Genomic DNA, 115,343 nt, shown 5'->3' on the forward strand with positions numbered 1-115,343 from the left:
GGACCGTCTGCTGCTCCTTAATCGCTTCGATGGCTACCTTCGCCTTGAAGCCTGCACTGAATTTTCTGCGTTCTTTTTTCATTCTTACAACTGCTAAGTTAAACATTTAAGCAGCTGTCCAATATTTGGGGAGTACTATACTTATTCAGGAAGTGGCCGCTTTCGTTAAAGACAAACACGGATTCGAAAAACCGCTATATCAAGCACCCGAGATGAATCAACGGGATAAGGTTTTAACGCCGTACTCGCCTCTTCGGCCTCCGTATAATTGGGGAAAGATTTCTTGGAATACGCTATCCGGCGGTCCTTCTCTCCAAAACGGCATGAATTGACAAGGGAACCTAGCAATAAACAAATACCAAAAAAAATAAAGCTACATCTCATGAAAGTTTACAATCGGGGCTGCTTCCGCAAGGTAGTATATCTAATACGCATTTGCAAGGTTTGGTGAGTCCTATTTATTATCAAGCTGTTATCCTCGACTTTATCTGAAAACACCTATTCTATGAACGTATAAACATGCAATAATGGATTGCTGCTAATAGATACATTTTCATCTATTTTTTTAAGATAGTCAGGCAGTTTTTTCCAAACATCATCATTCTTTTTATAAATTTCCATCTGCATTTTAAATTGATCAGAAGGATAAACAGTAATTAGGTTATTATCATCCCCATCATGGGCAAAATAATTGTAAAATGCCATACGATCATCGTCATTAGGCATCGCACTAAACACTTTTGTTTTTTTTGAGGCTTTAGAGTATATTGCTATATTCGCGCCCTGAAAACTAAAAGTAATATAATCTTTACTTTCTCTAAAATTAGATACTCCATAAACATATTTGTTTTCCTTAGCATATTTAAAAACACCTTGAAGGTCTTTAAAATTATCAAAGAAATTATCCGGTGTTTTGTTCCGTCCAAAATCTATATAGTATTTGGGCTTAAATTTGTTGCCATCATATTCATATATCATTTCTGAATAAGGCAAGCTCACATGAATAGTTTTGTCACTTATAATATTAGGGGCCGAACTGCCCAGTGAGCTGAAAAATTTATCTTTCTCATCCGTACCAATAAAATCTTCCCTTTTTCGTGTTTCCAAATCATATGTCGAGAACATTTTACCTTTCTCTGTGTATATAGGCCTGAATAAAAGCTTATTATCCTTATACCCTATGCTTAAATATAAATCATTTATTAAATCTTCTTTAAGAAATTTCCCGTCCATTCCATAGGTAATAAGCTTATAAGGCCTGTCAGTATATAGAATAACCCTTTCATTATCTTTATCAATTGTAAAATCCATTAAGCTTGCATATTCCCCTGGGCCCTTACCAAGGTCTTGTATTTTATTCAAAAACTTTCCTGTATTACTAAAAATTAAAACAGCGTTTGATTTTCTATCTAAAATAAAAATTTTATCCTTATGTAAACTTAACCTGTCAATTTTAGCAAAAAGGGAATTTTCAATCGTCTCCAGCGGAATGATTTTTGAAGAAGTAAAATAGTCTTCAAAATTACCTACAGGATATTTTTCTTGGACATCAACTTTTATATGTTCTACCGCTATATTTTTTTGCTCATTGGTGGTTTCTTGACATGAACTAAAACACGCTAACATTATCACAACTGTATTGAATATAAAGTTTTTCATTGGTTTAATTTTAGAGCGATAAATCCTTTGTAAATCACTGATTTTAAATATTATATGTTTTTTTAACACCTTTGCAAAATACATAAAAACCCTTGTCCCAGCTCACCGATACGCCGAATGAAAGAACCATGATTATCGAATATCACGAAGGCATCATGTGTAGATCGGCGATGAGATATCCCTCGTCAGCCAAAGGGAAAAAACGTTCGGCAGCTGCAAACGTTGAGCGGTCGTCCGTTTGCAGCTCGATAATTTCCAGTGTACGCGGATCAATCAGCGTGTCGATATCGAACGGGCCAAGATTATTCTTTGTGGAAACTTGGATCAGGGGGATGCTGTCCGTATGAACGGTTTCCCCGCTTTCGAAGTCATGCTGCACCGGACGGCATGACCACCAAGGCCCCAATAGGCCCAGAACGAGCAAAGCGATCGATACCTTGTTATTATTCGTGAGACCTGCTGTCCAAACGGAGTTCATCTTCATGCTTAAAGTTTACAATCGGGGCTGCTTCTGCAAGTTAGTATATCTAATACGGATTTGCAAGGTTTGGTGAGTCCTATTTATTATAATGCCACTTTCAGCGATTATCCCCGACGCTATCCACAGTTCACCAACGATACCCTGTCCATGGCGACAAGCTTGAAAAGGAAAAAAATTCATTCTTCCGCTCGTTGCTGGCCGATAGTACCCAAAACCAAAGGCCTATATATTCGGCTTTTGCTTGGATGTAATTCAAGTGAGCATGCGTACAATTCATTTCTCCATGCGTGCAAATTGTACTAGATTGAAATTTGGGTTTACACATCTGCATTTTGTGTTGGCACGTATGCAGTTCAGGTTATCACGCGGACAATTCATTTCTCCATGCGTGCAAATCAGTTTTGCGTGTAAGCAAATCAGTTTTGCACTATTGCAATTCGCATTTACACACATGCAATCGTAGCTACTACTGGAGTTGCAACTTATAAACAACTAATATGGGATTATCGGTTGGCGCTAATTCGGGCATTAAGTTATATAGGCTAGGATAATCTCTTTCCAAAGCCTCACCAGACATATGGCCTTGTTCGATCCAAGTGACAAAATCAACTGAAATACTCGTAATAAAATGATCTTTCCCAGCAGTCCCTACAACTTCATAACTTAGCGGAAAACCTAATCTGAAAGGTTCAAGAATTTTGCTTTCCTCCGATGCATGGGATCTTTTTCGATGGCAAAATGCGGTAATAATGCTCCTTTCATATGCGTATGTAAAGGCTAACGTATTTTCCGTTTCCACAACCTGTTTGTGTAAAACTGCATATGCTGATGCACCCTTCGAATATTCATCAGATGAATTCCTCATCGCCATAGGAAGGGTGCTTTTCCCAAAATCAAACATGTATTTGGGGTATATTTCCGAGTTGTTTGTTAATTGAAATATCGTATCCGAAAGTGGAGAACTGTAAAGCAGGCCTTCGCTGTTGTTGAATATAAAACCCGAATACCCTAGCGTCTTTTTGAACGCCTCTGGGAATGGGAACAGTCGATCCAACACCTTACCCAATCTATTCATTACAATTAAATTGTTCTTTTGCGATAACTCATTGTCGTTATGATTGATAAAATAATAATAATCCGTGCCAATCTTTCCAATTGCATTGGCGTATAAGCCGTTCCTTATCGTCTGGAGGTGATTGCCTTCCAAATCATAGACAAATACAGCCTGCTCATTATTGCTCAACAGCAGCAAACTCTCGTCTTCCGGATCCAGCATAAAGTCCATCAACGTGGAGAACTCTCCCGGTCCCCGCCCCATTTTACCTATTGACTGGATGTACTTACCTGCCTTCGAATAAACGTTGAGGCTTGCATATCTTTTATCCAAGACATAAAATCGATCCTTATGAAAGACCACCTTGTCAATCTCGGCAATGAGACTACGTTCATTGGTCTCTAGCGGGATAAACTCGATTTCAGCTATCGCCTCCCTGAAGTTATCCATCCGATGCATTTTGCTTATGTCAATAACATAACTATCATCGCTTTCTGCGTAATGACTTTCAAATTTCTTATCATTGCCACAGGCGCAACACAATAGACACAAAGCAGTAAATTTCGGTAATACGCTCATACGTTTATGGCATTAAAAACTATATCGCGATGCTCGCTTCTTCGGCCCCCATACAGTTGTGGAAAGGTTTCTTGGAATATACTTGTTCGGCGGGCTCATCTTCTTTACAATCGGGGCTGCTTCCGCAAGGTAGTATATCTAATACGTGTTTGCAAGGTTTAATGAGTCCTATTTATTATCAAGCTGTTTTTAGCGATTATCCTCGGCTCCATCCACACGACCGCCCAAACTATTGAATATAAAACGTGATACCAATACATAGTTCATTACAGATACCACGCCCATGGCGGCAAACTTAGAAAGGTAAAATTCCAGACCAGCCATCCTATGCAACACGTGCAACAACACCGTACTTATGACCACGGCAAACAGTGCCAAGGTGATGAAAGCGGCAAACTTTCGCAGGCCATTTCCCCGGTCGACGAAAACCCACATCCGGTTTGACTGAAAACTACACCCCGTAGCCACCGACCAGCCGATACCGTGGGCAATATACGGATCGATCCCCATCACTGAAAAACAAGCCCATGTTACCGCGAAATCGAGACCGAAGCAGGCAAAACCAGACAGATAGTATTTTATAAACTTTCGGATGCCCATCATCGGATGCCGCTGCCATTACTAAATGTTCCTTTCCCGGATGAGGTAAGGCGGTCGTCTCCGGACCTCCATCAGCGTACGCCCGATATACTCGCCCATCACACCCATGAGCAGAAACTGGATCCCGGCGATAAACAACACGCTGGCAATGATGGACGTCCAGCCGGCAACGGTCTCCTCGGTAAACAGGTGCATGTACAATGCGTAGAACCCGTAGCAGAATGACAAGCCGGCAAACACCGCACCGATGGCCACCGAAAGCCGTAGCGGCGCTATGCTTCCCGAAACAAATGCTTTCATCGAAAGTGATAGGAGCTTCAGCAGCGAATAGCGGCTGCGGCCATGCTGGCGGACGCCGACGTCAAACACTACCGTAGCCTGCCTGTACCCCATCCAAGGGATGATGCCCTTGAGGTAAAGCCCCTGTTCGCCGAAACCGGAAAGAGCCTTGACCACCTGCCCGTCAAGCAGCCGAAAATCGGGTGCATTGGGGATGATGGCGTGCTCGGCGAAGCGATTGATTACCCGGTAGAACAACCGTGAGGCCAACCGGTTCCCAAAAGACGTCGTTCCCTTATCTGGCCCCCGGCGGATACCGCATACTACCTCATATCCTTCGGCCCATTTATCCACCATGGCCGGTATGGCCGCCGGCGGATGTTGTAGGTCGGCGTCCATGCACACCACGCAGTCCGCATCCAGGGCGTGGTCGTAGCCTGCCTTCAACGCTAACTGCTGGCCAAAATTGCGTGAGAGGCTCACGTAATATATCCTCGGATTGGTAGCTGCAAGCGCCTTCAGCACATTCAGCGTACCATCAGTACTGCCGTCATCAACAAAGATAATGCGGCAATCGTACTCCCTAACAACATCTTCCGTGCGTGAAAGAAACTGATGAATGTTGCCTTCTTCGTTGTAGCAAGGAACAATAATAACTAGCTTCATATCTTCGAACGAGACGGCTTATCGCATCTGTTTGAGACAGAGTTGTATCTCGTACCGCTATAACTACCTAAGTAGGCTACACAATAAACTAATACGATAGTAGCATTAACAGGGGGAAAAATCCTCATTTTTCATCAAACATTGCTTGGATATCTCTAAAATATATATGCAAAAGTGATTTCATATTCGAATCATATATAAAGGGCATCGTCATATTACCCTTATTTAGAACAAACAAATAGGGTACATTCAAGCTTTCAAACATAGAAGATGCAAGTCCATTCTTTAGATAAAATATCTTACCCCCAAAGCCATATTTTTTTCTTATTAAAACATCTGAATTTGCAGATCCACTTGTGATAAGTACAACAATATTCGCTGATACAAAGTCTTCCGAAAAAAAACTACGAATTTCATTAAACATATCCGTAACACAATCATTACAATTCGAATCTGAGAACCGAAGCACAAGTATAGGTTGGTTTTTCACGACGAAAAAATCTGCAAACAATCCCTGGTTAGGGGTAGTTCCTTCAACAAACAGCTGTTGGCTATAACCTTGGACGTAATACGTTAACCTGTTTTTCAACATGAGATTATCATCGGTCAAATATTTTTCCGAAAGTTCTAGCTCTTCTTTTTCTATTTTATTTCGTATCAACAAAAAGATACAACTTAAGAGTGCAAGTAATAGCACAAAAATCAAAACAAATGATATTTTACGAACCCCTATTATCATTACCTAAAATTGTTTAAATCGATAAAATGCCAGTACTGGGTTACTCCGCTCATCAACCTGTTTGAAGAACGCTTTGAATGATGCTGAAATTAATTTATGCTTCTTTGAAACGATATCAGCCACAGGTATATCGCTTACAAACCAATCGCCAACCTGCGTAAGCGGGGAGCGGAAAAAAGGAACCTCGTTAAAACCGAGGGCGTAGCCGCCGAAAAGCCGGCAATTGTCAGAACTCGTATCAAACAGTCCGTTGACATGCCTTTTGCCATTATAGCATGAAAAGAAAATATGCGTATTTGTCTCGGAGAACGTACCATCGAAGAAAACAGCATCAGGTTCTGTTTCCAGAAAGTGTTCCAGCTCCCGGTAGCCATATCTGTCGAAAACGGCCCGATCTACCACGGTCCCGCCATTGAACTGAAAACGGCATTTCAACGCCATAGAATCGCCACCAAAAGCATAAACACGATTGGCAAAGCGTGGCGCATAGATGATCTCGCTATCGTTCATGTCCCGCAGCTTAAACGCGTACCAGTGTCCAAAGTCGGACGCATTTTCATTAAAACGGAATGATTTATATAGGTAGTTAAATGCCGTATCCGAAACGACGATATCATGATACGAAAATGCCGGTAAGTGAAGATTAGGTTCTCCATAGCCCGAATAGACATAGTGCCCATCATCCGTCAATTTTATATCGTCGAAGAAAAATGAGGTTTCCCAGCTTCTGAGGTAATCGCCAGAATAGCTGTAGACGTGGACTCGCTTGGATTTCATATCGTGTATCAGTATCTCCTTCGCTTTACGGTTGATAGCAACGCCATTGATACCGGCATATTCGGCAGGCCCCTTCCCTAGGTGGCCTATTTTATTCAGGAAACGGCCATTTTCGTCAAAGACAAACACGGATTCGAAGATGGTGTCGTCTACAATGAAAATAAAACGTCCATCAATATACAATTCGCTAATGTTACCGATAAGGCACTCATCAGTCGTTTCAAGCATCACATACCGGATGCTGTCGATGATATCTTGTACATACACATGATCTTCAATCTTCGCCATGTCAACGACAATATCAAGCACATGAGACGAGTCAATGGAATAAGGTTTTACTGCAGCGCTCGCTCCTTCTGTCTCCATATAATTGGGGAAAGATTTCTTAGAATATGCCGCCCGGGCGTCCGTCTCTCCAAAATGGCACGAACTGACAACAGCACCAAGTAATACACAAATACCTGAAAAAATAAAGCTACGTCTCATGAATAAACGACATTTAATAAAGCGCGGTCATACAAATATAAATAAATTTTGGCGTCAAGATACTCAGTAATGATAGCGCAACAACTATCGAGCGCAGAATCCCTCTATCCATTCTGAATACCGTTTCGAGAGCTGGTGTCATGTCTGCGCAGATGTGTAATCATAGCACGGTTTTGCAGCTGCTTGAAGCTGATTTTTGACAAGACTGTGCGCAAATTTCTCCGTATCCAAGTTGTCCTTCTGGATGGACAGGTAGTTTCTGAACTTATCCTTAAACGTCACATCTGCACTACCTCTAGTGTACACTACTTCAGATGGAACGAAAGCTTACTCACCTATATGTTTAATGTTAACGAACATAGATCTCTAGCGACAAACAACCGTATTCAACTAATAAATGATGTATCTGAAAATGTCGCCAAAATAGAGCCTTCTGCACCCACCTCCTATAGCATAGAATAAAGCCATGATTCTTTTCGTAGTTATGCTCTTGCAATCCGTGTGTCCCTATTTGTTGTATCGTAACACTCTAATCAAAATTTGATTGTTGGCTTGTTAGTTATTCCATAAAAATTTCAAATCACTACAGTGTATTAAACGCAAGACGTCTATCCAACAACTTTGTGAGGCTTACCACCTTTTACACGTAATTTGTAATTTAATTGAAAAATGAAATGGATAACAACTACTGCGGAATATATGGGCCGTCCCCGGTACCAGGACAATAAACACCAGGCGTACAACTAGAAAATATTGTCCAATCGGGACACGTAACCTTATTTCCTACACCATTTGTATAGTACTCGTACTCTTCATAATACCCCTTTTGACCGTTCGCATTGACTATAACTGTATATCCTTTAATTATAGTTCCGACTTGAACATCTCCGCTAACACCAACCCAACGGGTACCTTGCACTTTAACTATCGGACATTGGGTATACGTTTCATTTTTCACCTTTTTGAAATATAGGGTTTCACCCGGTCCGCTACCTCCACTCCCCCCCGAACCTGCGCTATTCGCTACCAACAATTGCCCAAACAATGTCGTTTCGCCTTCCAGATTCGTGTGAATGTTAAGCATAAACGCAAAAACAAATACCACTGCCGCAATGGCCCGAATTACTGTTAATCTGATCTTTTTCATGATTACATCATTTAATGTTTAAAATATAGTGTTAATAAATCCATAAACACAACAATTAACTCCACGCCCAAGCATACCGCCAAGCAAACACCCCAAGGTACAGGGTGTATACCCCCATTACCAAACGGCTGTCTACCGCCAAACGGAATACACATAACCTATCGCGCCTCAATACGTAGTACGACAGCGCGAAAAACAGCCCGGTCCCGCCTAGATAAAGGTACCTGTCGGCAATAAGCACACCACGCGCCATCGGTATGATATGCAGCGCCAAGGCCAAGTTGACCGTCAGGAAACCAAGCCCGAACAATAATGTCACCCATCCCCGCTTCCAAGCGAAGGCGGCCAAAATACCTAAGCAAGCTACTACAAACGGATAAAACCAGTAAAATGAGGGTAATGCCTCTCCCGGTTCCATCGGGAACGCATACCAGTAATTGAGCCAGATTGGGAGTAGGCTTTTATACAGATATTCGGTGAAGGCATAGCTGGCCAATACCAGTCGCTGCCAGAAGGGATAATACTCATTGGCCAGTTTGGCCGCAAAACCACTTTCCTGCGCTTGAAGGCTCACTAAGGCCATACCCAACGCCATTACAAAAAATGGCAATACAGATACCCAATAGCGACGCCTCCTTAACGCAATTCCAGTATACCCATCTATCAATAACAAACAGACAGGGAGCACCACGGCCTGCTCCTTGCACCCGAAAGCGAGGACATAAAACAGCATGGCCAAACCCCAATACACCCTCCCGGCCGGCCGGTAACGCAGGTAACTGAGCAACGCCAATAAAACGAATAGGGTATATAACAGATTCTTGGATGCCGATATCCAGGCGACCGATTCTACCTGTACCGGATGTATCGCAAACAATAGCGCCGTGGAAAATGCGATAAGCCGCATCTTAGTAACGTCAAGCGGGCTATTGCTGCGCGACCTATGCGCCGACAACAAGCGCTGGATAAATGTATGTACCAATATTAGGTTCACCATATGGAAAATCAGGCTAAACAAATGGTACCAGAATGGATCAAGTCCGAAAAAGCGGTAGATCAATGCATAGTACAATGTGTTTATTGGAGAATATTGACCATTGTAGAAATGGGTGAAATAATGCCGAACGGTTTGCCAATCCAGACTTCGAACAAAGGAATTTTCGTACAGCATCCAATTGTCGTCGTCGCTTCGCTGTGAGAAACCATGGAAAAGCATGGGATACAAAACCAAAACAGTTAACCCAACAAGCAACACTAAAGGAATTGCACCTACAACGGTTGGGAAACGCTTTTCCATGATTTTGATACTTAAGTCCATAACCGGTTTATCTTCCTCACAATGTTACCACATATCGCGGGCACTGACAAGCCATAATACACGCCGTTTATTATTTCGACAGTCCCAGCGATTATTTCCATCCTTTCAGGCATTATATTGACCATCCGGGTTATTTTCAACGTATCGTTGTGCGCCGGCCATCGCCCGGCTGATCGCATTCTCACGCACCATAGCGGTAATGTCAGCCCGCTGCTTCCGTACCTTCACATAAAGCCTCAGGTGAAGGAAAAGAAAAAGAGCAATAGCCAGATAAATCACTACATCGACCCCTCGATCTACGCCGACCCATTCGGCCACCCTGTTACTGTAGTCAGGATTGGTAATCAACAAAACAGCCCCAACTGTGATGATTGAAACCAATACTTTCAGAAAGACCGGCCTTCTGAAACTCGAAAGTCCCAAAAAACCTAATCCAAGGGCTGATAGGCTAAGTATAACCTGTATAATCGTCATGAACGTAATATTTTATGGATGATCAGATCTTTTAAAACAAATAGGCTGTCACTGTGCCTCTGGCCCTTATTTTTTGAGTACGCCGTATACGAAATCTTAACGGGGCTCTCGCCAAACATGAGCCGATTTGCTTTCATATTGAGGAGCAATTCCGTTGCATGAGCCATCCGGTTCTCCCGGAATTGAAATGCCGGGATGGCTTTGGTGTTGAACACGCGCAGCCCGTTGTGGGCATCGGTCATCCGGATGCCGGTAAACAGGTAATTGACCCATATCGCTCCTTTGAGTATCATCTTGCGGCCCCAAGGGATATTGCTCTCATCGGTGATAAATCGCGAACCGAACACCATATCGAGTTTCTCGCGCTTCAGCATCGCAATCATCCCGGGGATGTCGCCTTCGTCGTGCTGACCATCCGCATCGAAGGTCACAAACGTTTCACCGCCCTTCCGTGCAGCAAATTCAACACCGGTCTGCAACGCTGCGCCCTGCCCCAAGTTTACCCCGTGCCTCACATAATACACCGGCCAATCGATAACGTTTGGCTCCAACGACGGATCATTACCATCGTCCACAATAACGATTTTTACCGGGAGCCGCGAGAGCCGCTCCACCGTCTTGCGTACAAGACCAACGTCCTCGTTAAACACGGGTACAATCACGTAGCTATTATCCATCCTTCGCAATTTCAAATACGGTAAACTGGCTATTATGGAATACTTCAATCAACTTGGTCGGGAACCGCTGCCGATATGCATCGACGGTACGGGGATCAATTTGGAAATAACTTCCTTTTTCGTTAGCTAAAACCATATAATCGCCGGTGGATATAACGTTTTCGATATGATCAAAAATCATCGCCGACCGCCTTTCGGAAAAAAACGTCAATGCCCTAGGCCGGAAAAAAATCACGACAGCATCGCTATCAGTATACTCGCGGATGTAGTGGAACATTTCCTTGGATTGTACAGTATACGGACCTTCCGTTACGGTAGACCGATCGAAATTGCCGACGTGAGCGGAAAAACCGATAACGGCAATGACCCCGGCAACAGCAGCAACCGAATAAGCGAATACCGGGCCGTTGAACAGGTAGGTCGAGAAACCGGCTAACCCCTGAATGGTGAAATATAAGATAAAGGGGAACGAGAGGTACAGGTAACGCAGTTCATGGTACGGCCAAATGATAAACACAGCCAGTAAACCCATTAGAAACACGCTAATCGGCAGATCCCGGCAGAACCTCGAAAAGAACCCAAAAAGAAAAAGACCATAAACGATGCTTTTCAACGGCTGTTCCAAATAAACGGAAAATAGTGCCCCATAGCCGTTAAAAAGCCGTTCCAGCGATTTGGCAATCGTCTGTGCCGACACGAGTTTAAGATGGTTTACATGCGAGATAAAACCACTTTCAAACAACGAAATGAATAACAGGGTGAATATGCCTGCACTGATATAGGGGATACTGATTCTTTTCCATGTGCCAACGGTAAACACCCTGTTCTTCAGCGCTTGCCTAAACTGAACAGCCAGCAACGCCCCGAAAAGTAAAACACCTTCGGTACGAATGAACGTAGCAAATGAAAGAACGATACCCATAACGATCATCAGCCTAAGTGTAGGGGATTGGCCATCATAGCGGTCGATCAAATACAGACCCAACGCTGCGAAAAAAAGAAAAGGCAATTCAGACAATACGACGGTAGTATGATCAAAATAATAGGTACTAGCAAACAGGTAAAGGATAAAAAAATGAAGTAGCACCACGTTAAGTTTGTTTTTGAATAACGGGTACAGCATGCCGAGGAATAGAAAAAAGAAGAGGATCACCAGCACTTTGAAGGCGACAATATTTGCACCGAAAAACACATAAACACCCGATAGCAGAATTGGCCATCCCCACGGAGCCAGTACAGGTGAAAAGAACTCCGCGCTAGAAGCTTTAATGCAAAATAAGTTATATTCAATCAGCTGGTCTACGGTATGCTGCGTCAATGACCGCGCTTGGCTTAAATAAAAGGCAAAATCATCGCCCCAATTGTGGTCCGCACGGATGCGGTAGAGGTATGTACAACCCAATACAAGGTACACAAGCAGGAGTGCAGGGCGGGCATATATTTTGATGGGGCGTAAAGGCATTGTTGTCTATCTCAGTGGTTAGTGTTATCCTATACAATACTAAGAAGCATTTTTCACTAAGGCAACCCCCAACCCGGCGCTTTTTTATTTAGGGCATCCCAACCAGTATATAAGCCCTTTCAGCTATTATCCGTACCTGTTGATTTATTATCTTGCAATCCTTCTTGTATGAGCCGCTCGAGTTTTTTGATGGTAAGGGTGAATCGTATCTGTTCACCATCTGTCATTTCAACCGTCCGATCGCGCCGGTGAATGTGTACGATATGTTTGATATTGACCAGTGCCGATTGGCTGATACGGATGAGATAAGGTACATCGGCTTGGCTAGCCACCCATTTCAATGGTTTGGTTACCGTTATTCTGAACCCGTTTTCAAGGGTGATTTCGGCGTACGATGCCGATGCTAAGCAGTAGCAAATCTGTTCACAGTTTACGACATTAATTTTATCGACGCTTCTGATAACGATTGTTTTGGTATCCATGTGCATTAGTTTTGATTGATTCATTCAGTTTATGATATCGGCCTGAAAGACAATTTCTTCCTCTTGTTCAAAATCATACAACGTCAGCTGCCTCAGGGTATAATACAGCTCCCAATACGTCCGCACGGCGCTGATGTAGCCATTGCTGGCACTATCCTTTTGTGCCTGTGCGGCGTTCAAGTCATTGATGGTGATCATGCCCCGCAGGAACCGCTCAATCTCGAGGTCGTAATTTCGCACCGCAATGTCGCGCGTTTCCTGCGCCACCGCCAATTGCTGGCGATGCAGGTTCCAGCGGGCGGTATGCAGCGCAATCTCCTGCTCCAATTGCATTTCGCGTTGCTCAATCTGGCTTTCCACCATCGCCAGGTTCGCCTCGGCACGTAACCGCTGGGTTTTGGCCAACCCCCAATCCAAAAGGGGTACCGAAAAACCCACAAGTACATGCTGCTGATTTTCCATCTGGTTGAACAGGCTGGGGAAAGTCGGAGCGGTGTTGGAAAGCCCAAAGTTGGCCTGTACGCTAAACTTAAGCCCGTTCTGCGCCCGTGCCTCGGCCACCTGCTGCTCGGCCTCCAGCCGCTGCAACCTGAAATCAATCACCTGCTGGCTGTTCGCCTGCGCGTGCGCCAACGCTCGGTCCATAGGAATATCTGTAAACTGCAAGTCCTCCGGCACGGCCAATGCCCAGCTTTGGCCGGTAGGCAATAGTAGGTAACGCGCAAAGCGCTGCCGCGCCAGCACGGCATCCACACTGTCTTTCGTTACCTGGTTTTGTGCATTCAGCACATTCAAGCGGAGTTGCAGCAACTCGCTTTGCGCCACGGTACCGAGCTTGAACCGTTCCCGCGCAATACCGTGCAGCGTATCCGCTTTGGCCAGGTTTTGCAACGAAAGTTCCTGCCGCGCCTGCGCGGCCAGCATATCGAAGTAATGGCTCACCGTCTGCCCCCCGATTTCTTCCATCCGGGTAACGAGCGCCCGGTCGGCCGACTCAAACCGCAGCGGCTCAATCTGCTTCTGCCACTTGAACGGGTTGTAGCCGATGGCATTCTGATAATACGAGATGGAAGCGGGGACCGATGAGTACCGGATCTGGCGGTTGTTGCCGAACACGTCGATGCGGTTGAGCGACGAACTCACCGACACCACGCCCCCTGTAAGGGCCACGTTCTGCCGGATGCCCAGGTTCAACGTGCTGTAAGCTTGGTTTTGCAACACAAACGTGTCCTCGCCCGTAGGGAGCGTGATTTTACTGATGGCGCGGCTGTAATTGGGTATGGTGCCATCGAGGTAGAGCATCGGCCTGAACGAGGCCATGTAGTTCCGGTAGCTCCATACACTGCTCTGGTAGCTGTTTACCGCTACTTTGTATTCAAACGAGTGCTGCTGCGCCAGCCGGACAGCTTCTTGCAACGTAATGGTACGCTCCTGGGCCGAAAGGTGGCTGCTTAGCACGAACAAAAAAACAATACACTGGATAACGGATCTTTTCATAGCAGGTTTCATCATATATCAAGTTAGTTGTTAATTGGGCTGCGCTTCCGATACACCCACCAATAGAGTAAGGGCACAAAAAATAGGCTGACGAACAGGCCGATGACCATCCCCCCGATCAGGGTGAGCGCCAGCGGCTGCTGCAACTCCGATCCCAGGTCGTGCATGAATAATGTTGGGGCCAGCGCACCGATACTGGTCAGTGTAATCATCACAATGGGTTTCAGCCGCTTGTGCCCGCCCTCATAGATGGCTTCCATCAATGGCACACCTTCCCTTCGCAGTCGGTTGATGGCATCGATCTTCAGGATGGAGTCGTTGATGATGAGGCCAGACATCACCACAACGCCGATCAACGACATCAGATTGATGCTATTGCCCGCCAGGTAAAGCGCAAACAATGCGCCGGATATGGCGATGGGCAGCTCCGCGAGGATAAATAATGGCTGTACCAGCGATTCGAACTGCGCAGCCAGGATAAAATACAGCAGCAGCACCGAAACCAATAGGATGAACGCCATCTCACCAAGGAGCGCCCGGTTATCGAAGTAGGCGCCGCCGAAGGCCACTTCGAGCGTGGGGAAGGCCCGCTGCAGGAGGTCCTCGATGGTATGGAGGTCTTCCCTTTCCCTGTCGGTATGGATCGCTACCGGATAGTAGCGTCCCTGCGCACCGGCCATGATCTGCCGATAGCTGTTTGTCCGCGCCGTCTCCAGCAGGGCCGACAGCGGGATGTCAGCGCCCTCGGATTTGCGGATAAAGGAATGGGCCAGCATGCCGCTTACATCGCTTTCAGTACCCGGCACCAGCAGGATGGGAACCATGGCCTGCGCGCTTTGAAAATGGTCAACCAGGGTGGGCCGGAAGACCGACTGGATTTTGGCGGATAGTTCGCCAAGCCCGATGCCGTAGCGTGCCGCTTTCTCGGGGTCCATGCGGATGAGTATCTTATCATGCAGCGCCACAGAGCCTATACGGGCGTGGGGCAGCGCGCGTTGCAGGGAGTCTACCAGTAGTAACATTTCTTCCGGTGCAGGCATCTCCCGCCCTTCGCTTTCCGACACCTCCATCCGAAGGGGGGCGATGCGGTCTGCAAATACGGCCTCGAATGCATTCTGTGCGGGGCTGATTTCCATCGTGGCGTGGGGGAACCGCGCGGCCAACATCCGGGGGAGCCGGTGCTGTAGCGCCACAGGGTCTATCTCGCCGGCCGCTTGGATGTATAGGTTTGCCTGGCTTTGCCCTTGCTGCTCCCCCCGATCAAACACGTACTGTTGCTCGCCCACCCAGGCATTGAAGGTGCCGATGCTGTCGTCCAATCCGGCGAGCAGCGCTTGCAGGCGCTCCCAGTTTTCGGCTACATCGATGGGTTCATTCCAATCGATAAAAACTTCGAAGTCATCGCGCGTTAGCTCGGGCAGGCGCTTCTTATCCAACGACACAAACAGGCCTGCGCTCACGGCGAACAGCGCCGCCACCACCAAACAGGTGGCAATGGGCCTACGGAACACAAGGGCCAGCCCCCATTCATACCAACCGGTCACGTGCACACGGGCCTTAATTTCGGGCTCCGCGCGTGCTCCGCCGGGCCGGTCGGGGTAAACCAGCGTGTATAACGGGGGCAGCAATAACAGCGCGACGATGAGCGATGCAACCACCCCGATGATGACCGAAAGAGCCTGATCGAAAAAAATCGCCCCTGCCAATCCACTTAAAAAAATCAGCGGAATGAACACCGCACAATTGGTCAATACCGAGGTAATCAAGGGCCGGATGATTTCATTGGTACCCTGAATAGCCGCATCGGCCACGCGCAGCCCGGCGTCGCGGTACCGGTTGATGGTATCGATCACCACAATGGAGTTGTCGATGATCATCCCCAGCCCCAGGATGAGCCCACCCAGAGAAATGATATTGATGGAGATACCCAGCAGAAAAAACCCGAGCTGGCTGATGAGCAGGGAAACGGGGATGGTGATACCGATCAGTAATGCCGGCTTGACCTTGCGGATAAATACCAGCATCAGCAGCGCAGCGCATACGCCACCGAGCCACAGGTCCTGCCGGAGGTTGCCCAGGGCAAAATCAAGCAGTTCGGTCTGGTCCTGCGATACCGTAAACGCCAGATCGGGATAGGCTTGCCGCATCTGCGCAAGCAGCTCGTCGAAATGGGTTTGGAGATCTTCCATGCGGGCCGAGGGCTGTTTGATGATACCGAGGTTGATGGCGCGTGTCCCACCGCTATAAAATGCACCCGTTTCTTCGGTGTGGGTGAGCGTGACCTCCGCCAGTTCGCCCAGCCGAAACACCCGGCCATTGATGTTCACCGGTGTGGCCCTCAGGCTTTCCAGCGACGCTACATCAGCGGCAAATTTGAGGAAATACCGGTAGTGGCCATCCACCACCTGGATGTTGCCAAGGCTGATGTCGTTTTCGCGGAATGCTTGGGTCAGCACCCCACTATTCAATCCAAGGCTCTCCAAATAGCCCGCTTTCGGCGCGATCTGCACCTGCGGCTGCATCAGGCCCGTGGCATCCACCATGGCTACTTCTGCCAATTGCTCAATGCGCCTGGCGATGGTTTCGCGTACGAAGGTGCTGACATTCACCAACCGTGCAGGGCTCACCAGGCTGTCGCGCGGCAGCACGCTGAGCTGGAATACCGGGATGTCGTCAACGCCCATCTTCACCACCAACGGCCGCTGGGCCTCGCGCGGCAGGCTGTTCATCGCCATATCCACCTTCTCGTTTACCTCGATAAAGCGCAAGCTGATGTCAGACCCCGCCTCGAAACGGACACGGATGGCAGCATTGCCCTCGGAGGCGCGGCTTTCTATCCGTTCCAGCCCATGCAGTTGCAGGAGCCCGTTGCGGATGGGCGTGGCCAGTTGCTGCTCCACCTCCTCGGCCGACAGGTTTTCGCCCGAAAGCCGCACAATGATTTCGGGGATGTCTGACTCGGGAAGTAGCGACGTGGGCAGGTACAGGTACGCCGTGACGCCCAGCAACAGCAGGGCAAAAAAGCTGACCAGTACAGCAATCGGTCTATGGACTAAAAATCGGATCATGTTTTCGGTCGTTTGGAGATGTTTCGCGGCGGCCTCGCCGGCCGCGCCAGCAGGCAAAGCGGGAGCAGCAGGTAAGCACCCAAGATGGAAAATAGCAGCCCGCCGATGGTTCCCGCCGAGAGCGTGAACCAAAACCCTTTTTCTGCACCGCTGATCATGAACGGCAGCAGACTGAGTATGGCTGATAGTGTGGTAATCAGAATGGGCATGGCTTTGGCATTGAAAGCGCGTATGAAAACCTTCCTACCGGCTGCAGCTCCCACGAGGCGGCCCCGCCGCAGGTAGTTGAAGTCGTTGATGATGTACAAGGCGGCATTTGTAACCAGGCCGCTGAGCAGGAGCAGCGACGCATACCCCCCTTGGTCAAATTGCAGCGAAAGGAAATGGAACGTAAGGAAAACGCCGATGAACGAGAAGGGGATCATCAGCACAACGGCAAACGGCTGCCGGAACGATTCGAGCAGGATGGCACAAATCATGTAAATGATCAGCAGCACCAGGGCAACGAGCCAAAGGTGGGCGTAGCTATCACCGGCACCGCCGAACCATCCCGACCAACTGGGCAGGGTTATCGCATAGCCATAGGGTAACGTGGGGCGGACACTGTCCACCACGCGCTTCTTCACGATTTCGTTCAACTGGTAGGTGCCGATAAACCGGTAATGCACGTTGAGCAGGTATTCCTGGTTGTCGCGGACGATGGCGTCGCCCATCCGTACCTTGGTTACCGAAGATACGTCGTTGAGGCGCACCATCGTCGAGTCGTTTACCTGCAGCGGGGCATGCATTACCGACCATACGGGGGCGGTGTTGTCCCTATTGGTCTCCACCGCCACGGGCGTGAACACACCGGGGGCCGACTCTACCGTACCGATCAGGGAAGACCGTTCATCGATGGCTTGCAGCGCGGCACCCATGGCCTGCCGCCCAATGCGGTGGGATACCAGGTAGGTCGGCCGGTCGATGCCCACCATAAACTCCTCGTAGCGACGCTGCTGCCACCGGCCTTGTGTGCTGATCACTACATCCTGTACACGCGGGTTGCGCAACAACGTATCGCGCACCTGCATACCGATGGCCTGCAGCTGCCCATAATGATAGCCCCGCAGCTCGATGGTCGAATCGAAGTTATCCAGATCAATGGCGTTGTTGAACCCACGCCCCACACCGTAAACGCCGAAATCGGCCGAACCCGATAAGATGGCACTGCTCTCCAACAGGCGTTTCAGCCGATGGGGGAAAGCACCCTCGAAGCCCTTGTTGAAACGGATGCTGATGGAGGCGCTGTTGGCGCTGGAAACCCGCGCTTCAAAGCGATCCACCTCATCGGGGAACCGGACCAAAAAACCCTCGAACTCCCGCACTACGACATCCATCTGCTCCAAGGTGGCGCCGTTGGGCATGGTAATGCGGACATGGAGCTGCACGCGGTCTTCCTCGCCCCTGCCGCCGCCGGAATTCCCCATGCGGTTACCGGTATACAGGTATAGGGCTCCCCCGGCGTACTTGTTTACTTTATCGCGTAGCGTGCGGTTATAAAATTCGCTGCCAAGCGTCTGGTTATAGGTTTGGGCCCACCACGACTCTCCCTCGATTTTCTCGGGGAGCATGAACAGCGGCAGGCCGAAGCCCAGCAGCATAACCCATAGGAAAACCCACCGGAAGCGGAGCATAAACGACAGCTGCCGGCCGTACAGCCGGCTGAACCGCACGAGCAGCCGCTTCCGGCGGAAAAACAACCGGCCGGGCTTGATCGTTACCGGCAGGCGCTCCAACAATGCCGGAATAAAGAAGTAAGCCACCGGTAGCGACACCAGCAGGTTAACGATGATGGCCAGTGCAAAATCCAGCAAGTTCAGCCGGGCATTTTCTTCGAGCAGGAAAATCACGCTAAGCGCACCCAAGGCGGTCAGCGTGGAAGCCAGGATCGCCGCGAATATCCGGTTGCGGCCGGTATGGCGGATATCTTCCACGATAACGATCACATTATCAATGATCAGCCCCAGCGAGATGGTGATGCCTGCCAGGGAGTATAGGTGTATCTCCAGCCGGAATACGTAATAAAAAATAAGCGATACGGCGACGTTTATGGCCAGCGACAAGACCACAATCAGCAGGTAGCGCCATTTGCGCGTGATGAGCATCACGAAAAGTAAAAGGATCATCACCGACAGGCCCGTGCGGAGATAGATTTTCCCCAGCTCTTCCTGGATGTACTCGGTATTGTCATATACCATATCCAGCCGGTACCCCTCAGCCACCAATTCGTTACCCAGGCCGTCCATGGCAACACGGATTTCCTTAGCCAGCTTGATGTTGTTGACGTGCTCCTCGGGAGCGATATTGATATACACCAGCTCCTCCCCATTGATGCGGTAATGCGAAGTGGGCGATACGGGCTGTACATCCACCGTGGCTACATCGCGCACGTAAAACACACGTCCGTCGCGACCCCTTATGGGAAACCCGTTGAGGTCATCGATATGGGCGATACAGCGGTCGATGGCCAGATCGGCATTGCCGCCGCCCCACCGCACCACGCCGAGGCCATTCATCATCAGCCCCGCTTGCAGCTGCTGCTGGAAGTCCGCCATGCTGCTGCCGAACTGCCGCAGCCGCATCAGGTCTAAAGCGATAGCTACCCGACTGGGGCGTACGCCGGTAATGTCGACGCGATGGATGCCTTTTATTTCGGCCAGCACCGGCCGGACCCGCTGTTCGGCGACCGCACCGATGCCGGCCGTTGTGCTGGGGCCACCCAGCGTATAACCGACGATATCGCTACCGAACGCATTGCTCTCCAGCGGGCGGTTTAAGTATACCATGGGGTAAGACGCTGTAGCGGGCAATTGGGTATATAATTGGCGCAGTACGGTCGTTGCCTCAAAGCGGAATGCCGCGGGGTCTGTCCATTTATCTAACGATACATGTACGCTGGCCGTGCCATGCCCCGATGTAGACCGGATATGCTGTACGCCATGCAGGCGGGCCAGCGTACGCTCAATGGGGTTGGTCACCTCCAAGTCGACAACTTCGGGTGAAGCGCCACGCATGGCACATTGCACGGTGACGGAAGCATAGCTCCTACTGGGCGTCAATTGGATGGACAACCGTGGGATGAGCGCCAGGCCCACCAATCCCAGCATCAGGGAAATAACCAAGATACTAAAGGAGGAAAAAGGTTTACGAAGGTTCCGGTCCATATTCGGCTCCCTTGTCTCTTACGGGTTATCGTGCTGTACCACGATTGGCTTATCGTGCGCCAGGTTAAAGTTGCCTGCGTAAATTACCCGGTCACCGAGTTTCAGTCCTTCCTTGATGGCGTAATGGGTACTGTTTTCGTGGCTGATCTGCACATAGTTCCAATAGGCTGTCCCGCCGTCGGTGGCAGTAAAGACAACTTTCCGCCCCTGGCGGTCAAGCACCGCCTCTTTGGGCACCATCAATTGGTCGCCGAAGTCGCGCGATACAACCACGCTCACGCCCATGCCGTCGATCAACCCACCATCTTGATTTTTAATCACGGCCTTCACCATCACCATCCCTGATTTGTCCACCTGTGGATTGATGCTCGTCACCTTACCTTCATAAGCCTTATCCTTTTCACTGAATGCGGTTACACGCACGGACTTGGCGTCTTTGACAAATTCAAGCTCTTGTTCCAGCACCGCAAATTCCACCTGAAGCTCACGGTCGTCAATCAGCGAGCATACATACTCCAAACCTGCCGTGGTATTGTATTCCTTTGCTTTCAGGTTGGCTATCTTTCCAGCAAATGGCGCGTACAACCGCGTGTAGTGGACGTCCTTTTCTGCTTTACGCCATTCGAGCAGGGCATCGCTGAGCCCGCTGCGAAGCCGTGCAATTTGTTTTACCTCCTCGTCGAGTGCGGCGGTATCGGCCGCACGGTACCCCAAACGGAGGAGCTGGTCTTCATAGTCCATCACCGCTTTCTGCCGCCGCAGCGCCGAATGCTGCAACGCCTGCTGTTGCGCCTCATCGTCGAGCGTGGCCAACAACTGGTCGGCCGCTACCCGATGACCCTCGGCAATCTGCAGGCGCTCCACAATACCATCCACTCGAAAGCGCAAATCTGCCTTCCGGGCAGCGCTCAATCGGCCGTTGGCAATCAGCTCCTGGTGGAATGGGGTCTTCTCCAATGTGACGGTTTCAACCTCGGTGGGCTGCTCGGTCGCTTGTGAACGTGAGGTTTCAGCAATGGGTTGCTCTTCGGTAGGTTGCGCTTGTTGGCAGGAAATCGCTATAAAGCCGCATGCTATAAAGGCACATACGTTTAGTATGCGTGAAAAGGAATAATAAATCACAATCGGTTTTTTTGTTTTTTGTTTATCTAAAGGTTTCGAAATGTGTGGTTCGTCACATGCTCGTCACAAACATATCAATTTTTTTCCAGTATTCACAAAATCATCTAACTAAAACGATCAGTGCACGCCTTACCCCCGTTCCCTTATTCATCCAATACTGATTTACTAATTGCTTATTAATTAACCGGAGATAAAACGGAATTTACTCGGGGTTTGTTCGGAGTTCATTCGGATAAAAGCGAATAAATCCCGAATGATTAATGGGTTATTTTACGGTCAATAAAAAAACAAGAAGTAACTCAAGGTTAAATATGCTGTAAGTAGAAAGTAAGCCACAATTAAATCTTTCCTATATTAGTGGCAAAATTGCCATGCGCATCGACTCATACATTAACGACGGTCAGGATCCTAAGGTGGTGGAAAAACTGCTCCTGAAGCTACAGGATATGCTGGCCTCCAGCGGCGAGGAAATCACCTACGTAGCTGTGCAGAAGAAGCCCGCAGTAACGTTATTCCCCCACAGCATTGCGCTTACGAACAAACGCATATTTATTTGTAAATCGACCAAATTGGGCTTAGCGACCGAATTTGACATCCTACCGTGGCAGGCCATTGAAAACCTGTCGTTTAAGGAAGGTATTCTCGGTGCGCAAGTGACGTTTGTCCAACACGATGGGGAACCCATCTCCATGACCCACATCCCGAAAAGCCAGGTACGCAAACTTTACCAGGCGGGCATGGAGGCGCTGAATGCACAGGCTACCGTCGATGATGCCGACGAAGGGGACATACCCGTTCAACGCGATGCGGTTGAGCCTGCAGACGAACTCACCCTGAAACTCGAAAAACTGAAATCGTTGTTCGAGCGTGAATTGATTACCGAAGCCGAATACGAAAACAAGAAAAACGAACTGTTATCCCAACTGTAACCGTGAAGAGAAACTATTTACTGGCCTTATTAAGTGCATGCTTGCTGTGGTTGGCATGGCCGCCCTTTTCCTATACCTCACCCCTGCTGTGGGTGGCTTTTGTGCCGCTCTTGTTGGCGCTGGAAGCCGTGATGCGGGGCGATTACCGCCGGAAAGGCGCTAAGGTGTTCACGCTGGCAGGACTCACCGGTGTCCTTTGGAACACGGCGTCGATTTACTGGGTATTCAATGCCATGAATGCCGTGATGCCTGTATATGCCGCGGCGTTCGTTTCGCTTATTCCCTTCGGGCTTGCCGCATTGTTGATGGCCTTGGCTTTCCGGATGTACTATCAATTGCGCAAGCGTTATGCGATCGGCTGGTCGCTGGCTGGATTGGTTTCCTTCTGGATGGCCTACGAGTACCTGCACCAAAGCTGGGACCTGTCCTTCCCATGGATGACCCTGGGCAATGGGTTTGCCGGCACGCATCAGCTGGTGCAATGGTATGAATATACGGGGGTGTACGGCGGTACGGTGTGGATTTGGGCGAGTAACATCCTGGTCTTCCTCACCATCCTATCGGCCAAGGATGGATTCCGACCAGCACACCGCTATAAGCTGCTGGCTGGGCTCGTACTCCTTATTGCGATACCTTCAGCCTGGTCATTATACCGCTATGCCTCCTACGAGGAACACCAAAACCCATCGGACGTGGTGGTGGTACAGCCCAATATCGATCCGTATGGAAAGTTTAGCTTTATTACACCCGAACAGCAGATAGAAAATCTCATCCGGTTGTCGGATTCCGTCGCCCAGCCGAATACTGAATTTTTCATTTGGCCGGAGACGGCCATTGCCCGGCAAGGTGGGTTTGATGAAGATCGCTTCTACGAACATCCTGCTTTTCACCGTATCCAGCAGTTCTTACAGCACTATAAAAATGGCAACGTACTTTCCGGCATAGAAGGGTATCGGATATATAGCGACCAACGGACACCGACCGCACGGGCATACGAGGGCATCTATTACGATGCCTTCAACTCGGCCGTATTGGTTGAAAATTCGGCCAAACTCCAGTTTTACCACAAATCCAAATTGGTTGCAGGTGCGGAGCAGTTCCCATTTGCCGGTGCACTGGGTTTTTTGAAACCGCTATTCGCCGGATTCGGTGGCACTACGGGCGGGTATGGTAGCCAGGACACGCCTTCGGTTTTTTACGCGCAAAGCGGTATCGGCGCCGCACCCGTCATCTGCTACGAGTCGATATGGGGTAATTATGTGGCAGAATACGTACGGCAAGGAGCACAGTTCATCGCCGTCATTACCAACGATGGCTGGTGGGGTAATACGGCGGGGAAAGACCAGCACCTGGTCTATGCCAAACTACGTGCTATCGAAACACGGCGCTGGGTGGCGCGCTCGGCCAATACGGGTATCTCCGCATTCATCAACCAACGGGGCGATGTGGTGCAACGGACCACGTGGTGGGTGCCCACAGCCATCAAGCAAGACATCAACCTCAACGAGGAAATCACGTTTTATGTATCAACCGGCGATTACTTGGCTTACGCCGGACTTGCCGGCAGCGCCGGATTCGCCCTTTTCATTTTGCTCGGATTGGCCAAACGGAAAGTTAGACAACAGACAACAGACAACAGACAATAGACTGGCGACTAAAAACTTACGACTAAAACGACTAAAAACATGTTCACCGGTATCATCGAAACCCTCGGCACCGTATCCCATCTCCGGCAGGAGGCGGGCAACCTCCACATCACGGTGGCCTCTACCCTATCAGACGAGCTGAAAATCGACCAGAGCGTCTCCCATAACGGCGTATGCCTTACCGTAGTCGCCCTATCGCCCGGTGAGCACACCGTTACGGCCATTGCCGAAACACTTCAGAAGAGCAACTTGGGCGCCCTGCAGGTGGGGAGTCTCGTTAACCTCGAACGCTGCACGAAAGTGGGCGACCGGTTGGATGGCCATATCGTGCAGGGGCATGTAGACCAAACCGCGCAGTGCGTATCGATCGACGATCAGCAGGGCAGCTGGCTTTACACCTTCCGGTTCGATCGGTCGCAGGGCAACATTACCGTAGAGAAGGGATCCATCACGGTCAATGGCATCAGCCTGACGGTCGTGGACTCGCAAGTCGATCAGTTTTCCGTAGCCATCATCCCCTATACCTTCGAACATACCAACCTCAACCAAGTGAACGTCGGCAACACGGTAAACCTCGAATTCGATGTCATTGGCAAATACGTGGCGCGTATTATGGCGCTTCGCGGTTGACGATGCGCATCTCCTGCTGTGGATAAGGGATGGTGATGTTGTTGGCATCTAGTGCCAGTTTGATGCGCTCAAAGTTTTCGTAATAGGCTTCCCAAAACTGTTCTTTCGGCGCCCAAGCCCAAATCACGATATTAACGGCACTGTCGGCCAGTTCGGAAACACGCACTTCGGGCTTTGGGGTGTTCAATATCCGGTGATCGTCTATCAGCACCTTAAGGATCACGTCCCGCGCTTCTTTGATATTAGCCTCGTAAGCAATGCCGATTTTATACTCAAGCCGCCGTTTGGTGATGCTGGAGTAATTCGTAATCACGGTATTGGCCAACGGCCCATTCGGTGCAAATACAGCAATCCCATCAGAGGTACGCATCGTGGTGTAGAGAATATCTATTTTTTCGATGGTGCCCGCGGCCCCAGAGGCACTGCTTACATAGTCGCCCACGCGGAAGGGCCGGAACAACAAGATTAAAACCCCGCCTGCAAAATTAGACAGGCTGCCCTGCAAGGCCAACCCGATGGAGAGGCTTGCCGCGCCGAGCACGGCCACGAACGACGTGGTTTGAATGCCGACCATCGATGCCACGCTAAGGATGAGCATGGTGTATAAGATGAATTTGACAATGCTGGCTACGAAATCGCGCAGCGACAGGTCAACGCTGCGCCGTTCAAACCGCTTGCGGATGATACGCAGGATCAGTTGAATAAGCCAGCTGCCGGCAATCAATATCAAAATGCCCAACACGACACTGGGTACACGAGACAACATGGCCTCGATGATACGGTCCAGGGCGAGCTCTATCTTTTCCATGTGCCGTAAAGTTAGTGAATATTGTATATTTCCTCAATAAAAGTTGTCTCTCAGCGGCAGTCGGAGAGATCGACAAAGTTGCTTTTTTATCGAACGCGATTATAATTGCATATAAAAGCAACTTTATCTAAGTTTGCCCATATCCTGCTTGTCATTTTATGCAGGTATGCAAGAATGAATTGGAAATCCGCTACCGGCGACTTCAAAAACTACCTCCAACTGGAGCGGGCAATGTCGGCGAACACCGTGGAGGCATACCTCAATGACCTGATCAAACTCCAGCAATTTGCTGACCCACAAGGCATCCTGCCCAAGGAAATCACCCCCAAACATATACAGGATTTTTTGACATGGATAAATGGCTTCGGATTATCTCCTACAAGCCAAGCGCGCATCCTTTCGGGCATCAAAACGTTTTACTTATTCATGAGCCTAGAACACGACCTGCTCGAAAATCCGACAGCGCTTATCGAGACACCGCGTTTGGCCCGGAAAATACCGGCTGTGCTCAACATCCAGGAAATCGAACAGCTCATCGATGCCATAGACCTCTCGGCACCGGAAGGCATGCGCAACAAGGCCATGTTGGAGGTGCTGTATGGTTGTGGCTTGCGCGTGAGCGAACTGGTGGGCCTGAAGGTATCCAACCTGTTCCTGGACGTGGAGTTTATCAAGGTCGAAGGCAAGGGCAGCAAGGAGCGGCTCGTACCCATCGGCAGCCAGGCCATCAAATTCCTCCGTATTTACCTGAGTGAAATACGGATACATCAGAAAATCAAGGTCGGAAACGAAGACTTCGTGTTTCTCAACCGGCGGGGTGCCCCCCTCACCCGGGTAATGGTCTTTATCATTATCCGCGACCTGGCAACCAAAATCGGCCTCAAAAAGAAAATCAGCCCCCACACTTTCCGCCATTCATTTGCCAGCCACCTGGTGGAAGGGGGTGCCGACCTACGGGCGGTACAAGACATGCTGGGCCACGAAAGCATCACCACCACCGAAATATACACGCACGTAGACCGCGATTACCTCCATTCCGTAATTACCCAATACCACCCGCGGTCATAAAAAAACCGCCTCGTCTGAGACGAGACGGCCGTGGTTCTCGCTAACCCTACTCTTCGTTAATGGTCGTGGTCATGATCGTGGTCATGATCGTGGTCACCCGCCACGATGTCGAGATGCGATTCGGCCTCCACCGTGTTACCCAACTGATCAGTAACCGTGAGGTGCAAGTGGTATTCGCCTTCCGCAGCATCAGCCGGCACGTCTATATGCTCATGGAAGTCGGTGTTCTTAAGCCCTTCATAACCTTCCGTGTACTCGCGTTCGAATTCCCATCCTGCTTCACCTTCCGGATGGATCGATAACGTGATGCTGGCGATGCCACCGGGAGCTAGAATGGCAGCATCCAGGTGGAGGTCCGACCCCGGGTGGGCTATACGGTCGTTATTGTACCCTACTTCCAGCCCCTCAATCTTCGGCTTATTGACAGCGGGGGCCTCATCTTTGTTGCACCCTACCCACGTAAAAAACGTAAAGCCGACCAGGATAACGATAACGAGTTTATTTTGCTTATTCATGATGATAATGTTCAGTAGTTAATTAAAAATTATTCGATTTTGATGCTTAGTCCGCGCAGGGTTTGCCATCCCTCCCGATCGGTTACTCGCATCAGAAAGTGATAATCGCCCGGATCGACGTCCGCAGGGACGGCAATTGCTACCTCAGCCTCGTACGTTTTCGGTGCACCGGGGATATCGAACGATTTGATATACTTAAAAGGGGCTTCCGCTTCCTTTACCGGCCCCATGTCACACGCTTCGACTTCCGTGCTGTGGCTGTGGTGGTCGAAGTTATCGTGTACATCCAGGCTGAAGGAGCCCAATGCAACGTTGTCGCTGAATTTAGCCCTGAAAACAAATGTCTCTCCCCGTCGTACGGTACCGCACTGTTGCGGGAATGCGCCCGCGAAATTGCCGTCGATGACCGGGTATTCCGTATCCACCGTCTCCGCATCTTTGCTGCATGATAGCGCCAATGCCATCGCTCCAAAGGCAATGATTATCCGCATTATCCGTAGTTTCTCCATCATCTTCATATCATTTATTCATTTTGTTTACTGATTACCGGAATGCGCAGGGAAAGGACAATATTCCTACCCATTTCCGGAAGTTCTATTAAGCGGTAAAAGCTGGTATGGTCCATATACTTGGTGTCCAATAGGTTCTGCACCTGAACGTTCAAGTGTACCGGCATACCCGCCACCCTGGCCGTACCGCCCGCCCGCAAGGCCATCACGCCGCAGCCGGCAGTTTTCTTTTCCGGCGGCACAATGCGGTCCTGCGCGGCCACCAGCCGGTAGTCGAGTTCAATAAACGGACTACCCGGACGTTCGGGTGACCACGAAAGCCCCATCAAAAGTGACGGCGGTGGCGCAAATGGCAGCGAAAATCCTTTCTTGGTACCCGATAGCTGTTGGGAAAACAGGTATTCACCCAGCACTTCCGCTTTCAGCGAACGGCCCAACCGACGTGATACCTGCACCTCTCCCCCGTACCGCATCACCCGGCTCTCGGCATATTCGAACACCTGGTTGCCTGCACCATAGAAATGGTCGAATGCTGCCGTGGGATTCAGGTAAATGTAGTTGGGGAAGTAGTTATAAAACGGGCTCACCTGGATTTGCCAACCATCGGTATTCCACTCGACAGCTAGGTCGGCCTGGTACGATTGCTCCGCCGCGAGCGACGGGTTACCGCGTTCATAGCTGAAGTAATGGTAATTCACGCCGTTGGCGGACAGTTCTTTGGCAATGGGCATCCGGAAGCTTTTGCCGATATTGGCTTTCAATGAAAGGTTTTCAAACGGCTCGTAGTTCATCCCGATAGACCATACCAAGCTGTTGAAACGCCTGTGCAGGTCGGCCGCACGGACCAGATACGCCTGTCCGCCCTCGGGTACGTCGGAAGGGAACCAGTCACGGTACTCATGCATCCGCAGGCTACCGTGGTCAAAACGCACTGCGCCGTGCAGCAGCAGCCGATCCGTCAACCGGTAACGGTCGTATGCAAATACACCCACTGTCGACTGGGCAAACGATGGCACGAGGAAGGTCCATCCGCCGATGCGGTTATGCTGTCGCTCGCCATTGAGGCCGAAAGTCAACTGGTGCTTACCCAGTTCCACGTAATCCTTTACATTCAGTGCGTACACCTGTTTGTCAAACTCGCGTTCCAGTGTTGTTGGGACCCCTAACGTATCGGGCAACGAAGACGGCATATAACCGTGGTTTACATAAGGGCTGTGCTCCTGCCGGAAATTGCGCTGGAACCCCAGCTCGGCCTCGATGTGATGCGCACCCAAGTGTAGGGCATTTTTGCTGATGGCCTTGAAATGGTTCACCTGCTGGCTTGGCAACAGGATATCCCGCACCGATTTATCGTGCAGCTCCACATCCACGCGGCGGGGCTCAAGGCCATGTGCATTGGCAAAAAAACCCGCTTTGTTATCGATATTGTTTACATACAGGATGGAATTGAAACGTTCAGCCAGGTAACCGGCGGTGAAGTGTACGTCCGTTTCGCGCCCTGCCGTATTGCGGAGACGCTGGCCTTGAAGCGGCACCGCATAATCATAGACGTATACCGTATCCGCAGGGACGCGGTAGTCGCCATAACGCAAGTATGTCAGCCGTGAATCGACAAACCACTTATCGCTGCGCCCACCGATACGTACCGAGGTACCATAGCTGTGGTTGTTGCTACGTCCTACCAAATCGACCGATACCGCCCGCGTGTGCGGGGCAGGCAACGCTTCAGGCTTCACATCAATGGCTCCACCGATAGCGTCAGACCCATAAACGAACGATGCCGCCCCTTTGATGATCTCCACCTCGCCGACGGCAAACTGGTCCAACTCAAGACCGTGGTCGCTCCCCCACTGTTGGCCTTCATGCTTGATGCCCCGGTCGACCACAACCACCCGGTTGAATCCCAGCCCCCGGATGAGGGGCTTCGATTGTCCCGAACCGATACCGATCGTCTGGACACCGGGAAGCCGTTCGAGGCTTTTCATCAAACTACCGCCCAGGTTGCGGTAAACGAAATCTTTACCGACCACTTCCAAATTGAGCGATTCCTCCTGCTTTCGGCGTTCCACATGGTTGTCTACCACAAGCACCTCGTCAAGCAAGTGCACCTTACCTTCCAACACTACGGTAAAGCCATCCGTATCACCAGTGAGGGAAACTGTCGTTTGCCAATCTGCATAGCCACGCTTATGGACCACAAGCTGATAGTTACCCCGTGGCAGTCCGACGAAAGAAAACGCCCCTGTCGTATCGGTGAGCACCACTTTTATGGGCGGGCCCGCCTGCATTCCGACGCCCTCCAACGTCACGCGTGCACCGACAACACGGTTGCCAATGGTATCGGTGACCCGCCCGGCCAATCGAGAATCCTGCCCATGGGCAAACGCGAAGGCAAACAGGCCAATAAGTGTAATAATGATGAACTTCATCGAATGCACAAATCGCATTGATTGAAACAATATAAAAAAATGAAACCGGTTGGATACCGGGTCAAATCACTGTTGACCCGGGAGAGATGCTAGGAGACGTAGGACGGTGGGCCCCTATTGGTATGCAGGTGTCCCAAGCCTTCGCAAAGCGCTTTTGGCCTCGGTTGGGCAAATATCGTCAGCAAGGGCAATACCGGTGTGCAGAAAGAAAGAGCGGGCAGTGGCAGCGCCTCCCGCGGCGTAAACTGGGCATACAAAGCACAGAAATCACAGTCTACCGCGCCAGCTGTACCCGCAGCGTCGCTATGCCGGTCATCGCAGCCGTCCATATGCTGCGCGTGCGTGTGCATGGCGGCTATCAGCGGGATGCTGACCACCGTAATGACGACACTCAGCGTAATCGCACACAGCAACCATCGGGATATTTGAACGTAACGCCCCATAAAACTTGCAGCAAAGTTGCGTTAATAAATTAACTCCACCAAAAATCGCGGTACTTTTTTACGGGCGAGTAGTTGCCCACCCACCTATCCGTGCTGCCTACGTGCTTTATCCAATCGGATCATGGCGCCGAAATCGAGCCCGAGGATCATGGCTTCCACGGTCATCGCAATGCGCTTGGTTCGTGTCGGTTCGGTTTTGGCGTCAGTGATGTACTTGATGAAATAATTCCGGTGCGACTTTGCCAGCGCCATAAATTTACCCATCAAATCGTCGTCTTCATCCAATAGGCAAATTTCCAGGTCTTCGGGTATGGTTATCTTGAAATCCTTATCTTCCTCCAAACAAAGGGCCAGCATATCCCCAACGTCTTTATTCAGCACCCTGCGCATGGTGCCGTTTATGGCCAGGTAGTAATCACCGTCGCCCATGGGCATCAGTGCTAAGCCGGCAAATATGTGGTCATCGATTTGCCCACGTACACGGTAGACCTGTTTGTAATCGGGCTTTATCCGGTTGGCAATGGCCCGGGGCACCTCCACATAAGCCCACCCGGCCATGGCAGCTCCTTGGTTTTCGGCCCGCAATATTTCGGCTTGGAACGTGACCATGCACTTTAAGGGTTAAATTAATCAACGTAAAAGACCGTATGCGCAGTGTCGAGCCCGCGCAGCGACACACGCTCTTCAAACAGGCCGAACACACTTGATCCGCTGCCGCTCATGGCAGCGAACACGGCTCCCTTTTCATATAAAAATGCTTTCACAGCAGCAATTTCGGGATATATGGCAAAAATACCCGTCTCAAAATCATTCACGATGGTATCACGCCACGTTGTCACCGGCGCTTCTATCGCTGTAGCCAATTGCCTGCCTGCCGGATTTGGTACGACTGTTTCGTAAGCCGCGACAGTGGGTATATGAATATCGGGCTTGACCAATACGATATGGTACGAAGACAGATCGAGGTCGATCTCCTCGAATACGTCTCCAATTCCCGAGGCGAGCACCGGTGCATTGCGGATAAAAAAGGCGCAATCGGCTCCCAATTGGCGGGCATATCCCATTAATTGGATTTCATCGAGCCCCAACCCGAACTGCTCGTTGGCCAGCTTTAGCAGGAAGGCCGCATCGGCCGATCCGCCACCAAGGCCCGCGCCAATGGGGATCGTTTTATGCAAATGGATATGGACGGGAGGTAAATCGTATGCGCGTTGGAGCAACCGATAGGCGCGTACGCACAGGTTGTCCACGCCATTATCGGGAATGGCCAGCCCCGATGGGATGAACCGGGTTTCATCGGCCGTTACGATCTCCAGCGCGTCATGCAGGTTAATCGGGTAAAAAACGGTCTCCAGATCATGGTAACCATCCGCTCGACGGCTAAGGACCTGCAGTCCGATATTTATCTTGGCGTTTGGAAATGCGACCATATAACTGCCTACAAACTTAGATAAGTTGTTTTTCTTATGCAAGAAATACATTGCTGCATAAACAATATCTGACGTGCGTTGTTATTGGTGTAACAAAATCTCATGGGGCAATGCACATACCTATACGTGTAATCATCTTTTGCTGCCTCTCTTTCGCAGCTTGCCAAAGCGGTAACCTCAACGAGGGAAGCACGGCAGACAACGAGCAAAAATACTGCTTTTTGCGCTTGGAGGGTACGCAACTACAAGACTCCGCTTATATTCAATGGGTAGCACGGGATGAAACGGTAAGCGGCATCTTCAACGTGATACCGTATGAAAAAGATGCCAGAAGAGGCACAGTACTGGGCACATTAGAGGACGATGTCTTTGATTTAGTATGGACGTTTTCCCAAGAGGGCATACAAGATACCCTTCGTGTCGTTTTCAAACTAGATAATGGGAAGCTCCTACAGAAACCGCTTTCGGTCGATACCCTCACCGGGCGACAGCTTACGCTGGACAGCAGTCCGTTTTCATCGGTTTACGAGCCTATTGATTGTGCAGCTACAAGCGAAGAAGGCTATGTTGGCTTGCCGTAAAGATATCACGCCATACCCGGTTTATTTCGGAGGTGGCATCCGCACCCACCAATCCCAGGTATGGGTATACGGCAATGACCCACTCGCGGGATACCTTAACCAACCTTCGGCTGTGCTTGCTTACGGCTTCCTGCACTTCCGGAGGCAGTTCGCCTACGCGAAGCAATTCATTCCAAGAGGTATCGAGCACGTCATAGAATGACGACCTGGCTTCCGCAAGTCCCAATTGAGCCTGCTGTACTAAGTTTTGCAACGTCGGCTTACCCAAGGCTGTGGCGTACTCCAAAAAATGCCTTGCCATACCCAACGTATTCACTGCCAAGGTAGCCTCTGCAAACGGAAGGAACGGATAGCGATAAATGGGATGATCCCACGTTGCCGCCTCAGGCGTAATCAAAAAGGCCTGTGATGGGCCCACCCATAGGTCATCAACCGCAAACGAATGGCTGGCGGTCGCTTTCAAGCCGAATGCGTTCCAGTCGTCCATGATTTGCACGTCTGACCGGGGAAAGAAAAATGAGCGCACAAGCGGCTCCCCTGTTGCGTCCAGCAAGTCCTTGCCGTCTTTTTCGAGCACACAGTTTGCCGTGAAATGTGTAAGGTGCGGTGTGCCGGTGGCGTAACGCCATCGGCCCGACACACGGTATCCGTCTCCCTCGGCAACAGCCTTTCCAGTTGCCTGTCCGCTCCCGCCCAAGCATACGCGCGGGTCGGCGAAGACCGGTGCGGCAACCGAACGATCCAGGTAACCCACGAACAGGTTGGCGCCAGCACATAGCGTCACGGTCCATCCCAAGCTACCGTCAATCCATGCCAGCTCCTCTTCCAACCGTACACCCTCGGGCAACGACAATTCCAATCCACCGAGGCTGCTTGGCACGAACAGTTTAAACCATCGGTGGTCATAGACAATGGCCAGCTGCTCGGGTGTAAGCATCCCACTGCTTTCGGCATGGCCGGCGTTGCCACGAAGCTGCTCAACCCATGCAGACGACACGGGCGCGTCCCGGTATTTCATTGGTTCATTCATACGTCCATCCTCCCTTCTACGCGTTGGCGGCGGATAATGCGCTTCCAATCGATATACCCGAAAATAGCGACGACGAAAAGAAACAACGTTAGCAGCGCATAGAGGTGGAGGCCTTTGTACGCCAACAACGGAATGGCGAAAGCATTACTGATGTTCAGCCATATCCAATTTTCAATCTTGCGCTGTGCCAACAACCACATCCCTGCCCACGCCGTGGCGCTTACCCAAGCATCCCACGCGGGCACCGTGGAGTCTGTAAAATGGATCAGCGCAAAATACAATACGGGGAAACCGATGGCGACAATCAGCAGGGTGATGTACCAATCCGTCCGTTTCGAGTAGGCCGCTACCACCTGCGGCTGGTCCTGCCGCGCCACCCAATGCACCCATCCGTAGATGCTCATCACGAGGTAATAGCCGTTTAATAGGATTTCGGCGTAGAGGCCTGCTTCATACAACACGTAAACAGTAATCAGTATACTGGCGATGCCGAATGGATAGAGCAATACCTTGTTGGCTTTCGCAAGCAACACTTGGATAACCCCACAGATCACGCCGATCCAATGGAGTAATGGCGTTTGCTTGAGTTGTCCCGCCAATTCGTGGAACCAGTTTGCGACGTCTGCCACGCCTATACGGATTCGAGCGTATGTTCCAGTTTCAGTATCGAAGCCGACCGCTCACGCGTTTCCCGGCACAGTTGTGCATCTTCGGCAATGGATTGGCTGAACGAGGGGATCATCTCACGTAGTTTACTGAGGTATTGGGCAGTTTTGGCACGCTCGGGGAAACATCGGGCCAGCAGATCGACCATGATAGACACGGATGTGGATGCGCCCGGTGACGCACCGAGGAGTGCCGATATGGTACCGTCCGCGCTGCTCACCACTTCGGTGCCGAACTCAAGTATGCCGCCGTGCTCTTCATCTTTCTTGATGACCTGTACCCGTTGGCCAGCAATTTCCAGTTCCCAATCTTCCTTGCGTGCCGTAGGCACATACGCTTTCAACGCCGCCAGCCGGTCGTCCGGGCTTTGCCGTACTTGGTTGATCAGGTATTTGGTGAGCGGAATGTTATCCATCCCTGCGGCTAGCATGGGACGGATATTGCTGAGCTTAATCGACGCGGGGAGGTCGAGCCACGAGCCATTTTTAAGGAACTTGGTCGAAAAGCCCGCATACGGACCAAACAGCAATGCGGTTTTCCCATCAATAACCCGCGTATCCAGGTGGGGAACCGACATGGGTGGTGAACCGACGGCGGCTTTGCCATATACCTTGGCATGGTGCTTCGCGATGATCTCGGGGTTCGTACATTTCAACCATTGACCGCTCACGGGGAATCCCCCGAAGCCATCCGCTTCTGGTATACCCGACTTTTCGAGCAAGAGCAACGAACCACCACCGGCGCCAATAAAGACAAATTTGGCAACTACCGTTTTCTTTTTATCGGTAGTAAGGTTTTTCACTTTCACCTTCCAACGGCCGTCATCAGCCCGCTCGATATCACGCACCTCATTGGCCAACCGGAGCTTGACCCCGTTTTGCTGTATCAAGTGAAGAAATAGGGCGCGCGTCAACGCGCCGAAATTAACATCGGTGCCGATATCAATCCGCGTGGCAGCTAAGTGTTCGTCGGGCTTACGCCCCGCCATAATCAGGGGAATCCAATCGCGGAGCACGTTATGGTCTTCGGTATAGCTCATGCCGTTGAACAGGTGATGCTCCCGCATGGTCTCATAGCGTTTGCGGAGAAATGCCACGTTCTCATCGCCAAACACGAAGCTCATATGCGGAACGCTCCGGATAAAGTCTTCGGGGCGATCGATGATACCATTGGCGACCAGGTAAGACCAAAATTCTTTAGAAAGTTCAAAGGCCTCTGCAATCTTGATGGCTTTGCTGATAGCTACCGACCCGTCCGCCCGCTGTGGCGTGTAGTTCAATTCACACAGTGCGGAATGGCCGGTACCCGCGTTATTCCATGCGTCGGAGCTTTCTGCCGCCACCTCGTCAAGACGCTCGTATATCGTGATACTTGCACGGGGGTGCAGCTCATTGATTAACGTACCCAGCGTGGCGCTCATGATGCCCGCACCGATAAGAACAACATCTACCTCTTCGGTAGCCTTTTTCGTTTTCTTCGCCATTATATTATAATTGCTGCAAAATTACGGACAGTAATTAAGAAATTCTTCATTTTATGGCTATTAATTACAAAATTAAAACAAACGTTTGATTACTCTTTCAGCACCACACATTCAATCGCAAACAGCTCATTAATAGCGTGTTTCATGTCATTCGTTTAGAAAAACAAAAAAAAACTTGCTAAAACGTTTTTTGTTTGTAATTTAGCCGTTGCAAACCAAGTACTATTATTAACCACTGACTAACGAGCCAGCACAGTTAAAAATTAACTTGTTAAATAAAAAACCAAGAAAAAATTAATTATGAGAATCGTATTTACATTCATTACCTAGTTTTCGTGTCGTCGCGCTTGCGTAGGCATTCGCCATCTATTCCCAACTGATTGTTGTGTCGGTTAGCGGCGATAAGCCTGCCGTGCTAGTTACGCTATTTACTTATGCGAGTTTATCCGCGGAGTATGCACTGCGTGTGCCGACTATTACCGGAATTAACCTTACAAGATACATTCTGAAAAACCAATATATATGCATAATATGAGAATCTTAATTGGCTGTATACTGATGTTATCCATACATTCAGTGTCTGCAGGTTCTATTTTTCGAGCTGGTGTGCTTCATCGAGCAGTTCAAGACACCTTAGTGGAAGCTGCCGGGCAGCAAGATAGCCTTGCAGTGGATTCAGCGGCAACAGGCTTGTTCCCTTCCGGAAGGGATTCCATTTTCAATGATCAGCACGTATTTACCGTGGCATTAGATGCGGATAAAATAGCACGTTTCCCCGCTGCGACGCTCCAACAGTATATGAAGGACCAAGCTCCGGGCCTTTATGTACAAGAGAATTCGGGTGAACCCGGAACGGTGCAGCCCATGTATATCCGTGGAATATCGATGCCTATCCTGGGCCAAAAGGAAATCTACCAGTCACAACCGCTGGTCGTACTGGATGGTATCCCCCTCATTGGCGAGCACCCGTTTGCTTTTGATATTCAGCAGTATCAATTTGACCGTATCGGCACGGCTACTAACCTGCTGACTAACATCGACATGAACAACATTGAATCGATCCAGGTGCTTAAAGACGTTGGAAACACCGCCTTCTACGGCCCACTGGCTGCCAACGGCGTTATCGCCATCACCACCAAGCAGCCCGGTGCCAAGCGGAGCATCAGTTTCAATTCGTATATCGGTGTAGCTCAGCGCCCTACCATCACTACGATCAACGGAGACTACGAAAACGCATTCCGAAAGCAGTTTTACGACCGCTACACGGCCATTGGCCGGTATTCGGCAGACGACGCCTATCCTTTATACTTAAGTGATTCATTGAACGTGGCGTACTATGGGCCTTCCGATTGGTCCGACAGCTATTACCGGAACGGGCTGGTTTACTCGGCCGACGCCGATATTTCAGGTGGGGGCGACCGTGCCAATTTCCGTTTTGCCGTAGGCCACATGCAAAACCAGGGTGTAGCCGACCAAACGGGTATGAAGCGCTATAGTGCGCTCTTCAACATCAACATGAAGCCGACGGAATGGCTGTTGTTTTCGGCGATGATCAATGGCAACCGGGTGGTACGCGACCGCAACCGCACGCTACGCGACCGGTTTTCGACGATGTCCTACATCCCTGATCTGTCATCGCCGCTCTCTCCCAACAACCGCATTTACAGTCAGTACCTCAACCAATTTGACAACAGTTTTGACAACAACGCAACAAACATCGTTGAAGGGCACGCCAAACTGGTCTTCGATCTCGATCGGCTAATGATTACCTCCCGCCTCGCCGTAGACTATAATGAAAGTGGACGGGATCTGTTCTACCCGCGCACGCTGATGGAAGAAAATAGCTTTGCTTCCAATTACTACGGTTATAACCAACGGCTTATTTTCGATAATCATATCTCGTATGACGCTTCAACCGGCGACCAACACAGTTTCCTGATCGAGGCCGGCAATGTACTGCAATGGGACGCTTTTAAATACAACTACGCCTATGCGTACAAAGGCATCAACGATTTCATCAAAATCAACCTACTGGAATCGGACCCCGACGATGGCAACTACCTCAATCCCCTGGCCTTTCCCCGCGAACTCGTTTTCAAGTTCTTGGATTATACCAACCAGAACTTAGTATCGTTCTACGGCCGTGGCACCTATCGTTTTGACAACCGGTATACCGTATCACTCCTGCTGCGCACCGACGGTTCGTCTAACGCCCAGCCCACCAACCGGTGGCTGTTTACGCCGACCTTATCGTTTGATTGGAACATCAAGAATGACCTGTTGGCGGATGCCGCTGCATTCTCTACATTTAACCTCCGTGCCAGTGCGGGGCGCTTAGGCCGCCTCAATGTATTCGACAATTTTTCCCAAGGCCCCTCCTACTCCACTTTTGTGGGATACACCGGCAACGTAATCACCCCCGGCTACAACGGCTTCGGCGTGCTGAACCGACCCTATGATTTCGGCTGGTCGGGCTACGGCATCCCCTGGGCATATAGCGACCAGTTAAATATCGGGTTAGACATCGGACTTGCCAATGAGCGTTTCCGCATCAACCTGGATTGGTACACCAAATATGACCGTAACCAGTTGCTCGGCATCCCCTCGTATGCCGAATTCGGCTACCGCCAGTCGTACAACGCCGGCATGGATGTGAACAATACGGGGGTGGAGCTACTATTGGGTGTTGATGCGGTGAAAAAGGATAATTTCACCTGGGCACCATCGCTGAACCTCAATTACAACACCAACCGGCTGGTTAGCTTACCCGGCGGGCTTAACGAAATCGTCATTAACAACCGGCTATTCCGAGTGGGTGAGCGCATCGACCGTTTCTGGATACTGCAGAACGAGGGCATATACTTGACGGACGACGAAGTCCCGACCGCCGAAGGAAATACCATGACCTACAGCGGCATCCCGCTGCGCGCCGGCGACCCCCGATGGGTAGATGTCAATGGAGACAACATCATCAATGACGCCGACCGTGAGCTAACGGGAACGATTTTACCGAAAGTAGTCGGCGGATTCATGAACCAGTTCACGTATGGCAACTGGAATTTGGATGCACATTTCTATTTCAACATCGGACGGAATGTGCTGAATGCCGAAATGGCCAACCGGTTTGATTTCATCAACCGCGAAGGGGTTACCGAAATGAACTCGGTGAAGGAGATCACGTTTTGGGAGAAACGCGGCGATTATAGCCGCTATCCGCTTTACAATCCCTGGAGCAACGTCATTCCCTACCGTAAAGAGCAGGATCTTTTCCTCGAAAACGCATCCTTCATCAAGTTGCGAACCGTTTCGTTGGGATATGATCTGACCGATCTGCTGAACAAAGGTTCGAAAATAGGCCGCATGTTCATCTATTGCACCGGCCATAACCTGTTTACACTTACCCCGTATACCGGAAGGGACCCCGAACTGGCAGACTTCATGGGGTATGATACAGGCTATGGGCTTCCAATACCGCGGACGTACACATTGGGTGTTAGAATGAGTTTATAACCGACTGGCCAAGAGAAAAAAAAGAAATGATGAATAAATCGACAAATAACCGATTCCTGACAGGTGTGATAAAACTACTGGTTCCCTGCATGGTTTTGCTCGTGGGATTGAGCGGATGCCAGAAGATGCTTGACGTTGACTCTTCGCGTGTAGTGGGCGAAAAAAACATGTGGAACACACTCGAAGATAGCCGGGCGGCTATCATGGGCACCTATGGACTGGTCCGGGCAGCATTGGTAGACCACAATGCGCACTGGTTGTACGGCGATGTCAGGGCGGGTGAATTCACCGCCCCAACGCGACAAGACCTCCGCGCGATTATCATGCAAGACCTCACCGCATCATATCCCAGCATCGAAGCCGTATCGAATTGGCGGCGGTGGTACGCGGTCATCAATTCGGCCAACGTATTCCTCGAACGCATCCACGAGGTGCGCGAAAAAGATCTACGCTACACCGAAAACAATATGGTGGTTGATATTGCCCAGATCCGCTTTTTACGTGCTTTTGCCTATTTCTACATGGTACGTATCTGGGGCGATGTGCCGCTCATCATCTCGTCGTACGATGGCCGGTTTGAAGATAAGCCGCGCGAAAACCAAGCCAAGGTACTGGCATGGGCAGAGCAAGAAATGCTCGCCGCCGCGGCCGACCTTCCCTATCGCTACAGTGCCGGCGACGAACAGCAACAAGGAGATTACTATAATGAAGCGGAGAGCCGTTGGAATGGAGCTTTGGCTCGTAAGCTTTCCGCATATGCGGTACTGGCCCACCTTGCTGCTTGGCAGGGCAACTACCCCGACGCGGCCATCTATAGCAAGTTCGTGATCGACAACTACCAGCGCGGCAACAACGACTATATTTCAACCAGCCACCTTACCGATGCGAATGGCTTTTTCTACGATAAACGGCACAACCAACTCTTCGGCTTCGCGTTCGTGTGGGCACACGTGGATGGATCATTTACGGGGCACGTTGAAGAACTCACGTTGGCCGAACCGGTGGTTAATAAACGCATTCCTGACATTTACCTGCCGAAAGACTCGATCATCAGCATTTTCAACGAAGCTGGAGATGAGCGCTTCAGTCTCGATACGTTGGGCACACCTGTATCCGATCGCTACTTCACCAACTACAACGGCCGATACCCGATTTTCAGCAAAATCAAATGCATCATGGGCGGTGTCTCCGACCCTACCTTCCGCTTCTATTCGAGCGCACTGGTATTTACCCGGCTGGAAGACATCACGCTGCTCCGTGGCGAAGCATTAGCCGTACTTGGTGAACGCCAAGGCGCCATTGAAATGCTCAACGCCATCCGCACACGGCGCGGCTTAGACCCTTACAATGAAGACATCAACGGCGATCTGCTCAATTCCATCTTCCGCGAACGACAGCGGGAGCTGATGGGCGAAGGGCACAGGTGGTATGACTTGATACGCTACAACCGCATCCGGCCTAGCCACCCCGTTGTAGCACCGCTGCTGGCTGACAATGGCCACCTATGGCCGGTAGCACCGTCATTGCTGGCTCAAAACAAGAAATTGACTCAAAACGAATATTGGAAATAACGAATCGGACAACAACATGAAACACGTTATTAAATCATACGGATATCCATTAGTGCTTCTACTGCTTGTCTTCGCCTGCGCTAAAGACCGCGGATACTACCAGCCTGACGAAATCGACAAGCACTTTAACGGTGACACTTACGCTTACCTTCAGAGTAAGCACGGTGTCTACGATTCCCTGCTGCAAGTCATCGATCGGTTAGGACTGGAGCAGACCCTCCGCGATAGTAACATTACCGTATTCGCGCTCACCAACGAAAGTTTCCAATTGGCGATCACCAACCTCAACAACATCCGTTACCTGGCCGACCGCCCTTCGGAATACCTGGCCACCATCGATCAACGCCATTTGGACACCATGCTCACGCAATACATCATCCGCGGCAAATACCCCACGGATTCCATGCTGCTGCAAGATGGCGTCAATTTGCAGGGGATACGCCATGGCTACCCGATGCACGCGAAATTAGCCTATACCAATTCCTCTGGATTCGTCGACGGCGGCCCGGAAACCATCGATTTCAGCGATACGAAGAAAAGCCAATTCCGGCGTAACTGGTTCACAACGACCACCGGCTCTGTTAATATTGAAACCGACAACGCGTTCGTCCATGTGGTAAACAGTGACCACGTGTTCGGTTTCGGCGATTTCATCAGTCGACTAACGTTCATACCGCCACCACCCAACCTGTTCCATTTGGTGGGCGGCGAGTGGTCCACCTCCCGGGAAAACTCGGGTGGCCCAAATCATATCGAAGCCGCCCAATTTGCATTCGATGGAAACCGCGAAACCAAGTTCCTGCTAGGGGGCTTCGGCGGGGCTTGGCTGCAATTCAAACTGAACGAGCCAACCGTTGCGGGTGCCTATACCATTACTTCTGCCAACGACTTCCCCGAGCGCGATCCAATCGATTGGAACCTTGAGGCTTCGCATGACGGGGAAACGTGGGTTACCCTGGATTCACGGGCCGGCGAGATTTTCGAAGAACGTTTTCAGATGAAAGTCTACCGCATCAATAATCGGGTGGCTTACCAATATTACCGGCTCAACATCCTTCGTAACCGGAGTGGGGATACCATGCAAATGGCCGATTGGTCAGTAAACGCACCCGACCAAACTGAGGATGGGGATGCACAAGATTAAAAGTTAATGCCACAATACGAGCGTATATGACAAGCAATAGGAAAATACGGAGAAACATAGGCCTGAGCATATTGGTTGCGGGCTCCATTCTCCAGGGATGTGAGAAAATGTTCAACCTTCCCGAAGAAAAAGAATACATCAGCGAAAACATCAACTACGGCAGTAAGATATTGGAACCAATCTTGGGACGCACGAACCTCATGGGCCAGTTCAATGCCGACGCGTCCACCATGCCGTTGACGTTTGAAATCGTCAATGCCCGCTACGGCGACGGGCGGCCGGTAACCGACCTATTCCAGGTAAGGCCCACCTACGTATGGACAGCCGCCTACGACGGCCTTGAAACCTCACTCGAAGAGATTGAGGCGAAACGGAAGTTGGAAGACCGGCCGCTTTTCGAGGTACGCGAATCGGGGCAATTCATCCTTTGGGCGTCAGCCAATAGTGAGCTGATTGAACCGCGGCCGGAAGACACGACCATACTGGTACAAGAAACGCGGTTCTTCGACCTTAAAGTAACCAACACGGGTGGCACGGTATATATCCCTGATTTCCAATTCATCCCTTGGCTGGAACGCCCGTACTCCCCGTCGAATGATATCGACCCATACTCAGGAGATGTGGCCCGGGACCCTACGGACCCCGAAAACCCCAACAAGCGGGACTACATCCGCCCACGGTTGGATAATGTAATCGGCGAGAAGTCCAACCGGCCCTTGCAAAGCAACAACCAGATCAAGGATGTAGTAGTGTATATCCGGCCGTTCGAAGGCGGTAATGGACACAACCTGCGCTTTAAATTCATGGATCCTGACGACAATTTTATCGATCCCGACGCATTCAACGAAACCAAGTGGGGCACGTTGGTGCATGGATTCAATATCGAGAAAACAACGGAATATGTCCAATACGACGTCGCCTACCCCATCCCGCTGGTGAATCTCCAGACCCCATACACGTCCAGCGGTGGGACCAATGCCTCCGTTTCTTTCCAATATTCGCGGAAAGGGTTCGGCGGTGAGCTAACCTATGCGACATTCGGCTTGGACTTCAGCATTTTCCGCCCCGGCGACTGGGAGATTGTATTCCATTTTAGAAATGAATTACCAAAGTTTGAAGATGAATAACATGAAGGCATTGTTCACCCTATTAACAGCAGTAGTCCTGCTGTCTCAAGGCCATGTTGCCCGTGCCCAAACAAATATAACGGTTACCGGCCACGTCATTGACGAGAACCGGCAACCTTTCGGCGGCGTTACCGTATTAACGGGTAGGCCCCTCAGGGCGCTAACATCCACAGACGATAACGGAAATTTCCGGGTATCTGTGCCCGCCAATGCCGTGTTGGTGTTCCGAATCGTAGGCTACAATGAGCGTTCACAGAATGTTGGCTCCGGACGGACGGTCCTCAACATACAGCTTGCGCCGCTTGACAACCAACTTGAAGAAGTGGTTATCCGCGGATACCAGAAGCGCTCCAAAGAACTAAGTACCGGTTCTTCCTTCGGCTTGAGTGGCGACGATGTGCAAGACGTCCCCACGGCCAACATCGAGCAATTGCTCCAAGGACGTGTACCGGGAATGAACACCCAGATAACCACGGGTGCCCCCGGCTTTCGTGGTTCTACCCAGATCCGCGGGCTCTCAACGGTGTCGATGACCGGTTCGGGCAACCAGTCCTTCCTGCAGCCCACATCACCGCTCTACGTGATCGACGGCATACCGATGGATGCGGACAGGGCTACCGAATACGGCTTCCAACAGCAGGGCCCTGGCATCAGCCCGCTTTCACTCATCCCGCAGGAAGACATCGCCAGCATCGAAATCCTGAAAGATGCACAGGCTACGTCACTCTACGGCTCAATGGCCGCCTATGGGGTCATCATCATCACTACCAAGCGCGGAAACTCACCGATTCCGCGCGTGCGCTACACGCACAATTCATTCATCCGTACACCACCCAAGCTGCGTGAAACGCTGGGTGGCAATCTGGAGCGGCAACTCAAACTGCAACAAATCTACGGCAATGCGATGTCCGTTAATGATATCTGGGACATCTCAAGTACACCGTTTCTTTCCGACAGCCTCAATGCCTACTGGAACAACTCCACCAACTGGCAGGACTATTATTACCGTACCCAGTACAACCAAAGCCACAACCTGCATATTGACGGAGGCGACCAACTGTTCAACTACAAAGCCAACCTCGGCTATTTCAGCGACCAGGGCATCATCCGCAATACCGGCTTCACGCGGTACAACGCCAACCTGCGCATGGAGTATCAACCTGAAGACCGGCGGTTCCAGATTATCGGAGCGGTGACGGGGCAACTTGGCCAACAAAGCGTGGGCGACGGCATTGGTATGTTGCAAACCGGCGTGGCAAGCAACGGGCTTTCCTCTACCCTGCTGCCGCCACCTTCTTTTTACCAAGCGGGTGGCAGCCACAGTTCGGTACTGGCCACAGACAACGATAACGCGACGCGACTTATCCGCGCCAATCTCGAAGGAAGCTATGAATTTATCCAAGGACTGCGCGCCAGCACCAGCGTAAGTTACGAGTACGAATCGAAGACCGAAGACACCTTCACACCGGCTGTGGCCAATAATCAATTCGCGGAGGTGTACTCTTACAACGGACGCACCACACAACTATACAACCGCAATAGCTTGAATTATTCGGCTACATTCAACGATAACCATAACCTATTCATCAACTTCTTCAACGAGTTTCGCATCGCCGGGCGTCAAAGCGCAGTAACGCGGAACGAACGGAGTCCTAATGACCAATTGCAAGGCCCCCTTGGGTACGATGGCTACTTCTCGCGGGGTGGTGGATTGTTGGACGACTATACCGATGAACGGGCCGCTTCATTCGCCTTGGCGGCATCTTACGATTTCAACAAACGTTACGTGGTGGATCTCTCCTACCGGCTCGATGGTTCGTCGGCCAATGGCTTTGAAAACCTATACGCCCGCAACCCGGCCATCGGACTCCGCTGGAACTTCGACAAAGAGCCGTTCCTGGAAGGATTGGAATGGCTCGACTACGGCGCGATCAGGTTGAGCTGGGGTGTCAACATCATCCCTACGGGTACCCTAGAACGCATCTATGGTAGATTCGACATCACCGGCAACTACAACGGGCAGCAGGGCATCGGCTTGGATTTCGACCAAATCCCAAATCCGGGTCTCCAACCGAAAACGAATACCCAATACAACGCCGGGCTCGATTTCTCGCTGTTCAACAGCCGTGTAGAAGTGATTTATGACACCTATTTCAAAAAGGTTGAAAACGAGCTGTTCGAGCAGTTCCTGCCCAACACCACCGGCTTTAACAAAATCTTCAGCAACGGTGCCGGCATCGCCAACTATGGGCACGAATTGTTCGTCATGTTCCGTCCGTTGAACCTGGATAGCGATTTTAACCTCACCTTTTCGGTAAACGGCGCTTACAACAAAGATGTGTTGCTTTCGCTGCCCGACCACTATTCCGGCCAGTTTATCCGCTGGGATTTTGACGTCAATCAGTACAACCAGCACGTGATCCTGCGCGTCGGCGGGGCCACTTTGGCTAATTACCTGTACGTCAACGAGGGCGTGTTTGCCACGGATGCTGACGTGCCGGTAGACCCGGTTACGGGCCTCCGCTACCAGACCAACGGCCAGGCCTTCCAAGCCGGCGACCCCATGATCCAAGATGCCAACAACGACTATTACCTCACCACGGAAGACTACCAGCGTACGGGCAACTCCCAGCCGCTGTTTACGGGCGGAGCATCCATCATGCTCAATTACAAAAACTTCGGTTTTAACCTCAACGGCTCATTCACCGGAAAACGGACGATCCTCAACAATGCACTTGCGCAGCGTCTCGGCCTGATGGGCAATCCGTTCGGCAATCGGGTAGTCGTACCGTTGAACGACGTGGACATGTGGCGCCAACCGGGCGATCAGGCCACTTACCCGTATGTTTATGATTACAAGCGTTATGGTGCCATACGGCCGGTACGCTTTGACCAGACCCTATGGGCCGAAGACGGCACCTATTTCAAGATCAATAGCATTGTCCTTTCCTACATGTTCGAGCGGGATCTGGTCCGCCAATGGGGGCTGGACAACCTACGGGTGTATATATCGGGTGAAAACCTGCATACTTTCTCGAGGTTTACCGGCCCCAACCCCGAAAACGTGACGACGATGGGCCGTGATGTTTCCGAGGGCTACCCCGTGCCCCGCACCTACAACGTCGGTTTAAACATTGGATTCTAAGCGCGATATGATTATGAGAACAGTTAAATGGATAATAATACTCACCTTGGCGGTAACCGCTTCCTCCTGCAAGGAATTCCTCACGGTACAGCCGGTAGACCGGCTCACCGGGAATAACTTCTATCTTTCAAAAGGTGATGTAGAGGCCAACGTGGCCAATATGTACAGCATGTTTTTCGAGAAAATCAACGAGAGTTGGGTCATCGGAGCCATCGGCGAGACACGCTCTGGCGAAGTGTTCGCTTCGCCGGGTGCCAACAGTTACAGCGCCCGAAGGGTAGTCGAATTCCTCGGTAACAACGACATGCTTTCCGTCATCTCTTCGGGCACACCGTGGGATTGGTATAATTATATCAACGTGACGGACTGGAAGCGGTATTACCAGGTCATCCAAACCGCCAATATCCTGATAAGCAAGCTGGAAGAAGGCATACCCGGTCTCAGCGAAACAGACAAATCCCGATACATCGCTGAAGCGACCTTCATGCGCTGCTTTACTTATTTCTGGATGGTGCGGCTGTATGGCGACGTGGTTTATTACACCGACCCTTACCACGCCGAGGAATTGGCCCGCGAGCCCATGGTATCCGTACTGAACAAATGCTTGGAGGACCTGCGCCCGCACAAAGACGCACTTCCATGGCAGTTTCCCGATCCGGCATTGAAAGGCGCGCGCGCATCCCGCGGCAGCATCATTGCCCTGCTTATGCACATGAACATGTGGAACGCCGGCTTTGACCGCAACAGGCGCGAACAGTATTACGCCGAGGTTGCCGCTTTGGGTACCGAGCTGATCCAGCAGGGCCCCTATCGGCTCTACCCGCTTACCGAAGACGGCTGGGCCACGGTGATGAAGGGCCGGTCGGACGAAAGCCTGTTCGAATTTTACAGGAGCATCAACTACCAGGATGCCAACGCGGCGCTGTCACCCTTCGGCGACCATTTCCTGCGTTGGCCGTACAAGTTCCCACGCTTCAACAACCAGATCAGCCATTGCTATTTCATCGATACATACATGGCCAAGCTATACCCCGCCGGGTTGGCCGATAAGCGTGCCGATTTCTGGTTTGACGATATGCTGTCAAACAGCGGGCAGTTCACGGCAGTCAAATTCGGCTTCAACGTTTATGCATCGGGCAACGAAGACCGCAACCCCGACAATACGTTCATGATTTTCCGATATGCCGACGCCATCCTGTTACATGCAGAAGCACTGGCTGAGCTATCGCGGGACACCGAAGCGATCGCGTCGCTCAACCTCATCCGCAACCGTGCCGAGGCTACGCCATATACCGGTACCGGCGGGCAGGAGCTGAGGGATTTCATCTTTTGGGAACGCTGCCGTGAATTGTTTGGCGAGGGCCACCGTTATTTCGACCTGGTACGTACGCAACGCATCATGAACCCCACGTTCGCACGGAACCCGTTGAACTCGGACCAGTACAACCGAAGGGCGTGGACATGGCCCTTAAACCCATCGGCACGGATAAACAATCCGAAAGTCGTACTCAATGAATATTGGCTCAACTTCAGATAAATTACAGATACAGCGTGAAAAAAAAAGTTGAAATGATGGAGCATACAATAAAACGACGCATATTTTGGCAGTTCACCGCCCTTCCGCTGCTGGTGGGGTTGGCTTGCCTTTCTTCATCGTGCGAGCGCGATGACTATTACCTGGACGGCGGGTTGGCCAGTCCAACATTCAACGGCACGATGCTGGAATACCTCGATTCAAACCCGCAACTCGACACGATTGGCCAATTGGTACGACTGGCCGGTTTGGAAGAGAACTTCACCGCCGACGAATTGACTTTCTTCTCGCCCAGCGATGTGAATATCAAGCTGCTGCTTGGCCGGGTGAATTACCAAGGCACCGATCCCGGTTGGATGGGCAATGGCGCGAACCAACAGCTTTACAACCTCGGCTTGGACACCATCCAGACCTTGGCCGATGTCGACTCGGCCATCTGGCGGAAATACCTCCAACGATATATGTTTCACGGCAGACATAAGCTGAGCGACTACCCGCAGATCGACTTCAGTGTGCTCAATACCTTCGGTGGTCAGAACTATTATGCTTACAACAACACGGTGAGCAACATCGGCGTGGTATTCAACGATGCGGTCAACGACGAGGGAAAACCTACCGAATCCCGACTGAAGTATATGGGTTACCGGCAGCTTCATATTTCGTATATACCCAACGTTTCTATTCCCGAATCTTGGAACACTGCGCCGGTAGCTTCGTCCGACATCCAACCCAGCAACGGCGTGGTGCATGTATTGGACTTCACTGGACGTGGGTTTGGCTTTATTGGGTTTGGCTTTAATCAGCAGGAAGTCATCAATGATATCATTCAAAGCAAGCGATAAGACGTAAACGAAGATAACTATGCAATCAATAATAAAAACAATCGTTGTACTGGCCACGTTGGGGTGCTGCTGCTGGTCGTGCAGCAAGGAAATGATACCGGAAGAACCGTATGGACCCGGAAAAGAGCCTTTGGGAATTACCGTGAACCGGAACCAGGCCCCCACTCCCGCTTCCGGCCTTCCAGGCACCGAGGTCACCATTAAAGCATCAGGACTGCTGCCGTTCCGCGAAGAGCTGGTCTTCCGATTCAACGGTGAAATCGCGGAAATCACCGAAGTAACGGAAACGGAAATCAAGCTTATCGTACCCGATTTTGCGAGCACGGGGGTAACCACCGTCTCCATCGGCGACGTCGTGGTATTCGGTCCGAATTTTTCTGTCACCGGCAAAATCAACGTCGACCCGACCTTCAATGCAGCGCGCGGTACCGACGGGAGTGTTGAGCAAGTCATCTGGACCGAAGACGGACGGATGCTGTTGGTCGGCAACTTTACCGACTACGACAACAAGGGCGTCATCCGTCGCATCAACCGCATTGCCCGTACGTTTTCTGACGGCACCTACGATGCTAGTCTACGCTCCGGTCTCGGCGCAAACGGAGCCCTCAATGATATTGTCCCTTTCAATAACGGCTACCTCATCGGTGGCGCATTCAGCGGATACTCGCAACGGAGTACCGACATCAGTAACCTCACGAAGCTAAACGGCAACGGCACCATTGACACGATGGGTATTCGCCCCTTCCGGCGGCCAGACCAGTCGGATACGATAAAATACTACCCGAGTTTCAACGGGGGCTTCGATGGGCACGTAGGCCGTGTTTATCCGCAAGGAAATAAGGTCGTAGTAGGCGGCGGCTTCCGCTATTACATCAGCAGGCAATATGATAAACCCAACCGGCTGGAAACACGCGATTCGGTCATCATGGATAGCGTGGAAGTACGGCACTTGGCCCGGTTGCATGCCGACGGCACCTTGGATTCGACCTTCCGGTTTGACGAGGCTGCCGACCGATTCCGCCCCGGTGGCAATGGTGACGTTTACACCATTGTTCATGATGGTGGTACACACAACGGCAAATTTATGGTTTATGGTAGTTTCAACCAATTTGATGGCGTGCCGGCCGGCCGGATACTTCGCCTGAATACCGATGGTTCGGTCGACGGAACCTTCAATCCCGGCGGATCGGGAGCCGACCAGTCCATCGCCAAACTCTTTTATAACGCTACGACACGGAAATACATCATTGCCGGTAATTTCCGGCAGTACAACGGAAAGCCTGCCAACCGCGTAGCGGTATTGAACGAAGACGGCACGCTCGACGAATCGTTTGTGGCCAAAACGTTCGATGGCAGCGGCCCCAACTTTGCCAAACAGCTGAGCGACGGGAAGATCATTGTCAGCGGCGATTTCCGTACGTATAATGGCGTCGCGCGAAACGGGTTTATGGTGCTCGACGAATCGGGCAATCTCATACCGGGTTATAATGCGACCGGCATATTCGACGGTACAATAGAGAATATCGTGGAAACGACGGGGCAGGATGGCCGCCGGGCACTCCTTATCTATGGCGAATTCAGCCAATTCAACAGCAAGGATGCATACAACTATATCCGTGTAATTATTGAATAACTAGTAAAACCATGCGTTATACAATCCATACCAAAATAACATCCCCATCGGCCATACTTGCCCTGATGGCCGCCACCCTCATCTGGTCATGCAACCAGGAATTTGCTAAGGTCATCCCGGAAACGGACCCGGTCGACTCGGTTGAAGTGGCTTTCGGCTCGCCACGTGTGCTCTATATCATTGCAGACGGCGCCCGCGGCAAATCGGTACGCGAGGGTGACTTCGCCCATATCCACTCGCTGCTTCCGAATGCCATATACTCTTGGGAGTCACTGTCTGATGAGGAAACATCGCCACAGAACGGTACCAACTGGGCGGATTTGCTTACGGGTGTGCAAAAAAACAAGCACGGTGTTGTGGGAAATGACTTTTCCAGTGCCAACCTGGAAAGCTTTCCATTGATTTTTGAGCGCATCAAAGAGGCATTACCAACGAGCAACGTGCAGGTATATACATCATCTTCGGCATTTCACGACCACCTCACGGCCGGTGCCGATACTCGTACGCTGTTGGATAACGATGCCGCGGTACAGGCAGCAGCAGCCAGTGCACTGACCGAAGACGACATTACCGTAGTAACCGCGCACTATACCGATGTAGACGAGGCCGGACGCCAGCACGGTTACGATTTATCCGTACCGGAGTACCAAGCCGCACTCACCCAATTTGACGACCGTGTAGGCGAGCTCCTACAAGCGCTGCGCGACCGCCCCAATTACAGTTCGGAGAACTGGTTGGTGGTCATTACATCGAGCAAAGGTGGTGATTTCGAAGTCCCCGAATGGGAAAACGACAACACGATATTCAGCGAACCGGAAGTCAATACTTTTACCATTTTTTACGCCAATAGGTACAACACGCGGATTATCAACAAACCGTTCCTGGGCATCCGGTTCCAGGGCGATTTTGTCCATTTCCGTGACCAGGTACGCGGCGAGGTAACGGCCGGAAACAACGATTTTTACAATTTGGACAACTCGGCGTTTACCATTGAACTGAAAATCAAGAAAAACCCTGGACCGGACAATAACTTCGAATACCGGTACCCGGCATTACTCTCCAAGCGGAACCGTTGGAGCTGGGATGACGTGGGCTGGACCATCTTCCTCGAAGGCCGCGGCTGGCAGTTCAACGCCCGTGGATTGGGCGGTAATGTAGGCCAGACAAACGGTGGTAACCTGGCCAATGCCACATGGAACAGCATTGCCGTGGTGGGCGTCATCCGCGACGGGGAGCGTTTTGTGCGCACGTATACCAACGGCCAATTCAACAACGAAGTCAATATCACGAACTACGGTAGCATCACCAACGACCTACCGCTGATTCTTGGATCCCGAAACGAGGAGGGGCAGGCAGACTGTTACATTGCAGACGTCCGTTTTTGGAAGGTTGCACTGCCCGAGGATGTACTGCGGCAATATTCGTGTGAAATCGGCGTTCCCGAAGACCATCCTTATCACGATTTCCTTGCCGGTTTGTGGCCCGTGGTCGGATCTGAAGGCAATGAAATCAAAGATGAGGGACCATTGGGAGGCCACATGACCCTTTCGGGTGATAACATCACGCGCGATCCCCTTGCTGACTACGTATGTGCACCAAGTTCTGAAGATTTGGGCGAAACAGTGCCCCGCAATATTGATGTTGCCGTGCAGATCATGACGTGGCTCAAGGTTCCGCGCCAAGAAAACTGGCAATTGGATGGCCGGGTATGGCTCGATCAATAAGTGAGCTGTTCATTTAACTAATTTAACCGCATATGATTAGGTCAAACATAAAATCCCTGGTTTACGTAGCACTCTTGGCCACCGGCTTGTTGGTGGCAGCGTGCGAGCAACCAGCACTGGAAACATTCGATTTAGATCACAACAACCCAACCACGGTTTCGCCAGATGCCGACATGGGTGAGGTTCGCAAAGAAGGTGAGCTCATCGTCGTACCGCTAGCCGTCACCTTGGCGCAACCTGCATCGAAAGCCTTCCAGGTTGAATTGCAGCTCAATCCCGACACCGTCGACCAGTTGATCGGTAGCGGCGAACTGGATGACGTGGTGGCCATACCGAGGAACCAGGTAGCTATTCCAACAGCCGCCACCTTCTCGTTCGGCGCCCGAAGTAGTGCCTTTGAAATTTCCATCAACCTTGGCTTCCTGGAACGCAATTACGGGAAACGCGTGGCGTTCGCCTACCGATTGGCCAACCCCGGCAAAGGCAACACGATAACTGCCGAGTCATCCTCAGCCGTAGTGGTATTGAATACCGCCGATATTCTGCAACCTAGCGAAATCCGCTACCTGTCTATCACCAATGGCGGGGGCGGCATACTCGAAGCGCGCAACCGGCAGAACTACCAGTCGCAATCCGGCGGAATGAATGTGCCCTTGGGCATTTCGCTGGCCGGCGTCCCGGGCAAACCGTTCACGGTGCGTGCCCGAGTTAATACCGATACGATTGCGACGCTCATCGAAGCTGGGGTCTTACCGGAAAATACGGTAGCGTTGACCATCGAACAAGTGACCATGGATACCGTAAAACGCATCGCGTCCAATACCAGTTCGGCGCCATTGGATCTCTTCGTACAGTGGTCTGTTGTAGAACAGCACCCCGATGAACTACTGGCCGTGGCCGTGACCCTCGATGACCCATCCATCCACGTGCTGGATGAAGAGAAAAAATCGGTCATCGTGCTTATTCATCCGCAGCATGTATTGGAGGTAGACGTGACCAACCAAGGTACCACGTACAGCGTAAACCGCGATCATCCCGACGGTCCGGGACATGGCGAAGGCTCGCCGAAACTGGTTGATAACAACGTCAACACCAAATTCCTGGTCCGCGACTTCCGCGGTGATCTCTGGGCGCAGCTCGTGTTTGAAGACGCGACCAAGATCGGCGCCTATACGCTCACATCCGCAAACGACGCCCAAGGTCGCGACCCCAAGAGCTGGCGCATACTGGCTTCCAACAACGGTACGGATTGGGTGGAGCTAGACAAACGCACGGAAGAGGAATTCCCGCAACGTTTCCAAACGCGTCGGTTTGAGTTCAACAACACAAACAGCTATACCCATTACCGGATTTACTTTGACGAGAACCGGGGCGACGGGCTCTGGCAATTGGCAGAATGGCGTCTCATCCGGATCCCCTAGAAAAAACAATTGACGAACATAAAGATTAGGCAATAAAAGCAAGTAAAATCATGATAATGAGAACGATAAACATCATGAAATGGATAACGGCCCGCGGCCCGTGGGCACTATTGATTGTACTCTTCTTCGCCTGCAAGGAAGAACCCGCTCCCATACCCGAGCCGGATGAGCCGAAACCTCAGGCGATGTTTGAATTCGAACAGATCGACCCCGACGACCCGTTCTCCTATTCGTTTACCAACAAGGGCAGCAACTTCTCGCTGGTGCGCTGGGAATTTGGCGACGACAGTGTGTCGTTAGATGACTCGCCTGCGCACACCTTCCTGCGTACCGGCAACTTCCGGGTGACGCTGCGAACAGAAAACAGCCAAGGGTTCTGGGCTGAGAGCGAAACTATGATCAATATCAACCCCGATAGCCTCGTGGAGGTCGCTACAGCGCCACAACCTGATGGCAGCCTTAGGCTCTCCGTAGCCTCGGATATCGCAATTGACAGTGTCTTTTGGTACAAAGGCGTGGGCACCGGTGGGGAGTTCATAACCAACGACGGTACGATCAGTATCTCGGTAGATCAAGGGCAATTCGAGGATTACACGCTGCGCGTGAAAACCCCGAATGGATCGTATGCGGAAATCAACCGTCGACTCACCGACCTTGGCGTGGTGCGCGATCTCACCACCGTGAGGAACATATTCCGCGTATCACGCGATAATGATGGTGGCCAGTTTGCCGGCGAGGGGTCGCTGAAACTGATTGACAACGATACCCGAACGAAGTTCCTCCAGTTCAATTTCTCAAACTTCATATGGTTCGAGCTGGAGTATTTCGAACCCGTTATCCTCGGTGCTTATACCTTTACCTCGGGTAATGATGCACCCGAGCGTGACCCGAAAAACTGGCGATTGGAGGGATCGATGGACGGCGAAAATTGGACGATGTTGGACGAGCGGACCGATGAGGTGTTTGACGAACGCTTCCAAACCCGGACGTTTATTTTCGAAAACAAAACCGCCTATCGGTTTTACCGGGCAACGGTGACCACGTTGAATGGAGCAGGTCTATTCCAATTGGGCGAATGGCGGGTACTGGCGCTGCCGCAGGGATAATGGTGTGATCAACTAAGAGGCCGGGGTCGACGGCGCAGATGGTGTCTCTGCACCTTCCGAAGCGTTCGGCTTCCGGTTCTTATTCCGCCTTTTGAAAGGACGCTTCTTCTTAGGCGTTGCATCGCGCGTAGCTTCCGATCCGGCAGCCACCGGAGTTCCTTCGGCTTTTTTTACTTGCGAACCGTGTTGGTTACCCGGTTTCCCTCCTTTACGCTTATTCCTTGACTGGGATCGGTTCCGATCTCCACGCCGCCGGTCGTCACGCTCGGGTGCCTGCACCGCTGCCTCGATACCATCGGGCAGTTGTGCCTTGTCTACTTCCCGTTCCATCAACTGCTCAATTGCCGCAAAACGCCTGCTATCGCGGCTGTTTACAAAAGTGATGGCGGTACCGGTGGTCTCGGCCCGCGCCGTACGGCCAATACGGTGGATGTAATCTTCGGGGTCGGGTGGCACGTCGTAATTCACCACCAAATCGATCCCCACTACATCGATTCCCCGGGAAAGCACATCGGTACCTACTAATATAGGCAGCTGCTTATTCTTGAAACGTAAGAGTATCTTTTCTCGTTCTTCCTGGGATAGGTCGGAATGGAACGGCTGCACGGCCAAACCCATCTTGGCCAAGTCTCGGCCTAAACTCTTTACCTTCTCCTTGGTCGACGAAAATACGATGATGCTCTTGAAATCACCACTCTTGAGTATCTGCTTCAATAACGGTGTCTTTTGGTTGTCGGCCACACGGTACTGCTGCTGAACGATTCCTTCAGCAGGTTTAGACAGCGCAATATTAACTTGTTCGGGATGTTTCAGCAGGTTCTTGGCAAATGCCCGTATTTTGGGCGGCATGGTGGCAGAAAACAGCATAGTCTGCCGCTCCGTCGGCAATTCGCGAACAATGCGGTTGATATCGTCTTTGAAACCCATATCAAGCATCCGGTCGGCCTCATCAAGCACAAGGAATTTAATTTCGTCCAATCTGACCTTGCCCGAACTGATGTGCGCAATTAGCCTACCCGGTGTGGCAACAATAATATCAACACCTTCGCGCAACGCACGGCGCTGCTGCTCGTAGCCGATGCCGTCTCCGCCCCCGTAGATGGCGATGGAGGTAATGCCCGTGAAATATGCCAGCCCTTCCACCTGTTGGTCGATCTGCATAGCCAGCTCGCGGGTGGGGGCCAGTATAAGCGCACTGACCGCCGGCCGCTGTTCCATCCGGCAAATCGCGTCCATTACCGGTAAAAGGTAGGATGCGGTTTTCCCGGTCCCCGTTTGGGCACAGGCAATCAAATCTTGTTTATTTTGAATAATCGGGATGGTTTCAGCCTGTATCGGTGTGGGCGTTTTGAAGCCCATGCTATTCAAACCTTCAAAAAGGGTGCTGTCGAAATTAAAATCGCTAAATGTCAAAGTATGCTTGTTAATCGCTATGATGATGCAAAAGTACAAAATTCTCCGCTATTATTTGCTAATCCCGTAATCAACAATGAAATAGCCTATGAAAACATTATCCGCATATAATTGTTCCATTGTCAGCAATCACCAAGGGTAATATTATCACAATTATTTCATTATCTTTGGGAGAGGCGTACAACGCAGGAATTTATATCAATTATATGCAAGAAAATCCTTCTAAACGGCCTTATTCGGTGGAATTGGCCGCCAGTTTAATCTCATTGGCACTTATCATCGCATTGCTGTATGTACTGCAAGGTGTGCTGCTACCACTTATGTTCTCCATCCTCATCGCGATTTCGCTATATCCCGTGGCAGGCACATTCGAGCGGTTGCGGCTTGGCAAAGCCCTTTCCGCGCTGTTAGCGGTTATTTTAGCCATTGCCGTACTTTCCGGATTGGTTTGGTTCATCATCCACCAAGTGATTGTTATCGGCCGGGATGGCGCCGAAATCCAACAAAAATTCCTATCGATATTCGACACCATACAGCGGTGGTTGCAGGAACGCTTCGGATTAGAACCCACGGAAGTTGTTGAACGACTCCGGGGGCAGGCCAATCAGATCCTGTCCAACGCTGCGTCGTATGTCACGGCCGCATTTGGGTCGCTTGGGAATATACTGGCTGGAGCGGTACTCGTGCCCTTGTTTTCTTTCTTCCTACTATATTACCGAGTATTCTTCCGCGAGTTTTTCTTCCGTGTATTCAAATCCACTCCACAAGAAACGGTACATAATACACTCAACAAGATTTACCAAGTGGTACAGAGTTACCTGCTCGGACTCGTTACCGTAATGGGCATTGTAGCAGTACTCAACACGGTGGGCCTATGGATATTGGGCATCCAATATGCGTGGTTTTTTGGCACGCTGGCCTCGCTGTTGATGTTGCTACCTTATATCGGCATCGCCATCGGCTCCATCCTTCCGGCGATTTTTGCACTGGCCACCAAGGATACTGCGTGGTATGCAGTGGGGGTTATCGTCTGGTTCCAGGTGGTGCAATTCCTCGAGGGCAACCTCATCACACCCAACATCGTGGGCAGTAAGGTAAGTATCAATCCGTTGATGGCCATTATTTCCATCCTATTGGGCGGCATGCTGTTTGGCTTGGCAGGTTTGATCCTCGCACTTCCATTAACGGCTACCATCAAGGTTATCTTCGATGCGGTACCCTCGATGAACGCCTTCGGTTTCTTAATCGGCGAACCGGAAAAATACCACCTCAAGCGGTATTCTACTAAAATAATGCTCAAGCGGTGGAAGTTGCGGGATATCTTGGATGCAAGGGATAAGAAGGAAGAAACGGGAAAAGAGGGGCCACCCGAAGACAGCTAATAAAAACGCCAGAAACAATGCTCCCTTTCTGCTGTTATTCCTATAACACAAGGAGGCATTATGAAGAAAAAGACGATCAGCGAATTACCCGATCAAAGCCACAATCGGGAAATGGGACATCCCACATCCGATAAGGCATTCAAAGACACTCGCACAATGAAACGCCACCAAGGGATACCCAATGCGGGCGGTGTACGTACCGGGAAAACTAAAATCGACAACGGGCAAAGTAACGACAGCTAATCCCTGCTTGTTATAGCTGGCGGCATCAGCTTATACACCACCGGCGTAACCACACGCGATAACAGCGTCGAACTGATCAGCCCACCAATCATCACGATAGCCAATGGCGAAATCAACGGGTTACTCGACCATGCGATGGGCAACAGTCCGCCAATGGCCGTAAGCGACGTGAGGATGATGGGCAGGAATCGCATCTCACCAGCCTTTTCGATGGCATCGTTGAGCGGCACACCTTCCCGTCGCAATTGGTTCGTGAAATCGACCAGTAGGATGGTGTTTTTCACCTCAATACCGGCGAGGGCAACTAATCCGACCGTCGCCACGAAAGACAGCGTATTGCCGGTAACCAACAACGCCAGCACAGCACCCACGATACCCAACGGAATGACAGACAAGACGATAATCGTGCTTTTCAGCGTCTTGAACTCCAACACCAATACGGCGATGAACATAAAAACCGTAATCAGGATCACCGTGCCGAATCCGCCGAATGACTGCTCACGGCTCTCTACCTCGCCGCCCATCTCATAATGATACCCCACGGGCAATGCCAATTCGTCCATCTGCCGGACGACGTCCTTGATGACCTCATCATTGGTATACCCGGCAGCAACAAAGCTGTTTACGGATACCGTACGCTGCCGGTTGATGTGGTAGATGGCCGGGGGCGACGGCACCAATTCGAGTGTAGCCAATTGGCTGAAGGGTATTCCCTTCCCTTGGACATTGTCCACAGCGATTTGGTCAAAGACGGATAGGTCTGGATAAGCACTCCGGGGTACGCTGAGACGAACGAGGTAATCGTCATCGTCAGCCTTAGGGTCGGTATAGGTCGTTACGTCAACACCGGCCAATACCATCCGTACCGTACGGTCTACGTTGGCACTGGGCACACCGAGTGCCAAGGCCTTATCCCGGTGGATACTCACCTGGATGTCGGTCTTGTCGTTGCGGACCGGATTGTTTACATACAAAGCACCGGGGGTGCCCTGCAATAACGTCTCCACCCGGCCGGCCAGCCGCTTCAGGGTATCGAGGTTGTCGCCAAAGAGCCGTACTTCCACCGGTGAAATCACCGGAACGCCCTGCTCGAAATTCTTTACTTCCACCTTAGCCCCCAGGTACGGCGTCCAGCGTTGGCGGAGTCGCTCGATGAGCGCCTCTTTTTCCCTTGGCGACGTGTCGGGTCGCAGTTGCACAAATATCTCGGCGAAATCGGCCCGCTCATTGGCTTGCTCCACGTTGTAATAAATGCGCGGATTGCCTTTGCCTACATTGGAAGCGAAATATTGTACTTCTGGCAATTCGGCAAGTTCTTTCTCCAACTGCCGCGTGATGCTATCCGTTACGTAAATATGGGCCTGCAACGGCGCATTGATCCGGATAAGGAACTGTGGCTTTTCGGAAGGGGGGAACAGGCTAAATCCAACAACTGGAATCAACGCTAGCGCGCCGGCAAAAATCACAACGGCAATCACTACCGTTTGCCAAGGCCGCTTCAATGCCTTGTCGAGCAGTACCGAATAGGTGCTATGGATAGCACGCTGGAGCCACCGCAATACGGCGTTGCCCTCGGGATGTGCATGGGGTTTTAACAAACGGCTGGAGAGAAGCGGCACCACCAGCAGGGCCACCAGCATGGATGCGATTACGGACCCGATGACCGCCATGGGAAGGCTGCGGATGAAATCACCGGCCGCTTCGGGCATAAACATGAGCGGCATGAAGGCAATCGCGAGGGTCGCGGTACAACCCACTACCGCCAACGCAATCTGGTGGGTACCTTTTACAGCGGCATCGATGCGGGATACGCCCTCCCGCATCCACCGTTCGATATTCTCGACCACTACGATACTATCGTCTACCACCAGCCCAAGCGCCACCACGAACCCGACGATGCTCAGCTGGTTTAACGAATAGCCCAACACATTCAGCACGATAACCCCCATGGCCAGCGAAAGCGGAACAGCGATCATGACCACCAGCGAAGCCCGCGTACCCAATGGCAACAACGTAAGAAGCACCAACGTAACGGCAATGAGGAAATCGATGCCCAATCCGCTAAGCCGTTTGTTGACATTTTCACCTTGGTCAAAATGCAATACCATATCCACGTTGGCCGGCAACCGCTGTTCAAACCGATCCAGTACCTCAAGGTAAGCCTCTTGCGTACGGCTGATGTTCTCGCCGGCCTTCTGCGCGGCATTGACGAACACAGCACGGTAACCATTGAGGCGGGTGATGTGCGTTTCGGGTGCAAAATCTGCGTATATATCGGCAATATCGCCCAGCAGGATGTTCTTGCCCTCCGCACTGGAAACGATGGTCTGCTTAATGTGATCGATACTTTGGTAGTTTCCGCTTGTCCTGATGCTAAAAACCTTCCCGCCAGCCAATACACTACCCCCCGGAATATTAGCGCCTTCGCTTTGGATGGCCTGCATCACCTGATTTAGCGGTATGCCCAACTGGGCCAACTTTGTGGGCTCCACATCCACGCGGATCAATTGGTCTGTGAGTCCGCTGACGGCAACAGCTTTGAGTGCTTTTACCTTTTCCAACTCGTCTTTCAAATCATCTGAAACGGCTTTCATCAAGCTCCGTGAGGCATTTTCGGAAATCAAAGCGACCTGTAACACGTTCACGCCAGTGGGGTCGATCTGCTGCACGTCGATGCTATAGAGCTGATCCGGCAGTTGGGGGCGCAAAGCACTCACCTCCCGGATAAGCTCCTGGTATTTATTATCGTAATCTATGCCGTGTTCGTACTCAACAAACAGCACCGCCAAGCCATTAACCACAGTAGTGCGGATACGCTTGATGTTGTCGAGATCATAGAGCCGGCTTTCGATGGGTTTCACCACCAGTTGCTCCATGTCCTTGGGGTTGGTACCGGGGTATACCACCACCACCGGGAAGTTAGGTGGCCGCATCTCGGGGTCTTCTGCCCGGGGCATGGTAAGGATGCTGCTTACGCCGATGGCCACCACCATCAAGACAACGATAAACGTAAACTGGTAGTTCTTAATCGGATACTTAATCAGACCCATGGTTGTCTATTTAATGATGATCGGAGAACCGTCGCGCAGGTACGGACTACCGGACACAATGAGCGAACCGCCGTCTTCCAGCCCGGCCGTTACCACGGCACGATCCTGCTGGATATCCGACACCTTTACCGCTACGCGCCGTGCTGTCTGGCCGTCATATGTTACGAAAACATAAGCTTTACCCCCATCGCCATCCATCAGCGCCTCGTACGGGATGAACCAAACGCCGGATGCCTTCGCAAGGTGAATGGTAGCCCGTCCAAAAAGGCCCGAAGCAAGCGAGGATACCGGTGCATCCGCCAATTTCAGGTATATGTTGAACATGCCCGACAGGGGGTCTACTCCCTCAGATTTGCGTGCCACCTCGGCCCGGAGATCTTTTCCCGGCAGGGCATCGGTGGTTACTGTGGCCGCATCGCCCACGCGTATCGCCGACCACTGCCGGTCGCTAACCCCGACGTTGAGTAGCCAGCCGCCCTTACCCCTGCTAGCTACTACCAGCACCGGCGTACCGGGGCCTACAACCTGGCCGATATTGGCGGGCCGTTGCAACACATACCCGTCAAACGGTGCCGTGATTGCCGTGTGGTTAATCTGATAGGATACCCGCTCCACGTCCTGCCGGGCAGCATCGAATGCTGTTTTTGCATTCTCTAGCTGTTCGAGCGTGGCCACGCTGTCGGCATACAACTGCTGCGCACGGCGGTAATCGCGTTCCGACTTTTCCAGTCCGAGCTTGGCCTGTTGCAGAGCAGTATTGATTTCCGTTGCCTCCACTGCGGCCAGCAGCTGGCCTTTCCGGAACGATTCGCCTTCCCGAACCCGTAACTGTTGGATAATGCCGCCGTTACGGAATGACAGTGCGGTTTCGTCGTCGGTGGTGAATGTGCCGGTAGCCACCACTGCACCAGCGGTGTCAGTCGCTGTCAGTGGCTGTACCCGGACGGGAATGATGGTGTCGCCACCAGGCAGCTCGGTATCCCGGCTGCCGGAGCTGCAGGCTCCCATGGCTACCAGTAGGGCAACTCCAAGGGAATAATAGCTGTATGTTTGCATAAACGTTAGTTATTCGTTGTGATAAGTGGATAGCTCGCTTGTTCGCGCTCAACCGTTGCCACGGCCGAAAGCACTTGATAGGTACTGACCGATAATGCCAAACGGGCGGACGTATATAGGTTACGGGCATCGACCGTCTCAATATAGCTGTTGACACCGGCTTGGTAGCCTTTTGCAATGAGCCGCTGGTAGGCCTGCGCAGCGGCAAGTTGGCGCTTCGCTGCCTCGTAATTTTCCCAAGCCGACCGTAAACCATTGAGCGCGACGGAGTGGGAAAGCCGCAACTGCTGGTTGGCCTCCGCCAGCTGCAACTGGACATGCTGCAGATCGAGCTGCGACTGCTGTACCTTATATCGATTCCGGTTGCCGTTAAATATCGGGAACGTTAATTGCAAACCGGCCATGTAGTAACGGGTTTGGTCGTTGAAACGAAACCCTTCGGATTGCGAACCCAAATCGAGGAACGCATTCAATGTCGGCACCGCATATTGCTTGTCCATTTTCAATGCTGTTTCGCGGATGCTTACTGCCGTGGCCAGCGCCTGGAGTTCTTCGCGTCCGGCAACGTGTTGGGCCGCTCCACGCAATAAGTTGGCCGCCTCCAACAAGGCGCTTGCAGGGTCGAACACCGTATCGATGCCAGCCTCCGCGTCGCGGTTCAGTAAACTGTTAAAGTAATATTTAGCATTCTTCACCCGTTGTTCTGCATCGGTGAGCGCGGCGTGTGCAGCAGCTACCTCACTTTCGGAACGCAACACGTAAGCCGGCAGCCCTTTGCCGTTCTCGACCAACCGTTCATTTGCGCGCCTGCTTTCTTCGGCCAACTCCAACGCCGACCGATAAACGGCGGCGGATTGCACCGAACTGAGATATCCGAAATACGCTACTTTGATCGTTTTAACCAATTCGCGCTTATACGTGTCGACATCCAATTCGCTTAACCGTACCTGGTATTCGTGAATCCGCCGGTTGTGGCCGATATCGGTGTTAACCAATGGCAGGGTGGTGCGGATATGCGCATCGTAATAATTACGGGGCAGGAAATTGATCGTCTCGTTTTCGATTGTAGGAAATTGATTGGATTGGGTCAGTTGGTTCAAGGTAGTGTAGACCGGATTAAGCAGGTCACCTATCGGCAGCGGAATGTTGCGTCCTCCATCGGCTGTTTGGTAGCCCGCTTGCAGATCCACCGATGGCAGGTAAAGACTCTTCGCCGATTTCAATGCGCTAACGGCCTTATTAAAAGCGACGTGCCGCTGCTGCAGCAGCAAATTGCTTCGCAATCCGGTGTCTATGTACGCCTGTAGGGATTCCTGTGCCGAAGCATTCGTGAAGACCGCCAAGAACGTAACTATTAATACTGTTCTCATTATTAACAGTGTTTACTTAAGTGCAAAAAATTTACTTGAATCGTTCCAGCAATCGCAGGTACGCCTGGAAAGTGTTTTCCAACAAGGTATCCTGTTTAACAATTACCACATCACTACATTTTTCTGCGATGTGTTTAAAATGGCTGGTAATATGCAACGAACACAAGCCATGCACAACGCTCCAAGAAAGCATAGCCATTTCCTCCGTATTCATGCTACCAAAGTAGCCATGCGCCTTACACCCTTCTACCGTTTGAATCAATCCATCAAACACCCGCTCACCCTCAGGCCATTCTTCTTCGGGATGATGGGCCTGCAAATACTGCATGGGTTCCTTCATAATAAACATCAACTCATAGAAATCGGGATGGTCTATCGCAAACTGGATATATCCCCTCCCCATTGCTTTTAGTCGTTCAAAAGGGTCATCTACGTAAGCCAACGCCGAAAACCGCTCACGCAACAAGCCAAACCCTTCCTGATGGAGCGCATAAGCGATATCGGTTTTGTCTTTGTAGTACAAATAAATTGTTGTCGGGCTGAACTCGATCTCCGCAGCTATCTTCCGGATGGAAGTCGCCTCATACCCCTCGGTTACAAAAAGCTTCTTCGCCGCTTCAAGAATTTTTGCCTTCAGATCCTCCCGGTGCCGTTCTTTTCGTTCTTTGATACCCATCGTATTTTAATTAACGAGGCAAATTTACTTAACAGTGTTAATAAATGCAATTATTTTTTACCCCGCATTAAGCAGAGGAGCTATGAGTTAAGTTTTCCAGATCAGCGATAGACAGAATCTATTTGCCTATAAAGAATATCATTCGTTATAAATACCATTAATTTGAATATCATTCGAACATTTAGTATTTTTGCAAAATAATTAACGGAATGGAATATAATTTGGATCAAACCGACTACGCGATCTTAGGGTTGATGCAGGAAAATGCCCGCATCAGCAACGCAGACATTGCCCGCGAGCTGGGCATGGCACCGTCCGCCATTCTCGAACGGGTGAAGAAGTTGGAGCAGAAAGAAGTCATTCTACAATACCGGACGAAGATCAATCCGGTAGCGCTGGACCAGACCCTGCTTTCGTTCATTTTCATCCGCGCAGCAGACGGGATTGGATGCGCAGCAACGGGCCAGGCACTGGCAGCTATCCCCGAGGTACAGGAAGTGCACGACATCGCCGGTGACGATGGCTACCTCGTAAAGGTACGTACAGCCGATTCAGCCGGTTTGGTGACGCTTATGCGGGAGTCGTTTGCCAAAATACCGAGCATCATCTCCACCCGCACCACCATTGTGTTGGAAACCGTGAAGGAAGAACAACAACTGGTGATCCCTGAGGGTAATTGATAATTGATAGTTGATAGTGAATATGACAACAGGTTTTACAAAAGATTCACATCCCCGGGCAACGATTTTCGTGGCGTTTGCGATGATCTATATCGTGTGGGGATCGACATTCTTTTTTATCCATAAGGCGTTAGCTGGTTTCGAACCGTTCCTTTTGGGTGCCGTCCGGTTCAGCACGGCGGGGCTGCTCCTATTGGGATGGTGCGCTTTCAAGGGATACCGGATACTGGATAAGTCGACCATCCTGCATGCGGGGTTGATGGGGTTGCTGTTGCTCTTTGTCGACAATGGCATCATCATTTGGGTCGAACAGTTCATGCCAAGTGGACTTGTAGCTATCATGTCTGCTTCTGCCGCTATTTGGTTCGTCGTGCTTGATAAACCCAACTGGAAAACCAACTTCCGCAACCTACCCATTGTAGTGGGCCTTTTCATGGGTTTCTTCGGTGTGGTCATGTTATTTGGCGACCGTATTGCACAGGCCTTCGATGCTTCAGAACGGCAGGCTAACATCATGGGTATGACCTTACTACTGATCGGTGCGTTGTCGTGGACCATCGGGTCGCTGTATTCAAAGTACTTTGGTAACCCCAGCGCCGGCAAAAAACGCAATAGCATGGTGAGTACAGCGTGGCAGATGCTGATTGCCGGCTTCGCGTTCACCATTGCCGCAGCAGTGCGGGGTGAGGTCGCTAACTTCCAACCGGCAAACGTACCGGCTTCGGCTTGGTGGGCAATCGTTTACCTGATTTTTATGGGATCAATCGTTGCCTATAGCGCTTACATCTGGCTCCTTCAGGTAAGGCCGGCCACCGAAGTGAGCACCCATACGTATGTAAATCCCATTGTCGCCGTATTACTCGGTGCATGGTTTGCGCATGAGGCGGTTACCGACTCTCAAATCGTTGCACTCACGGTTATTTTGGCAAGTGTTTTATTGATCAACTGGGATGCGTACAACCTCTCTTCGCTATTCAAAAAACGTAAAAAACGATTTGCTCGCCTTCGTGAAAAAGCACGTACACGGGCGACAATCCGCGCTTCCATTCCGGCTCCGTTCGAAGAAAGACCGAAAGATAAGACGAAAGACGAACTTTAGCGCCAGAATACCTACCTTTATCACGTCCATTGATACGGCATTAATGAGGCACTGTCACAACATGAAGCGTCTTACAACCCGAAATTCCCTCCTGCTGCTGGCAGTCGCCGTATGGCTTGGGGGTGCGTCTTGCAGTCGGCATTTTGTACCGCGCGGACAAGCCGTTTACACCCAATTACAGGTAGATAGCACCACTGTTGACGACCCTGATTACGTACAGTTTTACGCACCCTACAAGAAACTGCTGGAGGTGGAGATGAACCGCGTGGTTGGCCGAACAGCCGTCAGCTTGACCAAACCAAGCGAAGCACCTGAAACCTTGTTGGGGAATTTCTTTGCCGACGTGCTGTTAGCCCAAGCGCGAAAGCAGGTACTCGACGCCGAATTCGCTTTCGGCACGAAAGGAGGGCTACGCATAGAATTGAATCAAGGCCCTATTACTATCGGTAACCTGTTTGAGCTCATGCCCTTTGAAAACGAAATCGTTGTACTCGAACTTACCGGCGAAAAGGTACAGCAATTGGCCCAATTCATTGCCGCAACGGGCGGGCAACCTGTATCGGGTATCCGTATGGAAATCGAAAATGGCATAGCTACGAACATCCGCATCGGCGGAAAACCCATAGGCCCAAACCAAACTTATAAATTGGTTACCTATGATTATCTAGCCAACGGGGGCGATAATTCGCGCGGCCTCGATGATCCGATAAACCGCACCAATCTGGGTATAAAAGTGCGCGAGGCATTAATTGATTACGTGAGCGAGAAAGCCCAAGCAGGCAACGATATCAATACGCAACTCGATGGAAGAATCACAAGCAATCAATAGGCGTAATTTCCTGAAACAGGCAGGGACGTTCGCTGCATTTTCTGCCCTAAGCGCGCCGGCATTGGCGTGGGCCGATGATGAACGCATTTCGCTCACCGTCTTACATACCAACGATGTGCACAGCCGGATCGAACCTTTTCCGATGGATGGCTCACGCAACCAAGGCCTGGGCGGGGTGGCACGACGCGCGACGCTGGTGGAGCAAATCCGCCGCGAGCAACGCAATGTGCTGCTACTGGATGCGGGTGATATGGTGCAGGGCACCCCCTACTTCAACCTCTTCGGTGGCAAGGTCGAATTGGAACTCATGAGTAAAATGAAATACGACGCGGGCACATTCGGCAACCATGAATTTGACAACGGCCTGGAAGGTCTTGCCGACATGATCCCCTACGCCAACTTCCCCTTCCTTACAGCCAATTACGACTTCAGCGATACCATCCTCCATGGCAAAACACGCGACCACCTTGTCTTCAAGAAGCAGGGACTTCGGATCGGGGTATTCGGACTCGGCATCGAGTTGGCGGGGCTGGTAGACCCCACATTGTGCCGGGGCGTACGTTACCTCGATCCCATCGCCATAGCCAATGAAATAGCTGCTCGGCTCAAAAATGATTACAATTGCAGCCTGGTCATCTGTCTCTCGCACCTGGGCTACCGTTATAGCAACGGCAAGGTGTCGGACCGGATACTGGCTGCTCAAACCCGTTATATCGACCTCATCATAGGTGGTCATACTCATACGTTCATGCCCGAACCGGAAACCATACGCAACCTAGAAGGTGAGGCAACCGTCATCAACCAGGTCGGCTTCGCGGGTATTAACCTGGGGCGGCTGGACTATGAATTCGAGCGGAAATCAGGCAATAAGGCACTGGTTACCGCTAAGGCATATGAGGTGTCGGCGCGGGAAGGTTCAGCATGAAAACATTTTTGCGTCTATATATCGATTCGTACCGAGGTCTTTCACGACCTGCGTGGTTGTTAGCACTTGTCATGCTCGTCAACCGTACAGGGGCCATGGTACTCCCCTTCCTGGGGCTGTACATGACACAAGCTTTGGGGTTTTCGATACGCGAAGTAGGCGTCGTACTGGCATGCTTTGGTCTGGGCGCCATCACGGGATCGTGGCTTGGCGGCTGGCTTACCGATCGCTTCGGTAATTTCTGGGTTCAGGCATTAAGTTTACTGGCAGCTATACCGTTATTTCTCGTCTTGCCCTTATTTACTTCCGTTGGCACATTGGCTGTCGCCATTTACATCCTCAGTGTGGTTACCGAATCATTCCGCCCCGCCAATTCTGTCTCCGTAGCCCGATACGCTCGCCCAGAAAATATCACGCGTGCATTTTCGCTGAATCGGATGGCCATCAACCTGGGGTTCTCCGTGGGCCCGGCACTGGGTGGTTTTCTGGCCTCTGTCTCCTACCATTGGATTTTCTATGGCAATGCGATAGGTACGTTCGCCGCAGCGGTGATTTTTGTGCTGTTTTTCTACAAACGCAAAGGAACTGTGCGCAGCAAAGCGATGGGGGCTGCCCACACAGCATCCGAATCAAGTAGCCGGTCGCCCTACCGCGATTGGACATTTTTGGTATTCAGCCTCTTATGCTGTGTCTACGCCATCTGTTTTTTTCAACTTCTGAATACATTGCCATTATTTTACCAAAGAGCCCATGGCCTCGATGAGCGGCAGGTGGGCTTAATATTGGGGTTCAGTGGGCTGGTTGTTGTTGTGTTCGAAATGCTATTGGTGCACATGGCTGAACGGCGGCTTAATTACGCAACCAGCATCGCCTTAGGCACCTTGTTATCCGCCGTGTCTTTCGCCTTGCTTCCCATACCTACCGGTTATTGGGTCCTCTATATGTCTATTTTCTTATTGAGCATTTCAGAAATATTGGCGATGCCCTTTATGGCTTCTGTTGCCGTGAAACGGGCCTCCCGGCAAAACCAAGGTGCCTACATGGGACTCAATGCACTCGCTTTTTCGGCTGCACATGTATTTTCCCCGTTTCTAGGCACCCGGATCGCCGATCAGTTCGGCTTCAATGTTCTTTGGTCGGGCACAGCCATTGTGCTCATCGGTATCGCTATCGGATTTTACTTGGTAGTGAAAAAAATGTAAATCTGCACATCATTTAACCAGCGGGTTCTTTTCTTTGGCAAATAGTTGGTACACTTTCTTATCTACCCATGCCGGCAGCAGCTTGTTCATCAGCACGGCGAACTTGCCCTGCCGCGTCATGACCAGGGTGCGCTTGCGCTTGATTACGCCCTGCACAATCCGGCGGGCCACTTCTTCGGCAGTCATCATCTTACCTTCATCCATACTGGTTTCGCCATGCGCATCGCCAGCGGCGTCCAAAGCAGTCGCCCGGATACCGGAAGCGGTAAACCCCGGGCAGGCAACCATTGCATGCAGGCCAGTTTTCAGATTTTCCACCCGCAGCGACTCCATAAACCCATGGATGGCAAACTTAGAGGCCGAATACCCCGTGCGGCCCGGCAATCCCCGATAGCCGGCAATGGACGACACAGCCACTACCGTGCCCTTACTACGCAGCAACGCCGGCATCGCATATTTGGTGCAATAGACCGTGCCCCAGAAGTTGACATCCATCAACCGGTGCAACACCGCCAAATCTAAATCCGCAAATAACGCCCGCATGCTGACACCTGCATTGTTGACCAATACATCAATACCGCCGAACGTGGCCAATGCCTGCTGCACAAGGCTGCGGCAATCCGCTTCATTGGCCACATCACACTGTACCGCCACTGCACGGATACCGTGACTTTTTTCCAACGACTGCGCCAGCGCACACAAATCCACATAGCGGCGTGCGCCCAACACCAAATTAGCACCTTGTTGGGCAAATGCGTCTGCACATGCTAAGCCGATGCCAGACGACGCTCCCGTGATGACAACGGTTTTATTACGCAATGCTCCGTTCATAAGGCACCCGGGTAGCGATGGAGCGACCCAATGTCACTTCATCGACATATTCCAATTCCCCTCCGAAGGCTATCCCCCTCGCAATGGTGCTGATCTGCACACCAAAGTCTTTGAGCTTCTTATACAGGTAAAAAATGGTCGTATCCCCTTCCATGGTAGCACTTAGGGCCACGATTACCTCATGCACACCCCCAGCTTCCAGTCGCTTCACTAAACTGTCGATCTGCAAATCCGAAGGGCCAACCCCATCCATGGGCGAAATGAGCCCACCAAGCACATGGTATACGCCATGGTATTGGTCGGTATTCTCAATCGCCATCACATCGCGCGTATCTTCCACGACGCATATCAATCCGCTATCCCTTTTGTGCGAGGCACAGATTTCGCAAACTGCTGTGTCTGAAATATTGTGACAGGTGGTGCAATACCTGATTTCCCGTTTCAACCGATCAAGGGCTTCCGTAAACCGCGATACCTCGATTTCGGGTTGCCTCAACAGATGGAGCACCAGCCGCAGCGCTGTTTTTTGGCCTATGCCCGGCAGACGGCCAAACTCTGCCACAGCCTGTTCCAATAATTTGGAAGAAAAATTCATGAAACAAAGATACTTTTTTAGTCGGAAAGTTTCGAAAATTGCATCAGACTAACACGATCCGCGTTCCACCCTTTCGAAGGAAAAACAGTACATTAGCGAATCAAAATTCACCAACGATGGCAAGAACACGGGAAGATAAAATCATGCGGGCCTTCGAAAACAAGACCTGGCAGGAAATCAAAGTCAAGGATTCATGGCAAATTTTCAAGATCATGGCCGAGTTCGTGGATGGCTTTGAGAAGCTCGCCAAGATAGGCCCCTGTGTGTCCATGTTCGGTTCGGCACGTACTGCTCAGGGCCACAACTATTATAAACTCGCCGAAGACATCGCCCGGCTACTAACCGAACGGGGCTATGGTGTCGTGTCCGGTGGCGGACCGGGCATTATGGAAGCGGCCAACAAGGGTGCCTACGAAGCTGGTGGGAAGTCCGTGGGCATCAATATCGAGCTTCCTTTCGAGCAGTTCCATAACCCTTACATCGATCGCGACAAACTCCTCCAATTCAACTACTTTTTCGTTCGCAAGGTGATGTTCATGAAATATTCACAGGGATTTATTGTACTCCCCGGCGGATTCGGCACGATGGACGAATTGTTTGAAGCCATTACGCTCATCCAAACCGGCAAGATTGCTCGTTTTCCCATCGTCCTAGTTGGCAAAGATTACTGGGGCGGGTTGATCGACTGGGTAAAACGAACCATGCTTGATGCAGGAAATATAAGCCCCGAGGACCTTAACCTCTACCGGATGGTGGATACGGCCGAGGAAGCCGCAGAACACATCTTCCGGTTTTACGACAAGTATTTGCTCAAACCGAATTTTTAAGCGGAATCTTGATTTGATCGGAAGAATAACTAAAGGTGCCTAGCCGCTTGATTAGATTCTCTATTTAGCAACATTTTTTAGGTATGAGCATCGATGCCGCTAAAACAGGAGCTCATGTCGTTCAAGCGCTCGGCACTTCCGGATTGCATACGACGTGATCCGGAGAAACGCTGCAAAAAGGAATGTAAAAAACAAGGTAAGGCATGCGAAAAGACAGGCGTAGACCCAGGCTTCTTCCGGATAACGGGTGAATTGATGAGAAATTGCCGACCATCCTCCCCCACCGTAAAAGAGAAAAGTGGGTAGAAATACAAATTGATTAGCGAATTGCATAGCCATCAGCTTATGATATTTGCGTTGCAACCATAGACTATATGCGACTGCCCCCACCGAAAAAGCTAGATACGCAAAACCCGTTATCACAAATAGCCAAGATGTGGTAATAAGGAAAAAAAGCTGGTATAAAATTATAGCGAAACTTCCTACCACCAACACAGCAGGGAAAGACAGCCACCGTTTCAACTCCAGCGACATTTGACCAAAATATTTCTCTCGAAGCGATTTAGCCATCGCTGCCTTCAATTCACCAAATCCAGACACACCAAATGCAGCATGGGTTTGTTGCAGCGCCTCCTCAAAGGTTAACGCAGGATTTTCACCCAATTTCTCTTCAATGCTGCAAGCCACATGATCGATGATTTCTATCTGAAGATCGATCGCAGTAAAGCCTTGCTGACGGACGAAAGTCCGGATATATTCCAGTTGTTGTTTATTCAGTTTCATGATGCAACAGGCTTAAGGCTTAACACCAATTGCAGTTTTTCAATGAAAATAGCGGCCTCACTCATTTTTTCCTTCACTTCACCTTTACCCTGAGTTGATAACACATAGTATTTACGCACGCGACCATCCACCACCTCCATTTGGGTTTCCAATAAGCCTTCTGCTTCCAATTTATGTAACGCTGGATATAAAGCACCTTCGGTCAGTTTGAACTCCCCGTGACTCAACTGCTTTACCTTTTGGGTGATCTCGTATCCGTACATCTTGTCGTTGTCTTCCAGTAACTTCAAAATAATGGTTTGAAGGGTCCCTTTTAGTAGTTTTGCCGAACTCATACAGCAAATATATAGTTTTCAAACATACATAAGAAAACTTTGTATGAATAAAAAAGGCAACGACCTGCTATTTTTTCAGGATAATCCACTAATCACCAGACAATTATTCAGCATCATTTAAACAGTGTAAGACAAAATTTCCGATTCACCAATCAAATCATCGATGGTACTTGTTTTGATTACACAGGTATAAATTAACGATCATGAATTTCAACAACTATACAATCAAAGCACAGGAAGCTGTCCAGAAAGCTTCCGAAATTGCGGTGGGCAATCAACAACAATCCATCGAAACCGCGCACCTGTTGAAAGCACTGCTGGTGGTGGATGAAAACGTGGTGAGCCATCTCCTGAAGAAACTGAACGTAAACGTGAAGCACGTGGAAGATGAACTTGATAAACAGATTGCCACGTTCCCCAAGGTAAGCGGCAGCAACATTTACCTGTCATCCAGTGCTAACACGGCGTTGCAGAAGGCCCAGTCGTATCTCAAGGAGTTCAAAGATGAGTTCGTATCCATCGAGCATATCCTGCTGGGCATCCTCAATGCGGGCGACAAAACCGCATCGCTACTTAAGGATCAGGGAATTACGGAAAAAGATCTGAAAAAAGCCATCTCTGACCTTCGCGGCAACGCACGGGTAACCGACCAAAATGCCGAGGCCACATACAATGCGCTCAACAAGTATGCACGTAACCTCAATGATTTCGCTGAATCGGGCAAACTTGACCCGGTAATCGGTCGTGACGATGAAATCCGCAGGGTTATCCAAATCCTCTCACGCCGAACAAAAAACAACCCGATATTGGTTGGTGAACCCGGTGTAGGAAAGACGGCCATTGCCGAAGGCATTGCACACCGCATCATCAAAGGCGATGTGCCCGAGAACCTGAAGACCAAAACCGTCTTTTCGCTCGATATGGGCGCACTGATTGCCGGAGCGAAGTATAAAGGTGAATTCGAGGAACGGCTCAAGGCGGTGGTGAAGGAAGTGACGCAAAGCGATGGTGAAATCATCTTGTTTATCGATGAAATCCACACCCTTATCGGCGCAGGTGGCGGCGAGGGGGCCATGGATGCCGCTAACATCCTCAAACCTGCGTTAGCGCGCGGCGAATTGCGCGCAATCGGCGCAACCACGCTCAACGAATATCAAAAATACTTCGAGAAAGACAAAGCGTTGGAACGCCGGTTCCAGAAAGTGATGGTGGAAGAACCTGATACGCAGGATGCCATTTCCATCCTGCGCGGATTGAAGGAACGCTACGAAACGCACCACAAGGTGCGCATACTCGATGAGGCCATCATCGCAGCTGTGGAACTGTCACAGCGGTATATTTCCGACCGTTTCTTACCCGATAAGGCCATTGACCTCATGGATGAGGCTGCGTCAAAATTACGGCTGGAAATGGATTCGGTTCCGGAGGCAGTAGACGAGATAGAACGCCGCATCATGCAGCTGGAAATTGAGCGCGAGGCTATTAAGCGCGAGAAAGACACCAAAAAGGTCGACGAGCTTAGCAAGGAAATCGCCAACCTCAGCACAGAACGCGACTCGCTGCGGGCAGCATGGCAGGGTGAAAAGACATTGGTAGACAGCATAAACCAGGAGCTCGAACAGATCGAGAATTACAAAATCGAAGCCGATCAGGCGGAGCGTGCCGGCGATTATGGCCGGGTGGCCGAGATACGCTATGGCCGTATCAAAGAGTCGCAAGACAAGGTGGAAACACTCAAAAAAGAGCTCGGTGAAAAACAGGCCGACAGCCGCATGCTCAAAGAGGAAGTAACGGCAGAAGATATTGCCGGCGTAGTGTCGCGCTGGACAGGTGTGCCTGTTTCGAAAATGGTGCAAAGCGAGCGCGAAAAACTGCTACACCTTGAAGAAGAACTCCATAAACGCGTGGCCGGCCAAGACGAGGCCATCGAGGCCATTTCGGACGCCATCAGGCGGTCGCGTGCCGGACTGAGCGACGAGCGGCGCCCTATCGGATCGTTCATTTTCCTCGGTACCACCGGCGTCGGTAAAACCGAACTGGCTAAAGCCCTGGCAGCATTCCTATTCAACGATGAGCACTCCATGGTCCGCATCGACATGAGCGAATACCAGGAACGCCATGCCGTTTCCCGCCTCATTGGTGCGCCCCCGGGATACGTAGGTTATGACGAAGGTGGCCAGCTTACCGAAGCCGTCCGGCGTAGACCTTACGCGGTGGTCCTACTCGATGAAATCGAAAAGGCACACCCCGACGTCTTCAATATTCTTTTACAGGTATTGGACGACGGACACCTCACGGATAATAAAGGGCGGGTTGTGAATTTCAAGAATACCATCATCATTATGACGTCCAACATCGGCTCGCACCTCATCCAGGAGAACTTCAGTAACCTGACGGATGAAAACCATGACGAGGTGATGGCGAAAACGCAAAACGAGGTATTTGAGCTGCTACAGAAATCCATGCGGCCGGAATTTCTGAACCGCATCGACGAAATCATCATGTTCACGCCGTTAAACCGGGAGGAGCTGGGGAAAATCGTGCACCTGCAGTTCGCAAACCTGCAACGGCAACTCGCTGATATGGGCATACAGCTTACGGCAAGTGAAGAGGCCCTCGATTGGTTGGCACAACTGGGCTATGACCCTCAATTTGGTGCACGGCCCCTCAAGCGTGTCATTCAGAAGCACATCCTCAACGAGTTATCGAAAGAAATACTCGCAGGGAAAATAGATAAGGACGCCCAGGTAAAACTGGACATGTTTGACAATAAATTCGTGTTTTTGAATCAGTAAGCGGCTGTCGCAGCCAGTTATTAGTTATCGGTTATCAGTTATCGGTTATTAGCTTATCTGGAAAGCTGATAACCAAAGGCTGGTGGCCGATAACTGTTTTAGCACAATTTTTGGTAACTTTACTGAAAAGTAAGGGAGTATCCATGCCTACCCGAGACATAAAATCAACACGTAGCGTACGGCGCAAAGTCATCTTTGTCTTCCTATCGTGCGCAATTTCACTGGTATTAGCATGGGTAATCAGCCGGGTTGCTTTCACCGAAATCATGGACACGGTAGAAAGCATTACCACACCGGAGCCCAAGTTGGAAATCGTGAGTGGCATCTCGCGCGACATCATGCGTCTCGACCAACTGCAACGCGCACAGGCCTTTGGCAACAACACTGCCTACAGCAGCTTTTCCAAAGAGTCGGCGGCGATTATCAGTTCGCTCGATTCGCTGAAGCAACTGTATGAAGGCAGCGACGTGCAACAGTCGCGCATCGACTCCATAAAAACGCTGCTCCGCCAGCGTGACAAGCTCTTCACCGCGTACGTAAAGGTGCGCGAGAAAGTGGTTGACAGCAAAGAATTTTCCGAACAACTGCAATCGCTCAGCGACGTTATCTATGAACCGAATACGGAAAGCAAGGTGGTGACCACCGAACGGAAACGCCGCACGACAACGATAGCCGGCGATACCAGTGCGGTGGCCGTCCCGCCAGTAGAAGACGACCGCGGCTTCCTTTCCCGCGTTTTTGGCAGGAAACGCGCGGAACAGCCACAACAGGTCGTCGCCGAACGGCGTATGGTGGAGGAGGAGATGGAGACCATTATCGACACCATCAGGGCTACCCAACCCGATAGCATATTGGCCCGTATCGACAGTGCCGTACAGCGCTTCCAACAACTCCAGCGACAACAGCGCGAACAGTTCGTTGACCGCGAAATGGAACTGACCGTAGCCAGCAATGCCCTTATCAGCAATATGCTCAGTATCCTGCATTCGGTAGAAAATGAGGCCATGCAACAGATGGAGGTGGATAACCTGCAGGCCAAAGCGGTAGTGAGTCAAAGCGTATGGCGCATCGGCGGAATCATTCTCGCATTTTTCTTCATAACCGCCATCATGGTTTATTTGATATTAGCCGATATCCGCCGGAGCAATGCCGATCGCATGGCGTTGGAGGCCGCGAAGGAGGAGGCGGAGTACCACGCCGCGGCCAAGCAGCGTTTCCTTGCTAATATGAGCCATGAGTTGCGCACACCGCTCCAATCCATTATCGGTTATTCGGAGCAGCTCAAGCAAACACAGCCTGCCGGTGATGCGAAGATCGACGCCATCTACCAATCGTCCGAGCACCTGCTCCAGATTGTCAACGAAATCCTGGACTACAGCCGAATTACTTCGGGCAAGATTACCTTGAATGAAAAACCGTTCGCAGTAGAGGGATTGATCAGCAATGTAGTTGCGGTTATGAAAACCCAAGCCCAAGCCAAAGGGCTGGAGTTAGCACTCAATATGCGGATTCTCGGGTCCGGTCATGTTCTCGGCGACGCATTCCGGATTAAACAAATCCTTTTCAATTTGTTGAGTAATGCTGTGAAATTCACCGACAAGGGAAAAGTGGCACTCGACGTCAGCACGGTGGTTTACACCGAAAAGACCGAGCTGAATATCGTTGTGAAAGATACCGGCAAAGGCATACCAAAAGGCGATCTCGAACGTATTTTTGATGATTTCGAACAATCCGAAAGTGCCAATTCAGGTGTCCACTTCGGCAGTGGATTGGGGCTAAGCATCGTAAAAACCATCTGTGAGAGCATGGGTGGACAGATACGTGTCGAGAGCAAAAAAGGCGTTGGCTCGGTATTCAAGGTGAATTTACCGCTTAAAACCGTTGAAAAACCGCTTCCAGACATCAACAGCCAGCAACAGGAAAACCCGCCCACACCTGTTGAGGGCAGCGTTTGGATTGTCGATGACGACAGGCTCATTTTAGCACTATGCCAAAACATACTAAACAAATACGGCGTGACCTACCGTTGCTTCAATTCGCCTAGGACCGTTTTGGATGCGCCATGGGACCCTACTGTAAAAACCATCCTGATGGATATCCGGATGCCGGAAATGGATGGCACGCAACTGAACCGTGAACTGCGTCGGAAAATCGATTCGAAAGGCGTAAACATCTACGCCTGTACCGCACAGGTGCTCCCCGAAGAACAAGAGCAAATCCTTGCAGAGGGATTCGATGGTTTGCTACTCAAACCTTTCAAGGAAGCAGATTTACTCCGCTTGCTTGGCATCTCACCGCTTTTACGCCCAGAACAAAATAACCGCTCGCAGGTATCAGCCATCCGGCACATAGCGTTAGACGACGAAGAACAAGTCCGCAATATCATTGATCACTATCTGAGGGATACGGCATCGGACATCACCGCGCTGAAAGCACACTACAACAAAAGCCAGTTAGCTGATGTGGAATTATTGCTCCACCGCATCGCCGGACGTACCGCGCAGGTCGGCGGTGATGAAATCGCTTTTCGCTTCCGGAAAATGGAAATCGATGCGCGGAGCGGCGAACTGCCCGAGCCTGCCGAATTGAAAAAAGCGATTGAGGCGGTGGAAGCCTTCTCACAGCAATTGCAGATATACGCACCCGCTCCGGTAGCCGCAACATAGAGCCGTGAGCACCGCCGAATGGGTTGCCTGTTCTTTGGCGGCAGATGAGAGATCGATAAGCTTGTTTTATATGCTGTTTTTTGTAAGCTTGCATATAAAAGCAACTTTATCTAAGTTTGGCAAAAAAACGATGTCCCACACCCCACCCCCACCACAGCTAACACCATCGAAAGCATTTGAGCGTTTGCTAACGGTATTGCATACGCTGCGCACAGCGTGTCCATGGGATCGGAAACAAACCATGGAAACGCTCCGCCACCTCAGCATTGAAGAAATGTATGAGTTGGGTGATGCGATATTGGACAACGACCTCGACGAAGTGAAGAAAGAACTGGGCGACTTGATGATGCACCTGGTGTTTTATGCTCGGATTGCCGAAGAACAGGGGGCTTTTGACGTGGTGGACGTACTCAATGCTGTATGTGAGAAATTGATTTCACGCCACCCACATATTTACGGTGACGTTGACTTGGATAACGAGGATGACGTTAAACGGAATTGGGAACAACTCAAACTCAAAGAAGGCAACAAATCGGTACTCGCCGGTGTACCGCGGTCATTACCCGCGCTGGTTAAAGCCTATCGGATACAGGATAAAGTGCGGGGCGTAGGTTTCGACTGGGAAGAAAAACACCAAGTGTGGCAGAAAGTAGAGGAGGAGTTGGAAGAATTCAAGCGAGAATTTGACGTGACTGCCAACGAAACCCTCGATGCCGAAAAAGCGGAAGCAGAATTTGGCGACCTCCTTTTCTCACTGGTCAATTATGCACGCTTCATCGGCATTAATCCCGAAAATGCCCTGGAACGAACCAACAAGAAGTTTATTAAACGGTTCAACCACCTTGAGGCGCGGGCAAAAGAACACGGCAAGCAATTGAAGGAAATGACGCTCGCAGAAATGGACGTCTTTTGGGAAGAAGCTAAAGGACTATAGTTCGCCGTGCTGGAATATGTTCTCGCCAGCACCCTGTTTTTTCAGTAACACGAAATGCGACCGTACTGCCTTGATAGCCGGATAACAGGTGTAGGGCAGGTTATACTCCTTCGCATACCGCTTGATAATGGGCGTGATATATGGATAATATGTATGGGCAACATGCGGAAACAAGTGGTGCGCCACGTGGTGGGTAAAGCCCCCAAAGAGGAAATTCGCCAGCGGGCTATCTGCACTGAAATCTTTGGTTACCATCATTTGGTGCTCAGCCCAGGTCACACCCATCTTGCCGTCGGCGGGTGGCAGTGGGAAGACAGCCGTCTCATCTACGTGGGTCGAAATCAATGCGATGACGCCCAACAGACTACCGAAAACATGCATGCATAACCATCCTAGAACCACTACGTACCACGGCTGGCTCAGCACCATAATGGGGATACCGATAAGGTAAAAAAGATTAAATGCCTTCGCGGCGAATAACCTGTAATATTCTACCCTGGGTATTTTCATGATACGTTTCACATAATTGTCTTTCGTACCGAAGAAATCCTTGAAATCACGTATAAACAACCAATTTAGCGTATACAACGGATAGAGCAAAAACATATAAATATGCTGGTATCGGTGTTGATTCAGGTATTCACTATCCGGGAATATCCGTACCAGATCGCTCTGTTTGATATCTGTATCCCAATGCTGGATATTCGGATACGGGTGATGGAGCGCATTGTGCCGCTTCGCCCACAACCAGCTGTTGCTGCCGAATAGTTCCAACACATACATAAAGCGCTGGTTATGTTTGCGCTTCTTGAATACCGACCCATGGGCTGCATCGTGGAAGGCGTTGATAAACAGCATAATCATGGAGAAGCCTAAGAAAATATAGCACAGGAACAGCAACGGAGTGGAATTGCCAAACAGCAAAATACAGGCATAGAGGCCTACGTAAAGGAAAAGCAGGAAATAGGTCTTCACCACATTCCGCCGTTGGATACGTTTGTCGCCAAGCACTTTTTGCTGTACCTCTTTCTGCAGTTTCTTGAAGAAATCATCGGGTCCAGGTTTTTTATAAGTAGGTTTCACCAATGTTTCCATGCTCAACTTAATAATTAGACTTCGCAAAGGTAGCGATAATCGCCATAAACCACCATCAAAACCATGGAAATGATTTACCACATTGACACTGCAATGACCAATAGCCACTAACTCCACATCCAAATTCGGCAATAAATCCGTACTTTCGCACGCAATATGGAAACAGTAGTAAGCGGCATCCGCAGCACCGGAAAATTACACTTGGGAAACTATTATGGCGCAGTGACCAACTTCGTGCAGATGCAGCACGAACATAATTGTTATTTTTTCATTGCGGATCTCCACTCATTGACCACCCACCCTACCCCCGCAAACTTACACGCGAATGTACGCCAAGTGGTAGTGGAGTACCTCGCCGCTGGCATTGACCCCGATGTAGCTACGATATATGTCCAGTCGGATGTCCCCGAAGTGACGGAGCTATACCTTTACCTCAACATGAATAGCTACTTAGGCGAACTGGAACGGGCGACATCATTCAAAGACAAGGTGCGGGCAAATCCAGACAATGTGAATGCAGGCCTTCTCACATATCCGGTATTGATGGCGGCCGACATCCTATTACACCGCGCTACAAAGGTGCCCGTAGGGAAAGACCAGGAGCAACACCTGGAAATGACACGCACCTTTGCAAACCGCTTCAATCGGCTCTACCAGACCGATTATTTCATCGAGCCACATGCCTTTTCCTTCAGCAAGCAACTCGTCAAGATACCCGGTCTGGATGGCAAAGGCAAAATGGGTAAATCCGAAGGCGAAGCAAACGCCGTCTACCTGTCCGATGCGCCAGAAGTGGTCCGCAAAAAAGTCATGCGCGCGGTAACCGATGGTGGACCTACGGAACCCAACCAGCAGAAGCCCGACGTGATTCAGAATCTATTTACCTTGCTCGAAGCAGTTTCCTTGCCCGATACCGTGAAGCATTTCGATGAGCTGTACAATACCTGCCAAATTCGCTATGGGGATCTCAAAAAGCAACTGGCCGAAGATATGGTTACTGCCACGGCATCTGTCCGATCACGTATTGCTGAAATTTCAAACGATAACGGTTATATTAGCAAAGTGATTCGGCAAGGGAACGAAAAAGCACGTGAAAGTGCACGGAAAACCCTGGCAGAGGTACGCGAGATCATCGGTTTCAAGAAGTTCTGATAGCAGACGCTAGCGATTAGGCGACGGACTACTGACTCGCGACGGTTGACTTTTACTTTTTGACTTACAACTCAAGACATGCACATAGCCATTGTAGGAAATATCGGCGCGGGTAAGACAACACTTACCAAACTACTCGCCAACCACCTCAACTGGGCACCCCAGTTTGAGGCCGTGGATGACAATCCTTACTTAGAGGATTTTTATAGCGACATGAAGCGATGGGCATTCAACCTTCAGATTTTTTTCCTCAACAGCCGCTTCCGCCACATTGTGAAGCTTCAGCAACAAGAATCGCGTATCATCCAAGACCGTACGATTTACGAAGACGCATATATCTTCGCGGAGAACCTCTATGACATGGGGTTGATGAGTGCGCGTGATTTCGAAAATTACAGCAACATCTTCGAAAGCATCGTCTCTTACATCAAGCCGCCCGACTTATTGATTTATCTCAGGGCATCCGTTCCCACATTGGTCGAAAATATCCAAACGAGGGGCCGCGAGTATGAAGCAAACATCCGGTTGGATTACCTGTCCAAGCTCAATGCAAAATACGAGAAGTGGATCAAGAATTATAAAGAAGGGAAATTGCTTATCCTCGACAAGGATAAACTCGACTTTGCCAACAATCCGGAGGACCTAGGATTTGTGGTCCAAAAAATCGAGACAGAACTGTTCGGACTATTCTGACAAAACATGCGGCCGGGACAAGTTGCCTCCGGCTCGCAAGTTATTTACACACATCCAAACCATTAACGGCTTGTCAGGATTTCCCTGAAATTGATGACGCTTTGCTTCACATCTCCTGCATTATCTTCCCAGTTATGCTCATACTCGGCAGAAATATTGCCTTTGAACCCCTGCCGCTTTAATTCCGCAATTATACCCTCCACATTGCACACGCCCGTGCCCCAATGTACATCATGGGTATTAGGCGATTTTGCTTCCAAGTCCTTGAAATGTAAACTGACCAGATGCCCCTCATATTTCTTAAGGCTCTCCACCGGATCCAAACCGGACCGTACCCAATGGCCAATATCGGCACATCCACCCACGTATTTACTATTGGCTGCAGCGATTGCATCAAGTACTGTTTGAGGGTTCCAATAATGCGATGGCTGGGGGTGATTATGGATGCCTACCTTGATCTTATATTGGTCTGCAAGGCGACCAATCAACGGCATAGACGCTACATTGGGTTCCGTATTGATTACTTTAATACCCATCGCCTTGGCAAATTCGAAAATTTGTGTCCATTCTTCTTCGTTATTGCCATTTACGACACCAAATGCGCAGAGTTTCACCTTCTTTTTCTTCAGGGCCTTCAGAATGGCTTTGCGCTTAGCTGCATCCATATTATAGTCCATATTACCTTCAAACCCACCGCCGAGTTTCTGTCCAGGATAGGCTTCCACCGAATTAAGCCCGGCACTGAGCGTTTTATCTATTGCCTCAAAAAATGTAAACCGGTTGAAGCTGTAGGTTTGGGCAGATAGGTGCCATCCTAACTTTCGCTCCGGTTGTTGCTGTGCACTTCCCGGTGTGATGCTTAAACCCCAGGCTACCAAGCCCAGGAGAATTACTCGTGTTAACTTCATGCTCATGTTATCTAATTAAATTTGTTAATGGTCAAAAATCGTAACGCCGAAGGCAAACATGGACGCCCTTACTAACGATGTGCTTCATATCGGAACGAACGGACCGACTGCCGAAGGAACACACGGTGGTGATCCGGCAGCGGGAAGGCATGCCGCAATGTCTCGATGGCCTCGTCCAACTGGGCCGTGGTGCGTATCCCCAATGCTGCCGTGGCAACCGCCGGATGCCCCCATACATAGGCAAGTGCCACCGTTAGTAGCGGTACTTCCAAGTAAGCAGCAACCTGCGCAACGGCTTTCGTTACCCGGGCTACCTCCCCATCGGTGTATTGCAGGTAACTGTCGGCTGCTTTACCGATCAGTAATCCCTGGGCAACCGCCCCCCGACAAATCACACCTATGTTATGTTCGTGGAGGAAGTCAAGCGTCGCTTCTTCGGGCCGATGGTCCAACAGACTGTACTGCGTCATTACGCTGACAATATTGGAGCGCTTGGCGTACTCACGGATCACATTCGGCCGGATGGACGAAATCCCATACCAACGGATTTTCCCCTGTTCCTTAATTTGCTCAAACGCTTCGATGATTTCATCTATCGGATCATCGATTGTTCCACCGTGCAATTGATATAAATCGATGTAGTCGGTCTTTAGCCGTCTCAGGCTTTGGTCAACGTGCTTCAGGATATATGCCTTACTCGGATTCCAATCCCAACCGCTTCCGTCGGGTCGCCATTGGTTGCCTACTTTCGTAGCAATGATAACTTTCTTCCGGATTGGTTTAAGCGCTTCCCCGACATACAGTTCATTAAGCCCTTTTTGGTAGAGGTCGGCCGTGTCGAAATAATTGATGCCACCATCCACCGCCTTACGCAACAGGTCAGCATAGACAGCAGCGTTCTCACCCAACGACATGCAGCCGAATGCTACAGGGTTTACCCACAAATCCGATTTACCTAACCGGTTCATTTTGCTTGGTCTGCTTCCACTGCTACGGGTGCGTTGACAGCAGGTTGTATCGAAACCAGTTCTACATCAAAAATCAATGGGCTATATGGCGGGATATCCTGCCCGGCACCCCGCTCGCCGTAGCCGAGCTCATAAGGTACGTAAATCCGATAATGTGCACCTACCGGCATCAGCTGCAACCCCTCTTGCCATCCTGATATGACCCGTCCAAGCGGAAATGTAGCTGGTTCACCGCGATCATAAGAACTATCGAAGACGTGGCCGTCGATCAGTTGCCCTTTATAATGCACCGTTACCGTATCGGCAAGCGTAGGCCTTTCACCCGTTCCTTCTCGGATTACTTCGTACTGGAGGCCGGAAACGGTGGTTGTGACACCCGACCGCGCTTTATTACTTTCCATGAATGCATGGGCCTCATCACGCTTCCGGCCATCCATTTTCTCACGGGCCGAGGAAATCGTCTGCATAATCAACTCGTGTTCCTCAGTCTCTTCGAATGGGCTTTCCTTTCCCGCGAATATATCGGCGATAGCTTGGGCAAGCACCTTGGCATTGATGGTCTCCAGCCCCGTACGTTTTAGGTCGCGTGCCACCGAAGCACCAAATGCATACGCAACCGAATCCGCGCGGTCTGACAACATCAACACACCTTCACCACGATCCTGCTGCGCGTTTGCATATCCGACGGTCATCAACAGGGCACATACGGTGCTTAAATTTAAAAACTTCATATTGGAAAATCGCTAAATACAATTAGAGTAGCGCACCAAACTTAGATAAACTCGCACATATATGCAAGTATCCATTTCTCGTTATTGCATCCGCTCATTAACCTTCATGATCTCCTGCAGCATGTATTCCCGTCGACCATTATCCGGCGAAACATTGATTCCCTCTTCGTTATCATGCGGCGGGTAATCAAATACCCACATGGCCGAGAGCGGCACCCGGTTATCTTCAATAGCTTTCAAGATTTCCATGAATTTATCTCGCGTTTCTGTGCCATACTTCACTTCCTGGGCGCCCCACTCGCCGAGGAATAACGGCTTTTTAAGCGCAGCTGCCGCCGCCATGCTGGCACGGATCAAACCATCCACCCCAACTTCGCCATCAGAAAAATACCCTTCTTCAGCGGATCCGGGATACACGTGGCTGCTAAGCACATCGATTAGATCGGGATGCTGTATGCCCAGCATCTCGATAAACTCGGCTCGGGTATCTGCCGCCCAACTTTGGTTTTTCCAAAGATTCCTTGCTGCCGGTCGCTGAACCGCATTGCCGGTAATCACGATCCGGGTTTCGTCATATTTACGTACTTCCTTGGCAAACGCCTGCATCATCACCAAAAGATCGGCCGTATATAGCTTATCCTCTTTCGATCGTTTGGCAGGCGTACCGAGTTCCGGAACAATGGGCGGCAGGTTATCATCATCTCCGGGCAGGTCAACGAGCAGATTCACCTCGTTACCTTGTTCCCAGCCCCAAATCGCCGGTGAATCCCGGTATCGCACGACCACCTCACGGATAAATTTCCGCATGAGTTCGTGCGTTTTGCTATCCGTGTTTCCCCACTGATTTACCGATTCACCCACTAAGTCGGGTACGGTGGGTGTATGCCAGAAAAACGAAGGAATCAGCCCAATACCAAACGCTTCCGCTGCTGCTACGAATGCGTCCAATTGCTTGAAATAATCATCAGGGGTATTCAAATAAAGATGCCAGTTTTTCGGCCAATAGCCGTTTACAGCAAACCGGATAAACGGGATATTGCGCTCCCGAAGGTATGCCAATCCGGCCCGATACGACGTATCACTTTGTTGCCCGTCGTCAAGCGTGCGGATAAACGCATTGAAGTAATTGACGCCGATGGCTTGGTACGGTTCGCCATTTAGCAACAGTTCGCCCGCTTTGGATACGGAAAGACCTGGGTAATGATTACTATTACTGCACGAGCCGCCCCCCATTATAAACAGAAATAGTAAGCTGATTCCTATCCATTTCATAAACATTTCCTTTGTGGTTTCACTTGTCTCCGGTCCTTTTTATCTTAACAAACTAGTTAAAATCGACTATGTAGCTGCAGCGAGCAGGGCAAAATGACCCGTTTGGGTTCATATGGATACCACGTTCTGGATTTTGCCTTTGCATGCTGCATCTGCTCAATCAGGGAATTCACCGCCGCTTTGCCAATTTCTCCGACCGGCATACGTGCAACATTGATCTGTGGGGCTAGTACTTTAAAGATGGGAACGTCATGGATACATGCCATTTCAAAATCCGTCTTTATCCCTTTTTCATAAAAATACTCGAACGCCTCCAGCGCCAAGATGTGGGTGGTAAAAAAGAAACCATCCACATCGGGCACCTCGGCAAAAATATTGTTCAGCACCCGACGAACATCTTTTTCATAACCCGCGAAATCAACTTCGCCATATAGCCTCGGATCCACTTGCAGGCCAGATTCTCGCAATGCATCCTCTACCCCTTCACGACGCTGACTCATTATTGTGAGATAGGAATTAGTTGTCAGCAACGCTATTTTTTTACACCCGCTGTTAACCAAGTGCTTAGCCAGCATATAACAACTATCCCTGTTATTGATGATGATGTAGCTTGCATTCAGCTCCGGAAAATAGCGATCTATCGTAGTCAGCGGGTATCCCTCCTCGATTAGCCGCTGCACTTCTACCTCCGACTGTTTTGTGGGCACCAAGATAATCCCATCCACGCGCTTAGCTTTGAATAGCCGGATGATCTCGTCTTCCCGATTGATATCGGATTCCGAACTACTTATCATGAGCGAATAGCCTTCGTCCCGTGCCCTTGATTCGATTTCCCTAGCCACTTCCGAATAAAATGTATCTGAAATCGACGGCAATATCAAGCCAATGATCTTGGTTTCGCCCGTATTGAGGCTCTGAGCAAGCATATTGGGTTGGTAATGCAGTGATGCAGCGTATGCCAGCACCCGCGCGGCCGTAGCCTCGCTGATGTTCTTCTGCTTTGCCTGGCCAGAAAGCACCCAAGACACCGTAGTCTTTGAGAGACCCAAATGTTTGGCGATATGTTTCAATGACGGCCTCAAACCAGCTTAATTATGGATTACATTGGATTTGGTTAACGGTTTACGTTAACAGTGCAATATTAGTTATTTTTTTATTGCAAATGGGTTTTATTTTTTTCGGAGACGTGTAGCGTATATTTAGTCCGGCTTTCTTACAGCGCGTTACGCATTACCGGGCACTTTCCTTAAGTTCGGAAGCAATGCAGCCACGACCCCGATGAGCGGCAAGAAGGAGCAGATGTGATATACATAGTCAATCCCTTGGCTATCGGCTACCTTGCCGAGTACCGCAGAGCCAATACCCCCCATCCCAAATGCAAACCCGAAAAACAACCCCGATACCATCCCGACATTGCCGGGCAACAGTTCTTGGGCATAGACCAAAATGGCGGCAAATGCCGATGCGATGATCACACCGATGACAAACGAAAGGACGATTGTCCAAAATAAGTTGGCGTATGGCAGCGCCAACGTGAAGGGTGATGCCCCCAAGATTGATAACCAAATGACGTATTTACGGCCGATTCGATCGCCTACGGGGCCACCGATCATGGTACCCGCGGCCACGGCGAAAAGGAATATAAACAGGTAAATCTGCGATTGCTGCACGGACACATCAAATTTGTGCATGAGGTAAAACGTGTAGTAGCTGGTGAGGCTGGCAAAATAAAAATACTTGGAAAAAATCAGCACCAACAGTACCACAATGGAACCGACTACCGTCTTACGGGGCAATGTGCGCTGTACAACTGCTTTGGTCTTATTTTTTCGAAGGATGTAATTACGGATGGATTTCGGTTTATACCATTTGCCAATGCGATAAAGTATAATGATGGCGGTAAGTGCCGCCACGGAAAACCAAATAACGTGGAACTGCCCAAAGGGTGCAATAAGCATCGCGGCTAATAGCGGACCGATGGCGCTACCTGCATTGCCCCCAACTTGGAAGAGTGATTGGGCAAAACCCCGCCGACCACCCGACGCTGCATAAGCCATCCGAGATGCCTCTGGATGGAAAACCGACGACCCAGCACCCACGAATGCGACAGCAACCAATATCCATCGGTAATTGGGCGCTAGCGCCATCATAATCAACCCGGTGAGGCTAAACCCCATACCAACGGGCAGGGCATAAGGGTACGGTTTGGTATCTGTAATAATACCGACCAACGGTTGCAAAAGGGAAGACGATAGTTGGAACACCAAAGTAATTACGCCGATTTGCGAGAAGCTCAAATGGAACGAATCCTTTACTATTGGATAAATCGCAGGTATGAGAGACTGTATGGTGTCATTGAGCAAGTGTGAAAAACTCAATGCGAACAGTACGGGATAAATGGTGGCAGATACGTGCTTATTGACGGTGGATTTCTCGGTGCCCATATACACAAAATGAATTTCGTGCAAAGCTAATCATATTATCGATGCGCAAACTCATCAATTTGCAACAAACCACTACACGTGGGGCATAGATAAAAAAACCGGGGTGCAATGATATTCACCCCGGTCGTCGCGTAGGTCGATCATCAGGCCTGTAGCCTGACCCCTTATAACGTCAAACTCAGCTTGATCTGAAACATGTTGTTCTTGAATTTCTCTTTGCCCGACTGCACCTCACCATTACCTTCACTGGTTTCATACTCATATTTGAATGAACCGGGAAAATAGTCTAACGATAAACCGATGCCACCATAGCGCACCGTGGCACCGTAATTTTGTTTAAACCCGAATTTACCCAATTTGGTGAATTCGCCGAGCCCCCCTTCTTCTTCGTCGACATCTTTCTCGGGCATAAATGTGAAATACCGTTCGTCCTCATCGTTGTAAGCATAGTAATCCAACCACCCCACGAAATAGGTTGCGGCCAGCTGTGCCCGAACGTCAACGACCAATTTATCGATAAGATTAACGGAAATCACCGGCCCAAGTTTAGAAGACACCGATGCAGCGAAAAAATCCATCTCCTCCACCTCATATCCCGCAGCTCTATCCCTTTCGATGATGTTACTCCAATCCAATTCGTTATAAGTAAGCGAAAGCTGTGTCCAGTCTATCCCGATTTTAGTAGGAAATAACGGCAATAGGCTTGTTTTGTTAAAATAATAATTCCGCCCGAACTCAAACACATAGCCGCGCTTCGCTCCATAGCGACCATTCGTCAGGTTAGCCAACATGGACGCTTCGTGGTCGAACGCCCCCCCGTCGTTAACGGAAAAATTGGAAAAGTCGTCCTTCAGTTCCTGTCCAAAATTACTGAACCCCAAACGTAGATAGCCCCGGCTGAGTTTGGTGTCATTTTTCGTAATCTGACCATAAGACCAGGTAACGGTAGCCAATAATACGGCCAATACTAGTAATTGCTTTTTCATGATTAATTGATATGGTTTAAACGTTATTTGATTCAGTTGTTGGGGTAGTTGTAGATTGAAGGTTTTATTAAATCGCGTTGCGACCTCACGTTCATTTTCTCTTCTAAAAGTCTTAAAGTGGTAAATCACTGCAAACCTAACCAAACCTCATTCTCGAAAAAATACCCAGTACTGGGTATTTTTTTGCCTACCAAAATCCTAACTAGTTTTTCTTGGAGCAGTTATTGCTATTTACTTTAAACTTTCAGGCACCATTGGATGTCATATAATAAAAGGAATAGCAAACAGGATTAATCATGCAAAGCAAACCCGTATGAAAACGTATCTTACCCTTGCCATCGGTCTTGTTGGAGTAGCAGGACTTACTTCATGTACCAAAGAGTATTATAGCCCCCCGCCTAGCAAAACGTTCATTTACAACATCTCAACAGCGGATTGGGACTGGGACGAAGGCGTTGTCAATCAAATCTATTACGATATTGATCTGCCCGAATTGACCGATTACTATGTAGACCAGGGGGTAGTAAGCGTTTCGATCAGCGTGGATAACGAAACGTCATACAATATTCTACCGGCCACGATTATGGGTACCGCTTATTCTGTCAATTATACGACTGGATTCGTTACGATCTATGCGGAAGACCCTATCTTCGATCCTGATTTTGAAGTCCCCATTCCCGATCGGGCTATAAAAGTGAAGATTACCCTTTCGGAAGCGGATTACATTCCATAAAAAAAGCGGCTTTAAGCCGCTTTTTTTATGGAGACACCCCGTTTTCAGTTACTCTGCACCCATTCCTTCAATCACCGCTTGGCTTACGCCCGTAAACGAGAATCCACCGTCGTGGAACAAGTTCTGCATAGTCACCATCTTGGTCAAATCAGAGAATAAGGTAACGGTATAGTCCGCACATTGGTCAGCCGTAGCATTTCCCAACGGCGACATTTTATCAGCATACGAAATGAAGTCGCCGAAACCCTTGACACCGGAACCCGCCGTAGTCTGCGTGGGCGATTGGCTAATGGTATTTACCCGTACGTTTTTCTTCACGCCGTATTGATAACCGAAATTGCGGGTAATGCTTTCCAACAGCGCCTTGGCATCGGCCATGTCATTATAATCTGGAAATACCCGTTGTGCAGCGATGTACGTAAGCGCCACAACGGAACCCCAGTCGTTGATGGCATCTTTTTTCATGGCTGTGGCCAGCACACGATGCAGACTTATCGCGGAAATATCGAATGCCTTATGCATAAACTCGTAATTGTTTTCCGCATAGGGGATTCCCTTTCGCACATTGATACTCATACCTACAGAATGCAGGACGAAGTCTATCCCACCCCCGAAATGTGCCAATGCTTGATCAAACAGGTTTTCGATATCCTCGGTACTGGTCACGTCGGCGGGAATGACAGGGGCGTTGTTACATTCTTCGGCCAATTGCTTGATGGTACCCATACGCAAAGCCACGGGCGCATTCGTAAGGACGATATCGGCACCTTCCTGCACGCACCGCTGCGCCGTTTTCCAAGCGATAGACTTATCGTCTAGGGCACCGAAAATAATTCCTTTCTTTCCTTTCAATAGGTTATGAGACATAGTTTGTTATTTTTAGTCAATAAAATACAGCGGGTAAAAGTAATGCTTTTTTTTATCTTTTTGCTGTGAACTTCATGCGGCAGGCGCATGCCGTACGACTAACGTCCCAACAACTCCGCAGCATGTTTCATGGCAATTTCGCCGGGATTTGCACCACCAAGCATCTGTGCCAACTCGAATACGCGGTCTTGTGGTTGTAGTTGGGCTATGTGGGTCGCCGTCTTTTCGGCCAATTCCGCCTTGTATACCTTGAAGTGGGTGGTCCCTTTTGCAGCAATCTGCGGCAAGTGGGTAATGGCAATTACCTGCATCCGTGTGGCCAAGCGCTCCATAATGTCTGCTACCTTCAATGCCACTTCGCCCGAGATTCCCGTATCGATCTCATCGAAGATAATCGTGGGCAGCGATGATGTTTTGGCAATCAGTGATTTGATGGCCAGCATCAACCGGGACAATTCGCCACCCGAAGCAACTTTGCTAATGGGTTGCGGGTCTTGGCCGCGGTTGGCGGTAAACCGAAAATCCACTCGATCTCGTCCCGAGTCCTTGATTTCCGCCTCAGCCGTTTGAACGATTTCAATATGTAAACGGCTGTGTGGCATGCCCACCTCGTTCAAAACGCTACCTATTTCCCCCTCAACCAACGGAGCAACGGATTGCCGGCTTTGACTTAATGCCGTGGCCAGCTCCAGTAATTCGGCCCACAGTTTCTTCACTTCGGCTTCCAAATGCTCAATCGCTACTTCATCGGCCGATAGGCCCGCTAATTTCGCTGCCAGTTCTTCGCGCAGTACAATCAGCGCATCTCCGTCTTCCACCCGGTGCTTTTGTTGCAAAGCATACAGTTGGCTAAGTCGATCGGTAACCAATATCAGCCGCTCTTCGTCCAATGAGACGTCCTGTTCCGTACGACTGACCTCGTCCGCCAAGTCCTTCAGCTCAATGAGGCTGCTTTGCAGCCGCTCCACCTGCGACGAAAGCGCGGGCATATGCCGCTCGGCTTGCTGTAATTGCTGGAGGCCCGCATTAAGAAGTGCTATCACGTTGACCTCCTCTTCCTGTAAGGCACCCGCTACCCCCAGAAGACTTCGCTTAATCTCTTCGGCGTGCTCAAGTTGTTGCTGTTCGGCCTCCAATTGCAGCTGTTCGCCACTTTCAAGATTGGCTGCAGCCAACTCATCATAGAGGAACTGGTGGTAATCAGCCTCGGCACGGGCACGGGCAGCTTCATCTTTCAAACCAGCGAGTTTGGCCGATCCAGATCGGTATGCGCGGTATACGGAGGCATACTGTTCCCGCAGTGACTGGTTTTGGGCCACGCTATCCAGGATAAGCAACTGAAACGATTCCGTGTTGAGTTGCAGCGTGGCATGTTGTGAATGGATGTCGATCAACTTTTCGGTCAGCGCCTTCAGCACGTGTAGCGTCACCGGTGTGTCGTTGACAAAGGCCCGCGACTTACCATCTACGCTGACCTCCCGGCGTATAATGGTTTCTTGCTCATAATCTAAATCCTGCTCCGCGAAAAATTCATGCAAATGATAGGCTGAAACATCAAAATACCCCTCGATGACACATTTCTTCTGCTGGTTGAAAAAATACCGGCTTTCCACACGCTGGCCCAAGATAAGTGACAGACCCCCCATGATAATGGACTTGCCAGCACCGGTTTCGCCGGTTAGGATGTTCAAGCCTTTATCGAAATGGATATCGAGCGAATCAATCAAAGCATAGTTCCGGATGGATAAACGACTCAGCATACAACCTCACTAACGGCTATTACGTAAACTTTCATATTTATTGGCATTGGCAGGATCCACCTCGGCTAGGATGTTGTACGCCTGTACCCGTTCCTGAGGCCCCATCCCCCCGAATATACCGACCAGTTCATCTGACTTGGCCGTGAAAAACACTTGGTTGAATACCGCCCCTTGCGCCAACCGGTCAACTTCCTTTAATTGAGGTAACAAGTCCAAAATGTGCTTGCGAGCCTGTTGCACATTATCTGACATGGAATCCAGTCCATTCAAGTAAAAACTGTACAGGAAATCACGCAGCGGTTGATACCTACGGTCCAGCAGATTATTAACCAGCCAAAAACGGTTATTCATCCCCTCCATGGAACGCCAGCCCGTAAAACCTGTATTCTGAGCGTTATTCACAATATTCTGGGCAGCGGTATAAAAGGGCGTACCGCCGCTTTGTTCAAACGTGTCGGCATCTAACCCAACGATAATATAAGCATAGTAGGCCAGCAAAGACGTTAAGTTGTTCATGTACTGTTGGTCGGAATAATCCATCAACTGACCTTCGGTATAGTTGAAGTTAAAGTTATTGTCGGATATACTAAGCACCGGACTGTTATAGGATGTATTGAATACCGGACGGGTGGAGATAATCTGTGCCTGCGCCGTGAAATTTGAAGAACCATCCCAAGTGTTTATCGTAATCACGAAGCTGCAGTCGATACGCTCCTGCGGCTGCACCTGGTTGGTGCTCCATGTCCGGTTGTTGAGGAAATCAGAAATCGCCTTTTCTAAAACTTCCAACGCTCGTTTATTGGTGTTTTGCACCTGGGGTGATAAAATTTGCACGCGAGCGTTAAGGTCCTGCGCCAGGCCGGTTTTGAGGGAAGTGAAAAAAAAGAGGACTATAGCCAACGGCCACATCCGTATACGCATCGCTCGAATCATGCCCAAAACTAGATAAAGTTGCTTTGATATGCAAACGGTTTGGTTTTTGCTTCTTCTCATTTTGAAAAGTTTTAAGCATCTTCGCTAAACCTTTGGCAAGAGTATCTGTTTATCGTATAAAGAACAGCTAAAAATTACATATAGACATTGAATAGGTTTGGCCGAATAGCAATAAAGACACTCCTTTGGATTATCGGGAGTATCATTGGATTGATTTTGCTTGTGTTCGTATTGATACGCATCCCAGCTGTTCAGAATTATGTGGTACAGAAGGTCACATCGTATGTTGAGAACAAAATAAAAACTCCCGTACGAATTGCCCGTGTAAGTCTCGACTTACCCAAAATGTTGGTGCTAGAAGGGGTGTATTTCGAAGACCAGTCGCGCGACACACTCCTAGCCGGAGAAAAATTACGGGTGAATATCAGCATGCTGAAATTGTTGAACAACACCGTGGAGATCAGTCAAATCGACTTGCAGGGAATAACCGCCAAAATAAACCGGACCTTACCTGACAGTACGTTTAACTTCGACTACATCATCCGGGCATTCGTTGGCGAACAGCAGGAAACGACCCCGCCCGATAGCAGCGCACCTATGAAGTTCGATATCGACAAGGTAAACCTCGATCGCATACGCTTCCTTTACCGCGACGATGTTATCGGCATGGCTGCGGAAGTTAACCTCGGAAAGCTCAGCACCCGTATTGGAACATTTGATTTAGAACAGAACATGCATTTCGGCATCCCCCAGATCACCATCGATGGCCTGGAGGGCTCTGTACGGCAATGGGCGGTTGCCGACGCTGAGGAGGTCCCCGATGCGGAAGATTTCGGCATCACGGATACGATGGCAACTTCGCTCCTGCCCGATTTGGAATTTGGAACCATCAACCTCTCGGCGATAGACTTCGCTTATACCGATGAAGCCAGCGCAATGGACACCCGTTTCCGGATAGACAAGCTGCTCGCCCGGCTAAACGAACTCGACCTCAACAAAGAATGGGTTGATATCCGCGAAATCGAGCTCAATGGATCAGATTCACACGTCTTTTTCGGACAAACCGAATCGACACCAGCTACGACCGCAGACACCGCGGCAGGCGAACCGGTCAATTGGCGCGTGCGGGCGGCGACCATACGCATTGCTAATACGGATTTCGCTTTTCGGGATGCTAATCAGCCGCGCATCGAAAAAGGTTTCGATTACGGTAACATCGGCATAACCGGACTGGCGGGTGAACTAACCGACCTTTATTACTCGCGGGATACCATCAGCGGCCGGTTGGATGACCTGCGAGCCAGTGACCGTAGTGGCTTCGTGCTGAATCGCTTGCAAGCGGCTTTCAGCTATACCGGCCAAGGTGCTGAACTAAGTGACCTGCACGCCGAGACACCGCATACGCTCATCCGAGACTATATCAAGGTGTCTTATCCTTCATTGGAAACGGCAACAGCGCAATTGGGCACCATCGAATTGACAGCAGACATTAAAGAAAGCCATCTGGGAATGGAAGATGTGCTGTACTTCGTGCCTGACCTGGATACTATGGAGGTGATGCAGCCGCTTCGAGCCCACACGTTTTTTATCAACACCGAAATCAGCGGGCGGTTAAATAACCTACGAATCCCGAGCCTGGAGCTGCAGGCATTAGAAAAGACCCGCATCGTAGCGAATGCACATATCCGTGGACTGCCGGACATGAACAAATTGGATGCCGACCTTAATCTGCAGGAATTGGTTACCGGAAAAGCGGATCTTGACCGGCTGATTGCCGCAAGCTTACTGCCCGACAGCATCAACTTTCCCGCCGATATCAGATTGCAAGGCACGTTCAATGGCGGGATTAACGGATTCCTGACCGATATGCAGTTGCAGACAAGCATGGGAAGTGCATCGGTGGAAGCCGACTACCAAGTAAACAACCGCGATACGGTATACAATGCCCAGGTGAGCATCAACGATATCGATATCGGACAGTTGCTTAAAATGGATTCGGTGCTGGGCAAAGTATCATTTGCGGCACATGCGAAAGGAACCGGTCTTGACCCCGCCACCGCTGTGGCCGATATTCAGGGCAAGTTAATCAGCCTGGAGGCGATGGGTTACGAATATACGGATATCGGAATCGATATCGCCGCAAAAAGCGGCGACATTACAGCCATTGCGGCCAGTGCCGACCCCAACATCGACTTCGACCTCGATGCACATGCCGATATGCGGGGCCAATATCCCCAAGTCAAGGTAGACCTGATGGTAGACAGCGTAAATTTGAAGAACCTAGGGCTATTAGCCGACGACTTCCGTTATCACGGGAGGTTAATAGCCGATTTCGAGACGGCTGATATCGACCATCTGAATGGCACCGTCGATATGGTCAACTCCTCTATTGCCTACAACGAAGAACGCTACATGCTAGATACGGTCAGGTTACGCGCCGTGGCCCGGGATAGTTCCACCCTGATGCAACTGCAATCGGAATTTCTCAACGCGCACATGGTAGGCAATTATAAGCTCAGCGAACTCGGCGCGTCCGTGCAGGACATTGTCGCCATGTATTACCAACCGGATTCCATCGCGCCGGTATTCGAATATTCGCCACAGCGGTTCGACTTCAGCGCGCAGTTCACCCGATCCCGCTTTATCCGTGGTCTGGTTCCCGACCTCACCGAAATGGAAGACATCACAATCGATGGTTCGTTCAATAGCGAAGACAAGCTATTGCTTGCTAAAGCTGTTGCGCCGCGTGTGGTATATGCCGGAACCACCATCGACAATGTCGGCCTTGACCTCAACACGTTCGATAGTACCATGTATTACTCCGTACTCATCAACCGGATTGGTGTGGGTAATATCGAACTGGTCAACACGCTCCTCAGCGGCACCGTACAACAGAATAAGCTGGATTTCGGGCTATGGATTAAAGACCAGGACGACAAAGAGCGTTACCACCTCGGGATGGGCCTCCAAGTGGATGCGGGCAACTTCCTTTTCAGTCTGCTGGATGACGGATTGATGCTCAATTACGACCAATGGGAGGTCCATCCCGAAAATTCCATTTCATTCGGCAAAGACGGGCTTCGTACGCACCAGTTTGTACTAAGCAACGAGGGACAGGAGATGGCTATCACATCGCAAGACTCGGCATTAAACGCTCCAATCGATTTGGTGTTCAAGAACTTCCGCATAGAAACCTTTAGCGAAATGCTGGAAAGCGAACTGTTTGATATGGGCGGGGGGATTAACGGTACGGCTACTGTTTCCCGACTGGAGTCGTCGCCTGTATTTGTTTCAGACATCACGATCGATCGCTTTTATTTCGGAAATGATACCGTGGGCGACATTAACGTCAAAGTCAACAATGAACGCGAAAATATCTTTGCCGCCGATATCAGCATTACGGGCAATGGCAACGACGTGAAACTGACAGGCGATTTCATCAGTCCGCCGGATGAAACCGCACAATTGGATTTCCAACTGAACGTTACGCCACTAACCATGCATACCCTTGAAGCGTTCAGTCTGGGATACCTCCGGAATACGTCGGGCAACATCAATGGCAACCTCCGCATCACGGGCACTCCCGACCAACCACGTATCAATGGAGCGCTTAATTTCGACAAGGCCAGCCTCAATGTGGCCATGCTCAATGCCACCTTCAACATCGATGGCCAGCGAATCAATTTTAACGACGACGGACTGCGCTTTAACCGCTTCCAACTCAAAGACGGTAAAGGAAACACGGCGGTATTGAACGGTACCGTAAATACAAAGACCTATACCGATTATGCCTTCGGCCTGACCCTCACGGCCGACGACTTCCAGGTATTGAATTCGACGCAACAAGATAACGACATGTATTACGGGCAACTCTATATCTCCAGCAACCTCCGTATCCAAGGCGATATGAACAACCCGTCCGTTAACGGCACCTTGCAGGTAAATGATGATACGGATGTCACCTTCGTGCTGCCCAACGATGACCCGGGAATGGTCGACCGTCAAGGGATTGTCCGGTTTGTAGACCGCAGTGACACCTCGGCTGCCAATGTGTTTGCCCGGGTCGATTCGCTTACCCAAACCGAATTAAGCGGATTGAACTTATCGGTAAACATCGTTACCGATAAGGACGCCAAATTCACAATCGTTATCGACCCGGGAAGCCAGGATGCCTTGGCCATACAGGGTGAGGCCGAGCTTAATGCCGGCATCGATCCTAGTGGTGAAATTACGCTGAATGGTAATTATACCGTAGAAACCGGGAACTATTCATTTTCATTCGGCCCTGTAAAAAGGCTGTTCGAGTTCAGGCAAGGCAGCACCATCACCTGGGCAGGCGACCCCATGGATGCACGTATGGACATTACCGCGGTATATAATATCAAGGCCCCTACATTGGAGCTGGTACAAGCACAAATCGGCTCAGAACAACCCAATCTCTATAAACAGCGGGTACCTTTCAATGTGAACCTACACATTACCGAGCAGCTCTTCCAACCGCAGCTAAGCTTCGACATTGACCTCGATGAAGATAATGCGATGGTTTCACAGGATGTCGCTGGAAAGGTGAATACGGGGCTTGCCCAACTGCGGGAAAACGAATCGGAAATGAACAAGCAGGTCTTCTCGCTGATCGTGTTGGGCCGATTCATGGCCGCCAATCCCTTTGAAAGCCTTTCCGGCGGCGGTGGTGCGGAAGCCATCGCCCGCAATACCGTCAGTTCGTTTCTTAGCGGCCAGCTCAACCGCCTAGCCGGAAACCTCGTCCAGGGGCTCGAATTCGATTTCGACCTGCAATCGGAACAGGATTACAGCATGGGCACCGGTCAGAACCGCACCGATCTGAACGTGGGCGTTTCAAAAATGCTGTTCAACGACCGGATGAAAGTGACGGTAGGCTCCAACTTCGAGCTGGAAGGCAACGCCCGACCGGGCGAGCAGACGACCAACATTGCCGGTGACATTGCCGTGGATTACCAACTTACCGAAGATGGCCGCTACCTCGTGAGGGCATACCGTAAAAATCAGTACCAGATAACGCTACAAGGACAGTTTGTCGAGACAGGAATCGGCTTCATCGTCAATCTCGATTACAATGAATTCAAAGAGATATTCAACCGCCAGAACCAGCAAGCTAACGAGTTCAATACGGAAAGTCGCCAGTTCCGTAGGCGGTGGGATGTGGAACGGATGGAAACAGACTCTGCATACCGCGACAGTGTAAGGGAAGCGATCATCGATAGCCTACGGCGCCACGATCCCGAGTTTTTTGAACGGATGCAAGAACGGCGACGAGAACGCGACGAGACTCCGCCTGCCGAGCCGAAAACGACAACAAAACATACCGCGATACGGATAAATGAACAGGAAGAATACGCTGCAACGGATGAAAGGGGGGCGGATGTACAATAAGTGGACATTGACATGGGTAACCTGCATTACTGCCCTTTTGGGATGCATGACTGGCTGTAGCAACCTCAAATACCTTCCCGAAGGGGAACAACTTTATGTTAAAGGCGAGGTGGAGATCGAGACCGACACCATACCCGAGCGATACATCGAGCCGTTGAGCAGCAGTCTTGAGGAACTATTGCGGCCAAAACCCAATACCACCATTCTGGGCATGCGCCCGCAATTGTACCTATATAATATTGCGGGAGAGCCGAAATCCGACCGCGGATTTCGTAATTGGCTGAAAAACAAAGTGGGACAACCACCGGTGCTGCTCAGCGATGTGAACCGCGAATACAATGAAAACCTACTGCGCAACCGATTGGAAAACCTGGGCTTTTTCCAAGCCGAGGTGGCGTCAGACACCACGATAAAAAATAGGAAGGCCACGGTTACTTATACCGCCAGCCCGCATATCATCTACCGCATCGATTCGGTGACCTTCGACGTGGATAGCAGCGAACTAGGGAAAGCCGTCAAGGCTACCCAGTCTGCATCGCTGCTACAGCCCGGTAGACCATACAACCTGGATAATATCATTTCCGAACGGGAGCGAATAGACAACGAACTGAAAAACAAGGGCTACTACTATTTCAATCCGGACTACCTCATTATTGAGGTGGATAGCACGGGCGGCGATCATCATGTTGACCTCTACGTGATGCTCAAAGACGAAACCCCTGACAAAGCCAAACGGCCCTATTATGTCAATGACATCTACATCTATCCGAACTATACGCTCACGGAAAACGGATATCGCCGTGCAAACCGGCGGAATGCGGAGCTGTATAAAAACAGCTACTATTTCATCGACCCAGACGCTACGTTTCGGAAGTTCTCGATAGCACGCGCCATGTTTTTCAAACCGGGCGACCAATATACCCGCAGGGACCATAACAGTACAATAAGCCAGCTCGTAGGGATGGGGGCATTCCGCTTTGTACGCAACGAATTCGTCGATGTAGAGGGTGAACCCGACCAGCTCGACGTCTACTACTACCTTACACCCATGCCCAAAAAGGGATTACGGCTGGAAGTACTCGGCAAAACAGCAGCCGTATATGACGGTTCGGAAATCAATGTCAACTGGCAGCACCGCAACGCGTTCAAAAGTGCCGAATTGCTCACGTTTACGGTCTATGGGGGGTTTGAAACCCAAACCGGGGGTAATGTCAACCTCAATTCGAGCTTTTACCGGTACGGTATCGAGGCAAGCCTGTCATTTCCGCGGATGATTGCACCATTTAACTGGCAGCCCACACGCAAGTTTGTACCCCGTACGGTTTTCCGCACGGGCTACGAATACCTCAATAGGCGAACGGCCTATAGTCTCAACTCCATGCGGTTTTCATTCGGATACCTATGGAAAGAGAACATCGAAAAAGAACACGATTTGAAAGTACTGGAAGTGGGCTACGTACAACCGCGCAATATCACCGAATCGTACCAGGCCATGCTGGATACCATCCCTCCGCTACGCCATGCAATCGAACCGCAGTTCACCTTTGGCCCCCTTTACTATTTCACATACACCAATTCCATGAAAACCGACCCGAAACATGGGGTGTATTTCCGTGGTGGCCTGGACCTATCGGCCAACCTATATGGCATCATCAAAGGAGCTAATGTGGATGAAGGCCGGCAATACCAGATTTTTAACGCCAACTTCTCGCAATATGTCAAGGTCGAAGCTGATGTAAGGCACTATCTGCGGTTGGGTCCAAATGCCAAACTGGCATCACGCGCAATGGCTGGCTTCGGATATTCGTATGGCAACTCCCGCATGCTCCCCTATGTGAAGCAATTCTTCTCGGGCGGTCCCAACGGACTTCGCGCCTTCCGGGCACGCACCGTAGGCCCTGGCTCCTACACGCCCGAGTTTTACGGTGAGGACAATTTTTTTGCCGACCAGACAGGCGATATTAAAATAGAACTCAATACCGAGTACCGGGCTAAACTGGCTAGTGTGGTTCACTGGGCGGCATTTGTCGATGCGGGGAACATCTGGCTCCAACATACCGATCCCGAAAAGCCCGGTGCTGCATTCAGCAAGAACTTCGTCAATGAAATGGCCGTAGGTGCCGGACTGGGCTTACGGTTCGATTTTACGTTCCTCATTCTCCGTACCGATCTGGCCATGCCGTTGCGTATCCCCTACCGTCCCAAAGGCGAACGGTGGGTGATGGATGAAATAAATTTCCGGAGCCCCGATTGGCGCCGCCGGAACTTGGTGTTTAATCTGGCGATTGGTTATCCATTTTAGTTGGGGATGTCATTTGCAAATCCAACCGGTACTGACTATATTGTTCAACATCCCTTCAATTGCTCATAACGTAACATGAACAACAGTCCCACGTTTGGAGACCAGGTCGTCGCTTTCAACAAACAGCTCGCGTATACGGGCAACTTGCCCGATGGCTTCGCAGTCATCAACCCGTTTATCGAAAATCCCGAAACGATTCCCACGATGGAACGTTTTTACCACAAATTCTACAACGACAATAAAAAACGGAAATTCATCATTGGCATCAACCCAAGCCGGCACGGCGCCGGGATAACCGGTGTTCCTTTTACCGATACCAAACGGCTCAAGCATGTATGCGGTATCGAAATGAAAACAGCCTATTCCCATGAGCCGTCATCGGTGTATCTGTATGACGTCATTGAGCAATATGGAGGGCCAAGCGCTTTTTACAGCGATTTCTATATCAATTCGCCATTTCCATTGGCAATTACCCGTCATAACGAGCATAACCGGTGGATAAACGCAAACTATTATGATGACAAAGCGCTTTTCGAGGCCTTGAAACCCTATATGGTAACCACCTTAAAAAACCACCTGCGTTTACCGATTGATGCGTCTAAAGTGTACGTCCTGGGGAAAAAAAATGCCGCTTTCCTAGCAAAAATCAATGCGGAGGAACACCTTTTCGGCGAATTGGTCATACTCGAACATCCCCGATTTATCCAGCAGTATAAGTCGCGTGAGAAAGCCGATTACCTCCTCAAATACCTCAGTCTGCTGGCCACTTAGCGGACACTCGGTAACGGTCACTCGGCGGATACCCGCGGCGTATCACCATCATTCTATCGATGTTTCCTGCTCACGCATCCATTCTTCTTGAATACGCGCTCCTTCGGGATTCCCTTCGAAATCACGCGGGATGTTTGAAGTCATGGTGGCTGAAAACGGTGTTGTCTGCAGAATGAAGTCCTCATCATGTCCCGGCTTGCTGTAATCATAGGGCCACCGGTGCACTGTGGGGAGTTCGCCCGGCCAGTTGCCATGGAGGTGTTCTACCGGGGTGGTCCACTCCAGCGTATTCGAATGCCAAGGGTTTTGCACACTTTTCTTGCCGTAATACATCGAATGGATAAAGTTCCAGAGGAAAGCAAGCTGTGTCACCCCCGCCACGATAGCCGACCACGTTATAAAGACGTTTACGGGCAACCAGTGGTCCATGAATTCAAATTCTGTAAAAGCGTAGTATCTTCTGGGCACGCCATCTATTCCCATAAAATGCATTGGGAAGAATACAAAATAAGCACAAACAAAGGTCACCCAGAAGTGGAGATAACCCAATTTCTCGTCCATCATCCGCCCGAACAGCTTCGGAAACCAGTGATACGTACCGGCCAGCATCCCAAAAATAGCTGCGCATCCCATCACCAGGTGAAAGTGGGCGACCACGAAATAGGTATCATGCAGGTGGATGTCTATCGGAGCGTTCCCTACGTAGAGCCCGGTGAGGCCTCCAGATATCAAAAACGACACAAAGCCAATGGCAAATAACATGGCCGGCGTAAAGCGGAGATTCCCCCGCCAAAGTGTCGCCGTATAGTTAAACACCTTAATGGCAGAAGGCACCGCGATAATCAACGTTGTCATCATGAAAACACTGCCGAGGAAGGGGTTCATGCCCGATACGAACATGTGATGCCCCCAAACCAAAAAGGAAAGTGTCAGGATGCCTATCAGCGAATAAACCATGGCATGGTAGCCAAAAATCGGTTTACGGGCATTCGTGGAAATCACTTCCGAAACAATACCGAACGCAGGTAGGATGGCAATATATACTTCGGGGTGCCCTAAAAACCAAAATAGGTGTTCCCAAAGGATAACACTTCCACCCTCATTGGGCAGGATTTGCCCTTGGATAACCATATCGGCGAGGTAGAAGCTGGTACCAAAGCTGCGGTCGAAAATGAGCAATACCAACCCGGCAACCAATACCGGAAATGACAAAAGCCCGACCACGGCGGTGAGAAACAACCCCCAAATGGTGAGCGGCATCCGCCAAAGGTCCATACCTTTTGTACGCAGGTTAAGTACCGTGCTAATGTAATTCAGGGATCCCATCAGCGATGAAATGACGAACAGGATAACGCTGATGAGCCACAGAGTCATACCCATCCCCGAGCCGGATATGGCTTTCGGCTCGGCCGATAACGGTGGGTATACGGTCCAACCTGCACTGGCCGGTCCACTTTCCACAAAAAATGAGGCCATCAACACTACGCATGAGCAAAAGAAAAACCAATATGATAGCATATTCAGGAAAGGCGACGCCATGTCTCGTGCACCGATCTGCAGGGGAATCAATAGGTTACTGAACGTACCGCTAAGGCCGGCCGTCAGTACAAAAAAGACCATGATTGTGCCGTGTATCGTGACCAGTGCAAGGTAAAACTCTGGGTTTATCCTCCCTCCTTCAGCCCATTTCCCCAAAAAAACCTCCAGAATCGGGAATGACTTTTCCGGCCAACCCAATTGCAGTCGAAACAGAATAGATAACAACAAGGCGAAGAATGCCATGAAAATTGCGGTGATTAGGAATTGCTTCGCAATGACCTTATGGTCCTGACTGAAAATGTACTTCGCAATAAAAGACTGCGATCCGGAATGCGCATGAGTTTCCATATTGAATATTGTTTTAAACGAATTGCCGTCGCTCACACGTGTCACTTATCCATGAATGATACAGCCGTATATACGAACACCGAGATAACTGGCAAAGCAAGCGATTGGGAGTCACCTTAATGGTAACGCAAATATAATAAAAGAGTTTTATATCTTTTATTAAAAAATCTATATTTGTTGAAAAAATAATTATGATCGCCTTGATTACACAACCTTTGGCAATTGCCATCACTTTCATTTGGATCGGTCTCGTCCTTGGTATCAGTTTCCTCGAAGCATGGCTGAAATTCCGGGCACCAGGCGTAACGACAGCCATTGGTTTGGGTATTGGTCGTCTTGTATTTGGCACATTAAACAAAATAGAATGGTTGTTGGCCCTTGTGCTGGCCGTTGCGGCATTCGTCCAGCAAGAGCCGGTGCTGGCTACCGGCAACGTCGCACTGTTCGCAACGGTGTGCCTCATGATTATGCAAACGGTTTGGTTGCTTCCCGTGCTCGATAAGCGCGCACTCCGCGTGATTGACAATCAGCCCGTTTCATCATCCAACCTGCACATCATTTTTATCATTGCTGAGTTAGCCAAGATAGCGTTATTGGTTACAGTAGGCATCTCGTTGTTAACTGATTTATAAAATATTCGCTATATTCGCTACCGTTCGATGAAAACGAGTAGAAACCAAGTAACATAGAATTTATGAAGATAACCGTTGTAGGTGCCGGAGCAGTAGGTGCCACCACCGCAGACAATATTGTCCGCAGGGAACTCGCAGAAGAAGTGGTATTATTAGATATCAAAGAAGGACTGGCAGAAGGGAAAACGCAGGATATGGCTCAAACGGCCGCGCTGTTGGGATTCGACACGAAGATTACCGGCGTGACCAACGACTACAGCAAGACTGCCGGCTCGACGGTGGCGGTCATCACATCAGGCATTCCGCGCAAACCGGGAATGACACGTGAAGAACTGATCGGCACTAATGCAAACATCGTACGTGATGTGGCAGAAAACCTATTGAAATACTCGCCTGATATTATCCTGGTGGTGGTGTCTAATCCAATGGATACGATGACTTACCTAGCGCTCAAAGCCACTGGGCTACCCAAGCACCGCATCATTGGAATGGGTGGTACCCTAGACTCGTCGCGGTTCCGTTATCAGCTGAGCCAACGGCTCGGCGCATCCCCAGCCGATCTCAATGCTATCGTCATCGGTGGCCATGGCGACACGACGATGATTCCATTGATTGGCCACGCCACCTGGAATAGCTTGCCCGTAACCCAGTTTTTATCGAAAGAGGAGCAGGATCAGATTGTCGCCGACACCATGGTGGGTGGCGCTACATTGACCAAACTCATCGGTACGTCTGCATGGTATGCACCGGGTGCGTCAAGTGCGGCGGTCGTGGAGAGCATCGTGCGCGACCAAAAGAAACTCTTTACCGCCTCTGTCTACCTCGAAGGTGAGTACGACCAAGACGACATCAACCTGGGCGTACCGGTGGTACTGGGCAAAGGCGGCTGGGAGCGTATCCTCGATCTCCCACTCAGCGTGGCGGAAAAGGCAGCATTCGCAAAAAGTGCCGAAGCGGTACGCAACATGAATAATGTATTGAAAGAAATCGGGGCGCTTTAGCCGAATGGTAACCGTTCCACTAACTTTACTGAATCTGCAGGACGATGGCTTCCACCTTTTGTTGGAAGTCATTGTTTTTGGGCATCCCTTTAAAGCCGTCCTGGATACCGGAGCCTCCAAGACCGTATTCGACAAAGCAACTGTAGAGAGCCACCTCCATAAAGATATGGCACTGAGGCATACAGACATGGTATCTACCGGATTGGGAACAACGTCTATGCAGAGTTTTATCCTCAGTGTACCTGATTTGCAAATTGGCGATTTCCACCTGAAGAACCATGAAGTAGCCGTCCTGGATCTCTCCACAATTAACTTTGCTTACGAACAGTTGGATATCGACCCCGTTATCGGTGTTATCGGTGGTGATATTCTCACCCGTTTTGGCGGCGTTATCGATTACCGGAAAAACACGCTGAAACTACGGCAGCGGGCGGTCTACCGGGCCAACCGCTCGAAATAAAACACCCCTTTTTTATTGGCTACCACGATATCCCGCAGACCATCGCCGTTGAGGTCCTCAACGACGTTGTTCAGCCCTACACCCGAGTCCTCATCAATAATATGCATAACCCATGTCGGCTGTTCGCCGGGAACAAACTCCAGCCAGAAAATCGTAGGATCTCGCTGCTCGCCGGGATCTTTGCCCATATGTGCAAAATAGCGCATGCCGGTAACCAAGTCTAAGTGGCCATCTCCATTCATATCAACTAGAGATAGTGCATGGGTCTGTGAATACTCGCTGGATATCTCATGGGTTTTCCATGTCGTATCTCCATGGGCATCGCGGCCCTGCTCATGCCACCAGATACCGAATTGGTGTGCAGAGGAGCTGATGACGTCGGCATAGCCGTCGCCGTTCACGTCAATCACATACATCTGTGCGCAATCTTGCCCAAGCTCCGCCGGATGAAATACCCAGTCGGGCTGCTTAGGGTCTGCCGGGGCCTCCCAACATCCCTGTTTGATAACCACATCGCCACGCCCATCGCCGTTGATATCGCCGAAACCAAGCCCATGCGAGAAGATGTCCGTACCTGGCATTTCTTTACCGCTGATGGTATATCGCGTCCATGCGGTATCCCCCTTTTCCGTGGGGCAACGAAACCAAACCATTTCGCCCGTAGTCGGATCGCCACATAGGATATCCTCGCGGCCGTCGCCATCAACGTCCACAAATGCCGGGGATTCGTTACTGGCGGTCGCCGTGATTACATGTTGCTTCCAAAAGCCACCCTGTGTCCCCGGGTTCTGGTACCACCATACCTCCTTGCCAGGGAAATCCACCCGGATGTAATCTACCCAACCATCCTGATCGACATCAATCGTGAAATTCAGCATCGAATTGCTGTACCCCGTCGTGCCGTCAAAAACCTGTTCTTCCGGATAGATATGGTGTATGTTTTTCCAATCCGGCCCTTCAAACCACTGTGCACCGGCTATGATGTCGGTGTGGCCATCGTTATTGACATCCGCAACCGCCACGCCCTCTGAAATAAAATCGGTGGTAAGCGTATGCTTTTCAAAGGCGACGGTCACACCATCGCCCTTCTCTTGTGCTCCCCCTGTACAGGCATTGGCCCCAGTAGCCGTAAAGCCGATTGCCAAGAAGAAATATCCAATATGGTTCATCATCATCCTGTTATTTTTTGTCGTCTGCTATACGTCTGGAAACGAAATCTGCCAGCCCCGGCAATTTGGCGTTTTTGGCCAATTCCGTAGCTTGGTTGGCATCGATAGCTACCAGCGGTTCCAACGCGTACCATACCATGAGCGGTATGTTTTGGTCAGCTCCATCCTCTTCACGCATGCTCAAGTTCTTCACAATATCCCACCGCTGTTCCGGGGCCATGCGCTGGAGTGCCGAAGCGAGGTACAGGCGCACCAACGCCGACGTATCGCGCTTGGCGAGCGTCGCAAAGCGACGGCGTGCATCGTCTGGCACATCGTTATCTTCTGCAATCAGTTGGATAGTCCAGCCGCGGACATACTCGTCGGCATGATCCAGTAAATCCAGTGCTTGTTTGTCGCTGATTCCGTTGGTGACATGCAGGGCCCATAACGCGCGCAGCTTGCGGGTTACGTCGGGGTTCTCGTTGAAAATCTTCCACAAGCCGGCATGCACTTCGCTACTACCGCCCCTTTCCTGCAGCAACCGACGGCTATACACGACGTAAAACTCATTCTCGTTTAATTGGTTAGCCACCAACTCCATATCCGTCTGTTTGGATAGATCCACCGTTACCCACTTGTCTTTTTCGTGCGTAATCTTGAATATCCGGCCCAAGGTTTTGTCATGCACATCGGGGTTCGGGCTATGGCATTGGTTTTTGTCATACCAGTCGTGTACAAATACCGACCCACTTGGTGTAATCCTGAAATTGATCCACTGCGACCAAAAATCATTTGTATTGATAAAATCTTTGCCGTGGCTCGCCGTGTATCCCGACCCAGCACGCTTGGTGATATCCATATTGACCCGGAAGCCGTTGATGTTGTTCATGAAAATCGCATTCCGGTCAATACCCCAGTGTTTATTGCCCAGGTAGAACATCGCGCCCGCGTGTGCGTGCCCGCCACCGGCGGCTGCCGACCGGAAGTTACCGGCATGGGGACCCCGGTCACCCAGCCAATGTACGTGGTCTGCAATGGTCTTGATGTCGTCGTAGGTATAGGGGTTGAAATGTTCGCCACCCTGCCGATGGTACCGCCCCCCCTGAATCATGTGAAACAAGTGTGGAATAACGCATACCGTGGTAAACGCATGTCCATAATCGTTGAAGTCGACACCCCAGGGGTTGCTCGTACCATGCGCAAAGACTTCAAACTCATGACGCGTGGGATGGTAACGCCATACACCTGCGTTAATAGGTTGCCGTTTGTCATCCGGCGTACCCGGCTTACCGACCCGCGAGTGCGTAAACACACCGTGATTACCATATAGCCAGCCATCCGGGCCCCATTTGAATGTATTCAGCGTCTCGTGGGTATCTTCGTAGCCCCAGCCATCGAGTAAAATCTGGGGCTCGCCCGCCGGCACATCTTTTCCTTCGTCCATCGGGATGAATAATAAGTACGGCGCCGCACCAACCCACACACCTCCAAATCCGATTTCGATGCCGCTGACCATATTGAGTCCCTCGATGAATACCTTACGGCTATCGAGTGTCCCGTTTCCGTCGGTATCTTCAAAAATCAGGATGCGATCCCGTCCCTCCCCTTCGGGTGCACGAACGGGATAGGTATGTGCTTCTACCACCCACAACCGTCCGCGGTCATCTTGGGTAAAGGCGATGGGGCGTACGATATCGGGCTCGGCCGCCGCCAATGTCACCGTGAATCCTTCGGGCACTTCCATCACCTTAGCTGCCTCTTCGCCCGAAAGGCCGGCGTTGGGCACAAAATCGCGCGGTGGAAGGATGACCACGTCATCCGGCCGCAGCTCGTTCGGGTAGGTAGGCCGCTCCTCATGGAAACGGAAGTCATCAAATGAAATATGGGCCCAATGGTTATCGCCGATGTAAGCAATTTCCGGCACCGTTCCGGTCTCTTCATCCACTAACCGGATATAGATTTCTTTCCCTTGCCGTCCCCCGAGATCAACCACTACCGGCCGGAAGGCCACATGTGCCGGATCACCGGCATTATCTTCATTGATATGGCCCGAAATGGTGAAAAAGACCGAATCGGTGGCAGCGTCCACCAGTTCCACGCGAAGTCCGGCCAGCGCACCACCCGTCACTTTGAAGGACGCCCAAGGATGGGTCACTTCAAACGTGGTCGATGTGAGCGTACCCATCGCTTGATAATTCAATGTGCCGCCGCTGCTTACATAGTAGTCGCCCGATTGCTTCAGCACCACACTATCCGGGTACCATGGTGCCGGATCGAATGTAACGGCCCGCGGACTGAAGGCATCGCCGTCTGCTTTCCAGTCGGCCAAGGTACCGCGTTCGAAGCCAAAGTTAAGTGGCCGCCCGTCTTTACGCGGCGATACGCCCCAACTGTCGCCCACAGGCGTCTCGAAATTTTCGACAATTTTAAACTGCCCCCGCATCACCTGTTCATGCCCGGGGAGCGTACAATAATATTCATCGTCAACATCGGCAATGAACACAACACTGGTTGTATCGCCTTCTTCAAGCATCGTCTCACTTTGTACATCATAGGTTTCCAAAAAGATGTCATGCGCCATAAGTTCACCGTTGACAAGTGAAATCTTTACCCTTTCACCCTTCTTTGCGCGAAGCACAGGGTTTCGTCTGCCGTCGATGTCGCCACCAACGCCGGTATAGCCGATCATTTTGGCATTCAGCACATACTCACGATCAATTTGGGTGGCATCCGAAGCGGAATCGCCGGCACATGAAGCGGCAATAAATGCCGCCGTCAGGCAGCAGCAGAAAACACTAATGGGTAAGCGGAATCGCATGGTTAAATTGGTTATTTATCGTATAATTTATGGAAGTAACAAACTGTTAAAACTCGGTAATTGTCACATCGCGGAGTTGAATCTTTGCTGCACCACCGCTGTGGAGTTGCACGGCGATAACACCTTTCGCCGGGATATCGGGGTCGGTTTCGACATAATCACAAGTCTTAACCCCATTGATGTAAAGCTCATGGTGGTTACCGCGAACCCTTATGATATAACTGTTCCACCCATCTTCATCAAGGATACGTTGCAATGTCCGCAAATCGCCGGCTACCAACAGCGCCCTGCGGTGTTCATCATAGATATCACCCCAGTGCCCATTGCCGATATCTGCTTGGTACCCCACCATGTCATTGTTTACCACTTGAGAGCGGTATTGGATGCCGCTGTTGATGAAGCCTGTTGCGTGGTCGCCCGATAAGCGGAACAGGCATCTGAACTCAAAATCGCCGTATTCTCGTTCGGTACGCAAATAGGTATTCTTCGGTACATCGCTACGGCCGTCTCCTCCGGTGATGCAGCTATCAACCACCGTCCAAAAATGACCATCCGCCGGATCGACTGGCTGCCAGCCATCCAACGTGGCCCCATCGAACAACGGCACGGGCTCGCGCGGTTGTCCCTCAATCGCTCTTGGCTGCGCATACGCTATTGAGAAACAAAGCAACGCAATCAGAGATGCCTTACAAGCATACATATAGCTCATATTGGATATACTTTAGGATATAATAAAACCAATTAGAACAAAGATACCCCCTTCAAATGCTTGAAACTACGCATCTGCTATCTTATCCTAACTGTTTTTTATCTTTAATTAGTTGTCTGTTAGACACTAGCTGGATCAATTCAATTATAACCTACGGTATTACTCAACGTGCCGATAGGGCCAATGGTAATGTCCACACGGTCGCCCGGCCGCAAGGTAAATTCATTAGGCGGCACCAAGCAGGTTCCGGTCATGAGGAAGCAGCCATGCGCGAAACTACACTCTCGGTATAGATAGTCTGCCAATTCTACTAATGATCGTTTGATACGGTCTATTTTTACGGCATCGTGAAACATAACCTGGCCTTCGCGCACAATATCCATTTCGATGCGTGTTTCTGAGCCAATCGGTGATTCGGGGACGTATAAGCATGGACCCAATGCTGCACTGCGGTCATATACTTTGGCTTGGGGCAGGTATAACGCATTTTCGCCTTCAATGCTACGCGAACTCATATCATTACCCACGGTGTAACCTTGGATGGCACCTTCTGAGTTGATGTAGAGCGTCAATTCCGGCTCGGGAACGTCCCATGCGGAGTCCTTTCGGATACTTACCGGTTGGCCATGGCCCGCTACGCGATGGGCTAGTGCCTTAAAAAACAATTCAGGCCGTTCGGCATGGTACACCCGATCGTATAAATCGGCGCCGCCAGAATTACGCGATTCTTCCATGCGCGCTTCCATGCTCCTGAAATAGGTTACACCCGCGGCCCATACCTCTTGGTCACCAATGGGTGGCAGTAATTCCTGATCAATCCACAATTGCGCATCTGACTCGCTGACCTGCTGTTTGGAAGAATTAACCCCCCGGAGATAACCATAAAGGTCGCTTCGGTTGATGATGGTATTCCACTCCTCATCCAATAGGCGGTAACCCTGCCCATCAGTTAATAATGCACCCCGCAAGAGCTTATATAACTTCATAATATCGCCAATAGGTTTATAACTCCAATGTGGCAGTAAAGTTATATAGTTTTTTGATATGTAGGTTATCCCCTAGTCGAAAATCGCCCAGCGTTTGCGCCGCTATTGACTACCTGAATACAACATCGAGCCATTTCCCGCTGAGTTCGCCATCAATATTTAGTGTCAAATCACCATTCCCGACGGTATGCTTGACATTGGATTTCCCGTGTTTTACGGTTGCTTTTGCAGACCCCATAGGCATCGGCAATATGATTTCACCCGGCCCGGACACCCGGAATCGGTAGGTCTTCAAATCACCATCAACCGGCGCATAGGTAATATTCATCGCGTTATCGCTGAATTTATAAGAGGTGCCGTTTACCGTAATCCCCGTACACTCCCGACCATCGAAAGCAACCAGTCTACCGCTATCGTCTGTGCGGAAGGCCATATTCATTTTCCCGCTATAGGTAATACGATGTCCGTTTATTTTCAAATCGTGGATCGCTAGTTCGTCCGATGGCAGTGGATTCACCGCCAATGCTTTCGCATCGGCTTCCTCATCTCTTGAAAAGCCACCTTCCCAGTTCTCCCGATGTGTACGGTAATGCTTTACAATGGCCGTAGTGCCGTTCGGGAATTTCGTAGCGAAGAAATCCGTTGTACGAGACACATAGGTGGGGTTATCATTTTCCGCAAATTTCCCAGTTGATGGATACGCATTCGCTGCGTCGAGAATCTCGAATAACGTCCGCGCTTCATACCCTAGGCTTGCCGATTGGTCGTCGCGCGGGCGGAATCCTAAGTAATATGCAGTCCCTTTTCCTTTTTTTAACTTGGTGCCGACTACCCCATCTTCAACCTTGGCCACCACTTCTATTGCCGGGGAACTCGGGGTGACCGGATAAATCCGGTCCACCAGAAAATCGGTAAGAATAAGCTGACTCGGGACGGTTGAGAAACTGTGTTCAAACTCGACTTTTTTACCACTCGCTATTTCACCAAAGTATTCATCGGTTTCGTAGTGGACGCCAAACAACGACTGCCATTTTTCTGTGCAGTTTATCCCTTTACTATCAATCAGCGGGGGCATACTACACCAAATCAATTTTCCTCCATTTTCAACAAATTGACCCATCATATCCAGTAGTCCCGCCTCGGGGAGTGGCTCAAATACAGCAACAATGGTCGAATATGTTTTTTCCGCGACTTGGATTCGCCCGTCGGCAAGTACCTTCCCCATTTCAAGCAGCTTATCGGCAGTGAGGTAATTTGCATATCCATATTGCGTCATCCAACTGCCAAAACGTTCTTCAACGGCGACCAGGTTCATCGGGTAGAGTATCAAAACCTCGATATCTCGATGGACGTTCTCCGTCATTAGTTTCATCGGTTGCGAAGCTTGTGCCCCGTAGGCGTCATTCAGCATATTCTTCCAGTGAAGCGCTTCTTTAGGGAACCCCCATGCTGCAGCATAGGCATTCGGATACTTATTGACCACACCAATGGATGTGCCCATCGCCGCGCCATAGTAGTTCCGATCGCCCCATCCACATTCCGCAAAGTCGTTGCCTGTTGGTTGCAGGTACTCGCCCCATTTGAAATAATCATAGCATGCCGCAGCAGCTTGATGTACCGTATTGCCCCACACGAAGTTGGACGTATATTCGTACTTGTACGCATTTTGATGGAGCTTCTCGGTATCCCACAAATCAATCGTGGGGCTCTCCGCCCAAGACGCGTGTGCACTGGTAGGCATCTCCCGATCGAATAGCTGTTCCGCATAGTCCTTTGCATTCTTGAAAAGGTCTACCACACCATGATTAAGCATTTTATAGTAACGGTCGCGCAACAGGTAGGTACGATGGATAGCTTCCGGCGTCTCTCCCATTACGTACTGGATATTCTTTACTGCAAGTGCATTGGCTTGGTAATAGGGCGCTCCATATGCAAAATAAAGCATGTATTTATCGTCCAACACTTCACCATACTTCTCCCGGTATTGGTCCGAGAACCCTTCGGTTAAAAAGCGGGTGTTGAATTGCCCACCTTCATGATGCGAAAAATAAGCCCAGTCTTGCTGTATGTGCATCTCATCCGAATAGAAAGAGGTTAAATTCACGCCGCGCTCTTTATATTTGTCAATCAGATTTTGCAGAAACCCGGGCGCTTCCTCACTGAAATAATCCATCTCGGGCGTCTCATATTCCAACAGGACCATCACACGGTCATACCCTTCCAACTGCTGAGGGCCATCATAATACACCCGTAAGTTCCGCACGGGATAAATCATGTCTTCCGGATCGTTTTTGATACCATACAAACCGCCACCAACATCAACCGTATCGCCAGCCTCATAGTTAACACCTTTGATTTCGATGATATCATCCGGATGCACAGCGACGTGGCCGGAAGACTTGACGGGTTTCTCCTTGAACGCATATGCTTTTATTCCCTTCAACGTTACCCGAAATTTCCCCTTGTTATTGGTCCAGAAAAGCTGCTGCCATATCGGCAAACTAAATTTACCGTCGGATGGGTTGCGTACGCCCACTTTATAACCCAGCCACCGCCCCGATTCGCCGGTTTGGTTCTTATAAGCAGGGCCCAGTTCAAGCGGACTGAGTAAACTTAGGCAGATCCCCATGCCATATTTCTTTGCAAAATCGCTGATAAATTTAATCTTCTCCACATATTCGTCCATATCCGGCGTCAAACGCCTTTCCGTACCGGCTTGGGGGCGGTACTGCCTGAAAAACTCATCAAATGCAATCGTGAGTTCTTTGTGCCCATGCTTTTGCCCCGATTCACATACCTCACGTAAACTGCGCATAGACCGGTTGTGGCCGAGTGACATGTCAATTTTCTTGTCGGGGTCCATCAAATCATGGAGCTGCTGATCGCTGGTAAGAATAATCACTTCCGACTTGACTAACTGAAACGAACCGAAAATTGCCAAGACCAGTATAATGGACCTGAATAGCGTGCTGTTCATATGTTCTCTATTTTAGTATCTCTCCGTTAGCGACGCGTTAATCCGCTATCGCTATCTCATACTTGCCTGAACCGAGCTTGATTTTGATTCCTGAATCGGTTTGCTCGATACCCTGCACCAGTTTACTCTTGCCGGCCGGTTTCCCGTTTACGTAAACCCGGTCTGCCGACGGTGATTCCAACTGGAAATAGGCCGTTGTGTTTACCGGTATTTCAATGGAGTGGCGTTTCTTTTGGCCCGAATAATCCCACGCCGATTTGATGGGCCCGGCGATGGAGTGGTATGCGCCAGCAACCTTACTCACTCCCACATCAGACGTCGGGATCTCGGGTTTGATGTGAAACGTTCGGAACCCACTTTCGATCGGCTTTATACCGACCATGTTTTCGAACATCCATTCATTCACCGCGCCAAACGCATAATGGCTGAATGAATTCATCTGCGCGTTATGTACGAAACCGACGCCTTTGATATAGCTATCCCACCGTTCCCAGATCGATGTGGCACCGTTTACGACTTCGTAGCCCAGGGAAGGATATTCCGTGCTGGTAATCAGCTTATACGCTTTATCTGTAGAACCCGTCTTCGATAGGGCTGGCAACAGCGGCCGAAAGCCCAAAAAGCCTGTCGATAATTTGTCGTCATTTTGTGCTACGAGGTCGCGCAAGAATCCGCCGGCTACCGCCAAGTCCTTTTCGTCGAACAGCTGCATGTAAATGGCATTGGCGTAAGCCGTTTGGGTGTGGCCCGCAAACCCATTCTGAGCGTCCACATAACCTTCGGCGTTACCATAAATCGCAGCATTCACTTTAAATCGGTCGTTTTCCGTGTAGTGGTTCATGATGGCCTCTTTGATGGATGATGCGAGTCGGCCATAAGTGATAGCGAGATCGGCTTCCTGTATAGCTGCACACATCTCTTCCATTAAACGCGCGCAATGAAAATAATACATCGCTGCCAACAGGTCGGGACTGGTTTTGTTTCCTACCGATAACCAGTCGCCAAAACCACCCTTGGGGCTGATATCCTCAAAGCTCCGTTCGCGGATCAGGCCGTTGCCATCTGCCCGTGTCTTCAGGAAGTCCATGAACTTTACCATATAAGGCAAAGATTCTTTTACAATCCGGGTATCGTTGTAGGCATGGAAAATTTCATAAGTACAGATAATCCCCGCTTCGGACCAACCGGGCGAAAACGTATCGGATACCCTGATGGCCGCCTTTCCTGTAGCCGCATTTACCGGCATCGGCGCATATACCGGAAAGGCACCATTAGGCCATTGCGAATCGTTCAAATCCTGAATCCATTTC

Annotated in this window: 90 protein-coding genes (1 of these 90 running past the window's edge); 36 read left to right on the plus strand and 54 right to left on the minus strand. The window is 50.4% G+C overall.

Annotated features, from left to right (window positions below; translation table 11 throughout):
- Positions 1-498: 498 nt before the first annotated feature.
- The 17 genes from VNQ80_RS03695 to VNQ80_RS03775 form a co-directional block, all read right to left on the minus strand.
- On the minus strand, positions 499-1,659 hold the full coding sequence (locus VNQ80_RS03695; protein ID WP_325636103.1) for a 6-bladed beta-propeller: 1,161 nt from the start codon (positions 1,657-1,659) through the stop codon (positions 499-501).
- A 142-nt stretch (positions 1,660-1,801) separates the two neighbouring features.
- Entirely contained in the window at positions 1,802-2,143 is a 342-nt protein-coding gene (locus tag VNQ80_RS03700) for a hypothetical protein (RefSeq protein WP_325636104.1), read from the minus strand.
- A gap of 463 nt (positions 2,144-2,606) precedes the next feature.
- Positions 2,607-3,773: a 6-bladed beta-propeller gene (locus VNQ80_RS03705; protein ID WP_325636105.1), complete on the minus strand. Its 1,167-nt coding sequence runs from the start codon at positions 3,771-3,773 to the stop codon at positions 2,607-2,609.
- 189 nt (positions 3,774-3,962) lie between these two features.
- The gene (locus tag VNQ80_RS03710; RefSeq protein WP_325636106.1) at positions 3,963-4,376 is read right to left on the minus strand and encodes a GtrA family protein; all 414 of its coding nucleotides are present in this window, start codon (positions 4,374-4,376) and stop codon (positions 3,963-3,965) included.
- A gap of 18 nt (positions 4,377-4,394) precedes the next feature.
- Positions 4,395-5,318: a glycosyltransferase family 2 protein gene (locus VNQ80_RS03715; RefSeq protein WP_325636107.1), complete on the minus strand. Its 924-nt coding sequence runs from the start codon at positions 5,316-5,318 to the stop codon at positions 4,395-4,397.
- Between the two features lie 124 nt (positions 5,319-5,442).
- On the minus strand, positions 5,443-6,057 hold the full coding sequence (locus VNQ80_RS03720; RefSeq protein WP_325636108.1) for a hypothetical protein: 615 nt from the start codon (positions 6,055-6,057) through the stop codon (positions 5,443-5,445).
- A gap of 3 nt (positions 6,058-6,060) precedes the next feature.
- Positions 6,061-7,320: a 6-bladed beta-propeller gene (locus tag VNQ80_RS03725; RefSeq protein WP_325636109.1), complete on the minus strand. Its 1,260-nt coding sequence runs from the start codon at positions 7,318-7,320 to the stop codon at positions 6,061-6,063.
- Between the two features lie 685 nt (positions 7,321-8,005).
- Positions 8,006-8,467, minus strand: coding sequence for a hypothetical protein (locus VNQ80_RS03730; protein WP_325636110.1), 462 nt, complete (start codon positions 8,465-8,467; stop codon positions 8,006-8,008).
- A gap of 55 nt (positions 8,468-8,522) precedes the next feature.
- A complete protein-coding gene (locus VNQ80_RS03735) occupies positions 8,523-9,764 on the minus strand; it encodes a hypothetical protein (protein ID WP_325636111.1) in 1,242 nt (413 codons plus the stop codon).
- 126 nt (positions 9,765-9,890) lie between these two features.
- Positions 9,891-10,259 carry a DUF2304 domain-containing protein gene (locus VNQ80_RS03740; RefSeq protein ID WP_325636112.1) on the minus strand — a complete coding sequence of 123 codons (369 nt, stop codon included), beginning with the start codon at positions 10,257-10,259 and terminating at the stop codon, positions 9,891-9,893.
- Positions 10,256-10,936 (minus strand): glycosyltransferase family 2 protein, encoded by a 681-nt coding sequence (locus tag VNQ80_RS03745; RefSeq protein ID WP_325636113.1) that lies wholly within the window; start codon positions 10,934-10,936, stop codon positions 10,256-10,258. The genes VNQ80_RS03740 and VNQ80_RS03745 overlap by 4 nt, the downstream gene beginning before the upstream one ends.
- A complete protein-coding gene (locus VNQ80_RS03750) occupies positions 10,929-12,398 on the minus strand; it encodes a hypothetical protein (protein ID WP_325636114.1) in 1,470 nt (489 codons plus the stop codon). The genes VNQ80_RS03745 and VNQ80_RS03750 overlap by 8 nt, the downstream gene beginning before the upstream one ends.
- 119 nt (positions 12,399-12,517) lie before the next feature.
- Entirely contained in the window at positions 12,518-12,880 is a 363-nt protein-coding gene (locus VNQ80_RS03755; RefSeq protein ID WP_325636115.1) for a LytTR family DNA-binding domain-containing protein, read from the minus strand.
- A gap of 24 nt (positions 12,881-12,904) precedes the next feature.
- Positions 12,905-14,392, minus strand: coding sequence for a TolC family protein (locus VNQ80_RS03760; protein WP_325636116.1), 1,488 nt, complete (start codon positions 14,390-14,392; stop codon positions 12,905-12,907).
- A gap of 8 nt (positions 14,393-14,400) precedes the next feature.
- Positions 14,401-17,445 carry an efflux RND transporter permease subunit gene (locus VNQ80_RS03765; protein ID WP_325636117.1) on the minus strand — a complete coding sequence of 1,015 codons (3,045 nt, stop codon included), beginning with the start codon at positions 17,443-17,445 and terminating at the stop codon, positions 14,401-14,403.
- A complete protein-coding gene (locus tag VNQ80_RS03770; RefSeq protein WP_325636118.1) occupies positions 17,442-20,648 on the minus strand; it encodes an efflux RND transporter permease subunit in 3,207 nt (1,068 codons plus the stop codon). The genes VNQ80_RS03765 and VNQ80_RS03770 overlap by 4 nt, the downstream gene beginning before the upstream one ends.
- 18 nt (positions 20,649-20,666) lie before the next feature.
- The gene (locus VNQ80_RS03775; RefSeq protein WP_325636119.1) at positions 20,667-21,770 is read right to left on the minus strand and encodes an efflux RND transporter periplasmic adaptor subunit; all 1,104 of its coding nucleotides are present in this window, start codon (positions 21,768-21,770) and stop codon (positions 20,667-20,669) included.
- Positions 21,771-22,141: 371 nt separating this feature from the next.
- Here VNQ80_RS03775 and VNQ80_RS03780 point away from each other — a divergent pair, with 371 nt between their 5' ends.
- From VNQ80_RS03780 to VNQ80_RS03790, 3 genes are read left to right on the plus strand one after another with little or no spacing between them, the layout of a single operon-like run.
- On the plus strand, positions 22,142-22,699 hold the full coding sequence (locus VNQ80_RS03780; RefSeq protein ID WP_325636120.1) for a PH domain-containing protein: 558 nt from the start codon (positions 22,142-22,144) through the stop codon (positions 22,697-22,699).
- Positions 22,700-22,701: 2 nt separating this feature from the next.
- Positions 22,702-24,345 (plus strand): apolipoprotein N-acyltransferase, encoded by a 1,644-nt coding sequence (gene lnt, locus VNQ80_RS03785; RefSeq protein ID WP_325636121.1) that lies wholly within the window; start codon positions 22,702-22,704, stop codon positions 24,343-24,345.
- A 39-nt stretch (positions 24,346-24,384) separates the two neighbouring features.
- Positions 24,385-24,975: a riboflavin synthase gene (locus VNQ80_RS03790; RefSeq protein WP_325636122.1), complete on the plus strand. Its 591-nt coding sequence runs from the start codon at positions 24,385-24,387 to the stop codon at positions 24,973-24,975.
- Here VNQ80_RS03790 and VNQ80_RS03795 read toward each other — a convergent pair.
- A complete protein-coding gene (locus tag VNQ80_RS03795; protein ID WP_325636123.1) occupies positions 24,956-25,783 on the minus strand; it encodes a mechanosensitive ion channel family protein in 828 nt (275 codons plus the stop codon). The two genes, VNQ80_RS03790 and VNQ80_RS03795, sit on opposite strands and share 20 nt — an antisense overlap.
- 174 nt (positions 25,784-25,957) lie before the next feature.
- On the opposite strand from VNQ80_RS03795, the gene xerD reads away from it, so the two are divergent.
- Positions 25,958-26,851 carry a site-specific tyrosine recombinase XerD gene (gene xerD, locus VNQ80_RS03800; RefSeq protein WP_325636124.1) on the plus strand — a complete coding sequence of 298 codons (894 nt, stop codon included), beginning with the start codon at positions 25,958-25,960 and terminating at the stop codon, positions 26,849-26,851.
- A 56-nt stretch (positions 26,852-26,907) separates the two neighbouring features.
- Here the strand turns inward: xerD and VNQ80_RS03805 are convergent, their stop codons facing one another.
- The 6 genes from VNQ80_RS03805 to ispE form a co-directional block, all read right to left on the minus strand.
- A complete protein-coding gene (locus tag VNQ80_RS03805; RefSeq protein WP_325636125.1) occupies positions 26,908-27,366 on the minus strand; it encodes a DUF4625 domain-containing protein in 459 nt (152 codons plus the stop codon).
- Between the two features lie 29 nt (positions 27,367-27,395).
- A complete protein-coding gene (locus VNQ80_RS03810; protein ID WP_325636126.1) occupies positions 27,396-27,878 on the minus strand; it encodes a DUF4625 domain-containing protein in 483 nt (160 codons plus the stop codon).
- A gap of 11 nt (positions 27,879-27,889) precedes the next feature.
- On the minus strand, positions 27,890-30,304 hold the full coding sequence (locus VNQ80_RS03815; RefSeq protein WP_325636127.1) for a TonB-dependent receptor: 2,415 nt from the start codon (positions 30,302-30,304) through the stop codon (positions 27,890-27,892).
- A gap of 89 nt (positions 30,305-30,393) precedes the next feature.
- Positions 30,394-30,747 carry a hypothetical protein gene (locus tag VNQ80_RS03820; protein WP_325636128.1) on the minus strand — a complete coding sequence of 118 codons (354 nt, stop codon included), beginning with the start codon at positions 30,745-30,747 and terminating at the stop codon, positions 30,394-30,396.
- An 84-nt stretch (positions 30,748-30,831) separates the two neighbouring features.
- Positions 30,832-31,356 (minus strand): YdeI/OmpD-associated family protein, encoded by a 525-nt coding sequence (locus tag VNQ80_RS03825; RefSeq protein ID WP_325636129.1) that lies wholly within the window; start codon positions 31,354-31,356, stop codon positions 30,832-30,834.
- Positions 31,357-31,373: 17 nt separating this feature from the next.
- Positions 31,374-32,177: a 4-(cytidine 5'-diphospho)-2-C-methyl-D-erythritol kinase gene (gene ispE / locus VNQ80_RS03830; RefSeq protein WP_325636130.1), complete on the minus strand. Its 804-nt coding sequence runs from the start codon at positions 32,175-32,177 to the stop codon at positions 31,374-31,376.
- Between the two features lie 110 nt (positions 32,178-32,287).
- Between ispE and VNQ80_RS03835 the strand changes: the two genes are divergently transcribed.
- On the plus strand, positions 32,288-32,758 hold the full coding sequence (locus tag VNQ80_RS03835) for a hypothetical protein (RefSeq protein WP_325636131.1): 471 nt from the start codon (positions 32,288-32,290) through the stop codon (positions 32,756-32,758).
- On the opposite strand, the gene VNQ80_RS03840 is transcribed toward VNQ80_RS03835, so the two are convergent.
- The 3 genes from VNQ80_RS03840 to VNQ80_RS03850 are packed head-to-tail and all read right to left on the minus strand — an operon-like array spanning position 32,724 to position 35,937.
- The gene (locus VNQ80_RS03840; RefSeq protein ID WP_325636132.1) at positions 32,724-33,788 is read right to left on the minus strand and encodes an acyl-CoA dehydrogenase; all 1,065 of its coding nucleotides are present in this window, start codon (positions 33,786-33,788) and stop codon (positions 32,724-32,726) included. The genes VNQ80_RS03835 and VNQ80_RS03840 overlap by 35 nt on opposite strands.
- Positions 33,785-34,417: a nicotinamide riboside transporter PnuC gene (pnuC, locus tag VNQ80_RS03845; protein ID WP_325636133.1), complete on the minus strand. Its 633-nt coding sequence runs from the start codon at positions 34,415-34,417 to the stop codon at positions 33,785-33,787. Before pnuC ends, VNQ80_RS03840 begins: the two co-directional genes overlap by 4 nt.
- Positions 34,418-34,419: 2 nt before the next feature.
- A complete protein-coding gene (locus VNQ80_RS03850) occupies positions 34,420-35,937 on the minus strand; it encodes a malate:quinone oxidoreductase (protein ID WP_325636134.1) in 1,518 nt (505 codons plus the stop codon).
- A gap of 606 nt (positions 35,938-36,543) precedes the next feature.
- Here VNQ80_RS03850 and VNQ80_RS03855 point away from each other — a divergent pair.
- From VNQ80_RS03855 to VNQ80_RS03905, 11 genes are read left to right on the plus strand one after another with little or no spacing between them, the layout of a single operon-like run.
- Positions 36,544-39,447: a SusC/RagA family TonB-linked outer membrane protein gene (locus VNQ80_RS03855; RefSeq protein ID WP_325636135.1), complete on the plus strand. Its 2,904-nt coding sequence runs from the start codon at positions 36,544-36,546 to the stop codon at positions 39,445-39,447.
- A 26-nt stretch (positions 39,448-39,473) separates the two neighbouring features.
- On the plus strand, positions 39,474-41,018 hold the full coding sequence (locus VNQ80_RS03860; protein WP_325636136.1) for a RagB/SusD family nutrient uptake outer membrane protein: 1,545 nt from the start codon (positions 39,474-39,476) through the stop codon (positions 41,016-41,018).
- A gap of 16 nt (positions 41,019-41,034) precedes the next feature.
- Positions 41,035-42,162 carry a discoidin domain-containing protein gene (locus VNQ80_RS03865; protein WP_325636137.1) on the plus strand — a complete coding sequence of 376 codons (1,128 nt, stop codon included), beginning with the start codon at positions 41,035-41,037 and terminating at the stop codon, positions 42,160-42,162.
- Between the two features lie 26 nt (positions 42,163-42,188).
- Complete coding sequence (locus VNQ80_RS03870; protein WP_325636138.1) at positions 42,189-43,289, plus strand: DUF5007 domain-containing protein; 1,101 nt, start codon at positions 42,189-42,191, stop codon at positions 43,287-43,289.
- Complete coding sequence (locus tag VNQ80_RS03875) at positions 43,282-46,434, plus strand: SusC/RagA family TonB-linked outer membrane protein (protein WP_325636139.1); 3,153 nt, start codon at positions 43,282-43,284, stop codon at positions 46,432-46,434. Before VNQ80_RS03870 ends, VNQ80_RS03875 begins: the two co-directional genes overlap by 8 nt.
- 13 nt (positions 46,435-46,447) lie before the next feature.
- Positions 46,448-47,971 carry a RagB/SusD family nutrient uptake outer membrane protein gene (locus VNQ80_RS03880; RefSeq protein ID WP_325636140.1) on the plus strand — a complete coding sequence of 508 codons (1,524 nt, stop codon included), beginning with the start codon at positions 46,448-46,450 and terminating at the stop codon, positions 47,969-47,971.
- Between the two features lie 32 nt (positions 47,972-48,003).
- Entirely contained in the window at positions 48,004-48,810 is an 807-nt protein-coding gene (locus VNQ80_RS03885; protein WP_325636141.1) for a hypothetical protein, read from the plus strand.
- Between the two features lie 19 nt (positions 48,811-48,829).
- Positions 48,830-50,443 (plus strand): DUF5008 domain-containing protein, encoded by a 1,614-nt coding sequence (locus VNQ80_RS03890; RefSeq protein WP_325636142.1) that lies wholly within the window; start codon positions 48,830-48,832, stop codon positions 50,441-50,443.
- An 11-nt stretch (positions 50,444-50,454) separates the two neighbouring features.
- A complete protein-coding gene (locus VNQ80_RS03895; RefSeq protein ID WP_325636143.1) occupies positions 50,455-52,167 on the plus strand; it encodes an alkaline phosphatase family protein in 1,713 nt (570 codons plus the stop codon).
- A 32-nt stretch (positions 52,168-52,199) separates the two neighbouring features.
- Positions 52,200-53,588, plus strand: a complete 1,389-nt coding sequence (locus VNQ80_RS03900) for a discoidin domain-containing protein (RefSeq protein ID WP_325636144.1) — start codon at positions 52,200-52,202, stop codon at positions 53,586-53,588.
- A 56-nt stretch (positions 53,589-53,644) separates the two neighbouring features.
- Positions 53,645-54,694 carry a PKD domain-containing protein gene (locus VNQ80_RS03905; protein WP_325636145.1) on the plus strand — a complete coding sequence of 350 codons (1,050 nt, stop codon included), beginning with the start codon at positions 53,645-53,647 and terminating at the stop codon, positions 54,692-54,694.
- 12 nt (positions 54,695-54,706) lie between these two features.
- Here VNQ80_RS03905 and VNQ80_RS03910 read toward each other — a convergent pair whose 3' ends face one another.
- A complete protein-coding gene (locus tag VNQ80_RS03910) occupies positions 54,707-56,053 on the minus strand; it encodes a DEAD/DEAH box helicase (RefSeq protein WP_414692976.1) in 1,347 nt (448 codons plus the stop codon).
- Between the two features lie 260 nt (positions 56,054-56,313).
- On the opposite strand from VNQ80_RS03910, the gene VNQ80_RS03915 reads away from it, so the two are divergent.
- Both VNQ80_RS03915 and VNQ80_RS03920 read left to right on the plus strand, forming a co-directional pair.
- Positions 56,314-57,489 carry an AI-2E family transporter gene (locus tag VNQ80_RS03915; RefSeq protein WP_325636147.1) on the plus strand — a complete coding sequence of 392 codons (1,176 nt, stop codon included), beginning with the start codon at positions 56,314-56,316 and terminating at the stop codon, positions 57,487-57,489.
- A 60-nt stretch (positions 57,490-57,549) separates the two neighbouring features.
- Positions 57,550-57,732, plus strand: coding sequence for a hypothetical protein (locus tag VNQ80_RS03920; protein WP_325636148.1), 183 nt, complete (start codon positions 57,550-57,552; stop codon positions 57,730-57,732).
- On the opposite strand, the gene VNQ80_RS03925 is transcribed toward VNQ80_RS03920, so the two are convergent.
- From VNQ80_RS03925 to VNQ80_RS03940, 4 genes are read right to left on the minus strand one after another with little or no spacing between them, the layout of a single operon-like run.
- Positions 57,729-60,782 carry an efflux RND transporter permease subunit gene (locus VNQ80_RS03925; protein ID WP_325636149.1) on the minus strand — a complete coding sequence of 1,018 codons (3,054 nt, stop codon included), beginning with the start codon at positions 60,780-60,782 and terminating at the stop codon, positions 57,729-57,731. The two genes, VNQ80_RS03920 and VNQ80_RS03925, sit on opposite strands and share 4 nt — an antisense overlap.
- A gap of 6 nt (positions 60,783-60,788) precedes the next feature.
- Positions 60,789-61,838 (minus strand): efflux RND transporter periplasmic adaptor subunit, encoded by a 1,050-nt coding sequence (locus VNQ80_RS03930; protein WP_325636150.1) that lies wholly within the window; start codon positions 61,836-61,838, stop codon positions 60,789-60,791.
- Positions 61,839-61,843: 5 nt separating this feature from the next.
- Positions 61,844-63,208 (minus strand): TolC family protein, encoded by a 1,365-nt coding sequence (locus tag VNQ80_RS03935; RefSeq protein ID WP_325636151.1) that lies wholly within the window; start codon positions 63,206-63,208, stop codon positions 61,844-61,846.
- A 31-nt stretch (positions 63,209-63,239) separates the two neighbouring features.
- Positions 63,240-63,884, minus strand: a complete 645-nt coding sequence (locus tag VNQ80_RS03940; RefSeq protein WP_325636152.1) for a TetR/AcrR family transcriptional regulator — start codon at positions 63,882-63,884, stop codon at positions 63,240-63,242.
- A gap of 209 nt (positions 63,885-64,093) precedes the next feature.
- Here VNQ80_RS03940 and VNQ80_RS03945 point away from each other — a divergent pair, with 209 nt between their 5' ends.
- The 5 genes from VNQ80_RS03945 (at position 64,094) to VNQ80_RS03965 (ending at position 68,619) form a co-directional block, all read left to right on the plus strand.
- Positions 64,094-64,564 (plus strand): Lrp/AsnC family transcriptional regulator, encoded by a 471-nt coding sequence (locus VNQ80_RS03945; RefSeq protein WP_325636153.1) that lies wholly within the window; start codon positions 64,094-64,096, stop codon positions 64,562-64,564.
- A gap of 22 nt (positions 64,565-64,586) precedes the next feature.
- The gene (locus VNQ80_RS03950) at positions 64,587-65,663 is read left to right on the plus strand and encodes an EamA family transporter (RefSeq protein WP_325636154.1); all 1,077 of its coding nucleotides are present in this window, start codon (positions 64,587-64,589) and stop codon (positions 65,661-65,663) included.
- Between the two features lie 61 nt (positions 65,664-65,724).
- Positions 65,725-66,492: a 5'-nucleotidase gene (locus VNQ80_RS03955; RefSeq protein ID WP_325636155.1), complete on the plus strand. Its 768-nt coding sequence runs from the start codon at positions 65,725-65,727 to the stop codon at positions 66,490-66,492.
- On the plus strand, positions 66,467-67,417 hold the full coding sequence (locus VNQ80_RS03960; protein WP_325636156.1) for a metallophosphatase: 951 nt from the start codon (positions 66,467-66,469) through the stop codon (positions 67,415-67,417). The genes VNQ80_RS03955 and VNQ80_RS03960 overlap by 26 nt, the downstream gene beginning before the upstream one ends.
- 71 nt (positions 67,418-67,488) lie before the next feature.
- Positions 67,489-68,619 carry an MFS transporter gene (locus tag VNQ80_RS03965; protein ID WP_325636157.1) on the plus strand — a complete coding sequence of 377 codons (1,131 nt, stop codon included), beginning with the start codon at positions 67,489-67,491 and terminating at the stop codon, positions 68,617-68,619.
- 9 nt (positions 68,620-68,628) lie between these two features.
- Here the strand turns inward: VNQ80_RS03965 and VNQ80_RS03970 are convergent, their stop codons facing one another.
- Together VNQ80_RS03970 and recR are read right to left on the minus strand one after the other, a co-directional pair.
- Entirely contained in the window at positions 68,629-69,450 is an 822-nt protein-coding gene (locus tag VNQ80_RS03970; protein ID WP_325636158.1) for an SDR family oxidoreductase, read from the minus strand.
- A complete protein-coding gene (gene recR, locus VNQ80_RS03975; RefSeq protein WP_325636159.1) occupies positions 69,431-70,045 on the minus strand; it encodes a recombination mediator RecR in 615 nt (204 codons plus the stop codon). Before recR ends, VNQ80_RS03970 begins: the two co-directional genes overlap by 20 nt.
- A gap of 116 nt (positions 70,046-70,161) precedes the next feature.
- Between recR and VNQ80_RS03980 the strand changes: the two genes are divergently transcribed.
- The gene (locus VNQ80_RS03980) at positions 70,162-70,872 is read left to right on the plus strand and encodes a TIGR00730 family Rossman fold protein (RefSeq protein ID WP_325636160.1); all 711 of its coding nucleotides are present in this window, start codon (positions 70,162-70,164) and stop codon (positions 70,870-70,872) included.
- A 99-nt stretch (positions 70,873-70,971) separates the two neighbouring features.
- On the opposite strand, the gene VNQ80_RS03985 is transcribed toward VNQ80_RS03980, so the two are convergent.
- Entirely contained in the window at positions 70,972-71,655 is a 684-nt protein-coding gene (locus tag VNQ80_RS03985) for a hypothetical protein (RefSeq protein ID WP_325636161.1), read from the minus strand.
- Positions 71,652-71,990 carry a PadR family transcriptional regulator gene (locus tag VNQ80_RS03990; protein WP_325636162.1) on the minus strand — a complete coding sequence of 113 codons (339 nt, stop codon included), beginning with the start codon at positions 71,988-71,990 and terminating at the stop codon, positions 71,652-71,654. The genes VNQ80_RS03985 and VNQ80_RS03990 overlap by 4 nt, the downstream gene beginning before the upstream one ends.
- A 203-nt stretch (positions 71,991-72,193) precedes the next feature.
- Between VNQ80_RS03990 and clpB the strand changes: the two genes are divergently transcribed.
- The 3 genes from clpB to mazG all read left to right on the plus strand — a co-directional run bounded on the left by clpB (position 72,194) and on the right by mazG (position 78,385).
- Complete coding sequence (gene clpB / locus VNQ80_RS03995; protein ID WP_325636163.1) at positions 72,194-74,785, plus strand: ATP-dependent chaperone ClpB; 2,592 nt, start codon at positions 72,194-72,196, stop codon at positions 74,783-74,785.
- A 143-nt stretch (positions 74,786-74,928) separates the two neighbouring features.
- Positions 74,929-77,451: an ATP-binding protein gene (locus VNQ80_RS04000; RefSeq protein WP_325636164.1), complete on the plus strand. Its 2,523-nt coding sequence runs from the start codon at positions 74,929-74,931 to the stop codon at positions 77,449-77,451.
- Between the two features lie 130 nt (positions 77,452-77,581).
- The gene (gene mazG, locus VNQ80_RS04005; protein WP_325636165.1) at positions 77,582-78,385 is read left to right on the plus strand and encodes a nucleoside triphosphate pyrophosphohydrolase; all 804 of its coding nucleotides are present in this window, start codon (positions 77,582-77,584) and stop codon (positions 78,383-78,385) included.
- Here mazG and VNQ80_RS04010 read toward each other — a convergent pair.
- Positions 78,380-79,480 (minus strand): acyl-CoA desaturase, encoded by a 1,101-nt coding sequence (locus VNQ80_RS04010; RefSeq protein ID WP_325636166.1) that lies wholly within the window; start codon positions 79,478-79,480, stop codon positions 78,380-78,382. The genes mazG and VNQ80_RS04010 overlap by 6 nt on opposite strands.
- Before the next feature lie 156 nt (positions 79,481-79,636).
- On the opposite strand from VNQ80_RS04010, the gene trpS reads away from it, so the two are divergent.
- The gene (gene trpS, locus VNQ80_RS04015; RefSeq protein ID WP_325636167.1) at positions 79,637-80,632 is read left to right on the plus strand and encodes a tryptophan--tRNA ligase; all 996 of its coding nucleotides are present in this window, start codon (positions 79,637-79,639) and stop codon (positions 80,630-80,632) included.
- A 78-nt stretch (positions 80,633-80,710) separates the two neighbouring features.
- On the plus strand, positions 80,711-81,325 hold the full coding sequence (locus VNQ80_RS04020) for a deoxynucleoside kinase (protein ID WP_325636168.1): 615 nt from the start codon (positions 80,711-80,713) through the stop codon (positions 81,323-81,325).
- A 62-nt stretch (positions 81,326-81,387) separates the two neighbouring features.
- Here the strand turns inward: VNQ80_RS04020 and VNQ80_RS04025 are convergent, their stop codons facing one another.
- The 7 genes from VNQ80_RS04025 to VNQ80_RS04055 form a co-directional block, all read right to left on the minus strand.
- Positions 81,388-82,233 (minus strand): sugar phosphate isomerase/epimerase, encoded by an 846-nt coding sequence (locus VNQ80_RS04025; RefSeq protein WP_325636169.1) that lies wholly within the window; start codon positions 82,231-82,233, stop codon positions 81,388-81,390.
- A gap of 71 nt (positions 82,234-82,304) precedes the next feature.
- Entirely contained in the window at positions 82,305-83,201 is an 897-nt protein-coding gene (locus VNQ80_RS04030) for an aldo/keto reductase (protein WP_325636170.1), read from the minus strand.
- On the minus strand, positions 83,198-83,932 hold the full coding sequence (locus tag VNQ80_RS04035; RefSeq protein WP_325636171.1) for an FKBP-type peptidyl-prolyl cis-trans isomerase: 735 nt from the start codon (positions 83,930-83,932) through the stop codon (positions 83,198-83,200). The genes VNQ80_RS04030 and VNQ80_RS04035 overlap by 4 nt, the downstream gene beginning before the upstream one ends.
- 81 nt (positions 83,933-84,013) lie before the next feature.
- Positions 84,014-85,204, minus strand: a complete 1,191-nt coding sequence (locus VNQ80_RS04040) for a cellulase family glycosylhydrolase (protein WP_325636172.1) — start codon at positions 85,202-85,204, stop codon at positions 84,014-84,016.
- A gap of 56 nt (positions 85,205-85,260) precedes the next feature.
- Positions 85,261-86,286, minus strand: coding sequence for a LacI family DNA-binding transcriptional regulator (locus VNQ80_RS04045; protein WP_325636173.1), 1,026 nt, complete (start codon positions 86,284-86,286; stop codon positions 85,261-85,263).
- Positions 86,287-86,427: 141 nt separating this feature from the next.
- Entirely contained in the window at positions 86,428-87,648 is a 1,221-nt protein-coding gene (locus VNQ80_RS04050; protein WP_325636174.1) for an MFS transporter, read from the minus strand.
- A 164-nt stretch (positions 87,649-87,812) separates the two neighbouring features.
- A complete protein-coding gene (locus tag VNQ80_RS04055) occupies positions 87,813-88,634 on the minus strand; it encodes a hypothetical protein (protein WP_325636175.1) in 822 nt (273 codons plus the stop codon).
- Between the two features lie 313 nt (positions 88,635-88,947).
- On the opposite strand from VNQ80_RS04055, the gene VNQ80_RS04060 reads away from it, so the two are divergent.
- Entirely contained in the window at positions 88,948-89,367 is a 420-nt protein-coding gene (locus tag VNQ80_RS04060; protein ID WP_325636176.1) for a hypothetical protein, read from the plus strand.
- A gap of 48 nt (positions 89,368-89,415) precedes the next feature.
- Here VNQ80_RS04060 and VNQ80_RS04065 read toward each other — a convergent pair whose 3' ends face one another.
- From VNQ80_RS04065 to VNQ80_RS04075, 3 genes are all read right to left on the minus strand, one after another.
- On the minus strand, positions 89,416-90,234 hold the full coding sequence (locus VNQ80_RS04065) for an enoyl-ACP reductase FabI (protein ID WP_325636177.1): 819 nt from the start codon (positions 90,232-90,234) through the stop codon (positions 89,416-89,418).
- 98 nt (positions 90,235-90,332) lie between these two features.
- Positions 90,333-91,994 (minus strand): DNA repair protein RecN, encoded by a 1,662-nt coding sequence (gene recN, locus VNQ80_RS04070; protein WP_325636178.1) that lies wholly within the window; start codon positions 91,992-91,994, stop codon positions 90,333-90,335.
- A gap of 9 nt (positions 91,995-92,003) precedes the next feature.
- Entirely contained in the window at positions 92,004-92,987 is a 984-nt protein-coding gene (locus VNQ80_RS04075; RefSeq protein ID WP_325636179.1) for a DUF4835 family protein, read from the minus strand.
- 87 nt (positions 92,988-93,074) lie between these two features.
- Between VNQ80_RS04075 and VNQ80_RS04080 the strand changes: the two genes are divergently transcribed.
- From VNQ80_RS04080 to VNQ80_RS04090, 3 genes are all read left to right on the plus strand, one after another.
- A complete protein-coding gene (locus VNQ80_RS04080; RefSeq protein WP_325636180.1) occupies positions 93,075-98,339 on the plus strand; it encodes a translocation/assembly module TamB domain-containing protein in 5,265 nt (1,754 codons plus the stop codon).
- A complete protein-coding gene (locus tag VNQ80_RS04085) occupies positions 98,287-100,641 on the plus strand; it encodes a BamA/TamA family outer membrane protein (protein WP_325636181.1) in 2,355 nt (784 codons plus the stop codon). The genes VNQ80_RS04080 and VNQ80_RS04085 overlap by 53 nt, the downstream gene beginning before the upstream one ends.
- A gap of 75 nt (positions 100,642-100,716) precedes the next feature.
- Positions 100,717-101,412: an SMUG2 DNA glycosylase family protein gene (locus VNQ80_RS04090; protein WP_325636182.1), complete on the plus strand. Its 696-nt coding sequence runs from the start codon at positions 100,717-100,719 to the stop codon at positions 101,410-101,412.
- A gap of 48 nt (positions 101,413-101,460) precedes the next feature.
- Here VNQ80_RS04090 and VNQ80_RS04095 read toward each other — a convergent pair whose 3' ends face one another.
- The gene (locus tag VNQ80_RS04095; RefSeq protein ID WP_325636183.1) at positions 101,461-103,299 is read right to left on the minus strand and encodes a cytochrome c oxidase subunit I; all 1,839 of its coding nucleotides are present in this window, start codon (positions 103,297-103,299) and stop codon (positions 101,461-101,463) included.
- 191 nt (positions 103,300-103,490) lie between these two features.
- On the opposite strand from VNQ80_RS04095, the gene VNQ80_RS04100 reads away from it, so the two are divergent.
- The 3 genes from VNQ80_RS04100 (at position 103,491) to VNQ80_RS04110 (ending at position 105,392) form a co-directional block, all read left to right on the plus strand.
- Positions 103,491-103,931, plus strand: coding sequence for a hypothetical protein (locus tag VNQ80_RS04100; RefSeq protein WP_325636184.1), 441 nt, complete (start codon positions 103,491-103,493; stop codon positions 103,929-103,931).
- A gap of 62 nt (positions 103,932-103,993) precedes the next feature.
- Positions 103,994-104,932 carry a malate dehydrogenase gene (locus VNQ80_RS04105; protein ID WP_325636185.1) on the plus strand — a complete coding sequence of 313 codons (939 nt, stop codon included), beginning with the start codon at positions 103,994-103,996 and terminating at the stop codon, positions 104,930-104,932.
- A gap of 4 nt (positions 104,933-104,936) precedes the next feature.
- Positions 104,937-105,392 (plus strand): retropepsin-like aspartic protease, encoded by a 456-nt coding sequence (locus VNQ80_RS04110; protein ID WP_325636186.1) that lies wholly within the window; start codon positions 104,937-104,939, stop codon positions 105,390-105,392.
- On the opposite strand, the gene VNQ80_RS04115 is transcribed toward VNQ80_RS04110, so the two are convergent.
- The 6 genes from VNQ80_RS04115 to VNQ80_RS04140 form a co-directional block, all read right to left on the minus strand.
- Positions 105,368-106,567, minus strand: coding sequence for a VCBS repeat-containing protein (locus VNQ80_RS04115; RefSeq protein ID WP_325636187.1), 1,200 nt, complete (start codon positions 106,565-106,567; stop codon positions 105,368-105,370). The two genes, VNQ80_RS04110 and VNQ80_RS04115, sit on opposite strands and share 25 nt — an antisense overlap.
- Positions 106,568-106,571: 4 nt before the next feature.
- Positions 106,572-109,361 carry a PVC-type heme-binding CxxCH protein gene (locus tag VNQ80_RS04120; RefSeq protein WP_325636188.1) on the minus strand — a complete coding sequence of 930 codons (2,790 nt, stop codon included), beginning with the start codon at positions 109,359-109,361 and terminating at the stop codon, positions 106,572-106,574.
- Positions 109,362-109,407: 46 nt separating this feature from the next.
- The gene (locus tag VNQ80_RS04125) at positions 109,408-110,070 is read right to left on the minus strand and encodes a DUF1080 domain-containing protein (RefSeq protein ID WP_325636189.1); all 663 of its coding nucleotides are present in this window, start codon (positions 110,068-110,070) and stop codon (positions 109,408-109,410) included.
- 140 nt (positions 110,071-110,210) lie between these two features.
- Complete coding sequence (locus VNQ80_RS04130) at positions 110,211-111,056, minus strand: fumarylacetoacetate hydrolase family protein (protein WP_325636190.1); 846 nt, start codon at positions 111,054-111,056, stop codon at positions 110,211-110,213.
- Positions 111,057-111,165: 109 nt separating this feature from the next.
- A complete protein-coding gene (locus VNQ80_RS04135; protein WP_325636191.1) occupies positions 111,166-114,033 on the minus strand; it encodes a hypothetical protein in 2,868 nt (955 codons plus the stop codon).
- Between the two features lie 37 nt (positions 114,034-114,070).
- Positions 114,071-115,343 carry the 3' end of a family 78 glycoside hydrolase catalytic domain gene (locus VNQ80_RS04140; RefSeq protein WP_325636192.1) on the minus strand. The gene runs 1,577 nt beyond the window's last position, so the window shows 1,273 of its 2,850 coding nt (coding positions 1,578-2,850); its start codon lies off the right edge, out of view; the stop codon is at positions 114,071-114,073.

This window comes from Parapedobacter sp. (genome assembly GCF_035556095.1).
In the GTDB taxonomy this organism is placed as follows: domain Bacteria; phylum Bacteroidota; class Bacteroidia; order Sphingobacteriales; family Sphingobacteriaceae; genus Parapedobacter.

What these genes read in the sequence shown, in the direction of transcription:
- VNQ80_RS04000 (WP_325636164.1), top strand. Translation starts at nt 74,929, where the DNA reads ATGCCTACCCGAGACATAAAATCAACACGTAGCGTACGGCGCAAAGTC.
- recR (WP_325636159.1), bottom strand. Translation starts at nt 70,045, where the DNA reads ATGAATTTTTCTTCCAAATTATTGGAACAGGCTGTGGCAGAGTTTGGC.
- VNQ80_RS03860 (WP_325636136.1), top strand. Translation starts at nt 39,474, where the DNA reads ATGATGAATAAATCGACAAATAACCGATTCCTGACAGGTGTGATAAAA.
- VNQ80_RS03945 (WP_325636153.1), top strand. Translation starts at nt 64,094, where the DNA reads ATGGAATATAATTTGGATCAAACCGACTACGCGATCTTAGGGTTGATG.
- VNQ80_RS04030 (WP_325636170.1), bottom strand. Translation starts at nt 83,201, where the DNA reads ATGAACCGGTTAGGTAAATCGGATTTGTGGGTAAACCCTGTAGCATTC.
- VNQ80_RS03700 (WP_325636104.1), bottom strand. Translation starts at nt 2,143, where the DNA reads ATGAAGATGAACTCCGTTTGGACAGCAGGTCTCACGAATAATAACAAG.
- VNQ80_RS04090 (WP_325636182.1), top strand. Translation starts at nt 100,717, where the DNA reads ATGAACAACAGTCCCACGTTTGGAGACCAGGTCGTCGCTTTCAACAAA.
- VNQ80_RS03780 (WP_325636120.1), top strand. Translation starts at nt 22,142, where the DNA reads ATGCGCATCGACTCATACATTAACGACGGTCAGGATCCTAAGGTGGTG.
- VNQ80_RS04065 (WP_325636177.1), bottom strand. Translation starts at nt 90,234, where the DNA reads ATGTCTCATAACCTATTGAAAGGAAAGAAAGGAATTATTTTCGGTGCC.
- VNQ80_RS03805 (WP_325636125.1), bottom strand. Translation starts at nt 27,366, where the DNA reads ATGAATAAGCAAAATAAACTCGTTATCGTTATCCTGGTCGGCTTTACG.
- VNQ80_RS04025 (WP_325636169.1), bottom strand. Translation starts at nt 82,233, where the DNA reads ATGAAGTTAACACGAGTAATTCTCCTGGGCTTGGTAGCCTGGGGTTTA.
- VNQ80_RS04115 (WP_325636187.1), bottom strand. Translation starts at nt 106,567, where the DNA reads ATGATGATGAACCATATTGGATATTTCTTCTTGGCAATCGGCTTTACG.
- VNQ80_RS03965 (WP_325636157.1), top strand. Translation starts at nt 67,489, where the DNA reads ATGCTCGTCAACCGTACAGGGGCCATGGTACTCCCCTTCCTGGGGCTG.
- VNQ80_RS03730 (WP_325636110.1), bottom strand. Translation starts at nt 8,467, where the DNA reads ATGAAAAAGATCAGATTAACAGTAATTCGGGCCATTGCGGCAGTGGTA.
- VNQ80_RS03740 (WP_325636112.1), bottom strand. Translation starts at nt 10,259, where the DNA reads ATGACGATTATACAGGTTATACTTAGCCTATCAGCCCTTGGATTAGGT.
- VNQ80_RS03960 (WP_325636156.1), top strand. Translation starts at nt 66,467, where the DNA reads ATGGAAGAATCACAAGCAATCAATAGGCGTAATTTCCTGAAACAGGCA.
- VNQ80_RS04020 (WP_325636168.1), top strand. Translation starts at nt 80,711, where the DNA reads ATGCACATAGCCATTGTAGGAAATATCGGCGCGGGTAAGACAACACTT.
- VNQ80_RS03850 (WP_325636134.1), bottom strand. Translation starts at nt 35,937, where the DNA reads ATGGCGAAGAAAACGAAAAAGGCTACCGAAGAGGTAGATGTTGTTCTT.
- VNQ80_RS04050 (WP_325636174.1), bottom strand. Translation starts at nt 87,648, where the DNA reads ATGGGCACCGAGAAATCCACCGTCAATAAGCACGTATCTGCCACCATT.
- VNQ80_RS03950 (WP_325636154.1), top strand. Translation starts at nt 64,587, where the DNA reads ATGACAACAGGTTTTACAAAAGATTCACATCCCCGGGCAACGATTTTC.
- VNQ80_RS04135 (WP_325636191.1), bottom strand. Translation starts at nt 114,033, where the DNA reads ATGAACAGCACGCTATTCAGGTCCATTATACTGGTCTTGGCAATTTTC.
- VNQ80_RS03865 (WP_325636137.1), top strand. Translation starts at nt 41,035, where the DNA reads ATGAAACACGTTATTAAATCATACGGATATCCATTAGTGCTTCTACTG.
- VNQ80_RS03770 (WP_325636118.1), bottom strand. Translation starts at nt 20,648, where the DNA reads ATGGACCGGAACCTTCGTAAACCTTTTTCCTCCTTTAGTATCTTGGTT.
- VNQ80_RS04125 (WP_325636189.1), bottom strand. Translation starts at nt 110,070, where the DNA reads ATGAGCTATATGTATGCTTGTAAGGCATCTCTGATTGCGTTGCTTTGT.
- VNQ80_RS03720 (WP_325636108.1), bottom strand. Translation starts at nt 6,057, where the DNA reads ATGATAATAGGGGTTCGTAAAATATCATTTGTTTTGATTTTTGTGCTA.
- VNQ80_RS04120 (WP_325636188.1), bottom strand. Translation starts at nt 109,361, where the DNA reads ATGCGATTCCGCTTACCCATTAGTGTTTTCTGCTGCTGCCTGACGGCG.
- VNQ80_RS03915 (WP_325636147.1), top strand. Translation starts at nt 56,314, where the DNA reads ATGCAAGAAAATCCTTCTAAACGGCCTTATTCGGTGGAATTGGCCGCC.
- VNQ80_RS03990 (WP_325636162.1), bottom strand. Translation starts at nt 71,990, where the DNA reads ATGAGTTCGGCAAAACTACTAAAAGGGACCCTTCAAACCATTATTTTG.
- VNQ80_RS04085 (WP_325636181.1), top strand. Translation starts at nt 98,287, where the DNA reads ATGAACAGGAAGAATACGCTGCAACGGATGAAAGGGGGGCGGATGTAC.
- VNQ80_RS03695 (WP_325636103.1), bottom strand. Translation starts at nt 1,659, where the DNA reads ATGAAAAACTTTATATTCAATACAGTTGTGATAATGTTAGCGTGTTTT.
- VNQ80_RS03970 (WP_325636158.1), bottom strand. Translation starts at nt 69,450, where the DNA reads ATGAACGGAGCATTGCGTAATAAAACCGTTGTCATCACGGGAGCGTCG.
- VNQ80_RS03935 (WP_325636151.1), bottom strand. Translation starts at nt 63,208, where the DNA reads ATGAGAACAGTATTAATAGTTACGTTCTTGGCGGTCTTCACGAATGCT.
- VNQ80_RS03940 (WP_325636152.1), bottom strand. Translation starts at nt 63,884, where the DNA reads ATGGGTATCAAAGAACGAAAAGAACGGCACCGGGAGGATCTGAAGGCA.
- VNQ80_RS03910 (WP_414692976.1), bottom strand. Translation starts at nt 56,053, where the DNA reads ATGGGCTTCAAAACGCCCACACCGATACAGGCTGAAACCATCCCGATT.
- trpS (WP_325636167.1), top strand. Translation starts at nt 79,637, where the DNA reads ATGGAAACAGTAGTAAGCGGCATCCGCAGCACCGGAAAATTACACTTG.
- VNQ80_RS04130 (WP_325636190.1), bottom strand. Translation starts at nt 111,056, where the DNA reads ATGAAGTTATATAAGCTCTTGCGGGGTGCATTATTAACTGATGGGCAG.
- VNQ80_RS03765 (WP_325636117.1), bottom strand. Translation starts at nt 17,445, where the DNA reads ATGATCCGATTTTTAGTCCATAGACCGATTGCTGTACTGGTCAGCTTT.
- VNQ80_RS03870 (WP_325636138.1), top strand. Translation starts at nt 42,189, where the DNA reads ATGACAAGCAATAGGAAAATACGGAGAAACATAGGCCTGAGCATATTG.
- VNQ80_RS03715 (WP_325636107.1), bottom strand. Translation starts at nt 5,318, where the DNA reads ATGAAGCTAGTTATTATTGTTCCTTGCTACAACGAAGAAGGCAACATT.
- VNQ80_RS04040 (WP_325636172.1), bottom strand. Translation starts at nt 85,204, where the DNA reads ATGAAATGGATAGGAATCAGCTTACTATTTCTGTTTATAATGGGGGGC.
- VNQ80_RS03905 (WP_325636145.1), top strand. Translation starts at nt 53,645, where the DNA reads ATGAGAACGATAAACATCATGAAATGGATAACGGCCCGCGGCCCGTGG.
- VNQ80_RS03930 (WP_325636150.1), bottom strand. Translation starts at nt 61,838, where the DNA reads ATGCAAACATACAGCTATTATTCCCTTGGAGTTGCCCTACTGGTAGCC.
- ispE (WP_325636130.1), bottom strand. Translation starts at nt 32,177, where the DNA reads ATGGTCGCATTTCCAAACGCCAAGATAAATATCGGACTGCAGGTCCTT.
- xerD (WP_325636124.1), top strand. Translation starts at nt 25,958, where the DNA reads ATGAATTGGAAATCCGCTACCGGCGACTTCAAAAACTACCTCCAACTG.
- recN (WP_325636178.1), bottom strand. Translation starts at nt 91,994, where the DNA reads ATGCTGAGTCGTTTATCCATCCGGAACTATGCTTTGATTGATTCGCTC.
- VNQ80_RS04110 (WP_325636186.1), top strand. Translation starts at nt 104,937, where the DNA reads ATGGTAACCGTTCCACTAACTTTACTGAATCTGCAGGACGATGGCTTC.
- VNQ80_RS04010 (WP_325636166.1), bottom strand. Translation starts at nt 79,480, where the DNA reads ATGGAAACATTGGTGAAACCTACTTATAAAAAACCTGGACCCGATGAT.
- VNQ80_RS03750 (WP_325636114.1), bottom strand. Translation starts at nt 12,398, where the DNA reads ATGCCTTTACGCCCCATCAAAATATATGCCCGCCCTGCACTCCTGCTT.
- VNQ80_RS03885 (WP_325636141.1), top strand. Translation starts at nt 48,004, where the DNA reads ATGATGGAGCATACAATAAAACGACGCATATTTTGGCAGTTCACCGCC.
- VNQ80_RS04105 (WP_325636185.1), top strand. Translation starts at nt 103,994, where the DNA reads ATGAAGATAACCGTTGTAGGTGCCGGAGCAGTAGGTGCCACCACCGCA.
- VNQ80_RS03835 (WP_325636131.1), top strand. Translation starts at nt 32,288, where the DNA reads ATGCACATACCTATACGTGTAATCATCTTTTGCTGCCTCTCTTTCGCA.
- VNQ80_RS03825 (WP_325636129.1), bottom strand. Translation starts at nt 31,356, where the DNA reads ATGGTCACGTTCCAAGCCGAAATATTGCGGGCCGAAAACCAAGGAGCT.
- VNQ80_RS03810 (WP_325636126.1), bottom strand. Translation starts at nt 27,878, where the DNA reads ATGATGGAGAAACTACGGATAATGCGGATAATCATTGCCTTTGGAGCG.
- VNQ80_RS03900 (WP_325636144.1), top strand. Translation starts at nt 52,200, where the DNA reads ATGATTAGGTCAAACATAAAATCCCTGGTTTACGTAGCACTCTTGGCC.
- VNQ80_RS03875 (WP_325636139.1), top strand. Translation starts at nt 43,282, where the DNA reads ATGAATAACATGAAGGCATTGTTCACCCTATTAACAGCAGTAGTCCTG.
- mazG (WP_325636165.1), top strand. Translation starts at nt 77,582, where the DNA reads ATGTCCCACACCCCACCCCCACCACAGCTAACACCATCGAAAGCATTT.
- VNQ80_RS03705 (WP_325636105.1), bottom strand. Translation starts at nt 3,773, where the DNA reads ATGAGCGTATTACCGAAATTTACTGCTTTGTGTCTATTGTGTTGCGCC.
- VNQ80_RS03920 (WP_325636148.1), top strand. Translation starts at nt 57,550, where the DNA reads ATGAAGAAAAAGACGATCAGCGAATTACCCGATCAAAGCCACAATCGG.
- VNQ80_RS03795 (WP_325636123.1), bottom strand. Translation starts at nt 25,783, where the DNA reads ATGGAAAAGATAGAGCTCGCCCTGGACCGTATCATCGAGGCCATGTTG.
- VNQ80_RS03760 (WP_325636116.1), bottom strand. Translation starts at nt 14,392, where the DNA reads ATGATGAAACCTGCTATGAAAAGATCCGTTATCCAGTGTATTGTTTTT.
- VNQ80_RS03985 (WP_325636161.1), bottom strand. Translation starts at nt 71,655, where the DNA reads ATGAAACTGAATAAACAACAACTGGAATATATCCGGACTTTCGTCCGT.
- VNQ80_RS03840 (WP_325636132.1), bottom strand. Translation starts at nt 33,788, where the DNA reads ATGAATGAACCAATGAAATACCGGGACGCGCCCGTGTCGTCTGCATGG.
- VNQ80_RS03815 (WP_325636127.1), bottom strand. Translation starts at nt 30,304, where the DNA reads ATGAAGTTCATCATTATTACACTTATTGGCCTGTTTGCCTTCGCGTTT.
- clpB (WP_325636163.1), top strand. Translation starts at nt 72,194, where the DNA reads ATGAATTTCAACAACTATACAATCAAAGCACAGGAAGCTGTCCAGAAA.
- VNQ80_RS03755 (WP_325636115.1), bottom strand. Translation starts at nt 12,880, where the DNA reads ATGGATACCAAAACAATCGTTATCAGAAGCGTCGATAAAATTAATGTC.
- VNQ80_RS03725 (WP_325636109.1), bottom strand. Translation starts at nt 7,320, where the DNA reads ATGAGACGTAGCTTTATTTTTTCAGGTATTTGTGTATTACTTGGTGCT.
- VNQ80_RS03880 (WP_325636140.1), top strand. Translation starts at nt 46,448, where the DNA reads ATGAGAACAGTTAAATGGATAATAATACTCACCTTGGCGGTAACCGCT.
- VNQ80_RS03925 (WP_325636149.1), bottom strand. Translation starts at nt 60,782, where the DNA reads ATGGGTCTGATTAAGTATCCGATTAAGAACTACCAGTTTACGTTTATC.
- VNQ80_RS03980 (WP_325636160.1), top strand. Translation starts at nt 70,162, where the DNA reads ATGGCAAGAACACGGGAAGATAAAATCATGCGGGCCTTCGAAAACAAG.
- VNQ80_RS04060 (WP_325636176.1), top strand. Translation starts at nt 88,948, where the DNA reads ATGAAAACGTATCTTACCCTTGCCATCGGTCTTGTTGGAGTAGCAGGA.
- VNQ80_RS03745 (WP_325636113.1), bottom strand. Translation starts at nt 10,936, where the DNA reads ATGGATAATAGCTACGTGATTGTACCCGTGTTTAACGAGGACGTTGGT.
- VNQ80_RS04095 (WP_325636183.1), bottom strand. Translation starts at nt 103,299, where the DNA reads ATGGAAACTCATGCGCATTCCGGATCGCAGTCTTTTATTGCGAAGTAC.
- VNQ80_RS04075 (WP_325636179.1), bottom strand. Translation starts at nt 92,987, where the DNA reads ATGAGAAGAAGCAAAAACCAAACCGTTTGCATATCAAAGCAACTTTAT.
- VNQ80_RS04055 (WP_325636175.1), bottom strand. Translation starts at nt 88,634, where the DNA reads ATGAAAAAGCAATTACTAGTATTGGCCGTATTATTGGCTACCGTTACC.
- VNQ80_RS03890 (WP_325636142.1), top strand. Translation starts at nt 48,830, where the DNA reads ATGCAATCAATAATAAAAACAATCGTTGTACTGGCCACGTTGGGGTGC.
- VNQ80_RS03895 (WP_325636143.1), top strand. Translation starts at nt 50,455, where the DNA reads ATGCGTTATACAATCCATACCAAAATAACATCCCCATCGGCCATACTT.
- VNQ80_RS04035 (WP_325636171.1), bottom strand. Translation starts at nt 83,932, where the DNA reads ATGAAGTTTTTAAATTTAAGCACCGTATGTGCCCTGTTGATGACCGTC.
- VNQ80_RS03955 (WP_325636155.1), top strand. Translation starts at nt 65,725, where the DNA reads ATGAAGCGTCTTACAACCCGAAATTCCCTCCTGCTGCTGGCAGTCGCC.
- VNQ80_RS04100 (WP_325636184.1), top strand. Translation starts at nt 103,491, where the DNA reads ATGATCGCCTTGATTACACAACCTTTGGCAATTGCCATCACTTTCATT.
- VNQ80_RS03735 (WP_325636111.1), bottom strand. Translation starts at nt 9,764, where the DNA reads ATGGAAAAGCGTTTCCCAACCGTTGTAGGTGCAATTCCTTTAGTGTTG.
- VNQ80_RS03820 (WP_325636128.1), bottom strand. Translation starts at nt 30,747, where the DNA reads ATGGGGCGTTACGTTCAAATATCCCGATGGTTGCTGTGTGCGATTACG.
- VNQ80_RS03790 (WP_325636122.1), top strand. Translation starts at nt 24,385, where the DNA reads ATGTTCACCGGTATCATCGAAACCCTCGGCACCGTATCCCATCTCCGG.
- VNQ80_RS03710 (WP_325636106.1), bottom strand. Translation starts at nt 4,376, where the DNA reads ATGATGGGCATCCGAAAGTTTATAAAATACTATCTGTCTGGTTTTGCC.